This is a genomic window from Cohnella mopanensis (assembly GCF_022352055.1).
GTDB classification, from domain to species: domain Bacteria; phylum Bacillota; class Bacilli; order Paenibacillales; family Paenibacillaceae; genus Cohnella; species Cohnella mopanensis.
Genome location: NZ_JAKRWM010000006.1, coordinates 57,672 through 173,014 on the forward strand (window position 1 = coordinate 57,672; position 115,343 = coordinate 173,014).

At 49.8% G+C, this 115,343-nt stretch carries 117 protein-coding genes and 2 tRNA genes (2 of these 119 cut by a window edge); 27 read left to right on the plus strand and 92 right to left on the minus strand.

Annotated features, from left to right (window positions below; genetic code table 11):
• From L3D05_RS10865 to L3D05_RS10935, 15 genes are all read right to left on the minus strand, one after another.
• Positions 1–77: the beginning of a response regulator gene (locus L3D05_RS10865; protein WP_239616080.1), read on the minus strand. Its footprint begins 1,522 nt before the window's first position; only the first 77 of its 1,599 coding nucleotides appear in the window; the start codon lies at positions 75–77; its stop codon lies off the left edge, out of view.
• On the minus strand, positions 70–1,863 hold the full coding sequence (locus L3D05_RS10870) for a sensor histidine kinase (protein WP_239616081.1): 1,794 nt from the start codon (positions 1,861–1,863) through the stop codon (positions 70–72). Before L3D05_RS10870 ends, L3D05_RS10865 begins: the two co-directional genes overlap by 8 nt.
• Positions 1,864–2,188: 325 nt before the next feature.
• The gene (locus tag L3D05_RS10875) at positions 2,189–3,088 is read right to left on the minus strand and encodes a fumarylacetoacetate hydrolase family protein (RefSeq protein ID WP_239616082.1); all 900 of its coding nucleotides are present in this window, start codon (positions 3,086–3,088) and stop codon (positions 2,189–2,191) included.
• 18 nt (positions 3,089–3,106) lie between these two features.
• Complete coding sequence (locus tag L3D05_RS10880; protein WP_239616083.1) at positions 3,107–3,880, minus strand: SDR family NAD(P)-dependent oxidoreductase; 774 nt, start codon at positions 3,878–3,880, stop codon at positions 3,107–3,109.
• The gene (locus tag L3D05_RS10885) at positions 3,877–4,755 is read right to left on the minus strand and encodes an amidohydrolase family protein (protein WP_239616084.1); all 879 of its coding nucleotides are present in this window, start codon (positions 4,753–4,755) and stop codon (positions 3,877–3,879) included. The genes L3D05_RS10880 and L3D05_RS10885 overlap by 4 nt, the downstream gene beginning before the upstream one ends.
• Positions 4,756–4,770: 15 nt before the next feature.
• Positions 4,771–5,091, minus strand: coding sequence for an L-rhamnose mutarotase (locus tag L3D05_RS10890; RefSeq protein ID WP_239616085.1), 321 nt, complete (start codon positions 5,089–5,091; stop codon positions 4,771–4,773).
• A gap of 14 nt (positions 5,092–5,105) precedes the next feature.
• Positions 5,106–6,203: a mandelate racemase/muconate lactonizing enzyme family protein gene (locus tag L3D05_RS10895; protein WP_239616086.1), complete on the minus strand. Its 1,098-nt coding sequence runs from the start codon at positions 6,201–6,203 to the stop codon at positions 5,106–5,108.
• 26 nt (positions 6,204–6,229) lie between these two features.
• Positions 6,230–6,997, minus strand: a complete 768-nt coding sequence (locus tag L3D05_RS10900; protein WP_239616087.1) for an SDR family NAD(P)-dependent oxidoreductase — start codon at positions 6,995–6,997, stop codon at positions 6,230–6,232.
• Positions 6,998–7,046: 49 nt separating this feature from the next.
• Positions 7,047–7,712 carry a GntR family transcriptional regulator gene (locus L3D05_RS10905; RefSeq protein WP_239616088.1) on the minus strand — a complete coding sequence of 222 codons (666 nt, stop codon included), beginning with the start codon at positions 7,710–7,712 and terminating at the stop codon, positions 7,047–7,049.
• Between the two features lie 137 nt (positions 7,713–7,849).
• Entirely contained in the window at positions 7,850–8,047 is a 198-nt protein-coding gene (locus tag L3D05_RS10910) for a hypothetical protein (protein WP_239616089.1), read from the minus strand.
• A 17-nt stretch (positions 8,048–8,064) separates the two neighbouring features.
• The gene (locus L3D05_RS10915) at positions 8,065–9,330 is read right to left on the minus strand and encodes an ABC transporter permease (RefSeq protein WP_239616090.1); all 1,266 of its coding nucleotides are present in this window, start codon (positions 9,328–9,330) and stop codon (positions 8,065–8,067) included.
• Positions 9,323–10,228 carry an ABC transporter ATP-binding protein gene (locus tag L3D05_RS10920; RefSeq protein WP_239616091.1) on the minus strand — a complete coding sequence of 302 codons (906 nt, stop codon included), beginning with the start codon at positions 10,226–10,228 and terminating at the stop codon, positions 9,323–9,325. Before L3D05_RS10920 ends, L3D05_RS10915 begins: the two co-directional genes overlap by 8 nt.
• The gene (locus tag L3D05_RS10925; RefSeq protein WP_239616092.1) at positions 10,225–11,148 is read right to left on the minus strand and encodes an ATP-binding cassette domain-containing protein; all 924 of its coding nucleotides are present in this window, start codon (positions 11,146–11,148) and stop codon (positions 10,225–10,227) included. The genes L3D05_RS10920 and L3D05_RS10925 overlap by 4 nt, the downstream gene beginning before the upstream one ends.
• 2 nt (positions 11,149–11,150) lie before the next feature.
• Positions 11,151–11,552: a GntR family transcriptional regulator gene (locus L3D05_RS10930; RefSeq protein ID WP_239616093.1), complete on the minus strand. Its 402-nt coding sequence runs from the start codon at positions 11,550–11,552 to the stop codon at positions 11,151–11,153.
• Between the two features lie 30 nt (positions 11,553–11,582).
• Entirely contained in the window at positions 11,583–12,323 is a 741-nt protein-coding gene (locus L3D05_RS10935; RefSeq protein ID WP_239616094.1) for a hypothetical protein, read from the minus strand.
• Positions 12,324–12,479: 156 nt separating this feature from the next.
• Here L3D05_RS10935 and L3D05_RS10940 point away from each other — a divergent pair, with 156 nt between their 5' ends.
• From L3D05_RS10940 to L3D05_RS10960, 5 genes are all read left to right on the plus strand, one after another.
• Positions 12,480–13,541 carry a CAP domain-containing protein gene (locus L3D05_RS10940; protein WP_239616095.1) on the plus strand — a complete coding sequence of 354 codons (1,062 nt, stop codon included), beginning with the start codon at positions 12,480–12,482 and terminating at the stop codon, positions 13,539–13,541.
• Positions 13,542–13,598: 57 nt separating this feature from the next.
• Complete coding sequence (locus tag L3D05_RS10945; protein WP_239616096.1) at positions 13,599–14,537, plus strand: RluA family pseudouridine synthase; 939 nt, start codon at positions 13,599–13,601, stop codon at positions 14,535–14,537.
• 295 nt (positions 14,538–14,832) lie between these two features.
• Positions 14,833–16,143: a sugar ABC transporter substrate-binding protein gene (locus tag L3D05_RS10950; RefSeq protein ID WP_239616097.1), complete on the plus strand. Its 1,311-nt coding sequence runs from the start codon at positions 14,833–14,835 to the stop codon at positions 16,141–16,143.
• Between the two features lie 108 nt (positions 16,144–16,251).
• Positions 16,252–17,559, plus strand: coding sequence for a carbohydrate ABC transporter permease (locus L3D05_RS10955; protein ID WP_239616098.1), 1,308 nt, complete (start codon positions 16,252–16,254; stop codon positions 17,557–17,559).
• Positions 17,556–18,389: a sugar ABC transporter permease gene (locus L3D05_RS10960; RefSeq protein WP_239616099.1), complete on the plus strand. Its 834-nt coding sequence runs from the start codon at positions 17,556–17,558 to the stop codon at positions 18,387–18,389. Before L3D05_RS10955 ends, L3D05_RS10960 begins: the two co-directional genes overlap by 4 nt.
• A 74-nt stretch (positions 18,390–18,463) precedes the next feature.
• Here L3D05_RS10960 and L3D05_RS10965 read toward each other — a convergent pair whose 3' ends face one another.
• The 15 genes from L3D05_RS10965 to coxB form a co-directional block, all read right to left on the minus strand.
• Entirely contained in the window at positions 18,464–19,927 is a 1,464-nt protein-coding gene (locus tag L3D05_RS10965; RefSeq protein WP_239616100.1) for a zinc ribbon domain-containing protein, read from the minus strand.
• Positions 19,928–19,953: 26 nt separating this feature from the next.
• Positions 19,954–20,808, minus strand: coding sequence for a zinc ribbon domain-containing protein (locus L3D05_RS10970; protein WP_239616101.1), 855 nt, complete (start codon positions 20,806–20,808; stop codon positions 19,954–19,956).
• 102 nt (positions 20,809–20,910) lie between these two features.
• Positions 20,911–22,080 (minus strand): PQQ-dependent sugar dehydrogenase, encoded by a 1,170-nt coding sequence (locus L3D05_RS10975; RefSeq protein ID WP_239616102.1) that lies wholly within the window; start codon positions 22,078–22,080, stop codon positions 20,911–20,913.
• A 303-nt stretch (positions 22,081–22,383) separates the two neighbouring features.
• Positions 22,384–23,052, minus strand: coding sequence for a DNA-binding response regulator (locus L3D05_RS10980; RefSeq protein ID WP_239616103.1), 669 nt, complete (start codon positions 23,050–23,052; stop codon positions 22,384–22,386).
• Between the two features lie 169 nt (positions 23,053–23,221).
• Positions 23,222–23,368: a hypothetical protein gene (locus tag L3D05_RS10985; RefSeq protein ID WP_239616104.1), complete on the minus strand. Its 147-nt coding sequence runs from the start codon at positions 23,366–23,368 to the stop codon at positions 23,222–23,224.
• Between the two features lie 17 nt (positions 23,369–23,385).
• Positions 23,386–23,718 (minus strand): ferredoxin family protein, encoded by a 333-nt coding sequence (locus L3D05_RS10990; protein ID WP_239616105.1) that lies wholly within the window; start codon positions 23,716–23,718, stop codon positions 23,386–23,388.
• The gene (locus L3D05_RS10995) at positions 23,700–24,995 is read right to left on the minus strand and encodes an FAD-dependent oxidoreductase (protein WP_239616106.1); all 1,296 of its coding nucleotides are present in this window, start codon (positions 24,993–24,995) and stop codon (positions 23,700–23,702) included. Before L3D05_RS10995 ends, L3D05_RS10990 begins: the two co-directional genes overlap by 19 nt.
• Positions 24,979–26,013 carry an electron transfer flavoprotein subunit alpha/FixB family protein gene (locus L3D05_RS11000; protein WP_239616107.1) on the minus strand — a complete coding sequence of 345 codons (1,035 nt, stop codon included), beginning with the start codon at positions 26,011–26,013 and terminating at the stop codon, positions 24,979–24,981. The genes L3D05_RS10995 and L3D05_RS11000 overlap by 17 nt, the downstream gene beginning before the upstream one ends.
• On the minus strand, positions 26,010–26,846 hold the full coding sequence (locus L3D05_RS11005) for an electron transfer flavoprotein subunit beta/FixA family protein (RefSeq protein WP_239616108.1): 837 nt from the start codon (positions 26,844–26,846) through the stop codon (positions 26,010–26,012). Before L3D05_RS11005 ends, L3D05_RS11000 begins: the two co-directional genes overlap by 4 nt.
• 182 nt (positions 26,847–27,028) lie before the next feature.
• Positions 27,029–27,490: a DUF420 domain-containing protein gene (locus tag L3D05_RS11010; RefSeq protein ID WP_239616109.1), complete on the minus strand. Its 462-nt coding sequence runs from the start codon at positions 27,488–27,490 to the stop codon at positions 27,029–27,031.
• 102 nt (positions 27,491–27,592) lie between these two features.
• On the minus strand, positions 27,593–28,504 hold the full coding sequence (ctaG, locus tag L3D05_RS11015) for a cytochrome c oxidase assembly factor CtaG (protein WP_239616110.1): 912 nt from the start codon (positions 28,502–28,504) through the stop codon (positions 27,593–27,595).
• Positions 28,505–28,625: 121 nt separating this feature from the next.
• Positions 28,626–28,949, minus strand: coding sequence for a cytochrome C oxidase subunit IV family protein (locus L3D05_RS11020; RefSeq protein WP_239616111.1), 324 nt, complete (start codon positions 28,947–28,949; stop codon positions 28,626–28,628).
• A 4-nt stretch (positions 28,950–28,953) separates the two neighbouring features.
• A complete protein-coding gene (locus L3D05_RS11025) occupies positions 28,954–29,574 on the minus strand; it encodes a cytochrome (ubi)quinol oxidase subunit III (RefSeq protein WP_239616112.1) in 621 nt (206 codons plus the stop codon).
• A complete protein-coding gene (ctaD, locus tag L3D05_RS11030) occupies positions 29,571–31,376 on the minus strand; it encodes a cytochrome c oxidase subunit I (RefSeq protein ID WP_239616469.1) in 1,806 nt (601 codons plus the stop codon). The genes L3D05_RS11025 and ctaD overlap by 4 nt, the downstream gene beginning before the upstream one ends.
• A 78-nt stretch (positions 31,377–31,454) precedes the next feature.
• A complete protein-coding gene (gene coxB, locus L3D05_RS11035) occupies positions 31,455–32,483 on the minus strand; it encodes a cytochrome c oxidase subunit II (RefSeq protein ID WP_239616113.1) in 1,029 nt (342 codons plus the stop codon).
• 425 nt (positions 32,484–32,908) lie between these two features.
• Between coxB and L3D05_RS11040 the strand changes: the two genes are divergently transcribed.
• On the plus strand, positions 32,909–33,625 hold the full coding sequence (locus tag L3D05_RS11040; RefSeq protein WP_239616114.1) for a YhcN/YlaJ family sporulation lipoprotein: 717 nt from the start codon (positions 32,909–32,911) through the stop codon (positions 33,623–33,625).
• Positions 33,626–33,655: 30 nt separating this feature from the next.
• Here the strand turns inward: L3D05_RS11040 and map are convergent, their stop codons facing one another.
• From map to L3D05_RS11080, 8 genes are all read right to left on the minus strand, one after another.
• Positions 33,656–34,435 carry a type I methionyl aminopeptidase gene (gene map / locus L3D05_RS11045; protein ID WP_239616115.1) on the minus strand — a complete coding sequence of 260 codons (780 nt, stop codon included), beginning with the start codon at positions 34,433–34,435 and terminating at the stop codon, positions 33,656–33,658.
• 123 nt (positions 34,436–34,558) lie between these two features.
• Positions 34,559–34,747 carry a hypothetical protein gene (locus L3D05_RS11050; protein ID WP_169283004.1) on the minus strand — a complete coding sequence of 63 codons (189 nt, stop codon included), beginning with the start codon at positions 34,745–34,747 and terminating at the stop codon, positions 34,559–34,561.
• A 236-nt stretch (positions 34,748–34,983) separates the two neighbouring features.
• Entirely contained in the window at positions 34,984–35,703 is a 720-nt protein-coding gene (locus tag L3D05_RS11055) for an FHA domain-containing protein (protein ID WP_239616116.1), read from the minus strand.
• 230 nt (positions 35,704–35,933) lie between these two features.
• Positions 35,934–37,640: a long-chain-fatty-acid--CoA ligase gene (locus L3D05_RS11060; protein ID WP_239616117.1), complete on the minus strand. Its 1,707-nt coding sequence runs from the start codon at positions 37,638–37,640 to the stop codon at positions 35,934–35,936.
• A gap of 13 nt (positions 37,641–37,653) precedes the next feature.
• On the minus strand, positions 37,654–39,435 hold the full coding sequence (locus tag L3D05_RS11065; protein WP_239616118.1) for an acyl-CoA dehydrogenase FadE: 1,782 nt from the start codon (positions 39,433–39,435) through the stop codon (positions 37,654–37,656).
• 48 nt (positions 39,436–39,483) lie between these two features.
• Positions 39,484–40,668, minus strand: coding sequence for a thiolase family protein (locus tag L3D05_RS11070; protein WP_239616119.1), 1,185 nt, complete (start codon positions 40,666–40,668; stop codon positions 39,484–39,486).
• A gap of 560 nt (positions 40,669–41,228) precedes the next feature.
• Positions 41,229–43,580 (minus strand): 3-hydroxyacyl-CoA dehydrogenase/enoyl-CoA hydratase family protein, encoded by a 2,352-nt coding sequence (locus tag L3D05_RS11075; protein WP_439647947.1) that lies wholly within the window; start codon positions 43,578–43,580, stop codon positions 41,229–41,231.
• A gap of 13 nt (positions 43,581–43,593) precedes the next feature.
• Positions 43,594–45,660: a (Fe-S)-binding protein gene (locus tag L3D05_RS11080; protein ID WP_239616120.1), complete on the minus strand. Its 2,067-nt coding sequence runs from the start codon at positions 45,658–45,660 to the stop codon at positions 43,594–43,596.
• Positions 45,661–45,883: 223 nt separating this feature from the next.
• Between L3D05_RS11080 and L3D05_RS11085 the strand changes: the two genes are divergently transcribed.
• Both L3D05_RS11085 and L3D05_RS11090 read left to right on the plus strand, forming a co-directional pair.
• Positions 45,884–46,654, plus strand: coding sequence for an electron transfer flavoprotein subunit beta/FixA family protein (locus L3D05_RS11085; protein WP_239616121.1), 771 nt, complete (start codon positions 45,884–45,886; stop codon positions 46,652–46,654).
• A gap of 8 nt (positions 46,655–46,662) precedes the next feature.
• Entirely contained in the window at positions 46,663–47,652 is a 990-nt protein-coding gene (locus tag L3D05_RS11090; protein WP_239616122.1) for an electron transfer flavoprotein subunit alpha/FixB family protein, read from the plus strand.
• Between the two features lie 132 nt (positions 47,653–47,784).
• On the opposite strand, the gene L3D05_RS11095 is transcribed toward L3D05_RS11090, so the two are convergent.
• Positions 47,785–48,963, minus strand: coding sequence for a copper amine oxidase N-terminal domain-containing protein (locus L3D05_RS11095; protein WP_239616123.1), 1,179 nt, complete (start codon positions 48,961–48,963; stop codon positions 47,785–47,787).
• A 132-nt stretch (positions 48,964–49,095) separates the two neighbouring features.
• Positions 49,096–49,662 (minus strand): hypothetical protein, encoded by a 567-nt coding sequence (locus L3D05_RS11100; RefSeq protein WP_239616124.1) that lies wholly within the window; start codon positions 49,660–49,662, stop codon positions 49,096–49,098.
• 572 nt (positions 49,663–50,234) lie between these two features.
• Between L3D05_RS11100 and ilvA the strand changes: the two genes are divergently transcribed.
• The 6 genes from ilvA (at position 50,235) to L3D05_RS11130 (ending at position 55,166) form a co-directional block, all read left to right on the plus strand.
• Positions 50,235–51,503, plus strand: coding sequence for a threonine ammonia-lyase IlvA (gene ilvA, locus L3D05_RS11105; RefSeq protein ID WP_239616125.1), 1,269 nt, complete (start codon positions 50,235–50,237; stop codon positions 51,501–51,503).
• A gap of 104 nt (positions 51,504–51,607) precedes the next feature.
• On the plus strand, positions 51,608–52,786 hold the full coding sequence (locus L3D05_RS11110) for an MGDG synthase family glycosyltransferase (protein ID WP_239616126.1): 1,179 nt from the start codon (positions 51,608–51,610) through the stop codon (positions 52,784–52,786).
• Complete coding sequence (locus L3D05_RS11115) at positions 52,783–53,985, plus strand: MFS transporter (RefSeq protein ID WP_369417966.1); 1,203 nt, start codon at positions 52,783–52,785, stop codon at positions 53,983–53,985. The genes L3D05_RS11110 and L3D05_RS11115 overlap by 4 nt, the downstream gene beginning before the upstream one ends.
• A gap of 35 nt (positions 53,986–54,020) precedes the next feature.
• Positions 54,021–54,656, plus strand: a complete 636-nt coding sequence (locus L3D05_RS11120) for a TVP38/TMEM64 family protein (protein ID WP_239616127.1) — start codon at positions 54,021–54,023, stop codon at positions 54,654–54,656.
• Positions 54,657–54,730: 74 nt separating this feature from the next.
• A complete protein-coding gene (locus tag L3D05_RS11125; RefSeq protein WP_239616128.1) occupies positions 54,731–54,874 on the plus strand; it encodes a hypothetical protein in 144 nt (47 codons plus the stop codon).
• A gap of 10 nt (positions 54,875–54,884) precedes the next feature.
• Positions 54,885–55,166, plus strand: a complete 282-nt coding sequence (locus tag L3D05_RS11130; RefSeq protein ID WP_439647939.1) for a transposase — start codon at positions 54,885–54,887, stop codon at positions 55,164–55,166.
• Positions 55,167–55,241: 75 nt separating this feature from the next.
• Here the strand turns inward: L3D05_RS11130 and L3D05_RS11135 are convergent, their stop codons facing one another.
• The gene (locus L3D05_RS11135; RefSeq protein WP_239616130.1) at positions 55,242–56,288 is read right to left on the minus strand and encodes an FUSC family protein; all 1,047 of its coding nucleotides are present in this window, start codon (positions 56,286–56,288) and stop codon (positions 55,242–55,244) included.
• Complete coding sequence (locus tag L3D05_RS11140) at positions 56,285–57,427, minus strand: DNA alkylation repair protein (RefSeq protein WP_239616131.1); 1,143 nt, start codon at positions 57,425–57,427, stop codon at positions 56,285–56,287. The genes L3D05_RS11135 and L3D05_RS11140 overlap by 4 nt, the downstream gene beginning before the upstream one ends.
• 94 nt (positions 57,428–57,521) lie before the next feature.
• Here L3D05_RS11140 and L3D05_RS11145 point away from each other — a divergent pair, with 94 nt between their 5' ends.
• Positions 57,522–58,442 carry a diacylglycerol/lipid kinase family protein gene (locus tag L3D05_RS11145; RefSeq protein WP_239616132.1) on the plus strand — a complete coding sequence of 307 codons (921 nt, stop codon included), beginning with the start codon at positions 57,522–57,524 and terminating at the stop codon, positions 58,440–58,442.
• On the opposite strand, the gene L3D05_RS11150 is transcribed toward L3D05_RS11145, so the two are convergent.
• A complete protein-coding gene (locus L3D05_RS11150; RefSeq protein WP_239616133.1) occupies positions 58,409–60,172 on the minus strand; it encodes an ATP-binding protein in 1,764 nt (587 codons plus the stop codon). The two genes, L3D05_RS11145 and L3D05_RS11150, sit on opposite strands and share 34 nt — an antisense overlap.
• Positions 60,173–60,276: 104 nt before the next feature.
• Here L3D05_RS11150 and mscL point away from each other — a divergent pair, with 104 nt between their 5' ends.
• Both mscL and L3D05_RS11160 read left to right on the plus strand, forming a co-directional pair.
• Positions 60,277–60,765, plus strand: a complete 489-nt coding sequence (mscL, locus tag L3D05_RS11155) for a large conductance mechanosensitive channel protein MscL (RefSeq protein ID WP_239616134.1) — start codon at positions 60,277–60,279, stop codon at positions 60,763–60,765.
• Between the two features lie 6 nt (positions 60,766–60,771).
• Entirely contained in the window at positions 60,772–61,419 is a 648-nt protein-coding gene (locus L3D05_RS11160; RefSeq protein ID WP_239616135.1) for an NUDIX hydrolase, read from the plus strand.
• Here L3D05_RS11160 and L3D05_RS11165 read toward each other — a convergent pair.
• The 20 genes from L3D05_RS11165 to L3D05_RS11260 form a co-directional block, all read right to left on the minus strand.
• Complete coding sequence (locus L3D05_RS11165) at positions 61,397–62,242, minus strand: hypothetical protein (protein WP_239616136.1); 846 nt, start codon at positions 62,240–62,242, stop codon at positions 61,397–61,399. The two genes, L3D05_RS11160 and L3D05_RS11165, sit on opposite strands and share 23 nt — an antisense overlap.
• A gap of 192 nt (positions 62,243–62,434) precedes the next feature.
• Positions 62,435–63,214: a glucosaminidase domain-containing protein gene (locus tag L3D05_RS11170; RefSeq protein ID WP_239616137.1), complete on the minus strand. Its 780-nt coding sequence runs from the start codon at positions 63,212–63,214 to the stop codon at positions 62,435–62,437.
• On the minus strand, positions 63,201–63,464 hold the full coding sequence (locus L3D05_RS11175; RefSeq protein WP_239616138.1) for a hypothetical protein: 264 nt from the start codon (positions 63,462–63,464) through the stop codon (positions 63,201–63,203). Before L3D05_RS11175 ends, L3D05_RS11170 begins: the two co-directional genes overlap by 14 nt.
• A gap of 8 nt (positions 63,465–63,472) precedes the next feature.
• Positions 63,473–63,733 carry a hemolysin XhlA family protein gene (locus L3D05_RS11180; protein WP_239616139.1) on the minus strand — a complete coding sequence of 87 codons (261 nt, stop codon included), beginning with the start codon at positions 63,731–63,733 and terminating at the stop codon, positions 63,473–63,475.
• Between the two features lie 311 nt (positions 63,734–64,044).
• Complete coding sequence (locus tag L3D05_RS11185; RefSeq protein WP_239616140.1) at positions 64,045–65,751, minus strand: sialidase family protein; 1,707 nt, start codon at positions 65,749–65,751, stop codon at positions 64,045–64,047.
• Between the two features lie 14 nt (positions 65,752–65,765).
• A complete protein-coding gene (locus L3D05_RS11190) occupies positions 65,766–66,155 on the minus strand; it encodes a tail fiber protein (RefSeq protein WP_239616141.1) in 390 nt (129 codons plus the stop codon).
• Positions 66,155–66,709, minus strand: a complete 555-nt coding sequence (locus tag L3D05_RS11195; RefSeq protein WP_239616142.1) for a YmfQ family protein — start codon at positions 66,707–66,709, stop codon at positions 66,155–66,157. The genes L3D05_RS11190 and L3D05_RS11195 overlap by 1 nt, the downstream gene beginning before the upstream one ends.
• 7 nt (positions 66,710–66,716) lie before the next feature.
• The gene (locus L3D05_RS11200) at positions 66,717–67,829 is read right to left on the minus strand and encodes a baseplate J/gp47 family protein (RefSeq protein ID WP_239616143.1); all 1,113 of its coding nucleotides are present in this window, start codon (positions 67,827–67,829) and stop codon (positions 66,717–66,719) included.
• Complete coding sequence (locus L3D05_RS11205; protein ID WP_239616144.1) at positions 67,829–68,278, minus strand: DUF2634 domain-containing protein; 450 nt, start codon at positions 68,276–68,278, stop codon at positions 67,829–67,831. Before L3D05_RS11205 ends, L3D05_RS11200 begins: the two co-directional genes overlap by 1 nt.
• Positions 68,271–68,690 carry a hypothetical protein gene (locus L3D05_RS11210; protein ID WP_239616145.1) on the minus strand — a complete coding sequence of 140 codons (420 nt, stop codon included), beginning with the start codon at positions 68,688–68,690 and terminating at the stop codon, positions 68,271–68,273. The genes L3D05_RS11205 and L3D05_RS11210 overlap by 8 nt, the downstream gene beginning before the upstream one ends.
• Positions 68,683–69,648, minus strand: coding sequence for an XkdQ/YqbQ family protein (locus L3D05_RS11215; RefSeq protein WP_239616146.1), 966 nt, complete (start codon positions 69,646–69,648; stop codon positions 68,683–68,685). The genes L3D05_RS11210 and L3D05_RS11215 overlap by 8 nt, the downstream gene beginning before the upstream one ends.
• On the minus strand, positions 69,645–70,280 hold the full coding sequence (locus L3D05_RS11220; protein ID WP_369417967.1) for a LysM peptidoglycan-binding domain-containing protein: 636 nt from the start codon (positions 70,278–70,280) through the stop codon (positions 69,645–69,647). The genes L3D05_RS11215 and L3D05_RS11220 overlap by 4 nt, the downstream gene beginning before the upstream one ends.
• Before the next feature lie 22 nt (positions 70,281–70,302).
• On the minus strand, positions 70,303–71,616 hold the full coding sequence (locus L3D05_RS11225; RefSeq protein WP_239616147.1) for a hypothetical protein: 1,314 nt from the start codon (positions 71,614–71,616) through the stop codon (positions 70,303–70,305).
• Between the two features lie 4 nt (positions 71,617–71,620).
• A complete protein-coding gene (locus tag L3D05_RS11230; protein ID WP_239616148.1) occupies positions 71,621–71,764 on the minus strand; it encodes a hypothetical protein in 144 nt (47 codons plus the stop codon).
• Between the two features lie 23 nt (positions 71,765–71,787).
• The gene (locus tag L3D05_RS11235; RefSeq protein WP_239616149.1) at positions 71,788–72,192 is read right to left on the minus strand and encodes a phage tail assembly chaperone; all 405 of its coding nucleotides are present in this window, start codon (positions 72,190–72,192) and stop codon (positions 71,788–71,790) included.
• 20 nt (positions 72,193–72,212) lie between these two features.
• Positions 72,213–72,620 (minus strand): phage tail tube protein, encoded by a 408-nt coding sequence (locus tag L3D05_RS11240; RefSeq protein ID WP_239616150.1) that lies wholly within the window; start codon positions 72,618–72,620, stop codon positions 72,213–72,215.
• Between the two features lie 15 nt (positions 72,621–72,635).
• Positions 72,636–74,084 (minus strand): phage tail sheath family protein, encoded by a 1,449-nt coding sequence (locus tag L3D05_RS11245; protein WP_239616151.1) that lies wholly within the window; start codon positions 74,082–74,084, stop codon positions 72,636–72,638.
• 1 nt (position 74,085) lies between these two features.
• Positions 74,086–74,277, minus strand: coding sequence for a YqzN/YkzM domain-containing protein (locus tag L3D05_RS11250; protein WP_239616152.1), 192 nt, complete (start codon positions 74,275–74,277; stop codon positions 74,086–74,088).
• Between the two features lie 14 nt (positions 74,278–74,291).
• Positions 74,292–75,137, minus strand: coding sequence for a hypothetical protein (locus tag L3D05_RS11255; RefSeq protein WP_239616153.1), 846 nt, complete (start codon positions 75,135–75,137; stop codon positions 74,292–74,294).
• 114 nt (positions 75,138–75,251) lie between these two features.
• Positions 75,252–75,833, minus strand: coding sequence for a sigma factor-like helix-turn-helix DNA-binding protein (locus tag L3D05_RS11260; RefSeq protein WP_239616154.1), 582 nt, complete (start codon positions 75,831–75,833; stop codon positions 75,252–75,254).
• A gap of 260 nt (positions 75,834–76,093) precedes the next feature.
• Between L3D05_RS11260 and L3D05_RS11265 the strand changes: the two genes are divergently transcribed.
• Entirely contained in the window at positions 76,094–76,498 is a 405-nt protein-coding gene (locus tag L3D05_RS11265) for a helix-turn-helix domain-containing protein (protein ID WP_239616155.1), read from the plus strand.
• A 76-nt stretch (positions 76,499–76,574) separates the two neighbouring features.
• Entirely contained in the window at positions 76,575–77,135 is a 561-nt protein-coding gene (locus L3D05_RS11270) for an ImmA/IrrE family metallo-endopeptidase (RefSeq protein WP_239616156.1), read from the plus strand.
• 28 nt (positions 77,136–77,163) lie between these two features.
• Here the strand turns inward: L3D05_RS11270 and L3D05_RS11275 are convergent, their stop codons facing one another.
• From L3D05_RS11275 to L3D05_RS11290, 4 genes are all read right to left on the minus strand, one after another.
• Entirely contained in the window at positions 77,164–77,847 is a 684-nt protein-coding gene (locus tag L3D05_RS11275) for a PsbP-related protein (RefSeq protein WP_239616157.1), read from the minus strand.
• Between the two features lie 207 nt (positions 77,848–78,054).
• Positions 78,055–78,723 (minus strand): PsbP-related protein, encoded by a 669-nt coding sequence (locus L3D05_RS11280; RefSeq protein ID WP_239616158.1) that lies wholly within the window; start codon positions 78,721–78,723, stop codon positions 78,055–78,057.
• A 180-nt stretch (positions 78,724–78,903) separates the two neighbouring features.
• Positions 78,904–78,979, minus strand: a tRNA-Thr gene (locus L3D05_RS11285).
• Positions 78,980–79,163: 184 nt separating this feature from the next.
• On the minus strand, positions 79,164–79,910 hold the full coding sequence (locus L3D05_RS11290) for a polysaccharide deacetylase family protein (RefSeq protein WP_239616159.1): 747 nt from the start codon (positions 79,908–79,910) through the stop codon (positions 79,164–79,166).
• 158 nt (positions 79,911–80,068) lie between these two features.
• Here L3D05_RS11290 and L3D05_RS11295 point away from each other — a divergent pair, with 158 nt between their 5' ends.
• Together L3D05_RS11295 and L3D05_RS11300 are read left to right on the plus strand one after the other, a co-directional pair.
• Positions 80,069–80,377 (plus strand): hypothetical protein, encoded by a 309-nt coding sequence (locus L3D05_RS11295; RefSeq protein WP_239616160.1) that lies wholly within the window; start codon positions 80,069–80,071, stop codon positions 80,375–80,377.
• A gap of 59 nt (positions 80,378–80,436) precedes the next feature.
• Positions 80,437–81,078, plus strand: a complete 642-nt coding sequence (locus L3D05_RS11300) for a class F sortase (protein WP_239616161.1) — start codon at positions 80,437–80,439, stop codon at positions 81,076–81,078.
• A gap of 145 nt (positions 81,079–81,223) precedes the next feature.
• Here the strand turns inward: L3D05_RS11300 and L3D05_RS11305 are convergent.
• Positions 81,224–81,299: transfer RNA gene (locus L3D05_RS11305), tRNA-Thr, on the minus strand.
• Positions 81,300–81,447: 148 nt separating this feature from the next.
• Here L3D05_RS11305 and L3D05_RS11310 point away from each other — a divergent pair.
• Positions 81,448–82,056, plus strand: coding sequence for a DUF3298 and DUF4163 domain-containing protein (locus tag L3D05_RS11310; RefSeq protein ID WP_239616162.1), 609 nt, complete (start codon positions 81,448–81,450; stop codon positions 82,054–82,056).
• Positions 82,057–82,120: 64 nt separating this feature from the next.
• Here L3D05_RS11310 and L3D05_RS11315 read toward each other — a convergent pair whose 3' ends face one another.
• From L3D05_RS11315 to L3D05_RS11365, 11 genes are all read right to left on the minus strand, one after another.
• Positions 82,121–82,822, minus strand: a complete 702-nt coding sequence (locus L3D05_RS11315) for an SDR family oxidoreductase (RefSeq protein ID WP_239616163.1) — start codon at positions 82,820–82,822, stop codon at positions 82,121–82,123.
• Positions 82,823–82,850: 28 nt separating this feature from the next.
• Positions 82,851–83,306, minus strand: coding sequence for a VOC family protein (locus tag L3D05_RS11320; RefSeq protein ID WP_239616164.1), 456 nt, complete (start codon positions 83,304–83,306; stop codon positions 82,851–82,853).
• Between the two features lie 27 nt (positions 83,307–83,333).
• Positions 83,334–84,374 (minus strand): LacI family DNA-binding transcriptional regulator, encoded by a 1,041-nt coding sequence (locus L3D05_RS11325; protein ID WP_239616165.1) that lies wholly within the window; start codon positions 84,372–84,374, stop codon positions 83,334–83,336.
• A 126-nt stretch (positions 84,375–84,500) separates the two neighbouring features.
• Positions 84,501–85,634, minus strand: coding sequence for a phosphodiester glycosidase family protein (locus tag L3D05_RS11330; RefSeq protein WP_439647940.1), 1,134 nt, complete (start codon positions 85,632–85,634; stop codon positions 84,501–84,503).
• Between the two features lie 88 nt (positions 85,635–85,722).
• Complete coding sequence (locus L3D05_RS11335) at positions 85,723–86,754, minus strand: glycoside hydrolase family protein (protein WP_239616166.1); 1,032 nt, start codon at positions 86,752–86,754, stop codon at positions 85,723–85,725.
• 5 nt (positions 86,755–86,759) lie between these two features.
• Positions 86,760–87,227, minus strand: a complete 468-nt coding sequence (locus tag L3D05_RS11340) for a carbohydrate ABC transporter permease (RefSeq protein WP_239616167.1) — start codon at positions 87,225–87,227, stop codon at positions 86,760–86,762.
• Entirely contained in the window at positions 87,211–87,558 is a 348-nt protein-coding gene (locus L3D05_RS11345; RefSeq protein ID WP_239616168.1) for an ABC transporter permease family protein, read from the minus strand. The genes L3D05_RS11340 and L3D05_RS11345 overlap by 17 nt, the downstream gene beginning before the upstream one ends.
• Positions 87,555–88,445: a carbohydrate ABC transporter permease gene (locus L3D05_RS11350; protein WP_239616169.1), complete on the minus strand. Its 891-nt coding sequence runs from the start codon at positions 88,443–88,445 to the stop codon at positions 87,555–87,557. Before L3D05_RS11350 ends, L3D05_RS11345 begins: the two co-directional genes overlap by 4 nt.
• Before the next feature lie 60 nt (positions 88,446–88,505).
• Positions 88,506–89,822 (minus strand): ABC transporter substrate-binding protein, encoded by a 1,317-nt coding sequence (locus L3D05_RS11355; RefSeq protein WP_239616170.1) that lies wholly within the window; start codon positions 89,820–89,822, stop codon positions 88,506–88,508.
• Positions 89,823–89,922: 100 nt separating this feature from the next.
• Positions 89,923–91,524, minus strand: coding sequence for a response regulator transcription factor (locus L3D05_RS11360; RefSeq protein ID WP_239616171.1), 1,602 nt, complete (start codon positions 91,522–91,524; stop codon positions 89,923–89,925).
• Positions 91,521–93,200: a sensor histidine kinase gene (locus L3D05_RS11365; protein WP_239616172.1), complete on the minus strand. Its 1,680-nt coding sequence runs from the start codon at positions 93,198–93,200 to the stop codon at positions 91,521–91,523. The genes L3D05_RS11360 and L3D05_RS11365 overlap by 4 nt, the downstream gene beginning before the upstream one ends.
• A gap of 222 nt (positions 93,201–93,422) precedes the next feature.
• Here L3D05_RS11365 and L3D05_RS11370 point away from each other — a divergent pair, with 222 nt between their 5' ends.
• The gene (locus L3D05_RS11370) at positions 93,423–94,301 is read left to right on the plus strand and encodes an aldose epimerase family protein (RefSeq protein ID WP_239616173.1); all 879 of its coding nucleotides are present in this window, start codon (positions 93,423–93,425) and stop codon (positions 94,299–94,301) included.
• A gap of 34 nt (positions 94,302–94,335) precedes the next feature.
• Positions 94,336–95,331 (plus strand): aldo/keto reductase, encoded by a 996-nt coding sequence (locus L3D05_RS11375; protein ID WP_239616174.1) that lies wholly within the window; start codon positions 94,336–94,338, stop codon positions 95,329–95,331.
• 43 nt (positions 95,332–95,374) lie between these two features.
• Here L3D05_RS11375 and L3D05_RS11380 read toward each other — a convergent pair whose 3' ends face one another.
• The 11 genes from L3D05_RS11380 to L3D05_RS11430 all read right to left on the minus strand — a co-directional run bounded on the left by L3D05_RS11380 (position 95,375) and on the right by L3D05_RS11430 (position 110,492).
• Entirely contained in the window at positions 95,375–96,277 is a 903-nt protein-coding gene (locus L3D05_RS11380; RefSeq protein ID WP_239616175.1) for a TetR/AcrR family transcriptional regulator, read from the minus strand.
• Positions 96,278–96,319: 42 nt separating this feature from the next.
• Positions 96,320–99,451 carry an efflux RND transporter permease subunit gene (locus tag L3D05_RS11385; RefSeq protein ID WP_239616176.1) on the minus strand — a complete coding sequence of 1,044 codons (3,132 nt, stop codon included), beginning with the start codon at positions 99,449–99,451 and terminating at the stop codon, positions 96,320–96,322.
• 297 nt (positions 99,452–99,748) lie between these two features.
• Positions 99,749–100,768 carry a 2,3-butanediol dehydrogenase gene (locus tag L3D05_RS11390; RefSeq protein WP_239616177.1) on the minus strand — a complete coding sequence of 340 codons (1,020 nt, stop codon included), beginning with the start codon at positions 100,766–100,768 and terminating at the stop codon, positions 99,749–99,751.
• A gap of 24 nt (positions 100,769–100,792) precedes the next feature.
• A complete protein-coding gene (locus L3D05_RS11395; protein WP_239616178.1) occupies positions 100,793–101,416 on the minus strand; it encodes a TetR/AcrR family transcriptional regulator in 624 nt (207 codons plus the stop codon).
• Between the two features lie 169 nt (positions 101,417–101,585).
• Positions 101,586–103,154 carry a response regulator transcription factor gene (locus L3D05_RS11400; protein WP_239616179.1) on the minus strand — a complete coding sequence of 523 codons (1,569 nt, stop codon included), beginning with the start codon at positions 103,152–103,154 and terminating at the stop codon, positions 101,586–101,588.
• Positions 103,129–105,036: a sensor histidine kinase gene (locus tag L3D05_RS11405; RefSeq protein WP_239616180.1), complete on the minus strand. Its 1,908-nt coding sequence runs from the start codon at positions 105,034–105,036 to the stop codon at positions 103,129–103,131. Before L3D05_RS11405 ends, L3D05_RS11400 begins: the two co-directional genes overlap by 26 nt.
• 120 nt (positions 105,037–105,156) lie before the next feature.
• Positions 105,157–106,848, minus strand: a complete 1,692-nt coding sequence (locus L3D05_RS11410; RefSeq protein WP_439647941.1) for a type 2 periplasmic-binding domain-containing protein — start codon at positions 106,846–106,848, stop codon at positions 105,157–105,159.
• A 66-nt stretch (positions 106,849–106,914) separates the two neighbouring features.
• Complete coding sequence (locus L3D05_RS11415) at positions 106,915–107,805, minus strand: carbohydrate ABC transporter permease (RefSeq protein ID WP_239616182.1); 891 nt, start codon at positions 107,803–107,805, stop codon at positions 106,915–106,917.
• Between the two features lie 18 nt (positions 107,806–107,823).
• Entirely contained in the window at positions 107,824–108,792 is a 969-nt protein-coding gene (locus L3D05_RS11420; protein WP_439647942.1) for an ABC transporter permease, read from the minus strand.
• Between the two features lie 177 nt (positions 108,793–108,969).
• On the minus strand, positions 108,970–109,404 hold the full coding sequence (locus tag L3D05_RS11425) for a hypothetical protein (RefSeq protein ID WP_239616183.1): 435 nt from the start codon (positions 109,402–109,404) through the stop codon (positions 108,970–108,972).
• A 68-nt stretch (positions 109,405–109,472) separates the two neighbouring features.
• On the minus strand, positions 109,473–110,492 hold the full coding sequence (locus L3D05_RS11430; protein ID WP_239616184.1) for a DoxX family membrane protein: 1,020 nt from the start codon (positions 110,490–110,492) through the stop codon (positions 109,473–109,475).
• Between the two features lie 374 nt (positions 110,493–110,866).
• Here L3D05_RS11430 and L3D05_RS11435 point away from each other — a divergent pair, with 374 nt between their 5' ends.
• Both L3D05_RS11435 and L3D05_RS11440 read left to right on the plus strand, forming a co-directional pair.
• Positions 110,867–111,790, plus strand: a complete 924-nt coding sequence (locus L3D05_RS11435) for a helix-turn-helix domain-containing protein (RefSeq protein ID WP_239616185.1) — start codon at positions 110,867–110,869, stop codon at positions 111,788–111,790.
• A gap of 168 nt (positions 111,791–111,958) precedes the next feature.
• On the plus strand, positions 111,959–112,849 hold the full coding sequence (locus tag L3D05_RS11440; RefSeq protein ID WP_239616186.1) for an MBL fold metallo-hydrolase: 891 nt from the start codon (positions 111,959–111,961) through the stop codon (positions 112,847–112,849).
• 68 nt (positions 112,850–112,917) lie between these two features.
• Here the strand turns inward: L3D05_RS11440 and L3D05_RS11445 are convergent, their stop codons facing one another.
• Entirely contained in the window at positions 112,918–114,420 is a 1,503-nt protein-coding gene (locus tag L3D05_RS11445) for an MDR family MFS transporter (RefSeq protein ID WP_239616187.1), read from the minus strand.
• Between the two features lie 221 nt (positions 114,421–114,641).
• Between L3D05_RS11445 and L3D05_RS11450 the strand changes: the two genes are divergently transcribed.
• The gene (locus tag L3D05_RS11450) at positions 114,642–115,265 is read left to right on the plus strand and encodes a TetR/AcrR family transcriptional regulator (RefSeq protein ID WP_239616188.1); all 624 of its coding nucleotides are present in this window, start codon (positions 114,642–114,644) and stop codon (positions 115,263–115,265) included.
• A 73-nt stretch (positions 115,266–115,338) separates the two neighbouring features.
• On the opposite strand, the gene L3D05_RS11455 is transcribed toward L3D05_RS11450, so the two are convergent.
• On the minus strand, positions 115,339–115,343 hold the final stretch of the coding sequence (locus tag L3D05_RS11455; RefSeq protein ID WP_239616189.1) for a phosphatase PAP2 family protein. It continues 655 nt past the right edge of the window; only the last 5 of its 660 coding nucleotides appear in the window; its start codon lies beyond the right edge, outside the window; the stop codon is at positions 115,339–115,341.

Here is a 115,343-nt window from a genome sequence, read left to right on the forward strand (position 1 = left end):
ATGCTTTCCCAATCTATCCGTTCTTTCATGTGTTGCCGGAATAACGCTTCGTCGTCCACAATCATAACCTTAAACAATAGTATCCCTCCCCCCTGCCGGTACTTTGACCGTGACCTTTGTACCTGTTCCTTCTATACTCTCGATGGAAATTCCGTACGCTTCGCCAAAGTACAATCGTATACGTTCATGCACGCTAAACAGGCCGAACGAGGCAGGTTTATCATGGTAAGAATACTGTCTCCGAATATTTTCTTGTTTATCCTCGGCAATGCCCACGCCATCATCTTCAATGTGAATGAAAATAAAGTTATCTTCTTTATATCCCGTAATCCATATGGAACCCTTATTGTCTTTCAGTTTTAAGCCGTGATAAATCGCATTTTCGAGTATAGGCTGTAAAGTTAGTTTCGGTATTTCATATGAATATATTTCATGGTCTACTTGCAGTTTAAACTCGAATACATCGGAGTAGCGTATACTCTGAATTGCCAAATAATCGCAAGCGTTTTTAAGCTCTTCTCCTATCGAAATGATTTCGCTGCCTTTACTAAGCGCAACCCTGTAAAAATCCGCTAACGCCTTTGTCGCGTCTCTAGCTTCATGTTGCTTGTTCATATCATTCAAAACATAAATTAAATCTAACGTGTTATAAAGGAAATGAGGTTTGATCTGAGAATGGATGAGCGCCAATTCAATTTCCTTTTTCTTGATTTGGTCCGCTTCTACTTGGAGTAATAGCTCCTTTATCCTTGTTACCATCGAATTAAACACCGAAGCCATTAATCCTGTTTCATCCGGCGTATCGATTGGAGCGACCGTATTTAAGTCACCCTCTTTAACTCTCCTCATCGCCTTCGTCAATTTAATCAAGGGATTAACAATCACTTTCGAGAGCATTCCCGCACCCAATGAAGCGACCAATAAACATATCGCTCCGATTAATAGGGTTAACATCCCGTTTTTCTTAATGTCTTCCGTAATCTGATTGACAGGTACAATATTCACTAACCGCCAACCCATTTTTTCGTACATCACGCTCGTGATCAAGTTATTTCCCGTATCGGTGTCCATAATCTGAGAAAAAGAGCCTTTCGATAAGACAAGCTCTCTTAAAGGCTCATCCTTTAACGGAAACAATAGTTCTCCCTTATCAAGCGACGAGATGACCCTGCCTTCGCTATCCAAAATGACGAATTTACTGCCAATGCCGAATTCAGCATTTACGTTCGCAAAAATATTCGATATAGAGCTCTCTTTCAGATTTACGATTAAAGTGCCAAATGGCAAGCCGGATTCAAGTTGCAACACCTTTTTCCCGATGGACAACACGGGTTCATCGTATTTAGAAACGATATAATCGCGATACTCCATTGGATACCAATAGTTCATGCCATAGCCGGGCTTTTCATTTACTTGCTTTACTAGGTCACTCTCCAAAATCATTTTGTCGTTATCTTTTATCGGGCTGTAGGAGACGAATAATTGATTTGAAGAATCAATATACGCAGCCGAATCGATATCGGGGAAATTTAGCAAACTAATGCTAAACTGCGTCTGCATTTGGCTATTTAACATTTTTTCTTGCAACGGGTTGCTTATATCAGGAAGGCTCGAGTAAATGTGATTGATATCCGTCATCATTACATTCGCTCCGCCTTCTGCATTTTTAATCATGGTATCCAATCGCGTTAATATCAAAGTCGATTCATTAATGACATTCTGTTTGGTTTTCTCAACCAAAGAATTCGTAAATAAATCGCTTGTAAAATATCCGAGTATAAAAAGCGGAACAATAATAAGCGGTATAAATACAACTATTATTTTTTGACGTATTAATAATGAATGAAAAACCTTACGTAACATTCGGCTTCGAGTCCTTTCTCCGCATCGGATCCTATAACCGATTATATCCTAACCTATTTGCTCCAAAACGTTTCTTAAAGTTGTTCGATATTAGGAAACATGGGGTGCAGCTTGAATGCCGCACCCCTATCTATGACTATATTAATGTTGTAAGCGCTAACAGTTATAAATTATAAATATTGCCTTCTCCCTGATAAACGTAAAAATCGAGACAGTTCAGAAAAAAACGAGACAATGAGCGAAAAAAAAGACGCTACAGCACCTTTGTAAGTGCTAGCGTCCAAAGTGAAAGGGGACCCGTCAGATCCACGGAAATTTTGACGAATTATTCCTCGCGAACCATCGTGTTCGTAATCGCTCCGAGCTTCTCGATCTCGACTGTTACGACGTCGCCCGGCTGCAAGTACGTTTGTTGCTCGATCGGTTTGCCGAGGACGACGCCTTCCGGCGTTCCGGTCAGAATGATGTCTCCTGGCACGAGCGTCATGTTTTGTGATACGTAGCTGACGATTTGGGCGCAAGAGAAGATCATGTCGGACGTATTCGACAGCTGGCGGACTTCTCCGTTCACAGTGCACTTGATGGACAGTCGATTCGGGTCGCCGACTTCGTCCGCCGTGACGAGATAGGGGCCGAGCGGAGAAAATTTGTCGCAGGACTTACCCGTCATCCATTGGTGCGTCCGCAACTGCAGATCGCGCGCGGACAAGTCGTTAACGTTACAATAGCCTAGCACGTAGGATAAGGCGTCTTCCTCGCTTACGTACTTGGCCTTCTTCCCTATGACGACAACAAGCTCGGCTTCATAGTCGACTTTTGTAGACACGCGCGGCAAAGGGATCTCTTCCAAGTGGCCGGCCAGCGTGTTATTAAATTTATTGAAAAGGATCGGATACTCCGGCAACGCCGCGTTAGTTTCTTCCGCGTGCTTCCGATAATTCAAGCCGACGCAAATGATTTTGTTCGGATGCGTGACGCTAGGTCCGAGCTTAAGCCCGGATTGTTCCAGAACGTAGGATGCGTAACGGTTAGAAAGCTTCGCACGGTCGATGAATGCCTTCAACGCATCCATAGCCGTTTCTCCGCCTTCGATGACTTCCTGGATCGTGACGGGAACGTTCTCCGCGCCCTCCCCCCGCACTGCCGTTCCGATGTCCAGCACGCCTTCTTCCAAGCAAACCCCGAGCCGATAGCACCCTTCTTCGATGAATGTGAGCAATTTCATATGTGAAAGTCTCCTTAATTAAGCATTTTTACCGAACACGACGCCTCCGTCGATATAGAGCGGCGAACCCATCATGAATTTCGATTCGTCCGACGCAAGGAACAGCGCCGCCTGCGCGACGTCTTCCGGCCGACCCATTTCCCCGCTCAATTGCCGTTTCTTGATCGACTCGACAGCCGCCTCAGGGTCAGAGTACGAGGTTCTCAAGTAATTCTCGACGAACGGAGTCATTATTGTCCCCGGAAGCAAAGCGTTCACCCGAATCCCGTACGCTGCATAATCGACCTGCATCGACTTCGTCAGCGCGAGCACCGCTCCTTTGGTCGCGGCGTACGAGGCGCGTTTGGCCAATCCGATCTCCGCCACGCACGACGACATGTTAATGACGACGCCCGACTTGCGCTCCATCATCGACGGCAGAACGTATTTGCTCATCAAGTAGACACCGCGGATGTTCACGTTCATGACGCGCTCCCAGACATCCGGTTCGATTTCGTGCAAGGCGCCTACGCCGCTGATGCCGGCATTGTTAAATAGTACGTCGATCTTCCCGTACTTCTCGAGCGCTGATTCCGCCATCGCCTTCGCCGATTCGGCATTCGTGACATCAGCTTGAAGGAAGCACGCCTCTCCTCCCGCTTCTAGGATCTCGGCTACCGTTTCTTCTCCTTTAGCCGTGTCCACGTCATTCACGATGACAGTCGCGCCTTCCCGGGCGAACAATTGCGCCGAGCATTTGCCGATCCCGGAGCCTGAACCTGTAATGAGCACGACTTTGCCTTTGATTCTCATGATGTAAACTCCTTTCGCGCATGAACGGAAGTATCCCGAATTCCTTCTAGCAATTTATAAAATGTCAGTGCATTCGTTCCCATAACATCCGCTATATCCGCTGAATATAAATTCGCCAACCGGTCTTCTACGATCTCCGCAACCTGGGAATAGGATGCAGCCAGCAGACACACGGGCCAATCGCTGCCGAACATGACCCGCTGTGGCCCGAATGCCGATAATGTAAAATCGATATAGTCGCCGAAATCCTCGACCGTCCAATTCGCGTGATCAGCTTCGGTCACCATGCCGGACAACTTGCAGTAGACGTTCGGGTTCGCCGCGATTCTCTCCATGTCGGAAGCCCACCCACTCCAAGACTTCGCGGCGATGTTCGGCTTGCCGATATGGTCGACGACGCCGCGCAGATGCGGAATCCGCTCGACCAATTCGCCGATGGCGGGAAGCTGATGCTCCTTCACGAGCAAATCCACCGGGAAGTCACGATCCGCGAGCCACCGGATCCGCTCCAAGATAGCAGGTCGGAGCACGTAACGTGCATCCTCCAAATCTTGAAGCATGATCCGAATGCCAACGAGCTTAGGATGCTTGGCTATCGTCTCGAATTGCTCCTCGAACGAATCACTCTCGAAATCCACCCAGCCGACGACACCGAGAATCGAGTCCGAGCGATCGGCTAAGCCGAGAAGGAACTTCGTCTCTTCCAGCGTCGGGGCGGCTTGGACGACGATCGTCTTGTCGATTCCCCGCTCGCGCAGATGAGGCTCCAAATCCTCCGGCAAAAAATCCCGATACAACGTCCCGAGCTCCGGTGACAGCCAGCCATAATCCCCACGGTCCAGCCGCCAATAATGTTGATGCGCATCGATTCTCAAACGAACACGCCTCCCTCAATCCAGGTGAAAAACTTCTTCCATCGGCGCCCACCAGTCGTTCTCCGCGGCGGACGATACTTTGTACTGGCAGAGATCGGTGAGCTTCCACCATTCCCGTGTCCGTGGATCAGCCGCCATTATGGCCATATCCGCGGAGAAATCGTTGCCCGCATACTCGAAATAGCTGAACAGATAATCGTCGCGATAGAAGATGGAATAGTTCTCGATATGGCACCCCTTGATCATCGCGAGAACATCCGGCCATACGGCCGCGTGCAGTCGCTTATACTCCTGCAATTTCTCTGCTCTTACATGAATCACGCTGCCGTATCTCACTTGTCCGCCCCCTCTTATCTTACGCGATACTCCTTGAACAGCTCGGGAATGATCTCCGTCGAAGCGCCCGGCATCTCCGGCAAGACGTATAAGCCGTTCTTGACGGTCGCCGGCTCCACGAAAATATGCCTGATCCAAGGGATATACTCCAGCATAATCGCTCCTTGGGTAGCCGCGACGAGGTGCTGATGGATCTGTCCCATGTCTCCAACGTGCGGACAGATCGGCACATCGTAGGAAGCGGCGAGTCCGGCGACCTGAAGCCATTCCGTAATGCCCGCGACGCGGGTGACGTCGACCTGGCAATACTCGAGCGCGCCGTTGTGAATATAGTCTCTAAACGCGTATTTGTTGTAGACGTGCTCGCCAAGCGCGATTGGAACATTCAACTCGTCTGCCAGCTTCTTATGTCCCATGATATCGTCCGGATTGAGCGGTTCCTCGAGCCAGAACAGATCGAACTCCTCGAGCTTCTTGCCCCAAGTCATCGCCGTGTTGATGTTCCATTGCTGGTTTACGTCGATCATGAAGATGACATCGTCGCCAATCGCTTTGCGAACCGCCTTACAGCGATCGTAGTCCTCGCGCGGGTCGGACTTGCCGACCTTGATTTTGACACCGGTGAAGCCCTGTTCAACGATTTCAGTGACGTCCTTAAGTAAGCGTTCTTTGCTCCAGTTGAGCCAGCCGCCGTTGGTATTGTAAGCTTTAATCCCCTTCGACTTCGCCCCTCCGAGATACTGCCAGAGCGGCTTGTTCGAAGCTTTCGCCATGATGTCCCACAACGCGATATCGACGGCGGCCAACGCCATATGCGTGACGCCCGATCTGCCGATCCAGTGCATTTTGCCGAAACGCATGTCGTTCCACAGCTCTTTGACCATGAACGGATCCTTGCCGATCAATAGAGGAGCATAGTATTTCTCGATCGTATCGACGATCATGTCGTCGCCTTCCGCGCAGGTGCCCGTATAGCCGTAGCCGACAAAGCCTTCGTCCGTGTAGATACGAACACCCGCAAGGCCCCAATGGGTCGCGACGTTAATGGCATCGGTTATCGGTGGTGTAATCGGGACGTGCAGGACGAACGTTTCTACTTTCGTGATTTTCATCTGTTCCATCTCCCTGAGTTGTATGATTAATAGCCTAGCGATGCTCCGCCGTCGACGGGAAGAGCAACGCCGGTAATGAAACCTGAAGCCGAACTAGCTAAGAATAACGTCGCTTCCGCGATTTCTTCGGAAGTCGCCGGTCTGCCAAGCGCGTGCATATCGTTCAAAGCCTGAACGGTCGCGATCGGATCATCCTGCTGCTCGATCCACTTCTGCAGCAACGGAGTCGTTACGCCTGCCGGACAAAGGCAATTCACGCGGACGCCATAAGGCGCGTAATCCAACGCCAATGATTTGGTCAGAGCATTCATCCCGCCTTTGGTCGCAGCGTAGACGGGGTTCATCTTCTGCCCGATCAAGCCATTCAAGGAAGACATATTCACGATGGAGCCGCGCGTCTTCTTCAGTTCAGAGATCGAATGCTTGACCATGAAAAACACGCTCTTCAGATTCACGTTGAAAATCCGATCCCATTCTTCTTCTTGAAACTCCTCCAGATATTTGGGCATGATGGCCGCCGCATTATTGACGACGATATCGATGTGCCCGAACCGTCGAACCGTTTTCAGGATGAGCTCCTTCACGTCCTCTTCTTTGGAAACATCCGTTTGAATAGCTGCGACGTTTGCGCCGCATGCCAACAATTCCTTTTCGAGCCGCTCCGCGTCCTCCTTACTGCGGTTGGCGATGACCACGTTGGCCCCTTTTGACGCGAACAATCTGACGATAGCCTCGCCGATCCCCGATGCGCCTCCCGTGATGATGGCTGTTTTGCCTTCAATACTTTGTAACATGTGCTTCACCCCATAATCATGTATCGTGTATGATTTATTGTAAAAAAAATTATTCGAAATAGATTCTGGTTCTGGCGTGCGAGCGTTCCAAGTGGCTTTTCAGCGCCCGTTCGGCTGAAATCGTATCGCCGGTAATCAGTTCGCGGATGATCAGCATATGCTCCTCCCACTCTTCATGAACGAGCGTCTGCTCCAAATGCTGACGGGACAAAGACAAGTATCTTTGAATTTTCTCTATGTAAGTGCGGATTAAGCTCTGCAGCGAGCGGTTCCCGCACCACTCCAATAGGAGTCCGTGCAGCCCTTCGTTCATCTCTGAGATGTGTCGAATCCTCTCATCGTCGTCCGCGATTTCGACTCTTTGCCATTCATTCATATCCGTCTCCAGCTTGTTAAGCAGCTTGATCGGAACTTTACCGGTGGATTTTCTGATTGCCAGCACTTCCAACTCCATGCGGATTTCAAAAATTTCATCCAGTTCCTGCAGCGACATCTTGGCAACGTACATGCCTTTGAAAGGGATCGTCTCGACCAGCCCTTCCGCGGACAATCTGGACAACGATTCGCGAATCGGGATATTGCTGACCTCCAGGTCGCGCCCTAGCTGATCTATGTTAATCTTCTCGCCGGGAGCTATTTCGTGATTAAGAATCTTGTCCTTAAGTACCGAGTAGATTTCATCCGCCAAAACATAGCGATTTAGCCCTTTTTTCATGTATCCACCTCTTTTAATGCAAATATCATATATCGTACATGATTTATTGTAATAGAATTAGTTCCTTTTGACAAGCAAAAAGCCCAACCTTGTGCCTCGAAGGCTAGGTCGGACTTTTTGTCTGGAGGATACACAGGTTACTTGGCTTCGCCTTTCATAACCTTATGCTTCAATAGAACAATAACGAAACCGGCGCTACACATTCCTAAGGCCATCCCCTGCACGAAATCCGGTATTTTGCTATCGTATCGGTTCATGATCAGAAACGCGATGAATATCGCGAAGGACGCCAACTGGATCAATAGAACTTGATTCTTAGTCATCTTCTTAAGCATCGTTCATTAGCCTCCTCTTAGACTTTATAAGCTTTCATAGCTTTAACGATCTCTTTGATCGAAGGACGTTTACCGTACATCAGTACCCCGACGCGATAGATCTTCGCGGAAAGCCAGCCGATCAGGAGGATGGAGGCAAACAGGATTCCGACGGACAGCGCGATCTCCCACCATGCCGGTTCCGCAAGCCCGATTCTCAGGAACATAAGGAACGGCGAGAAGAACGGGATGTACTGGCATACTTGAATCAGGATATGATCGGGATGAGTAAGGCCGAACATCGCAACGTAGAACCCAACGAGCGTAATCATCGTGATCGGCAGTACCGCTTGCCCGAGATCTTCCGTACGGCTAACGATGGAACCGACCGCAGCGAACAGCGTCGAGTAAAGGAAAAACCCTGCGAGATAGAACAGAATAGCGTAGATGACAAGACTCGTATCGAGCACGCTTAGATCGATACCTAGTTTATCAAGAGATTCGGCATTCTGAGGCATCGTCAGATTGATGACGAATGCTCCGATCAGAATGACGATTTGGATCATGGCGACGACGAACGTACCTAAGATTTTTCCCCACATTTGCTTTAGCGGAGATACGCTAGTCACGATGATTTCCATGACGCGCGAGCTTTTCTCTGCCGTAATCTCGGTCGCGATCAACTGTCCCGTAATCATAACCGCCATGAACAGCAGAATGATCATCGCGTAAGTCAATCCGATAGCCATGCCTTGCTCTTCCTCGGTTTTCCCCTTCTCGTTCGAGAAGCTTACCTTATTGGTTTCCAACGATACCATAGAAAGCAATTGCGTCTTCTGGTCATCGTTCAAACCGGCATCCTTGATAATGATGTTATTCTTAACCAACTGAAGCGCCGCCGCGAGCGTAGAAGATGTTCCTCCTTCGAACGCGCTTTTCGCGTTGTAGACCGTTTTCGGAAATCCGAGCGCAGAATCTTCCTTGAACGTTAAATACCCGCTGATATCACCGTTCTCTAGCGCACCCTTCAATTCCGCTTCCGTCCCGATTGGAACGAGCTCCAGCTTAGCATCCGGAAGCTTCACGAAATAATCTTTAAGCCCTTCGACGACTTGCGGTTGTTGCCCTTCGGCATAACCGACCCTCGTTACTTTATCTCCGCCGCCAAGCTTGTCGATCAAATACGGAAGATTACCTACGACGATGAGCAAGACCGCAAGCACGATCGTCATAATGATGAACGCTTTACTGCGTAGCTTGTTGCGCATAGTGAACGACATAACTGTCAATAAGCTATTATTCATGGCTCTCACCTACCGTCTTAATGAAGATTTCGTTTAACGTCGGTTCCATAATTTCGAAACGCGTTACGGGTCCCTGTGAAAGTGCTTGGTGCAGGATAAGTTGACCTACATCGGGAGAACTCACCTTCAGCTCGTAACCGCCATGCTCGTGACGGATGACTTGTTTAACTCCCGCTATGGACTCCAATCCGTTCAGATCGTGTTCCGCTGCAACGATAACACGCTCCTGCGGGAACTTTTTCTTAATGTCCTTAATCGGGCCTTGCAATACCGGATTGGATTTGTGCATGATCGTGATGTTACGGCACAGCTCTTCGACGTGCTCCATCCGGTGGGTGGAGAATACGATGCTCGTTCCGCCGTCGCGAAGCTCTTTGACCGTGGATTTCAGCAATTCGACGTTGACCGGATCGAGACCGCTGAACGCTTCGTCAAGAATAAGAATTTTCGGATTATGAATGACTGCAGCGATAAATTGAATTTTCTGTTGGTTCCCTTTGGACAGCTCTTCGACCTTCTTGTTGTAATATTCCGGTACTTGGAACTTCTCCAACCACCGCTTAAGATTCCGGTCCGCATCCTTGCGGGACATCCCGCGCAATTGGGCCAAGTAAATAATTTGGTCGCTGACTTTGATTTTCGGATACATGCCCCGCTCCTCCGGCAAATAGCCGAGCATGCTGAGCTGTTCCTTTCCGTAACCTTTGCCAAGGTAACGAATATCTCCCGTATCCGGTAAAATAAGTCCCAAAATCATCCGCATCGTGGTCGTTTTGCCTGCGCCGTTGGCACCGAGCAATCCGTAAATTTCTCCCTCCGAAACCTCGAAGCTAAGGCCGTTTACGGCTGTTTTGTCTCCATAATTTTTGACAATACGATCTACTATAAGTGAGTTCATCGTCTAGCTTCCTCCTTCCGGATTAAACAGCTTAGAATATCTTCCAATTCCATGCGTTGGGCAGCCAACACCTGGAATCCGCAAGCTTTACAATACTCTTCTCCTTGCACGGGTTCGTTAACTTCCAAGCGATATACGCCTGATCCCGCCTCCGCCATCCCTTGGAAACCCGGGGTACGCAGCAGCTCGTCTCCGCCCGTTCCCGTCCCCTGCCCGCGTTGCACGAGCAATGTTCTCCAGTCGTCCAACAGGCGATCCTTCTCGAATAAGCCTAAAATACGTCCGCGGTAGATAAACAAAATATAGTCGGCCAATCGTCGAATTTCTTCCATGATATGAGTGGCAAGAACGAGCGTACGATTGCTGGCTTCCATGTACTTTTGCAGGGCTTCCAACATCGTTTTCCATGCGAACGGGTCCAGCCCTGAAGAGGGTTCATCCAGCAGCAACAACTCCGGATCATGCGCCATCGCTATGGAAAGCTCCGCCTTGCGGCGCATTCCTTTGGACAGCTTAGCTAATTTTACGCTGCCATCGACTTCAAAATGACGCATGTACTTGCGGTATCTCTCCCAATCCCAGCCCGGATACCAGTGCGATGCGAATTTCGCTTTCTCGTCGGCGGTAAAGTGATTCTCATGGGAATGCGGATTTTCCGACAGAAACCCGATCTTGGATTTGTAATGTTCGTCTTGGTTCCCGTTCAGGCGGATTCCCAACACTTCGGCTTCTCCCTCTTGAACCGGCTCCAGTCCTAGAAGCGTTCGAAACAGCGTACTCTTCCCCGAACCGTTCGGTCCGACGATCGCCGTAACCATTCCGCGAGGTATTTCGCATTGGAGGGGACCTAGCACGAATTTATCATGCTGTAATTTAACCCCTCGCAAGGAAATCGCGGTTTCCGTATCCATAAGCGTCATGGTCATTCCCCCTTGCCTTCTGCGCGTTTTCTATGAATGATCTGTTGAAATAAGGTTTCCAGTTCCTCCAGCTTACACTGCAACTGAAGTCCATCATCGACCGCGCGTTCGAGCACTTCTGTCGCGCGTTCCAACCGATGCTCATCCCTTACGACCGAGCCGACTCCCGCGACGAAAGTTCCTGTTCCTTGCCGCGTTCGGATCAAACCCTCGTTCTCCAAATCCTGATAAACTCTTCGGACAGTAATCGCGCTGCACTTCAGCGAAACCGCTAACTCCCGTATGGATGGAAGAAGCGTGCCTTCTATTAATTGTCCGCCGAGTATGAGCCCGCGAAGCTGCACCTCTATTTGATGGTAGAGAGGTTCGGGTCGTTGTTCATCTATGCGTATCGGCAGCCACACAAGCTCACCTCATTTCTACCTTTATCTGAATTAAAACGTCAATGACCTGCCCCTTATCCGATTGACCGTCGCTCTATATCCTATCCAAGTGGCGGCTATAGCCGCGATCGCCATGATCAGAATCAGCATCCAGCCATTCCCGTTATCGATTACCTGTATCATATGTTTGAACAAATGGAACCCCTGCCACGTCCAGGTCGTAACGATTATCGCCATTAGGAGCATATATCCCATGTAAAACTGAACGTATTTTCTACCGCTGAAGCCAAGCTCGAACCAAATGTACAAAGCATTGGCGGCGAACCCATAACACATCCATAGAAGTCCGTTTTCCAGCCACTGGGAAGGCGTTATCGCCCCCCTTAGATCAGGGGATACGGAATACTGGAGAACCAGGAATACCGCGCCTACGACTGGCAAGGTAAACGCCATCTGCAAGAATCTTCCTTTGACGATAACGGCCAGCGGGATTGGCATCGCCCGCCAATGCGCAAGTCGCTTGGAGTATTGGTCATCCTTCCACATTCCCCATGCGGATTTGTTCATCACCATGCCGTATACCGGGAACATGGTCAAATATAGCCAATCGGTCATTCCGTAAAGGAATTTCGCCACACCCTCCGCTTTCACTTCCCCAGCCCATATCGAATTTAAGTTAGGCCCCATAACCGCTCCCATGTAGATAGCGAACAAAAAAGTGAAGAAAATGCCAAGTCGTTCCCTTCTCCATATGTAGGAGCCGATATATTTAACGCCTTGCCGGTCATTCATTGGGATTGCCTCCTGCCCACAGTGTTCATGTGTGTATATCCATATACACACTATACAAGGTGATGATATATTCGTCAAGTAGACAGGAAAAATTTGTTTTACAGCGAATCTCTTAAAGTGAGATGACTACTTCCTCTATGAAAGCGAGCTGACACCATGAAACGAAAGCTAGTCTCAATAGCCATGTCTTTTGCGCTTCTCCTTTCCCTTGCCTTGTCCTCGCATTCCGTGCAAGCATTCGCAGCATCGTCCGCTAATACGGAGAGCGGTCTTCCCGTGCGTACGGCGCAAGAAATCTTCAAACAATGGAAGAAGCTTATGGTTCCTTCCGGACCGTACGCCGATCCCTTCCTTACCGAGCCATCGATCTCAATCCCCTATGAGCCGGGTACCTTAGATGTGCAATACATTCAAGATGGCGTAAATGCCGTTAACTTCTATCGGTTCATAAGCGGTTTAACCTACGATGTCGTTTCCACCGCCGATTTGAACGTCCAAGCCCAATACGGATCCGTCTTGTTAGCTTCGGAGGGCAACTTCAGCCACACGCCTGCGAAGCCGGCAGACATGCCGAAAGATTTTTTCGATAAAGGCTATAAATCCACTTCCAGCTCCAACATTTATGCCTCTTACGGTTATGATGACCATATCGTATCCCGATCCATCGACGCTTATATGGAGGATTCCGATAAGAATAACCTGGCGGTACTCGGACATCGCAGATGGATTCTTAACCCCCTGTTAAAGAAAATAGGGATCGGCTTGGCCAATGGGGAGGATGAATGGTCTTACTCGGCTTTGCAAGTATTCGATCAAAGCAGATCTAAGGCTTCGGATTATAACTACGTCGCTTATCCCGCTCAAGGAGCCTTTCCGGTCGAAGTATTCGGTTCCCATTATGCTTGGTCGGTGAGCCTCAATATGGAGAAATTCAAGAAGCCCGTGAAGAAAAACGTTAAAGTATCCATCCAACGGCTGCGGGATAATCGAACGTGGAAATTAAACTCGATGAACGATAAGGTGACGGAACGAGGCGCCTACTTGAACGTGGAGAACAACCCTTACGGTTCGGGTTCCGCTATCATTTTCCGTCCAGGCGGCATCGATGAATACTTGGCGGGAGATCGTTATACGGTAACGATATTGGGACTCCAATCCAAGGACGGCTCGGATCAACCCCTCTCCTATACCGTAAATTTCATGAGCGTAACGAAATAGGTTATAATTGATCCACCTCATGACATTGAGATACGCGAAAGGAACGATAGATTCCCTATGAGAAAAGGAAACAAAGCGCCCCGCTCATCCGGCGGGGCTTTTAACCGGAGCCAGACGCCTCCGAAGCAGCTTAAGGTTACCGAACAAAGCGAGCTCTTGCTCTTCTTGCTGGATAAGCTAGCTCCGCAAGGCCGTAATTCCATTAAATCTTTGCTAGCCCATGGCCAAGTGTCCGTCGATGATCGCGTAGAAAAGCTATACAACCATCCCCTGAAGCCGGGGCAAGTCGTTACCGTACGCAAAGATCGGACGACGGTTGCTCCGCCTCTTCTCGGACTGAAAATTTTATACGAGGATGATGCGGTAATCGTCATTAATAAAGACGCCGGCCTGTTATCCATCGCGACGGAACAAGAAACCGAGCTCACCGCTTACCGGCAGTTAACCGCTCATGTTCGCCTAACCCATCCCCAGAACCGGATATTCGTCCTTCACCGCTTGGATCGGGAAACGTCGGGCGTCATGATGTTCGCCAAAAACGAAAAAATCCAGCAGAAAATGCAGGACGGTTGGAAAGATATCGTCAAGGAACGGATGTATGTGGCGCTAGTCGAAGGCATGGTAAAGAAAACCCAAGGCACCATTACTTCATGGCTGCGGGAAACCTCAACGCTGAAAATGTACTCTAGCTTTACGCCTAACGACGGCCAACACGCGGTTACCCATTATAAAGTGATTAGAGCTAGCCGTAACTACTCCCTGCTCGAGGTCCATCTCGAGACGGGCCGCAAAAACCAAATCCGCGTGCATATGCAAGATCTCGGGCATCCGATCGCCAGCGACAAGAAATACGGAGCGAAAACGAAACCGTTCGCGCGGCTAGGCCTTCATGCTCGCGTCCTGGCTTTCGAGCACCCTGTCACTGGCAAACCGATGCGATTCGAGACGGATATTCCGAAGCCTTTCCTTAGCCAATTCAAGGAAGAGCCTAAATAAATCAATTCGTTTCGGATAAATTCTTGAGAAATAACGATAAAAACCAAGAAAACTCTAGCTAACATTAGAAAAGTACGAAAAAACGGGAGTTTATCGTGTTATTTCCAGTTTGCAAACGCTTTTATGACTGTCGTATGATCTAACCAATCAATGACAATATGAAGGCGATGTTACCTTTAGGGGTACAACCTCGGCACTTATGTGGCGAAGCGGTTGTGCCTCTTTTTGTTGTCGAAAAAAGGTTAACAAAACCGGATTATGCCATGTCAAAGACAAACTGAAGGGGTGGCTAAAAATGAACGGAAAAAAATGGGGATCTTTGCTTATCTGTGTCGCTCTCGTATCCATGCTAGCAGCCTGCGGAAAAAGTAACGGAAACGGGAATGGCAACAGCGGCGCTTCACCGAGCGAAAGCTCAGCTTCAGTGGAGTCGGCAAGTCAAGCAGCCAACGAGGATGAAGAACTCGTACCGGAAGCCGGAGCCAAGCTTGTCGTATGGGAAGCTCAGGAGCAACTGGAGTACATGAAGGAAGTCGGCGCAGCATTCGAACAACAATACGGGGTGCCCGTCACCGTCGAGCAGGTAGCCGGCGGAGATCAGGGTTCGCGCCTGTCGACCGATGGACCGTCCAAGACGGCCGCGGACGTTCTAACGCTGCCGCACGATCAGATCGGCTTGGCAGTCAAAGCGGGACTATTGCTTCCGAACGACGTATTCGAGGAAGAAACGCGCAAAGAGAACGTCGAAACGGCCGTTAACGCTTCCTCTCAGAACGGAATTCTGTACGGCTATCCGAAATCGGTAGAGACGTATGCCCTGTTCTACAATAAGGACTTGTTCCCGGAGCCTCCGAAGACTTGGGACGAAATCATTAAATTCGCAGAAACCTTTAACGATCCGAAACAGAAGAAGTACACGATCATGTGGGAATTCGTTGGCTATTATTCCTATCCGTTCATCGCTAGCTACGGCGGATACATGTTCGGAGATAACAATACGAATGCCAACGATATCGGTCTTAACAAGGGAGATACCGTACAAGGCTTCGAATTCCTGAGATCGCTTAAGAAAATATTGCCGATGAACGCGGGAGATATTTCCTACGACGTCAAAACGCAGTTGTTCAAAGAAGGCAAGCTCGCGCTGAACATCGATGGCCCATGGTCGGTCGGCGCCTTCAAAGGCAGCGTTAATTTCGGAGTCGCTCCCTTGCCGAAATTCCCGAACGGTAAAGATTCCATCTCCTTCTCGGGCGTGAAATCCTACTATGTTAACGCATATACCAGCTACCCTGTCGCCGCTCGCTTATTCGCCCGCTTCGCCAGCAGCAAAGAAAATCAGTTGAAAAACTTCGAATTAACCGGCGCTATTCCCGCGAACAAAGAGGCGGGAGAAGATCCTAAAATCAAGGACGATCCTTACGTCAGCGGATTTTTCCAACAGTTCGCCAACTCGCATCCGATGTCATCCGTTCCCGGAACGGACTTGGCATGGGAAGCTTTGAAGGCCACCTTCATCTCCCTATGGGACAATCCGAGCCTTGATATTAAGACCAGCTTGGATAAGATGGTCCAAAGCATTCAGGATGGCTTAGCGGCCAGATAAGCCCTTCGGCCGGAGCCGGAACAAATCTCCGCAACTTAGCCTGTCTTCATCCATGCTTCTATGGGATGAAGGCAGGTATTTCGTTCAAGGAAAGAGGTCGTTCATAGCATGCAAAGCAAGACGGTTGGCGCTCTCCTCTCCTTTGCGCTGATGGGGCTCGGACAATTATATAACCGACAGTGGGGCAAAGGGCTCGTATTCTTGATCGCCGCTCTTGCCGGAATTTATCTAACGGTGTTCCAGCTATTCGATCATTTGCACGGGCTCATTACGCTCGGGGAACAGCCTAGCGGATTCGTTAAAGTCGGCAAAATGATGAAGATGGTCGAAGGGGACCACTCGATCTTTATGCTCATCAAGGGACTCATCGCCCTCGTCGTTCTCCTGTTTTTCCTTTGTTTCTATGTTTTAAATATTAGAGATGCATATCTCGTCGGCCGCTTGCGTGACAATGGCAAACCCCCGGCAACGTTCCGGAAATCGTTAGCGGCATTAGGCGACAAGCACTTCGCTTACTTGGTCCTGCTGCCGCCCTTTATCGTCATAACATTTCTGACCATTCTTCCGTTAATCTTTTCGATCTTGCTGGCATTTACTAACTTTGCAGACCCTATATTACCCCCGGCCAACCTTGTCGATTGGGTAGGATTCGATAACTTCTCCAAAATGCTGAACATGAAAGTATGGAGCAATACGTTCGGAGGAATTCTCCAATGGACGCTCCTATGGGCTGTCATCGCTACCGCCACCACCTATATCGGAGGCATACTCATTGCCGTTCTCATTCATCAACCGCGCATCCGATTCAAGAAGTTCTGGCGCACGGCGCTGATTGTTCCTTTTGCCATTCCGAATATGATTTCCTTACTCGTCATGCGCAATATGTTCAACAATCAGTTCGGCCCGATCAACGGTTATCTGCAATATTTCGGCTTAAAGGGATTGCCCTGGCTGACCGATCCGTTCTGGGCTAAGGTTACCGTCATTCTCGTCAATATGTGGATCGGCATTCCCATTGTCATGATTCTCGCATTCGGGGTTTTAACGACGATTCCGCGCGACCTGTATGAAGCCGCCGAGGTAGACGGGGCCGGCTCACGGCAGAAGTTCCGGTTAATTACGCTGCCGATGGTTCTTTTCTCGACCTCGCCGATACTAATCATGAACTTCGCGGGCAATATCAACAACTTTAACGTCATTTACCTATTAACCAATGGAGAACCCGTCAATCTGAATTATCAGTTCGCCGGCCATACGGATTTGCTCGTGACTTGGTTGTATAAGCTTGCCCTGAATCAATCCCAATTCAGCTTTGCATCCGTCATCGGAATCTTCATTTTTCTTATCGTCGCCTCCATCTCGATCTGGAGCTATACGCGGACCCGATCCTACAGAGAGGAGGATATGATCCAATGAGATCATCCCATGGCAACACCAAGCTCGTTCTTAGTTACGCGATATTATTAGCCTTAACCTTTCTAAGCCTTTTCCCGGCGTTATGGATTATTCTGTCCTCGTTGAAGACCGGAAACAGCCTATACAGCGACACGTTTATCCCTCGGGAATTTACGTTGGGGCACTATCTGGATCTCTTCAATAAAACCAAATATCCGATCTGGTTTTTCAATACTTTAAAGGTCGCCGTGCTGTCGACGATATTCGGCACTTTCTTGTTGCTCATCTCTTCCTATGCAATCTCGCGATTCCGCTTCACGGGAAGGAGAACAACCCTCAAGGTCATGCTTGTGTTGCAAATGTTCCCGGGATTCATGGCCATGATCGCGATATTCGTACTCTTGAATGCCATGGGACTGTTGAATTCGCATTGGGCGCTGATTCTCGTATACAGCTCGGGCTCGATTATCGCCAATGTTTTTGTCGCCAAAGGTTTCTTCGATACGATTCCGAGAAGCTTGGAGGATGCGGCAAGGATAGACGGCGCAAGTCATTTCAAAGTGTTCTCGACAGTCATCGTTCCTTTGTCCACGCCAATGTTAACTTATGCCAGCCTGATGATCTTTAACGGAGCATTCATCGATTTTATTTTCGCCGATTTGATTCTCCGTACGGAAGAGCAACGCACGTTGGCCGTAGGCTTGTATAAAATGGTCAGCCAGCGTAACTCTACCGAATTCACGATGTTCGCTGCTGGGGCCGTATTGGTCGCGGTTCCGGTAACTCTTCTATTCCTGCTCTTGCAACGATATCTCGTAGACGGATTGACCGCCGGGGCTAACAAGGGTTAACCCTTATTTTGCGCAAAAGCCGCCCTTGAATCGGAACATGAAGTTCCAACCAAGGGCGGCTTTTCGTAACCGTTTTACTCGAATACCTTCGTATTTACCGTTCCTACGTCATAAGCCGCATTCCACCCGGACACTAACCATTGTCCATTCGCATACTCCAACAAATATTCCGTATTGTTGGTTCCTTCAACCGGAACCGGATCGGTTTCGTATTCGCTGAAATAGAACACTTCGTTGTAATCGAGCTGCAGCTTCACGTTAACTCTATACTCTTCTTCGCTATACCGATTCAATCTGAAGCTATCCAGATCGAAAGTTACGCGATGCAGGTTTCCGATATAGGATTCATTATTTTTCTTCATATCGGCTAAATACTCGTCAATGTCGCCCGACCGATTAGGGCTCGCATGCCGAAGCACGTTAGCTCGCTCTTTGAAGGACTGCATCCAACTCGAGATGAAATCGTGGGTCGCGATCATGATCTCCTCTTTGGCCGAGTCGTCCAAGCCGTTGACCGTAAATTCCAATTGATCGTTATCAACCGGCAGCTCTTCGCTTCTCATCTTGCCCCACGGATATTCAACTTCCACGAACATCTTGTTAGAGCCGTCGACCGCGATCGGGCCGATTCGCTGACCCTCATCTACGGTCAAGTTAATATCTTGGCCGTTAATATAAATGCGCGCGAGGCTATTGTTAGAATAAACCTGTACGTAATCTCCTTCAAGCATCAGCTCCACGGAATTCTCTCTGCCGTTTAACGGAAATAGGTACACCAATTGCTTGCTTTGCAGAGTCGTGTATTCCCCTTCGTAGACGGATTTGATCTCATATACTCCTGGAAGGAACGGGCCCACTTCAATCGCGGAATCCTCTCCGCTCGCCGTAGCCGTCTCCTTCCCGTCGACCAAGATTTTCGCGCCTTCGTAGTTGGTCCGCACTGGAATCATGTACCGCTTAACCTTTAACTCATAATCATTGTAGAGAAGCCAGCGCTTCTTATCCTTCTTGGTCAAATAGATGAACGCAACATCGCTACCCGCATCCATGGCCTGCTCTTCGCCGGATTTGATTTGCTCCGCCTCGGATTTCAGTTGTTCCATAAGCGTAGCGAACGATTGTTTATTCGAATTCAAGTAATTGACCATACCGCTGGCCGTCTTCTGGTCCAGATGAATATCCTCATTAGAAGCGGATAACAGCTCCAACAGCTTGTCCGGCTTACCCTCGTCGATCGCTTGTTCGAATCGGTCGAGGAGCCGTTGTTCGTCGGACATATACTTGCCCAAGAAATACGCTCCGACGATCAACAAGACGAAGACGAGTCCGCTCGCGATTAGGATTTTGGCTTTCATCGAAAGCGCGAATGCCGGTTTCACTGGCTTATCGGCTGGAGTCTCCCCCGCTGACAAAGGATCGGGAGACGGATCTTGTGCATCAAGCGCGACTGGCGTACCGCATTCCGGACAGAAGGAATATTCCCCTTCCATCTTAGTCCCGCATTCCTTGCAATAATGAATCTCTGTTATGATCCTCACCTATTTTCTATATCGCCTATACGATATTATAGATTACCAAGCCCATCCAGAAGGCTGGCAAGGAGATTGTCGCCGAACAGATAGAGTAAGAGGATCGAACCCGCATATGTAATAATAACGCCATAGAAGGCATCCAACCCGCTCGTATGGTCTCTCTTAAAGCTATAAATCGTAAAGCAAATGGCAACGAACCATGAGAAAACGCCCGCGCCGATAATCCAAGCGAGAATTTCGGAATCCATGCTGAGGAAAGTAAACAGCAAGCCAAGGAAAAAGAAAGTGGCCGATGGAATCATGAAAGTACCGAATCTCGCTATGACTTCGCGATAGTGCGTGACGACGTTCCCCATCTTAAGAACGAGGAAAATAATCGAATTGACCATCATAACGACCAGCAGTAAAAACACAAACGGTTTAATGACGACGTCGCCGAACGGAACATCGAGTTTGTTACCCAGAAATCCGCCGTAGAGCTTGGCTCTTTCCCTGAGTTGGAAATAAGCGATAAACGGTAAGATAAGAGAAAACAGAACAATCGTAATAAGGCCGTTCGTCATATGATCGGCAGTCGAAGCTTGACCGATTTTCACCGGATTCTTCAACACTTCTAGAAAGTAGGAAAAATACTGCTTGCTGATTTGCTTCGCTTGTTGAAGCTGTTGGTTGGGCTGGCTTGGAGCCGCTTGCTGGCTAGCATATGTATTCGCATTTGACATAGGCTGTTGAGCAGGGGGGATAGCGTTAGCCGGCTTTCGGAGATCAAAGCTCCCAACTTCCGAGGTAGCCGCCATTTCCGATGCCGCCTCCACTGGCAGCCTCGTACCGCATTTCACGCAAAACTTAGCTGACTGATTCATCTGACCGCACTGGGTGCATTGCATGCGCTTGTCATCCTCCATATCTACTGTCATAATATAGGAATTATTTCCTATTTATCATTAGTATTATAGTAGGAAAGAACGATAGCGTCTATCCTTAACGACCTAAAATATTGATAAAATCCGACCGTCCTGCGTGCAAATATAAAGCTCGCCCGCCCCATCTTCACCGAATGACGTAATATTCATATCCGATTCCAGCAACATTCGATTATCAATCGTTCCATTGGACTGAAGGCGCAACCCCCACATCAACCCTGTACCATAATCGGCGTACATGTACGTGCCTTTAAGCTGCGTAAGCCGATTCCCCCTGTACACATAACCTCCCGTTATAGATACCCCTTGCTCATGGTCGTAGGTAAATAAGGGCTGCTCCAATCCGTCCTGCTCGCAACCGGATTCTGGATTGTAGCACTCCGTCCCCTCTTGGATTCGCCAACCGTAGTTTTTGCCTTTTTCAATCAGGTTGATTTCCTCGTAACGATTCTGTCCGACATCTGCCGCCCATAGTTGGCCTGTCGTCTCGTCGAAGCTGAATCTCCACGGATTCCGTAAGCCATACGCATAGATCTCGGGCATCCCGCGGCCGATGAACGGATTATCTTGCGGAATTGCATAGGCAAGATTAGCCGCTGCGCGATCTACATCGATGCGGAGGATTTTGCCCAGCAGGCTATTAAGGTTCTGGCTATTATTAAGCGGGTCTCCCCCGCTACCCCCGTCTCCCGTCGCGATGTATAAGTAACCGTCCGGCCCGAAGCTAAGCTGGCCTCCGTTATGGTTAGGGAACGGTTGCTCGAAAGTGAGCAGAATTTGTTCGCTCGCGGGATCCAACAAATGCTCATCCTCAGCCGATACCTCATATCGTGCGATAACCGTATGCGTCTCGGTCGTATAGTTGACATAGGCCTGGTTCGGATGACTCGGATGGAAGGCCAAGCCGAGCAACCCTTGCTCGCCTTCGGCATCGTAAACCCGATCCGTGATATCCAACACGATCTGCTGCTTATCCGCAGGCCTCTTTAAGTTTTTGCTCACGATTCTCCCTGGTTGCTCGACGATGTAGACCAGATCCGCATAGCCTGACCGATGCTCCAACCCTATCGGCTTGTCGAAGCGCTCCGTCCCGAAAATAGAAACAAGCGATATGCCCCCTCCCGCTTCCGTCGCGCCAACCTTCGCTTCCGTATCCGCGGATTCGTTCGCCCCCCAGCATGCGGTAACTCCTAAGACAAGTAATATTCCGGCTAATAACAGTCCGAGTCGTTTCATCTCGTTCAGCCCCCCTTTATCCAAGATCATCGCACAATATTAGATAAACGGACAAGAATCCTGCGTCCTAGATTCAAGTGCTCTATCATTTCACGTCACTTACCGGTAACTTTCTCACCCTAGCGGCACGCCGTACCGCTATTTGGCCACTTGGCAGTGATTTTTCCGTGATAGCGGCATGCCGTGCCGTTGTTATTCTAAAACCCCTGCAAATGGGATGATCCCCCTGTATTTAGAGGTATGTGGTGCCGCTAAAGCAAGAATGAAAGGGCGTTAAGGTTGCAATAGCGGTACTCCACGCCGTTATCCGAGGAAAAGAGACCTGCCTCGCAAGGTTGCCCGGTAGCTCCGAGCCCGGACTGAACCCGATGTTACTTCTAACAAATCCATTCCCACCAGTTCGTGCAGCAAATTTCTAACGTGCCGACTCCCTGCTCCTAACTGGAGACACGCTTCCTCAGGGGTAAACGGTCTCGCTAATCGATTCGCCAATCGCATGATCTCCTTCTGTTTCAAAGTTAGGGGCGACGATAGATGATGGATCCCTCCATATAGCTTCCCTATGATTTGTAGCAGATTTTGGCGGCACTGAAGAGGGCGTTCTTTAATAGCGTCAAGTGAAAACCGAAAAATACGCCAATCGTCATGCATAAGCTGATTGTGTCTGTCCAATTCATAATCGAAACCGCGCCGAGTAATATTCTTCGCGTGGGAGCTGAAATCATCTACTTCAAAGCCGAGCCGATAAGGAGAACGAATGTAAGCCAAGTCGAGATAGTATGAGCTATTGCGAAGATTAGGCACTTCATATTCCGCCTGAAGAAATTCCAGGTTCCCAATAGCTGGCCACCAAACTTCCTCAACGAACAGCTTCTCCGCAAAAGCATGGCCTTCCTTCAACCTGCGGAACGACTCTCCACTTCGCTTCTTGCGCTGACCGGCTAACCATCTTTTGTGAAGCTCATCAAACATAGCCACCCTCTCCTCCATGACAATCGTAAGCAACAAAAAACCGCGTCTTCCCCACAAGGGGATAAACGCGGTGTGCTTCACTCGCCAAATAAATATATTACTACTAAAATAATGCAACCTCAGCGAATTGTCACGAACTTTCGTAGACGCCTACTAATAAGCGCTGAAGTCACGCCTCTTGCATCCTCAGCCTCTCGCCATACTCCCAGCTGCTGAAATGGTCTTCCCAAATAATATGATACAGGTTGTCGTGAATTTCGATGATGATTCCTTTGGTGCCGTCCTGTACATAAACGACTTTATCGCCAACTTTCATCCTGCTCCCCACCCCTGTCACCCGAGTCGAAAGACGATTCCATGCCCGCCCTTTGGATATACCCATTTGATGTTCTGATGCGGACAACCTATGCGGCAGCTTCCGCATTCATGACAGCCCTCATAGCCGACATGCATGCGAACTTCCTCCCACTTATAGACTTCAGCCGGGCAGAAAATCGTGCAAATTTTATCCGGACAGTTGGTCATGCATATTTCCGTGTCCATGACATGTAAGTGAGACTGCGTGTCGGCATTGAACCTGAGCAAATATTGCTTTTCTTCGATGCTTGCCGCCTTATCATTAGCGGCGACAGCTTGCGGATCGCCCATCACTTCATCACCTTCCATGCCCGGATCAGATCTCGGGCAATCTTGAATTTCTGCTTCGCCGGACCGATATCTCTCCATATTTTTTTCTGCTTTTCCCGCTTCGACGCTCCGTCCACGGTCAGCATCTGGCTAGCCGCGCGGTTCATCATCGGAATGTACTGCTCGAAGTACTGAGGGAACTTATCGAAATGGTGGGTCGCGTCCTTATACTTCTTCAGATCCTGTCCGACGAAGCTGCCCATCAGCTTCTTCCGGTACTCATCCAGCGACGCCTCCGAGAAGTCTCCGCGCCCCATTGCCGCAACGATCGTATCCGCGGCCAATCTGCCCGAAGTCATCGCCATGTTCGAGCCTTCGCGATGGATCGCGTTGACGAGCTGCGCCGCATCGCCGACCACGAGCACTCCCGCCGCTACGACCTTCGGCATGGAATGATACCCGCCCTCCGGGATCAAATGCGCTAAATACTCCTGCGGCTCGGCGTTTTGAATGTAGGGCCGGATCATCGGATGCGTTTTCACGTATTCCATCAATTCGTAAGGCTTTATCTTATGCTTGATAAGTCCCGAAAGTAACGTGCCGACGCCGATGCTAAGCGTATCTTTGTTCGTGTATAGAAATCCTGTGCCCAGTATGCCCTTGGTCGCATCTCCGAACAGCTCGATCGTGCAGCCTTGGCCTTCTTCCAAGTTAAAGCGGTCCTCGATGATCTTCTTGTCGAGTTTCAGAACCTCCATCGTGGCAAGCGCCACTTCATCCGGTCGGAACTCCTTATGAAAGCCTAGTGATTTGGCTAACAAGGAATTTACTCCGTCCGCCAGCACGACCACGTCGGCTCGCAGCTCACCATCCGGACGGTCGGTGCGCACACCAACGACTTTGCCGTTCTCCACGATGCATTCCAATACGACCGTTTCGTTAAGGAGCAATGCGCCTTTCTCTACCGCCTTAGAAGCGAACCATTGATCGAACTTGGCGCGAAGCACGGTGAAATTGTTGAACGGCTCCGATGCCCACTCCATTCCTTTGTACGAGAACGTCACGGCCGACGACTTATCCATCATCATGAATCTTTGCTCCACGATCGGACGTTCCAGCGGCGCTTCCTTGTGGAAATCCGGCACGATTTCCTCCATCATTTTGCGATAGAGTACGCCTCCCATGACGTTCTTAGAGCCGGGGTACTCTCCTCTCTCGATGAGCAGCACGTTCACGCCCGCTTTGGCAAGCTCGTAGGCGCAAGCAATTCCGGCTGGACCCGCTCCTACGACGATGGCATCAAACTTTTCCGGCATCGGCCTCTTCCTTTCTTCCTAGCGCGGTTTTGAATGCTTCCGTAAGCATAGGAACGATCGTTAGCGCATCCCCTACGATTCCATAGTGGGAGGACTGGAAGATCGGAGCTGACGGGTCTTTGTTAATAGCGATAATAAGTCCAGAGTTCTGCATGCCGACCAAGTGCTGAATTGCCCCGGAAATACCGATGGCAAAATAAATTTTCGGAGTGACCGTCACCCCGGTCTGGCCGACTTGATGATGATGCGGGATCCAGCCGGCTTCCACCACGTCACGACTAGCCCCAACCGCCGCTCCTAACGTTTCCGCCAACTGATGGACGACCTGGAATCCCGCCGGCCCGCCTAACCCTTTACCTCCGGCAACGATAATGTCCGCCTCGTCGATCCGCACGTGTTGGGTCGTAGAACGAACGATTTCTAGCACTTTCGTGCGAATATCATCTTCCGTAATCGGAATGCACTCCTCGATGATAACGCCGGACGCCTTCTCGTTGCGGGGCAGCGCTTTCATAACCTTAGGTCGGACGGTAGCCATTTGCGGTCGATATTTCTTGCATAGTATCGTCGCCATGATGTTGCCGCCGAACGCGGGACGGCTGGCAAGAAGCAGTCCCGTATCCTCTTCCACGTCTAGCTGAGTCGTATCCGCAGTTAAACCCGTAGGCAAGTCCGTGGCTACCGCACTAGCCAAATCCTTTCCCGTAGAAGTGGCGCCGTATAGAAGAATTTCCGGTTTATGCTTTTCGACGCACGCCAGCATGGCTCTCATATACGTCTCCGTCCGATAAAACCGATAGATCGGGACGTCGTACACATAAACTTTGTCTGCCCCATATTCAAACACGGTTTGCGCGAGCTCTTGAACGTTGTCCCCGATCAATACTCCGGCAAGCTCTGTTTTCCTCTTATCCGCAAGCACTCTACCGGCACCCAATAGCTCGAGAGATACCTTTGCGACAGCACCGTCCTTTTCTTCGATGAACACCCATACTCCGCGATAATCTTCGAAGTTCAATTCGCTCCCCCTCCCGCCCCTGCTTCGAAAAGTTCCTTGCGAGCTAACACGACATCGAGCAGTTGTCGAATTTGATCCTCGGGTTCTCCTTCCAGCACTTTCCCGCCCTGAGGCTTCTGAGGTGCCCATACCGAGCTTACGATCGTCGGCGAACCCTTTAATCCAAGCTGCGTCTTGTCGATTTCGCCCAGATCGCTAACCGCCCAAATATTAGGCTTGTAGCGCGCAGCCCTAAGCATGTTCGGAAGCGTGGAATAAGGAACTTCGTTAATCTCTTTCTCGACCGAGAACAGGCAAGGCAACGTCGATCGGATGACCTCGTATCCGTCCTCCAGCTTCCTGTGCACGATTGCGTAACCTTCCGCTCGATTGACTTCGACTACTTTGTTAACCGATGTCAACGGCGGCATATCTAACCTGCGGGCGATTCCCGGTCCGACTTGGCCGGTATCTCCGTCGATCGTCATTTTCCCGCAAATGATCAGATCGATCGGGCGGATAAGCGCGATCTTCTCCAACGCTTTCGTCAACGCGTAACTGGTGGCAAGCGTATCCGCTCCCGCGAACGCCCTGTCCGTAATCATATAACCCTCGTCCGCTCCGATCTCGATACATTTGCGTATCGCTTTAACTGCCGGAGGAGGACCCATCGTCAGAACGGAGACTACCCCGCCATAACGAGCTCTTAACCTGACCGCCTCTTCTACCGCGTGGGAATCGTAAGGATTCAAGATCGCCGGGGCGCTTGAGCGATCCATCGTATTGGTCTTAGGGTTCATCTTGATGATCTTCGTATCCGGCACTTGCTTAATGCAGGCAACGATATGCAGCAATGCTCCTCACCCTTTCCGCTCTAACCGGATTGCCGGTTCAACCGTTCAATCTTATCTATATTAGAACAATGGGAAGATCATGACTTGGTTTGTCCATGAATCATGAATCATTGCTAATAAAAATTTAAACGCAAAAAAGAGCCCACGGACAACTATGTCCATGAGCTCTTAATGATTATACCTTAACCAAATATAGCGTCGATTACCGGCTTCGTATGCCCGCCTGGGTAACAAATATACAAGAGAACATATACGGTTACTCCCGTGATAACGGTAGCAAACCAGATCATCGCCGTAATTCTACCCCATTTGCGGTGTTTGGCGAAGCTTTTGCGGAAGGCCAGCGTTAGCGTCGTAATTCCGAATACCGCAGCTACTGTCGCTAACACGATGTGAAACAGCAAGAAAACCAAGTATACCGTCTTCAAGCTTTCCGGTCCGTTAAACATCGTATTACCGATGAAGATAGTCCGGGATACATAGATGATAAAGAACAGAGAAGCCGCAATAGCCGCCGCTATCATAACCTTCTCGTGCGCTTCTCTTTTTTTCTTAATAATCAATCGCCAACCGATGGCTACCAATATCCCACTGATCAAGATAAAACTAGTGCTGACCATCGGGAAAATATCATACCACGACATTACCTTCACCCGCTCTATCGTCTTTACATGCTTTACAACCTATTGTACCCGTCCAGGCGGCTTTGTTCAAACGTTTCGGCGCTCCGTCACAGATTGTTAATATTAATCTATTAACGGTTTTGCAATAGGGGTAGGAGTCTGATCCTCTTCTTGAGCGCGCTCTCTGCGATACCATTGCATGAACACGGTGTAGAGGGCTGCCGCATTCACGAATTCCTGCAACAGCTTCATAACGATACCGCCCAGCTGCTGGTCGTCCTTGCCACTCATCATGTTAAAGAACATCGGCCCTTCGAATTTGGTGAGCAATTCCGAAGGATCTCCCGACATGCAATAACCCATCGCTTTCACCCAGACTTGCGGATCGTTATACACCGCGAATAAGGGGCTGCTCGCGAAAATAATCATTGCGCACGCCGGGGTCAAAAGCAAACCGCCCATGAAAATATATCCCAGCGTGAGCATATGCGACATGCGTCTCCATTCCGGAACCGGACAGTATACATGCCACCACATCATGATAGACGAGATCAGTAAGAGCGCATAATAAAGTCTGTGCACCGTATAATGCGTCATGATCCAGTCATGGTTATCCGGCATGTGATAGAACGAGAACAGCAACGTGAATAGCCCTAAACAGATAATCGGGTTCATCAGGATACGAAATACTTTTCCTCTCCAGAAGTTAGCTCGGAAGAGCCTTCTCCAAGCCCAGTCCGGTATTCCGTATATCAGCATTGGCGGTACAAGAATGTATGCAATCGCCATATTTGTCATATGGAAAGTAAACATCAAGTGCCCCATCAAGCTCAGAGGCCCGCCTTGCGTTAAATACAGCAAAACAATCGAAAGCCAGAATGCCAGTTGACGAGAGACAGAAACCGGAGCACTACCCGCAAAACGATGTCTCCAAGGACCAATGACGAACGTATACAACACGATAATCGCCATCATGAAGATCATGAACAGCGGACTCCACAAGTCGCGGAAGGAAAAGTACTCTAATCCCCACATTACCGTCAGCCTCCCTTCAGAATGCGACAACTAAGCGAACCATCCATTGGCGCTTTGTTGTCTTCATTAAAAAAGAGAGGTCGGATTATGGCCCGCCTCTCTTCTGTTTATTGCTAATTGGTTACCACCAAACCCAGTAAACTGCCATGATCACCATAGTGAACACAACGAAAGCTCCCGAGATGATTCCGATAATCGGAAACAGATGTCCGCGATCCTTCATATGCATCCAGAATGCCATTTGAATGAAGACTTGGACAACCGCCATCCCAACAAGAATAATATACGTGAACGTTGTATTGATCTCGCCTGCAGCAACGGCTGCGAATGCGATTATCGTAAGAGCAAGAGACAGAACGAACCCGACGATATGTTTCTTCGGTCCTTCTACCTTATGGCGCTTAGTTACATTACCGGTAGCCGCGTGGTCATGATTGCTCGACATGAGATTAGCCCACCTTTCCCATCAAGTAAACAACGGTGAAGATGAATACCCAGACAACGTCGATGAAATGCCAGTAAATAGCAGAAATATATACTTTCGGCGCCGTTACGACAGTTAAACCTTTTTTCAAAACTTGACCGATGACGAGTGAAATCCATACTACCCCGAAGGCAACGTGCGCGCCGTGGAACCCGACTAACGTATAGAACGAGGAGCTGAATGCGCTTGTCGTAAATTTATGACCTTCATGGACATACTCGAAGAATTCATAAATCTCTAGGCCTAGGAAGCTGAGTCCAAGCAAGATCGTAACGATCAACCATCCGACCATTGCCTTTTTCTTATGAAGATGTAAGGCTTGAACCGCGAATACGCTCGTCAAGCTTGAAGTCAACAAGATCATTGTTGCCGCGAATACCATCGGAAGCTTAAACAACTCGTTGGCTGATGGGCCGTCCCCGATGTTATGGCGTAGAGCTAAGAAAGCAGCGAACAAAGTTCCGAACAATACGGTTTCCGCGCCGAGGAACAACCAGAAACCCAAAATATTATTACGTGCCTGCAATGTCGCTTTTTCGGGCTCATGCGGCAATTGTCCATCTACTGCGTGATCATGTGCGCTCATGCTTTCACTCCTTTCTCCTGATCTTCCGGTTCGATATGGTAACCGTGATCGTCGACCAGGGAACGGATGACCATGCATCCTAACGTGATCACTAATCCAGCGCCAGCAACGATAAGACGATCATACATAAACCCGAAACCTGCGATAAATAAACCAAGGCTCATAATAAGCGGCAAGATAGATGGAGAAGGCATATGAATCGAACCGATCGGTTCTGCCGGCGTCATTGCCGTATTCCCTTCCATCTTTTCCTTCCACCAAGCATCGTAACCCCGAACGAGCGGGACTTGTTGGAAGTTGTACTCTGGAGGCGGCGATGGAATCGTCCACTCCAACGAACGGCCATCTTCCCAAGCATCGGCAGCCGCATTGCGCGGCTTAGCCCATGTAATGAAGATGTTGAGCAAGAACGCGATTGTTCCGACGCCCATCAAGAACGCGCCGATCGTACTAATGAAGTTCATATTGTCGAAGCCTTGGCCCTCGAGGTAAGTGTAAACACGGCGAGGCATACCGAGCAATCCCAAGAAATGTTGCACGAAGAACGTCATGTGGAAACCGATAAAGAAAGTCCAGAACGTAATTTTACCGATTGTTTCGTTCAACATACGTCCGAACATTTTCGGCCACCAATAATGCAATCCCGCAAATATACCGAAGATCAAACCGCCGACGATAACGTAATGGAAATGCGCGACTACGAAATACGTATCATGGTATTGGTAATCCGCAGGGGCCGATGCCAACATAACACCGGTAACTCCACCCATAACGAACGTCGGAATAAATCCGATTCCGAACAAGTTTGCTGTCGTGAACCGAATCGATCCACCCCATAGCGTAAATAACCAGTTAAAGATTTTTACCCCAGTAGGGACTGCGATCAGCATCGTCGCGATGGAGAACAACCCGTTCGCTACCGGACCAAGTCCTGTCGTGAACATGTGGTGAGCCCAAACCATGAACCCGAGGAACGCGATTAACACCGTCGCGAATACCATGGAGCTGTATCCGAACAAACGTTTACGCGAGAACGTACTAACTACCTCGGAAATAATACCGAAAGCAGGCAAGATCAGAATGTATACCTCAGGATGTCCGAACACCCAGAAGATATGCTCCCACAATACCCCGCTGCCTCCATTAGCGACTTCGAAGAAGTTCGCGTGGAACAGCCTGTCGAACATGATAGCTACCAGACCAACCGTCAGCGCCGGAAAGGCGAACACGATCAGTGCGGAAGTGATGAAGATTGTCCATGTGAACATCGGCAGTCTCATGAAAGTCAGTCCAGGCGCACGCATATTAATGATCGTCGCCATGAAGTTAATACCGCCAAGCAAAGTACCGATACCGGCTATCTGCAGACCTATGACGTAATAATCTACGCCGTGTCCCGAGTTAAACGTCGGACCGGCGAGCGGTACATAGGACGTCCATCCGGCATCCGGAACCGTTCCTGCAAACCAGCTAAGGTTCAAGAGCAATCCTCCGAAGAAGAACGTCCAGAAGCCTAGGGAGTTCAAGAAAGGGAACGCTACGTCGCGCGCACCGATCTGAAGCGGAATAACCGCGTTCATGAGCGCGAACAACAGCGGCATCGCTGCCAAGAAGATCATGGTCGTACCGTGCATGGTGATTAATTCGTTAAATGTGTCTCCGGCAACGACATCATTCATCGGCTTCATCAACTGAACCCGAATGATAATCGCTTCCAAACCGCCAATCAGGAAGAAGAATAACCCTGCAATCATATACAGAATACCGATCTTCTTATGGTCGACGGTCGTTAGCCAATCCATCAAGCCTCTATACCGCTTGACTGTGTGTCCATGTGCATGTGCTGACAAGGCCACGTACCCCCTTAATTTCCCGCGTGATTAATAGTCGAGCTTGTATTCAGCCAAATACTTGGCAATGCTTGATACTTCTTCAGCTGTCAAGCTGTTATCTTCCGCACTCGGCATCATCGCGCCGATCTTATATTTCTGAGGTTCCGTAATCCAATCATGGAGGTTTTGCTCCACTCCGGCCTCGTCATTATAAAGAATACCGCCGACCGTTTGACGAGATCCAACGCCCGTCAAGTTAGGTGCGCTATTACCGCCATTCTCTCCGACAGCGTGGCAGCTCAAGCATTGGGAAGTAAATTTCTCCGCGATCTCAGCATCCGCTGGCATTACCGCCGGAGCTTTCATGGCTGCAACCCAACGATCGAACGAGGAAGGGCTTACCGCTTTGGCTTTGAAATCCATCAAGGCATGGGCAGGGCCGCACAATTCCGCGCACTTCCCGCGGAACACGCCTTCTTTAGGGAACTCCAGGTACATTCTGTTCGTTACACCCGGGTTCGTATCCATTTTACCTCCGATAGCCGGAATCCAGAAAGAATGCTTAACGTCCGCTGCAACGAGCTCGAACGAAATTTTCTTATCCGTCGGTACGATCAGTTCCTGAGCCGTCGTAATTCCGTAATCGGTGTATTCGAATTCCCACCAATATTGATGCGCAGTTACTTTTACTTGTACGGCATTTTTGTCTTTGCTGTAATCCTTAGCTAATCCGAACACGTCTCTGATGGTCGGAAATCCAAGAATCAAGAGCAGGACAAGAGGAATGACCGTCCAGATGATCTCAAGCGTGTGATTCCCTTCGACTTGCTTAGGAATAGTCTTATCGCCTTGGCGGCGACGGAAACGAATCAACACATAAATACAGATGATGAACACGACAACAACGACCAAAGCCATGATGCCAATGGACAGTTTCATCAAATCTAATTGTTTCTCAGCTACTGGTCCTTGCGGATTCAGAGTTGAGAGGTCTTCTCTTCCACATGCCGACAACAACAGTACTAAACCTGTCAACAGCGGAAGCAGCCTCTTCATTACAGGCCACCGATTCATCATATCAACCCCATTTTGACGTTATCATAGAAAATCGATTCCCCGGAAGGCAATCGAATTCTATATGTACACGGATGTTGGACCAAGCCAGGAGTAAGATCCTATCTGTAATCAGCAACAAACGCTCTTCAAGCACTCTAATAAATATAAGGATTGATCAGCCATCTTGTCAATGTTCACCGAACAGTTCACAAATTGTTCTCAAAACTGTCAAAAACGCCGCCGTTCTAAGGATTTCTTGCTCAAAAGCACATCTCGTTCAATGCCTGCCCCTACTCTCCACCCTGCTCCCTCGACAACGGACGTCATTTTACGCCTCTCCCTTCTTTTTGCCAATATGCCCGAGTTTTATGTGCGAACTTGCGCGCATACTTTTTATTCGGCGGTAAAACCTAATCCTATATTGAATCTATAGGAGGGGAAGTCACATGTTAGCCAGACGTTCTTGCTTATTGCTGGGCATGATCTTATTGCTTGGACAGTTGACCGCTTGCAATTACAAATCTTATTTTCAGAAAAGCACGAACGATTACGCCAGCAGGAGCGCGAACGATCCGAAAATGATGCATGTCCGTTCCTACGGCTCTCACACCGCGAATCCGAAACAGCACGACAATCGTTACTTCGAATATAGCTCGGCTCTCTCCAACAAAGTCGCTTCTCTCCCCGGCATTAATACCGCTCTTGTATTCATAACGGACAAGAATGCCTATGTCGGCATTATGACGGACTGGTCGGCAACCGGAACGGAAGCTAGGGGTGGCCCAAGATCGCATGAACAAGACAATAGCGGTACGACCGAAGGGGTCTACAACGTCAGCACCGGCAGCTCGAAATGGGACAATCGGCAGGTAGCCACTCCATACAACTCTTATTTCACGCATAAAGATTACGGGAGTTTATCTTCCGAACTGCGACAAGTCATTGGAGACACGATCCGAAAAGAAGTTCCTCGCGTTCAGGAGGTTCACATCTCCGCCAATCGCGAATTCGTTAATCAATCGCTGGAATTCGCTAAAGCCTCATGGCTAAAGAAACCGCTCGCTCCATTGACCAAGGACTTTAATACGCTCGTCAAGTACACCTTCAATAACGGGAATCAAGTTCCTGTTCCCCTGTATGTCAAACAAAAGCCGAGCCAATAGCCTCGAAAGCATCGGCCACGGCTCGGATCATTATGGGGTAAGAACGACGGCTCCCTCGGAAGTAATCGCGACCGTATGCTCGAATTGGGCGGCTATGCCGCCCTCTACGGTTACGACAGACCAACCGTCTTCGGTAATATAGACTTCAGGCGACCCGATCGTTAAGATCGGTTCAATCGTAATGACCATACCTTGTTTAAGCCTAGTTCCTGTTCTGGCCGCTCCAACGAAAGGAACCTCGGGCGGTTCATGCATGGACCTGCCGATTCCGTGCCCGCCGAATTGGCTCACCACTCCATAAGATCCTTTATCCGAGATTCGTCCGACTGCAGCGGCGATATCGCCAATCGTACGTCCAGCCCGAGCTTGAAGGATTCCGCTCATCATCGCAAGGTACGCGGAGTTACGCAATTCCCTCGCTTCATTAGTAATTCGGCCAACAGGGAAGGTCCATGCCGTATCCGCCAGCCAACCATCAAGCTCAACGACAAAATCAACGGTCACAAGATCGCCGTTCTGGAGCACTCTTCCGCTTGGCATGCCATGGCATACGCATTCGTTGACCGCTGTACAGATAGCATAAGGGTAGCCGTAATACCCTTTTTGAGCCGCGCTTGCTCCACGTTCAATCAAGTAATTGTCCGCGAATCGGTCTAGCTCCATCGTCGCGATGCCAGGCTTTATCCGTTTGCCCAATTCTCTTCGAAGCTGGCCTGCCAGCCTTCCCGCCGCAGCCATTCGACGTATCTCATCCTCGGTCCGTATCGGAATTCGGCTCGCTCTAGTTCTGCCGTTGTCATTGCTTTCCACACCTACACCTCCCGTATGCTCTATATCTATTCCGGTCGGTACGGAATCTTTACGGGCGGACATGCAAAAAAACCGACCAGGAAGAGGCTAGCGCCTACGCCGGGTCGGTTATTTCCTGCATCGTCACGAAGCAGGGGTATTTAATTTAGTCAGCTCGCGTTCTACGAGCATGGTTAACTCTTCTTCATATCCACCGGTAATTCTGTATTTACGGATGTAATCTTTAACGAACTTGCGCGGATCCTTGGGGCGGAAAATTCTAGTCAGTTCTCGCAAACTTTCTTGAACTTCATTGTGGCTGCGTTTGGCCATGCAATTCCCTCCCAGTGGAATGGATTCCGGCCCGGCGCAATTCCCGGAACGGAGGCGGTATTTCGCCACTCGGAGAACCGAATTAAGGTTCGTCCTTAAAGCTTCGATGTTCCACCGCTAGTTACCATAAAGGAAAACGTTCCTGCATTTTCTCATTATACCATTTTTCGGCTGGAGGATAAAGTAAAAAACGATAGGCACATGTTACTCAAGCCGTTAGCCCTGCATTTCGACTCTTAATCGCTCCGCACTTCGAACAAATGATCCTTGCCCGACAAGGAAAAACGTTCTCCTGTCCGCAGCTCGTAACGCACACCGGGCTTCAGCTTCTCGCCGTTATTGAGGAAGGTTCCGTTAGAAGATCCGCTGTCTTCAAGTTCGAACGTACGGCTTTCTTCATTATATCGCAATGTACAATGAACGCGGCTGATTTCTCCTGCATCATATGGAAATAATACCGAGCATTGCGTGGGATCGCGTCCCAAAGTTAATCGACGATTCAGAATGCGGTACCTTCCACCGGCATGCTCTCCTTCAAGGCCGCATAGCCGTGGTTCCCATTCCTCCGCGAGCTCCGCTTGTTCCGGGTAACTTAAAACTTTCGTAATCGGAATCGTGTAATCCGTTAGAGGGCTGTCTTCCGCTTCCGAGTTCGGCAACGTTTCCTCTTCATTCCAATCGTCGAACGATTGTTCTTCGAAGGTTTCGAAGGGCTCCTGGTCAGAGTCATCCCCTGTATTAGACGAATATTTATAAGATTCCTTGCCCCTCGCCGTCATCTGGAGAAAGGCAATGACCGCTCCTACGGCTACTGCGATCCCCAATCCGAGAGCGGCGAGCAGAGGAAGCGTGCCTGCTTTGACCGTCGCCGCCGTTGCCCCAACTTGGGCAGCGTAAACGCGATAAGGCTGAGCACTTCCAAGCAGCACCGCGGAGCATGCGATAACTTTAATCATCGCAGGGAAAATCCCCCTCTTGAACCTGATGCGGTTCCCCCTTTCTATATAATCTTGTACCCGCTCTGTCAACACCTTCACCTCCATCATTTACCGCATGCGACAACTTATTTTGTAAACGCTTTCCTTATTGATTAGAAAGGAAAGGTGATTTTTCGCGCATACGTACATTATAGCGAAAAAGAAGTTTCCCTTCAATTCGTCCCATCCATATTTTAGTATAATTTAAACTAACTTTCCTTGCTGTCCTCCGATTCTTCCTTTAACTTGCGCCGCAGAACTTTGCCGATGAGGGACAGGGGCAAAGTTTCCCTAAACTCGTATTGTTTGGGTACCTTGTAGGGCGCCAAGCGGTCCCGGCACCAACGATTCAACTGCATCTCCGATACTTGCCAGCCTTGCTTCAGCACGATATAGGCTTTCACCGTCTCCCCCCGATATGGATCGGGCACGCCGAGCACCGAGGCTTCCTTTACCGCGGGATGCTCGAACAGGATTTCCTCTACCTCTCTCGGATATACGTTATATCCTCCCGCGAGAATAATGTCTTTTTTCCGATCGATAATGGTGAAGAATCCGTCCTCATCCATCTTCCCGAGATCGCCTGTTCGCAACCATCCCTCTTGCAACGCCGCCGCGGTCTCTTCGGGACGATTCCAATATCCGGACATGATCTGCGGCCCTTTAACGGCAAGTTCGCCGATCTCTCCAAGAGGCAATGGATCCAAGCTTTCTTCTCCAACGATTCTGACATCCGTGTCCGGGAGAGGCACTCCGATCGTACCGGCTTTACGGAACCCCCAGACCGGATTGCAATGCGTCACTGGAGAAGATTCGGTTAGCCCATATCCTTCGATCAGCCTGCCTCCCGATTTCTGCTCGAACTTCTCCTGCACGTCGCGAGGAAGAGGAGCCGCGCCGCTAAAGCACACCCTCACGGATCCAAGATCATTGTCCAACGCTTCAGGATGGTTAAGCAACGCGATATACATCGTAGGAGCCCCTGGGAAAATCGTAGGCCGCCGTCGGCGTATCGTCTTCAATACCATCCGGGGATCGAAACGAGGGACGAGCACGATCGATCCCGCCTGATAAATGGCTTGATTCAACAAGACGGTCAAGCCAAATACGTGAAATAAGGGAAGCGCCGCCAAATATTTCTCCTTGCCTTGCTCCAAGCGATAGCACCAAACCGCCACTTGTACCGTATTGGCGAGGAGATTCGCATGCGTGAGCATGACTCCCTTGGGCTGTCCGGTCGTTCCTCCGGTATATTGGATCATCGCCAATTCCGTGTCCGCGTCTACTTCTTCGCAGATCGGGGTTTCTTTGCCTTTCTTCAATACAGAAGACCAGCGCAAATTTCCCTCCGACGTTTTATAGCTTACTTTAAGGTTCGGATATTCTTTGCGTCGCTGGACGGGGTACAACACGTTCTTCGGAAAAGGAAGGCCATCGGACAAAGAGGTGACAATCACCCGCTTAATACTCGTATTCTCTTTCGCCTTGTCGACCCGGGGCATGAGCAGATCCAACGTGATCAGCGTCGTTGCTCCGCAATCCGCAAGCTGGAAGTGCAGCTCCCGCTCGGTATAGATCGGATTCGTCTGGACGATGACGGCTCCGGCCATCAACCCTCCGTAATAAGCAATGACGGCCTGCGGACAATTGGGCAGCATGATCGCCACCCGTTCCCCCTTGACGACGTTAAGCGCTTTGAGCCCGTTCGCCATCTTGCGGCATTGACGCAATAACTCTTTGTACGAATAACTTCTGCCGAGAAAATCGAGCGCTTCATGATTCGGGAAGTCGCGCGCGGAATCGAGCAATATTTGGGCGATGTTGGCTTTAGGATACTCGTAAGTCGGAGACACTTGGATGGGATAATGCTGGAGCCATGGACGCTCGTTCCCCTGCAGATCGGTAACCTCACTCACGGTGCTCACCTCCTCACAGTCCGACGTAGCTTTCCGCAGAGATGACGCGGGCTGAAATCCGTTTCCGCAGGGCGAATAGGTCCACAGGCTCGAATCTAAGCAGCCGTTTCAATACGGAAAGTTGCAGCTTCAGGCTCTCTCCTTTCTCTAGCGCCGCCAGTATCGTTCGCGCTCGCTGTCCGGCTTTCTCTACGGCTTCCTCCGCGAACAGCGTCGTCATATCGATCAAGTTGTTCGGACTATCCGCTTGGCTTCGTTCGCTTTGTTTGCGAGCCCGCAGGACTGCGCTTTCCAGCGCGTACATCTCGATCATGGCATCTGCCAACGCCGCTACGATCTCTTGCTCGCGTTCAAGCCTAAGACCATGCTTCTGAACGGCGAGTCCTCCCGTCATGAGGAATACCTTCTTCAGCGAGGAAAGGATGGCGATTTGCCTTGCTAATGGGGTAGAAGCCGACGCCGAGAGCGAAGACGGATTTAGCAGTTCTCGTTGCAGCGCTTGGGCTCTCTCGATCAAAGGCAGCTCCCCTTTGAGTGCCCGCTTGAGCAAAGTGGCGGGAATGAGCAAGCGATTGATTTCGTTCGTCCCTTCGAATATCCGATTAATGCGAGAGTCGCGATACAGCCTTTCGATTTTGTACTCTTGGATGTAGCCGCAGCCCCCATGAATTTGAACGCCCTCATCGACGACGGCGTCCATCGCTTCCGAGGCGAACACCTTATTGATGGAGCATTCCAGCGCATATTCCGCGATGGCTTTCGCCGCTTGGATGCCTCCGTCCGCTCCTTCCGATTGAACTTGGCTAAGCGATTCGTCGATCAAGCCTGCGGTTCGGTACACCATGCTCTCCGTCACGTACGCAAGCGTATTCATATCGGCTAACTTAGCCGCGATCAGCGGGAACGAGGATATGCTCTTCCCGAATTGCTTCCGCTGGTTCGAGTAGGAGGAAGCCAGTTGAATAGCCTCCTTCATCCCTCCCAAGCAGCCGGCAGCTAGCTTAAACCTGCCGATATTCAATATATTAAAGGCGATCAGGTGACCCTTCCCTACCTCCCCGAGCAGCTGATCGACCGGAACTCGCGCATCTTCGAAAAACAGCGGCCGAGTAGAGGAGCCCTTAATGCCCATCTTGCGTTCTTCCGGCCCGATGGTGAAGCCTGGCGTATCGCGTTCCACGATAAAAGCGCTGAAGTGCGCGCCGTCTACCTTCGCGTAGACGATGAACAAATCCGCGAAGCCAGCGTTCGTAATATAAAGCTTCGAACCGTTAAGAAGATAATGCTGGCCGTCCTCCGCGAGGGTAGCCGTCGTTCGGGCGCCAAGCGCATCCGATCCGGAGCCCGGCTCCGTCAAACAATAGGCCGCGAGCAACTCCCCTGTCGCCAGCCTCGGAAGCCAGCGTTTTTTGTGCTCCGGCGTGCCGAAAAAAACGAGCGGCAACGTACCGATTCCGGTATGCGCGCCGACAGATAAAGCAAACGAAGAAGCCGGCGATAAGGTTTCTGCGAGTAGGGTCGTACTTGATTTGTCCAGCCCCAATCCGCCATACGCTTCCGGTACGTCCGCGCCGAGCAGCCCGATCTCCCCCGCCTTGCGCATAAGTTGTACCGTTAATTCATAATCCAGCTTCTCGATCTCCGCATCTCGGGGCTTAATATCCCTTTCGACGAAAGCTCGCACCGTCTCGGCTAACAGCTTCTGTTCTTCCGTGAAATCCTCGGGCGTCACGACTTGCCCCGGCTGCGCGTCATCGACAACGAATCGGCCGCCGCCCCATACCGCGTTAGACATCGTGCGCCACCTCCTTTATTGGAGTTTATTCAAGCTTCGATTTCCGGTTCACACGACCTCGAACACTCCTGCCGCTCCCATCCCCCCGCCCACGCACATCGTAACGACGCCGTATCCCCCGCCTAACCGTTGCAACTCGTGCAGCAGGGTCACGGTCAATTTGGCTCCCGTGCAGCCTAGGGGATGCCCCAGCGCGATTCCGCCTCCGTTGACATTGACGAGCTCCGGATCGATTTCTAGCCGGTCGATGACCGGCAGGCATTGCGCCGCGAAAGCTTCGTTAATTTCCCACAGGGAAATTTGCTCCGCCGTGAGTTTCGCCTGCTTCAACACTTTGGGTACGGCTTCAACCGGTCCAAGCCCCATGATCTCCGGTTGAATTCCTGCTGCCGCGAAGGCGCGGAAAACGGCAAGCGGCTGAATGCCCAGGCTTGCGGCTTTCTCTCGGCTCATCATAACGACGGCTGCCGCTCCATCGCTGAAGGGAGAGGAATTCCCGGCCGTTACGGTTCCGTTCAGAGCGAAAGACGGTTTAAGACCCGCCAGCTTCTCTACGCTCGTATCCGGACGCACGCATTCATCGTTCGCTACGGTGAGATGTTTCGTTTGTATTTGCCCATCGGAATCGGAGGTAGATACCGTTGTGAGAATCGGCAAAATTTCTTCTTGAAATCTGCCCGATGCCGCAGCTAGAGCGGCTTTGCGATGGCTCTCCGCCGCAAATCGATCCTGCATTTGTCTCGTCACTCCGCAACGCTTGGCGACAAGCTCCGCCGTATGCCCCATGCCCATATACGCGGAAGGCATCGCATCGTAGAGGCCCGGATGCGGAGAAAGCTTGAATCCGGTCATCGGGATTCGACTCATGCTCTCCACCCCGCCGGCGACGATCGTATCCGCGACGCCGCCCTGAATAGCCGCCGCCGCTTGGGCGATCGCCTGCAAGCCCGACGCGCAAAACCGGTTCACGGTAACCGCGGGAACATGAACGGGAAACCCCGCATGCAACGTAATCAATCTGGCCACGTTAAGCCCTTGCTCTCCCTCGGGCATCGCGCATCCGAAAATGACATCGTCGATGTCGGAGGGCTGCAAACCGGGAGCGCGCCGGACCGCTTCCCGCAACACCGCCGCTCCCAGATCTTCCGGCCGCGTCTGCGCGAAGCCGCCTTTCTTCCCTCGGCCAACCGCCGAGCGTACTGCCGAGACGATGACGGCTTCTCTGCCAGTCATAGCTCTCCCTCCTTGAAGTTTCGAGATGTTCGCTCGCTATAGTCGGTTTTTGCGACTATGGGAGCGGGGGTTTGGGTTTCTCGCTCGCTATAGTCGGTTTTTGCGACTATGGGAGCGTGGGTTTGGGTTTCTCGCTCGCTATAGTCGGTTTTTGCAACTATGAGAGCGTGGGTTTGGGTTTCTCGCTCGCTATAGTCGGTTTTTGCGACTATGAGAGTGTGGGTTTGGGTTTCTCGCTCGCTATAGTCGGTTTTTGCGACTATGGGAGCGTGGATTTGGGTTTCTGGCTCGCTATAGTCGGTTTTTGCGACTATGGGAGCGTGGGTTTGGATTTCTCGCTCGCTATAGTCGGTTTTTGCGACTATGGGAGCGTGGGCTTGGGTTTCTCGCTCGCTATAGTCGGTTTTTGCGACAATGGGAGCGTGGGTTTGGGTTTCTCGCTCGCTATAGTCGGTTTTTGCGACAATGGGAGCGTGGGTTTGGGTTTCTCGCTCGCTATAGTCGGTTTTTGCGACTATGGGAGCGTGGGTTTGGGTTTCTCGCTCGCTAGGGTGGCCCAATTAATTGCGAAGAGGTTGGCCGGTTGCGAGCATATGGCGCATGCGGGATTGCGTAAGCGGTTGTCCGCATAGGCTGAGGAACGCTTCCCGCTCCAGGTCTAGTAAATGCTGCTCCCGCACGGTCGCGCCTGCCGGCACGTCTCCTCCGGTGAGCACCTCGGCAAGCTTCGTCGCAATGAGAACGTCATGATCCGAAATGTAGCCGCTGCGCTTCATCGAGGATACTCCCAGCTTCAGGACAGTGGCCGCTTCCCTACCGCCAACGATCACGTTCCTATCCGGCAAGGGGACTGCATAGCCCCTGCGATCCAGCTCCAATACCGCGCTCTTAGCTTCTGCGATTCTCGACTCCTCGCGGATGACGACTCCATCGCCCGATCTCCAGTAGCCTAGCCTCTTGGCATGAAACCCGCTCTCCGACACTTTTCCCATCGCTATAGTTTCGAACAATTGAGAGATCGGCGCCGTCACGTCATCCAATCCAGCCATCTCCGCTCGTTCCTGCGCCATAACGGCGGCTGCCAAACATCCTCCCCCGGCAGGGACCAACCCTACTCCCGTCTCCACAAGACCGAAATACGTCTCCGCCGAGAACAAAATCCGATCAGCCGGCAAGCAAGCTTCCACGCCCCCTCCCAAGGTCATCCTGTGCGGAGCCGCCACGACCGGACGAGGCATCACGCGGAGCGACTTCATGCTCGTCTGGAACTCGCGAATGATAAGCTCGATTTCCTCCCATTCCCCGTTCTCGGCTTCCATAAGCAGCAGCATCAAATTTGCCCCGACGCAGAAGTTGCGACCTTCGTTGGCGAGCACGAGCCCCCGCCAATTGCGGTTTACCTCCTCAGACGCCTGGCGAATTGCGGACAGCACTCCCGGTCCGATGGCGTTATGCGGCGAGTGGAATTCCAAGCAAGCGACTTCGTCGCCAAGATCGATTAACCTGGCGCCGTCTCCCGCGAATATCGTTTTGCCGCGATCCCTCAGCGATCTTAAGGACAATTCCTCCGGTTGTTCTTGAACGGATTTGTATTGGCCTTGCGAGTAATAAAACAGGCTTCCGGAACGCCGAGCGTAGAAGGAAGTCGAGTCCTTGTTCAACATAGCGGCGATCGGGGTAGGAACTGCGATTCCTCTTCCCTCAAGCCTGGACACCGTCTCCGCCAAGCCAAGAGCATCCCAAGTTTCGAACGGGCCTTGCTCCCAATTGAACCCCCATCTCATCGCTTCATCGATGTCGATCGCGGTGTCTGCGATTTCGCCCAGCTTCTCCGCCGAATAACAAAGCGTCGCCTCCAGAACGTCCCGGGCAAACGCGGCCAAACGATCATGATCCGCCGCCGCTAGCAATGCCTGCAACTTCTCCGTTGTTCCCGCCGCCATCTTAGCGGCTTCCAATGCGGGTGAAGAAACCTTGCTCCGCGCAACGTAAGCCATCGTTCCCGGATCGAGCACTTGGATTCGATCCTTACCTTTAGCGGCGATGTTCTTCCGATAGAAACCGCCGCCGCTCTTCTCGCCGAGCCAGCCTTTGGCTACCAGTTCCTCTATAATCGCCGGCGCTGAGAAAGCAGCCGCTTCCAAGGGATCGGCCACGTTCTCTCTGACGTTGCGGCATACGTGCAGGAACGTATCCAATCCCACCAAATCCAACGTGCGAAAGGTAGCGCTCTTAGGCCTTCCGATCAGCGGCCCCGTAACGGCATCCACTTCGTCGACCGTTAGCCCGTGCTTCTCCATCGCTTGAAGCGTCACTAGCATCGCATAAGTTCCGATGCGGTTCGCGATGAAATTTGGCGTATCTTTGGCTTTCACCACCCCTTTACCGAGCCGCTGCCGGCAAAATAACGCGACGTCCTCGACTACTCGCGGATCCGTATCCTCACATGGGATGATCTCTAATAGCTTCATGTATCGCGGAGGGTTAAAAAAATGCGTGACCATCGCATGGCGGCGACAGGACTCGCTACACACCGAGGTCACTTCATTAATCGACAAGCCCGAAGTATTGCTGCTGACGATCATTCCCGGCCTCCAGGCTGAATCTATGCGCCTCCATACGCTATGCTTGATTTCCAGCTTCTCGGAGACCGCCTCGATCACCCAGTCGCACTCCGACAACAGAGCTAGATCCCGGTCCAGATCGCCCGGCCGTATTCGGGCAACGAACTCAGCTTCGTACAACGGCGACGGCTTCGTCTCCTTCAACCGCGCGATCCCTTTCGCCGCCAGCCCTTCCAAGTCGAGAAGCAGGCACGGAATACCGACATTCGCCAAATGGGCGGCAATGGCCGCTCCCATCACCCCCGCTCCGATAACCGCCGCTTTCCGTACATTCCACAAGGTCCCCACTCCTCTCGGGTCATTATGTCCCCATTCCAAATACAGACATCGCCAACAATTCCGCAACATCCAACGCTTCGACGCGCTCCTCTTCTCCATGCTTGCGCAAGCCTTCCTCCATCATCGTCAGGCAATAGGGGCAAGCCGAACCGATCACTTGCGCACCGGTGGCGAGCGCTTGGGCCGTGCGCAATTCATTAACCCGCCGCCCCGGTTCCTCCATCCACATGCGGCCTCCTCCGGCTCCGCAGCACAGCCCTTGCTTGCCCGAACGTGCCATCGTCTTTGTCGCGAGCGCCGGGATAGAGGACAGTATCGAACGCGGGGCGTCAACGATCCCGTTATATCGGGCCAAATAACAAGAATCGTGCAACGTCATCGTCGTCGGAACAGGATTATTAGCGCTTAGCTTCCCTTGTTCCAACAGTTCGGCCAATAGCTCCGTATGGTGCTTCACCTCGGTTGCAAAATCGAAACCCGCATACTCGTTGCGAAATAAGTGATACGTATGCGGACAAGTCGTAACGATTCTCGTGATGCCATACCGCTTGAAAGTATCAATGTTCGTTCGACATAACTCTTGAAATAGAAACTCGTCTCCAAGCCGCCTCGGCGTATCCCCGGAGTTGCGTTCCTCCGTCCCGAGCACGGCGAAAGATACGCCGGCCTCCTTCAGCAATCTAGCAAAGGCGAACGTAACCTTGCGGGCTCGCCTGTCATATGCTCCCATGCTCCCTACCCACCAGAGCCAATCCGGTTTGGGATTATCGCGAAGGGTCGGAATTCGCCAACCTTCCTTCGCTGCGAACTCCTCCATCCATGCCGTTCGTTCCTGACGCGGGAAGCCCCAGGGATTGCTCTGTCGATCGATATTTTGCAGCGTTCGCCTTGCTTCCGAGGGCATCTTGCCTTCCGTTAGAACGAGATAACGCCGCATCTCCAGTATGGGCGCCAACTGCATGTTGCCTACGGGACAGCGCTCCTCGCAATGTCTGCAAGTCGTACACGCCCACAGCTCCTGCTCCGTAATGACCTCCCCGATCAACTCGATGGGTCGCGGGTTGCTGCTCTTCATCCATCCACTCGATTGCCATGCCATCGTTCCGCCAATATCCATGACCGCCGTTTTTCCGTTCGTCACCTCGCCCGCAGGTTTGAATTCCAGCCCTTTGCGCTGTAAAGTATCCCGAAGCTTCGTCATCAGATGCATTGGTGAGAGCCCTTTGTCCGTATTAGCCGCCGGGCATACGTCGGTACACCTCCCGCACTCCACGCACGCGAACAGATCAAGCCTTTGTTTACGGGTTAAATCTTCTACCGAGTTCATTCCGAATTTCTCCGCCGTCTCGTCTTCCAGATTCAATTTGGTCATCTTTGGCGGACCGAGCGGTCGCAAGAGCCAGTTCACTGGTGCCGTAAAAATATGAAAATGCTTGGAGAGCGGAACATAGACGAGAAAACCGAGCAGCAACAACAGGTGCGCCCACCACGATATTTCATAGCCGATTTCCGCCCAATTCGCCTGTGCTCCTCCGTTTATTTTTACCATCCCCATGGCTAGTGCCGACGAGATCGGAGCAGTTAACGACGAAGGGGAAAGTTCTCTTAATCGATCGAACGCCAGCGTGAAGGCAACGGACAGCATGAGCGCCGCAATCCAAATCAAGACAAGCACGGGCTTCCAGCCTTTAGGCAATCTCGGAAGCTTCTCTCCATACCTCCTGTAAGCCCCATAGACAATCGCGAGCATAACCAAACCCACCGTCAACTCCTGCATGAGCGAGAAAACATCATTATCCGCCCAAGCGAGCGGTTGTCCGATTAGCCCTTTCCACAGCAGCTCTAACGCGCCTAGCTGAAGCATCAGGAAACCGTAGAACAGCACAAGATGCATCCCGCCGCTGCGGCGATCCTGTAGTAGCCTGCGATGTCCGAATACCTGCCCACCCGCCCTTGCCGCGCGCCGCCAATCCAGCTTGATCCCCCTATCCGGCGCACCGCTTAGAATAAGCCTGATCTTGCCTACAACAATCCAACTGAAGAACCCGATTCCGCACAAGGTGACGGCCGCTACCAGCCAACCATTCATCGAGCTGCCCACCTCGCTCCCCTTTGCTCGTGCCCCCCTTGGAGCGATCGCGATCTTCTGAACCTTCCTCGAAGGTCATACGATGAAAGTGAGACCCTTCAATCGTCTTGATACTCGTAAATTTATTCCTGAGACGACCCTTCATATGCCCACATCGGCAAAAAAGGACATGGCTCGGCGGTTACTATCGTTATTCTGCGAATCCGTTTACAAGGAGGACGCCATGAACATCGCGGTGTTGATCAAGTCCGTCATCGCAACGGATGAACCGATTTCGGTACGGAACGGCAAGATCGAGAATTCGGGAGTCAAAAAGGTCATTAATCCTTACGACGAATATGGGTTGGAAGCGGCTTTGCGGATGAAGGAAGCGGATGGGGGAACGGTTACCGTCCTTTCGGCGGGAGACGAGAAAACCGCGGAGACTTTGCGGGTCGCTCTGGCAATGGGCGCGGATGAGGCCGTGTGGATTCGTACGGTTGGAGAGCCGGACGAAAGGGTTCTGTCTTTGTTGCTGGCCCAAGCCATCCGGCAGGGCGAATACGAGCTTGTATGGGCCGGCCATCTGTCGGTAGATAACGGTGCGGGACAGGTTGCCATCCGCGTAGCCGAGCTTCTCGGTTGGCCGCATGCGGGTGCCATTGTCGATTGCCGGGCGGAGGGCGGCGCATTACACGTCATTCGCGATGCGGAAGGCGATAGCGAGAGCTGGGAGTTGGCGTTGCCTGCTTTACTGACCGCGCAGCAAGGCTTGAACGAACCGCGGTATCCGGCGCTTGCCGGCATTATGAAGGCGAAGCGCAAGCCGCTGGCTGAGCTGACGCCCAAGGAGCTTCTCGCGGGAGAAGAGGCCTCGGCCCGAACGGAGCGCGTAGGTTGCGAGGCGCCGCCGGATCGGCCGGAAGGCCGGAAGCTCGGCGGCACGGTAAAGGAGCAAGCGGCTGAGCTGATTGCCCTGCTTCGGAACGAAGCACAAGTATTGAAGGCGAGGTGAGCGCAGCGATGAACCAACATATCGTAGTCGCGGAATGCCGCGACGGCCAACTGCGGCGAGTATCGCTGGAGGCGATTGCCGCAGCCAAGGGCTGCATGCAAGACAGCGACAAGCTCACCGCCGTCTTGCTGCTTGGCGCGGACGGCGCGGGCGAAGCCGCCGCGGGAATGCTGGCGCAGCACGGCCCGGATGAGGTGATCGTCGTCGATCACCCCAGCCTTGGCCGCTATGCGCCGGAAGTGCACCTCGCCGCCCTGCTGGAGGCGGCGAGAGCACTGGCGCCCGAGGCGCGGTGGTGGCTGGGCCACACCGCCATCGGGCGCGATCTTGCCCCGCGGCTGGCAGCTCGCCTCGGGGCAGGGCAAATCTCCGATGCGCTCGCCGCCGCTAGGGGCGCGGACGGACGCATCGTCTTTACGCGTGCGTTACACGCAGGCAAGGCGCTTGAGCGGCGCGCCTTTATGCCGGGCTTCACGACGGTCGTCACCGTTCGCCCGAATAACTTCGCCCCGGCCGCCACGGTCGCCGGGCAGCCAGCCGCGCCAATCCGCACCGTGCCGTTCGCCCCTCCCCAGTCGCGCATGATCGTGCGCGATGTGGTGCGGCGGGCTTCCGGCTCGGTCGACTTAGCGGAGGCGCGGATTATCGTCGCCGGCGGCCGCGGCGTGAAGAGTAGCGCCGGCTTCGCCCCGCTCGCGGAGCTCGCGGGCCTGCTCGGCGGAGCGGTCGGCGCTTCGCGCGGAGCCTGCGATGCCGGTTATTGCGATTATGCCCTCCAGATCGGGCAAACCGGCAAAACCGTCACCCCCGACCTCTACATTGCCTGCGGCATCAGCGGCGCCGTGCAGCATCTCGCGGGAATGAGCCGTTCCCGCGTCATCGTCGCCATCAACAAAGACCCCGAGGCACCGATCTTCAGCGTAGCCGATTACGGGATCGTCGGGGACTTATTCGAGGTCGTTCCTGCGCTCATCGAAGAATTCAAGCTTGATCGCTGATGCGTTAACCCTTAATCGCCATCTAATACCTTTTTGCCATTATCCTTTTCCTGAACCAAAGGGATAACGTGAAAAGAGACGATCCGTGACGCCTAGGCGACTTCGGACTCGTCTCTTTTTGTTTGGGGTTGCTTAAAGTTGTTCGTTGGATAGAATGGACGCTTCGGCTTGAAGGAGCCATTTTCCGTCTATTTTCTTGGCTTCGTTAAGGACGATAGAGCGAGTTTTGGAGCTCACTCCGCCGGATTCCTGTTCAGTGAGCATAGAGATGAGCAACGTGGCTTTATCCGAGCCGTTATATTGGACGACAACCAAATTTTCGGTCGTTATTTTAAAAGTCGTCGTTGCGAATAATTGATCAAGAGTGCCTTTCAGTTGATCTTTTTCCGCGAAGTCGACCAGCGTCGCTAAGTAAGCGGCAACGTTTTTCTCGTTCGCAGCTTTTACTTGGTCAGCGAAAAGCTTGTTCATCGCCGTCTTATCCGCATCAGAAACCGTAGCCTTCTGTTCGAATAGACCCGGAATGTTCGTCAGTTGCTGTGCCAGCACTTCGATACTGTAAATTTTCCAATTACCGGCTTTGTCCTTGTGCAACGTATAGCGTGTTTTAGACAGGTTATCCGGGAAGAAGTCGCCGCTGACCTTCGCCGTATTTTCAACTAAATTAACGACGGCTACCGTGTCGCTATACGATTGAATCGCGAAGCTTTCGATATTGGTTTTCGTCCTTGAAGTCTTCCAGCGTTCCATAACGTTCGAGATATCCATTACGGTATCTTCCGACATTAATCCGGATAGCCCCTCGCTATCGCCGGCTGCCTCGACTAGCAGCATCTTATTAAACACGTTATGTATGGCTGCTTTCTCCGCATCCGTTGGTCCCGTATATGTAATCGAAATCTTCTTAGAGGGGTTGATCCAATCGACAGCATGGTTGGTTAACGCTCCCGCAAACCGGAGACCGATTAACGTGCGCCCATCCCTACGGAGTACTTCCCCTGTGCTGGCAACCGTCATACCGTTAACGATTGCAATGTCCCCATCAATGTATATTTCAATTTCCGTTTCATCCTTTTTGGCATATATAGCCTTCGTACTAGGGTCTAAATCGGAATTGTAACCTAACAATTTGAATAGTGCAGCATATTCGACATAAGATTTACCCTTAGTAAAAACGATATCCGAGCCGAAATCTACGGTTTTGCCGTCCAACTCGACTTGAACCGCTCTCGGCTTTTCAGCTGCAGATGCCGACCCCGCTAATGAAAATGCCAATATCGCGCAACTAAACATAAATATTAATTTCTTCAAAATTACGCACCAACTCTCATAATGATGTATCGCATCTCTATCACTATCACTCTAGTTTATTTCAGCCCATTAATACAAGTTTTAAAGCCGGCTTTAATTATATTTAAGCATCATGCAAATGATTTCCCAATACTATCCAACGATCAACTGTTGCAAATCCTTCAACGAGGGCTTCTGAAATATCACCCTGACGTCGCTTCCTTCCCATTGGAGATCCTTGATCTTCAATAGTTTGGGCAAATCTTCTGCTATGGGGATTACCCGGTCGGAGAACATAGATTTGGGCAGCGTAATTCCTTTCATTTTGGCTTTTTCCACCTTAGCCACTACGTTCGGCTCATTCCAAGTCAGGCGATAGGTGATCTGTATGCCTGCCGAAACTTTGTCCTTCCATATGACGTTCAAATCCGCTGTGAGTAGGTCCCCTTGCAAAACAAAGTCCGCCCCAGTCACGACTACGTCTTTCTCGACTTGCGGATTGTCCGCTACAGACTTCTTCGCCAGATTGTTCAAATCCTCCGAAGTCAGCAGGAGATCGGGCGATCTTCTCTTGACCATATCGATTGCCCGGTCTTTCAGCGGCACCTTCTCATAAGCCAAATTCAAGCTCTGATCGGGTTTTGCGTAATAGAGCGCTCCGACTCCCGCAATGACAACGATAAACACAAGAATAAAAAGACTTACGAACAACTTCTTCATCCGAATCTCCTTTGCTTGCATTATTAAATTAGGCAAATCGGCATTGACTTCCGCGAACCGGAAGCGTATAACAATAATTACATTCCATGACGGGAACACGTTGCTTGGTTCCTTCGATCTCCAGAGAGTCGGCGAAGTGCTGCAAGCCGACGGTCGAAACCCAGGACAATATCCTCCCCGAGAAGCGGCGCCGAAAATCATCCGTAGGCGCAGACGATTTGCCCACGTTACGGGACGTCGTATACACTATACGACACACGAGCGCCTAACGTTGCATCCATCGGATGTAAAGTTTGGAACGAGGGTGGTACCACGGATAACGTCCGTCCCTTTCACAGGGGCGGTTTTTTTATACCCTTATAGGTGGTTCAAAAAGTCATCTTTTGATCACGAAGCAGCGCAAGTAGTACATTCGACATCGAATCTTGAATTCAGCCGGGCCTTCCGGTGCTCACGTAGGTTTTGCCTACGCTCCGCTCCTCAGTCCCTAGCTTCATTCAACCTTCTCGGTGCTGAAAACCTGACTTTTTGAACTCTGACTTAAACTTAAACCCCAGAAAGGATGATCACGCATGACCAGCCACAATCCTACTCCACTCGTATCCCTTGCCGATATACTAAACGCCCATCGCGTCCTTCAGGATGTGGTAAACCCCACTCCGTTGCAGCACAATCGAGCTCTATCCGCGAAATTCGGCTGTAACGTTTATTTGAAACGCGAAGACCTTCAGGTCGTGCGCTCCTTCAAAATCCGTGGTGCGTATTATCTGATTGCATCCTTGTCCGAGGAAGAGCGCCGCAACGGAGTCATCTGCGCCAGCGCGGGCAACCATGCGCAAGGCGTCGCTTTCTCATGCCAGAAGCTGGATATCCCCGGAATCATCTACATGCCGGCCACGACGCCTAGGCAAAAAATCAATCAAGTCCGGTTATTCGGTGGAGATAAGATAGACATTCGCTTGACCGGCGATACTTTCGACGATGCTTATGCCGAAGCGATCCGGGTAAGCCAAGAAGAAGGAATAACGTTCGTTCATCCGTTCGATGATCCCCGTATCGTAGCGGGTAACGCAACCGTCGGCAAAGAAATCATCGAAGGCGGCGCACCCTCTATCGACTTGCTTTTGTTAACGATCGGCGGAGGCGGTTTGGCTGCCGGCGTCTCGTCCTATATGAAAGCGATCAGCCCTTCCACCCGGATCGTCGGAGTAGAACCGGAAGGAGCCCCCTCCATGCAACGGGCATTGGAAGCTCAACATGTTGTCACGTTGACCGAAATCGATAAATTCGTGGACGGAGCGGCCGTCAAACGGGTAGGCGAGCTCACTTACGCCCTCTGCCGCGACTTGCTGGACGAGATTGTTCTCGTTCCGGAGGGGCGCGTCTGCACGACGATCTTGGAGCTATACAATGAGCATGCCATCGTTGCCGAGCCTGCGGGAGCGCTGACCGTTGCGGCCCTCTCGGCCATGGATCACGAGATGCTGCGCGGGAAAAATGTCGTCTGCATCATAAGCGGCGGCAACAACGATATCGATCGGATGCAGGAAATCAAGGAACGCTCGCTTATTTACGAAGGCTTAAAGCATTATTTTATGATCAATTTCCCGCAACGGGCAGGCGCCCTTAGAGAGTTCTTGGATGATGTTCTCGGACCGAATGACGATATCGTACAGTTCGAATATACGAAGAAGCACAACAAGGAGAACGGCCCCGCTCTCGTCGGCATTGAGCTAAAGAGCCCGGAAGACTACGAGAACCTCGTCGCGCGCATGAACGGAAAGGGCTTCCAGTTTATCGAACTCAACAAAGATCCTCTTTTATTTAATCTTCTGATCTAATTTTTAGGGTCCGCGCCCTCTCGTTTATCCCCATTTAACACTCGGGCGTTACAGTGAACGAAGAACCGATTCGTTCCGACTAACGGGGATAAGCGAGGGCGATTATGGCTAAACAGAGAAAAATATTCATTCTGTACGCACGCTTTGGAGAAGGCCATTGGCAAGCGGCAACCGCATTAAGACAGAGCTTCATGCAGCAAGGTAACATCGACGTGAGAATGATCGATCTACTGGCCGAGTCGCACCCCGTTATCAATGGGGTCAGTCGTTATGTATATAACAAAAGCTACCACGTTCTGCCTCAAGTATACGGATGGGTGTACGAAGCGACCAAAGGCATGAAGTCCGATTCGATGTTCGCTACGTGGCTTCATTCTTTCGGCGCGGTCACTTTACGAAAGCTTGTCGCTAAAGAACGACCGGACGCAATCGTCCACACCTTCCCTATTCTTGTTTTGCCCTTCATTATGCAGAAAATGGGCAGAAAAATTCCGATGTACAACGTCGTAACGGATTTTGATCTCCATCTGCGCTGGGTTCACCCCGATGTGGATAAATATTATGTCGCGACGGATGATATAAGCAGGCAGCTCTGCGAACTAGGCATCCAATCGCAACGAGTCGCCGCAACAGGGATTCCCATTCGATCCAGCTTTACGAACGATACCGCCGTCCCCTCAACCCAATATCGCTTGCATCCCCATAAACCGATCATACTTCTGATGGCCGCCGCTAACATGGGCGGGCTCGACATCGCGTTGTTCTGCCAAAAAATGATTTTAAATGGCGACATCCAAGTCGTAATCGTATGCGGAAGGCATCAACCCTTACAGAAAATGCTGAAGGATCACTTCAAAACCAACTCAGACGTTACCGTGCTCGGATATGTCGAACGCATCGATGAATTAATGTCTATCTCCTCATGCATGATAACGAAGCCGGGCGGGCTCACGTTATCCGAAGCCATCACCGCGGAACTGCCCCTTTTCCTCTATCGCCCCGTCCCTGGACAAGAGCGCAACAATGCCCGTTATTTGCAGAACAAAGGAGCCGCGCTGATTTGCCAAACCATTGAAGAACTATTAAGTGCGGTTAAGGAGCTATTCCATAAGCCTGGAAGACGATTCGAGATGCTGAACGCACTGAAAGCTTTGAAGAAAAAAAGCGCTTCGGATAGCATCGCCTTGGATATTGTTCATCAATTGCATATAATGGAAGAGGCTTCCGCTTCCGTCTCGGTTTCGAATCAGATTGAGGTTCCTCTAAAGGAGAGCTACTTGTGAGCAAGTCTTCTATGAAGTCCTTTTTTCAATCGGACATGCTGTTGTATCTGTCCATATTGTTTCTTGTGGAATTCGTAAGGGGAGCCGCACTGATCAGCTTCCTCCCGATTTACGGCGATAAGGCTCTAGGGCTAAATCTTGACGTGATCGGAGCGGCGATTACCGCCCACTATATTACGGATACCGGATTGAAATTGGCCATCGGTTATTTACTTGATCGCTTGTCCATCCGCGTCGTTGTCAGCGTCGGTTTAGTATTCTCGTTCATAGGGATTGCAGCATTGCAATTCGCAGATGTCCCTTGGGTATTCATTATGTCCGCTGCTATATACGGCATCGGAATTTCCCCGATATGGATTGTTTGCTTAACGAGGGTTAAAGAAGATCAGCGGGCAACGCAAATGGGATTCCTGTATACGGTCTGGCTTGTCGGACTCGGGAGCGGTCCCGTCGTCACGAATTTATTGCTGGACTACGATCTTGATCTCACTTACTGGGTAATGACCCTCGTCGCTCTTCTCGCTTTGCTCTTGTCCTTATTCATCGTCGGCGGGCGAAGCGTCCATATCGATGTCGTCCCCTTCAAGCAACAATTAGCCATTCTCGGGAGCCGACTGCGCGATATGAAGCTGTTAATGCCCGGAATGGTATTGCAAACTCTTGGAGCCGGGATGTTACTTCCGATCTTGCCAAGCTTCGCGGTAAACAGCCTTGGGATGACCGCATCCCATTATTCTCTTCTGCTCATCATCGGCGGTGGCTGTACGATCATAGGGCTGATTCCAATGGGAAAGCTGTCCGATTCGCTCGGCAAGAAATGGTTCCTTATCATTGGATTTCTAGCGTTCGGGATCGTGCTGTTCGCCCTCACTCAGCAGCCTCCGATCGTTCTCGCCTTCTTCTGGGCATTCGTACTGGGCATTTCTTACGCTGCGGTACTCCCCGCTTGGAATGCTTTACTCGCGGCTTATGTCCCTCCCGGCCAGCAAGGCCTCGGCTGGGGTGTATTCTCGACGGTGGAAGGAGTCGGCGGCATGGTCGGACCAATTATCGGCGGTTTGCTGGCAACGAGATATAGCGAATCCTCCGTCGTAGGCTTGGCGGGCATTTTATTCATCATCATTAGCCTATTTTACGTATTTTTTCCTTTCCGGCTGTTCAAGGGAGAAGCTCTACCTCCCGCAAAAGGATCGAAATAAAAATTATAGCCGGCTGGGTCGATTGGAGCTCGAGTATGCTTAATGCGCATTTCATTTGGACGATGTCATACACCATGAACCTGCACGAATGGATTTCCTATGCGAAGGACATAAATTTGGAGGAGATCAAAAATCTCCTCCACCGCTATTCTCAGTTCGGGCCTCTTCCCGGTATCCTACTTCCTTTCTTAGAAGCCTTGTTGCCTATCCTGCCTCTTGTCGTATTCATTGTGGCCAATGCAGCGGCATATGGAATGTGGCTAGGTTTTCTGTACTCTTGGATCGGGGTAACAGCCGGATCGTTAGTGGTATTCATGCTGGCGAGACGTTTTGGCTATCGCTATGGAGATCGGATTCGCCGAAAATTTCCGAAATCCGAGAAGTTTTTCAGCTACATCGAACGCAAAGGCTTTACTCCGATTTTTTTGCTTGCTTGCTTCCCATTCTCGCCATCCGTTATCGTAAATATCGCATCCGGCTTATCGAAAATTCCATTACATACTTTCCTGATCGCAATGGCGCTTGGTAAAGCCGTCATGACCTTCGGGCTCTCCTTCATCGGACATGATCTGCAGGCGATGGCCGATAATCCATGGCGCATTGTTCTGGGAATAGCGATTCTGATCCTAATGTGGCTCGGCGGCCGCAAATTAGAATCCCACTACAATTGACCTGTTGCGTAGCATAACGCTCCTTCTCCCGTGGCAACCTAAGTTGCAACGAAAGCAAAGGAGGAATGTCCACCATGTCAGGCAAAAACCCTTCCGCCAACCAGAAAGCGGCCAGCAAAGCTCAATCGGAGGCAGATCAAACAGGAGAAGGCCAGCAGAGAGCTCGTCAGCTTCAGTCGAATGCCGACAGGGCAGCCGTTCCGAAACACGGATTGTGAGGGAGAATACATGATGAGCGAATCTAATAAGATGGAGCCCATGTCCGGTGAAAAAGTCGAAGTGGATGGAGTATACGAAAATGAGGCCGGACAAGAGGTTACGTTAAAACGCGGGGATACTTTCCCAGCCGATCTGATCCTTGGTGAAACCGAGTGGACGCAGACCGAGTTCAGCTTCGATAACCATCATGAAGGCCGGACAGACCCTCGCCTCGTCCCCAAAGAAGACGATATCGACAAACAAGGAAAGATCGATCACCCCCGCAGACAAATGGCCCGCGGGAAGAAATAACGGATTTATGGTCCATCACGCCAAAAGGGCTAAACAGAGGTTTTCCTCTGTTTAGCCCTTTTGGGTATGTAGATGCTAGTCCTCTTGCGGGAGCTCCAAATCGTACTGACGCTGCAACCATTGCTCCATCAGCTTATCCAAGCGCCGAAGCCGCTCTTCGTACGTATACACCGCTGAAGTGATGACCAGCAGGCGAGCCCGAGCGTTCAAATCCTTTTCCGTATTTTCCCCGATAAGCTCCGTCAACAGAATGGAGGCCTCGGGGGGCGGAGCGGCGGCCGATGCTCCCGGCTTCATTTTCCCCGCCCATTTCCATAACAATTGCTCATGATAACCGCATAACGTCTCTATCTGCCGGTCAATGAGCCGATTCCAAGCTTTACCCGTGGACACGGCCCAATAGTGGTCCTCAACCGCTTCGATGAGCGCATATCCCCGTTCGAGCGAGGTCAACATTCCCTTATACACGACTAGCAGCCTAACGCGCTTCTGCCGCGAATTTTTCCTCCACACCCGCTCCTCGGCAAATAGCTCGTAAAATTCGTCGAGCTTGCGAAGCTTGTTACGAAGTTCGTGTTGTTCTTTCCTGAACACATTTTCCTTCAGTTCGTTGGACACGACCGTCCTAAGCAAGCGGGATAACATCGATTGAACTTCCTCCACTTGCTTCAGGAACCGATTCCGATGTCTTGGCGGAGCAATCGCAACGTTAACCGCGAATGCCGAAACCATTCCCGTTAAAATCGCGGCTAACCGATCTAATGCCACCATCCAGCCTTGGCCTTGAGCTTCCATGATAACGACGACAGTAACGAGAGTCAGCGCGATCGTCTCTTCGGTTTTCAAGCGGATGCAGAGAAGAATAACGCCGATACAGACTAGGCCGACCAGAATCGGTGTATTCCCGACGAGCCACACGGCTGTAATGGCGATAATCGCTCCGAGCACGTTGCTCTGCACTTGTTCCAGAACCTGCATCCAAGAGCGATAGATCGACGGTTGGATCGTAAAAATAGCCGCAATAGCCGCGATCATAGGGGATCCAAGCCCGACAAGCTCCCCTATCCATAACGCTAAGGCGACCGCGATCCCTGTTTTCAGTACTCTTGCTCCGATGGTCATCGGGTTCCGGAACCTCCCCCCGTCCGCTTCGCGTCCGAATCGGATGGTTGCGCGCCTTCGTAAAGTTCAACTTCAACGGAAGCGACTTCTTGTCCATTCACGACAAGCGTAAGCCGGTGAATGCCTGGATAATGGCGGCGGGTAGACAGGTCCGCGAAGGAGAATCGGCGGCCGCCCTGAAGAGCGCTACCGCCCGATACGGTCTTCTCGCTGAGCTTAAATAGCTTACGGTACGATTTACCCGTGGAGCGAGGGAACAGAACCGCTAGCTCGATTCTCAGCTTCACCGATTCCCCTTGAGGAGCCAGCAATTCATAGCGGAATTCGGTCGCTCCTCCTATCTCTACGGCGAGCGGGTTAACCGACCATTCCGTCACCTCGATATCCGGTTGAGGCACGATCCCGAACAGCGCCATCGTTTCCGGATCGGCTGCGCGCAGCAACCCCCTGCAAGCATGGCGAATCACCCAATCCGTATGCTCGTTATGGCCAATCCAAGCTTGCGCGATCGACCGAACCTGCTCGGGATGATCCTTCGAGATGTCATTCAAATTATTCGCTACGCTGCGTCTCACGTATTCCGAAGGGTCGGCTTTCAATTGCTCCAAGATCGGCCATATCGGACTTGGATCCCGCTTCAGCGCGGGAAGCGCATCCGCCCACGGAAGGCGAGGACGACAGCCTTCGCTTGCAAGCCTGCGTATATGCTCGTTCGGATGCTGGCTCCACTCATACATTTGCGCCATCATCCGCTGTTGATCCTTTTTTAAGAAGGGTCTTACGGCGAATTCGGACGACGACATTCGCGTGAATTTCGCCAACGCCGACACGGATCGCTCCCAATGCTCCAAACCGTAGACCTCTACAAAATCAGGGAAAATCAAATACGGGAAGCCGCGGCATTCGTCCGCAATGGCTTCCAGCACATCGAGAGCCTGTTCATAATCGGCGGGAAGCGTCGCTCCCAAGCTCTCCGTGATGCGGCGCATTCTCCCTTTCAGCTCCAGCTCGTCCCAGCCCGCTCCAAGCGACAGCCGTACGAAAGTCTCACCTGGAAATGAAGGGTATGCCCTTTTCACTATATCTATAAACGCTCTTAGAAATGACTCGTTGTACATGGCCTTGAGCGGTTCTGCCATTCTATTTCCTCCTCATGCAAACACGATAAGCCTTCCCATTATAACATGTTATAATGAGAGTTATGATTAAGGAACTTCAAAGGGGAGTAACCGCTTGCTTCTGTTCGTCGTCAACGAAAATTCCGGCAATGGCCGCGGTCGTAAAATATGGGCTAAAGTCGAAGAACAATTACAAAACCGAGGTACGGACCATATTAAAGTCGTGGCAAACTCGGAAATGGAAGCGATTACACAAGTAAGCGAGCTTCTGGCGTGCAACAATGTGAGAACGATCGCCGCCATCGGAGGCGACGGCACTTTGCACAGCCTTCTGCCTCTGCTCGCCGAAGCGAACATTCCTTTCGGGCTTATCCCTTCCGGCTCCGGTAACGATTCCGCTCGGTCTTTAGGCATTCCTAAAGATCCTATCAAAGCTTTGGAGATCATTCTAGCGGGACAAACCCTAAAGATAGACTTGCTTGAAACCAAGTCCGATAACGGTCATAAGCAACTTACACTGACCGCGGTAGCGGTCGGACTCGATGCTGCGGTCGCGGACGATGTCAACAGATCAAGCTACAAAGGGTGGTGCAACAAGCTCGGAATCGGCTCTCTCGCTTATGTAATCGGATTACTGCGCGCGATGGCGAGCTTCAAACCCGCTCCTATTAAGGTCACGCTCGATGGAAACGTCCATGAATTCAAGAATGGCTGGTTATCCGCCGTCTCGAACGTCTCCACCTACGGAGGCGGATTAAAAATATGCCCAACCGCTCAACCGAACGATGGGCACCTTCATGTATGTATCGTGCACGACTGCAGTGTCCTGCGCATGCTGCTCATCTTTCCGACTGTATTGTGGGGGAAGCATATTCGCTTTCGGCGATTCGTAACGACTTTATCCGGAAACGCCGTCTCTATCGAATCCCCCTCGCCCCTGCTCGCTTTCGGCGATGGTGAGCCTTCCGGGCAAACCCCGATCTCGGCCGTCGTCGTCCCCCGTCAACTTGATTTCTTAATCGCGGCATCGGGATAACGGAACGGAAGCATTATTTCGAATAGCGTGCCTTTGCCGATCTCGCTCTTCACGTCTATTTTGCCTTGGTGATTGTCTACGATTTTGTAGCTGACCATGAGACCGAGCCCCGTTCCCTTTTCCTTGGTCGTGTAGAACGGCTGCCCAATCTTGGCGAGTTGATCTTCGTCTATCCCCGGGCCTTCGTCCCTAATGCGAATGTAAACCCTATCGTTCTCGCGGGAGAACTTAATTCCAATGGTTCCTCCGTCGATCATCGCCTCGATGGCGTTCTTGATCACGTTGATGAATACCTGCTTCACCTGATTTTCCACGCCATAGATCCATAACGGATCTGAACCGTACTCCGCTTCGATCGCAATATTGTGAAGGATAGCTTGCGTCTCCAGCAACGTAACCGTATCTCTCATCATTACCCGAGTGTCCTGGTAGTTAAGCTCATAGACTTGGGGTTTGGATAACATCAACAATTCGCTTACTATATCTTCTATGCGATCGAGCTCCGCGTTCATAATGTCGTAGTAGCTGTTGTTATTTTTTCTCCCCGAGGCTATCAGTTGCAAGAACCCTTTGAGCGATGTTAGCGGATTACGGATTTCATGCGCGATTCCCGCAGCCAATTGTCCGGCTACGTAAAGCTTCTCCGAGTTGATCAGCAGCTCTTCATTTTTCTTCCTTTCGGAAATGTCCCTAATGATGACCTGGACCGCGGGTTCGTTGTCGAGCGTCGTTATCGTTTCTACGATTTCCGTATGCAGCACTTTTCCTTTGAGCGTAACCCACTCTTGCTCGATCGGCTTGCCGCTCCCAACGAACACTAAATTATGAAGCCTCTCCTTAACCGCGTTATGATCCTTCGCAGGCAGAAAAGTATAAATGGATTTGCCTAGCAAATCCGAATCCGTATTCGCTTCGAACATCCTGATTCCTGCCGCGTTGATGAAACCCCAACGGTTTCCTTTCAGAATCGCGATCGTATCCAACGAGTTTTCTACTAATAGGCGGTAACTTTCGTCCGTTTGATTCAATCGTTTGTCGATGTACCAAGTAATCAACGTCGACATCAGGATAAGTAAAGTTCCTATACCCACGATTAGTGCTAGCAGATTAATATCATGATTCAGCTTGTCCGAAGTAGAGAAGCCGTCGGTGTATTCAATCGTTAACGCTTGTTTGCCGATTAATTGCACGGCCACGACCGATACTCCTAGGATTAAGCTGGATACGATTTTCCGGTAGCGGTAGGTGCTTTCCGACAATAAGAATGAGATGTAAGTGCCTATGAAAAGTAAGAGAAGCGACAAAAATACCTCGCCATAGTTGATGCCTAACCGTTCGATCTGCGGCCCCAATACGCTAAAATAGTTCATGATCGCTACGCCGAATGCCAAAATCGAGCTCCCGAACACGAGTCGAAATCTCAACACGCCTAGTAAGGTCAGCATGACGAAAGCCATCAGCGAGAAGAAAATGATGAACATTAAAGCGACCGGCATAACCCAAGTGAAATTAAGCGGATCATTGAATCCTAGCAAAGTAACGAAATGTTTGGCCCACAAACCTACGCCGAAGACGAAGGCGCCTCCAGCGAGCCAAAACTGCCGAAATGTGCCGTTCGTTCTCTTAAGATTGCCGATGAAGTTGAACATGGTATAAGATGCGAGTATGCTAATTAACAGTGCCAGCAGCAAAAAGAAAGCAGGCCAAGAGGCTACGGTACCGTTCATCATTTAATCCCTCGCAAAAACTGACATGTTTAGCTTTTGTGTATTAGGATTCGACGGGTAGCAGCAAATTCCTTTTATAAAAAAGGTTAAAAATGGAGGTAATGTGAATGTTTCGGTCAACCCTTAATGAATTCAAAACTTTCGCAATGCGCGGGAATGTCGTAGATTTGGCAGTCGGGGTCATTATCGGAGCGGCGTTCGGCAAAATCGTCACTTCTCTCGTAAACGATGTCGTCATGCCGCCGATTGGTAAATTGCTAGGGAACGTGGATTTCAAAGATTTATTTATTCCTTTAGAATCTACAACTGCTAAAACTTTGACCGAAGCACAGAAGGAAGCGGTTCCCGTCATAGCTTACGGCCAGTTCATCAATATCCTGATCGACTTCATCCTAGTTGCTTTCTGCGTGTTCTTGCTCGTTAAGTTTCTGAACAAACTCAGCCGCAAGAAGGAGACGGAGGCGCCGGTCGCGGCGGAACCGACTACCCGGGAATGCCCTTATTGCTTATCCGAAATTCCGCTTGCCGCATCTCGTTGCTCTCATTGCACATCCGAAGTAACTCCGGTTACGCAAGCTTCATCGGCTAAAGGGTAATTAACGATGGTGGAAATGTTCGACGTGTACGACGAGGAAGGAAACTGGACAGGCATCGCGGAGCGTCGCGAGGTTCATTCGAAAGGATTGTGGCACCACACCGTTCATTGCTGGCTTGTCCGTAAGGAATCCGCCGCCAATGCGCATGGACGACCGATGAAGGCAACCATCTTGTTCCAGCAAAGATCGGCGAACAAGGATACGAATCCGGGGTGCTTAGACATTACCGCAGCCGGCCATTTGGAAGCCGGGGAAACGCCTCAAGCAGTGCTAAGAGAATTAGAGGAAGAGCTTGGGGTTCGGGTTACCTTCGATCAGCTGCGGGAATATGGAATCGTCCGTGAGCATGGATCCGGCATCGTCGGTGGCATACCTTACACAGATGCCGAGATTAGCCATGTATACGGGCTAGTCACCGCTATGCCCCTTACGGATTTCCGCTTGCAGGAAGAGGAAGTATCCGGACTATATGAGGCGGATGCAGATGATCTCATCGCTCTTATGGAGGGCACTTTGACAGAAACGACCGTCCATGGCGTAGCCCTTCAGTCCGGCAAGCTGCAGGCGGCGAATGCCGTCATCACCCGCAGCTCTTTCGTCCACCGGGACTACGGATACTATATTTCCGTGTTTAAGTTTTTGCGGGATCTTTAATGGAACTATGAAAGCCTTCCCCGCTTAGTTGAAGATGGACGGGTCGCCACGCGATCCGTCCATTTCTTACTTTGCCTTCGAACCAACTGTCCCGCACAGGATGGCGGAATAGCACCTCGAGCTTACCGTCCTCATCCGCGTCCCAAATACGAAAGAGGCGTTCATTGGTCATGGCGCCGAACCCCCGGCTATCGCCGACAACCTCCCACTCCACTCTAGTTTCCTCTTGCTCCATCGTTTGTTTTTGCCGGGATTTCCCTAGCCACCAATCGCCGAAGAGCGAGCTATATAATAGGATTTCGTCCCCTTCTCCTTCGAACTTCCCGCACCAAAAGCCGCCTTCCTCGCGGAATCGGCCTAAGCCCTCCCAATTTCTCCACCAACGGTCCACCATCCCGTGAATATTATAGAAAGTCGTTATGCTCGGAGCGGTATCGAAATCGTTAATTCCTGGATCGCCATATATTCTGGCAGCTTCCTGATGGATGCAGGCATGTAAATTCGATGACTCGATAAACCTCCCCAGCTCGTCGGCCGTAGCGAAGGACTCCGGTTGAAACAAGATGCGAGCTTCGGCAGCTTGATCGTAGCAGGGCGCTCGGCGAATGGTCTCGGGAACGGATACCCAAGGGTCCACGAGGCTAGGATCAAGCCCATTCTGACGGTACCAATCTAATGCCCTTCCAATAAAGTCGCGATGGAATCGGAGAAACTCAAGCCCATACCCCGTCGGAGGATTGTTGATATCCACGTTATGCCGAGCGTGGTGCCAATTGAGATGCTCATTGAGCAGGCTTTGCGGAAAATTCGGAATTCGCGGCACAGGGACAGCCCCCTCATGATCTGCCCTATTCGTTAACGCAGGCAGTATAATTGCCTACAGAATATGCAAGAGCTTAGCGAGGTGGTACTTCTATCCAACTTTTCCGAGTGGATGCCCGTATAAGAGATTACGAGATTCATAGAGAGAGGCAAATCACGAACGAGAACATGTATCCTGAGACACTTGCCGTAGTTACGCCAAAGTAATATCGACTTTTTTGTCTTCTTTGTTCCATTTCACCTTAGCCGACGCGTTGGATGCGGCTAGATCGCGAACGGGAACATAACCATCGGTTCCGACCACGCGGGTGGCCAGAGGATTGCCGTTCGCGGTAACCGCCTTATCCTTCCAACCAACCTGGATTTGAAGCTTGTTGCCGACAACCCTGGCAGGAACCCATATTTGACCGTCAAACAGCTGTCCCTCCGCGACTTGAACACCGTTAACGATTATGGGGTAGGTTGCTGGTGTTGCTGGTGTTGCTGGCTCTTCGTTTGGTTTGGCTTGCTCGTCATATTGAGTTAACTTGTTGGCTTGAATGATCGAGATAAGCTTCGCGTCATATTGCGGGTCGGTTGCATAGCCACATAGACGCAATGCTTCCGCTTGGCGATTAGGCGTTAGAGCTTGCCTAACTCGATCATAGCGAGGAAGCTGGAACAGCAAATCTTGATCTTTGTAGAAATCATAGACGCTATCATAGGCTCGGAACAGGGCCGAAGTATCCGTACGCACGCCATTTTCCACTTCCCACGTGCCTTTCTGTACCCATTGTCCGTGCCAGTAAGCATTCGGCTTGCCGCTCCCCACTTTAATGCCGCCGAGATTGTTCCACGGGTGGATGACTCCCCCCGTTTCGAGCAAATTCTGAGCTAGTCGGACCGACGGGAACAATGGAGATCCCTCTATTCTTGCTCTTACGGCCATGGGAGCCAAGGTTGCGATAAATTGCGCCTGACTAAGTTTTGCCATCCGGATGCTCCTCCCTTTTCTTGGTGAAATGATAGACTCCCGATGCCGTTAAACCAATAATGGAGATGGTCGTTAACGTTTGCTGGACAGTGTTAGGAACAAGTACAAAGACCGTCGCAATAAGCAGGCTGATGAGATGGTAATAGCGACTGGGAACGCTGAACTCCTTCGCGATGCCTACATACGCTGCGACGATAGGTGCCAGCATGATCACCTTGTCGGTCAATAGATCGAGATTGTCCAAACTCATTATTTTATTCACCCCCCCTGTAGATTGGTCACGGCGGCTATGACGGCAGCTAGAATAGCTCCGACCAAAGTCCTCCACAACCAACGCTGGTTATCGGCGATTTCATCTATGCGTAAATGCGACGACTTGGAGGACTGCAACGCCTCCAGCGCCGAATCTCTCGCCGCCTCCGCCGTTTCGCGCACATCCGTCATCGCATCGATCTTCGTCTCCAACCGAACAACGCGCTCCCGAATATCCGAGAGCACGCGCGCTTCTTCGCTGGACATGGTGGCACCTCCGATCTAAGTTAAATTTGACTATATTATCCAAATTGTAGATATCAATTTTGAAAGTTTATGAAAATAAAAGTGGTTGTTTTATTCTCCGCCATCGTTCGAACGTCGGTCATTGTATCAATCTTTGTCTCAAGTCGATAAACGCGCTTGCGTATTTCCGACAATACCCTTGTCTCATCGTTTGACAACCACTACACCTCCCCAAATAAAAGAGGCTCCGCCTATGCGGATACCTCTTATGCCAATCCAGTTATATCTACATATCGCTGACCCATAATTTCTACCCACAACTTCATGAACGTTTACGCGCTTGCAGCTGCATTTCTGATTTCTTTGATATGCAGGCCCTTTCGTACTGACTCATTTGCTGTCAACGTAGGGTCGGTCCACGTAATTGAAACCCCAAGAGAATCCGTTACTGCCTTTATGGCGGCACGAAGTTCTGTAATATGAATTACTCTTGGTTGTGTCGAATCTGTTGTGATTGTTGCGTCTGTGAAAGTGTATACGGAAAGTCCTCTTGCTTGACGAATCGCATTTATCTTCGTTCGCAATTCATCGATCCAAACCTTACGGAACCCATAATCAGCATCCGCTATATTCAGATTCGACCAAGTTGGATTTTGAATAACTAACGTTCGCGTTGCTGACCAATTACCATAAGCTGTTCCGTCATGACTTCTTACACGAATGTAATAAGTTCCGTACGCAAGCGCGGTAGGAGGTGTCCAAGTCATGCTTGCCCCGGAAGGAGCGGTTGGTTGAGGCGAAAACTCAGAAGTATGTGTGCTACTTCCTTTCGTGTACAATACGGAAGAGAATCCAGCATCTGCCGCAACTTGAACTTCATACACCATCGCACTTCCGTCGGGGTCTGTTCCTGAAAAAGTGACTTTTGGTCTTTGATTCACAACATAACCATTACCTGTTGGATTCGATATCGTTGGAAGGTTTGGAATAGTATTGACGTCAACCTTTTCGAAAAGGGACACGTAAGAAGTATTAGTATAAAGAACTGAAATTGTCGGAGTTACTCCGTACATTTCCCCATATGATACTCCACCCACAATGATAGGAGTTATGTTAACCGCGCTTCCAATCGTAGTCGTTCCGTTTGCGATCTTGCGATAAAGGAATGCTTGCGCTTGTCCACCATAATAGACGATGTAAACATCGCCACTTGGAAGTTCGACTATAAAATTAGAGGCATCAGAGAGGTTCGTACCTGAAGTTACTTGTATCTTTGTCCAACTTGCCCCGCCATTGTCGGAATAAGCCGCATATAAGTTAGTAATGTAAGTAAACCCGCCAGACCAAGCAGAGAAAGAAGTCCATATTCGACCAATATTAGATCCACTTCGTTTTACGACCATTGATGCTTTTCTACTTACAGCCTCCGCATAATTGGCGTTGTGTATCGTGACGAGAGGCGTCCAAGAAGTTCCATTAAAATAAGTGCTCAAGATTGACGGACCAGCTGCACGGCCGACGATAACAGGATTTAAGTCACTTCGTAAGCCGATTTCTGGGTCTACCAACGCAAGCCCGGTACTGCTTGTTGCCCACGTTGTTCCTTGATCCGTGGACTTAGCGTAAAACAAGTTTGCACCTATTTGTGACATAAATGCAATGTGAATAACGCCGTCGGAACCTTGAATAGCTGTTGTATGATTTCCGCCGTTAATTTCTGTGTAAATGGTAGAAGTCTTGAGGACTGTTCCATCCACAGCCAAATTAAGGTATATAACATTACTTGTGGGCGAATAAACAACGAGAACCGTATTATCAGATTTCGGAGCAATGGTGATAGATCGTGTCGTTGCGACCAAATCATAAAACTTTGTCCACGTATTGCCATTGTCTGTTGACCTATAAAAGTACAATGCTGTTCCGTTATTCGTATTGCTGTTTTTAAGAACAATAATTCTTGTTCCATTCGGCAATACAGTCGTTAACCTTGCGCCGTATACGTCGGATATTACATATCCAGGTGAAATTTCTACTGCCATTCAAAGTCCCTCCCTTATGGCGCGTAAGTTCTTGCAAGGATAGCCGCATCATATGCCGCCTTAACTGCTGCCGCAGTTGCGGCTTGTGTCGTGCTTGTGCTGTTCGTTGTGTTATTCAATTGAACAACGCCCTTTGCCGATGTAGTCGCATCTTGTGTTCTAGTATTCACGTACGTTATATCTGCCTTTAACCCGACGGCTGTATTTAATGCGGCACCGCCATTGTCAATAGCGGTTTTAAGTTCCGTAATCGCCCCAGATACAACCTTTGATATTGTGGGAACGGTGGACATCGCCCCCAACGATTGATCAATCTTATCCATGTTCTCATTAACGATGACTATATCGGCACTTTCGTTTCCTAGAGGCTTCTTTAATCCAATATTCGGCGTTATATCAGCCATTAGCTCCAACTCCTCGTCATAACTTCGCCCCAAGTAAAATCCTTGAGGTTGTTCCATGTCATTTGTTTTAGCTCATCCCACTGGGTGTAAGTAAAGGCGTATTCCACAGCGAGATGTGCCGGTTTAATTTCCTCGATTACGTCCTTCAAGTCATCTAGATTCGGAGGTATACCTCTTGTATCCACAAACTTCACGGTAAAAGTGCAAATCTCCGGCTTTACGGTAACTTCAACCAAACCGCCATCATAAGCCTCCGCTACAGACTTAATGAGTTTGACCGTCACGGTACCTATTCCACGCATCTTAGAGAGAACCACGCTGCGACGTTGTTCAGTAGGTTTGGCAATATCTACAGGGATCCCTAATTCAGACTCCCACAGATCAAGACCCCATGTAGCAGTCGGGACAAAATACTGTTCAAGCACTCCATCCATTGCTCGCCACAGCATGTCCATTTCGGTTCCTTGAGCATCTATGGTGGAACTCATAACTCGCGAAGTAGCGTAGTAATCCGGTAGGTAGGACATCATTTCCTTGCCGCGATTGCTGTTCATCGTTAGATTACTCACTCATGCTCACCGTCCCGATCACGGCAACCTGCCCAAGCTGCAGATCGATATTATCGCTACCGCCATTAATCACCAGATTCTGATAATCGACAATACGCGAGATATCCAGCAAGATAGCCGCAATTCGGTTATAACGGATAAGCGGATCAACAAATGCAAGCTGATCCATATAAGCAGCTAATCCCGCCTCAAATTCGCTCCGTACTTCGTTCAAAGTTACTCCAGATGCAAGCGTCAATTGAACGGAAATATGGATAGGAACTTCAACAGCCGCCAATACTGTGACGCTAGCACCAATTGGAGCTTTACCTTCACCCTGACCTACCATAGGAGAAATATATTGTTGCAAAGCATCGACAATTTCTTGATTTGGCGCTCTCTTCTCCGAATTCAGAAGAAACAATCTTACCGTCCCCGGACCATTCCACAGCGGTTCAACCTGTACTCGGCTCACTCCCGGCGATTCCAATGCCCATTGCTGATAGTCGGCTTTGTTGCCGCTTGTTCCGGGTTGTCTCACTTTAATGAGAAACCTCGACAACAATGATTCGTCGGTTTCTTCGGCAGTACCGCCGGTCGTAGCAGACATATTCGTTACATTCGTCACACCTGGCAGAGAATTGACCAACAAGCTGATTGCTCCTATCGGGACATTGCCAGCTGCTCCCGCTTCAATAGCTTTGATCGCAACGATAACTTCACCTTGGCTATCCAAAGTCGCCGATTCCGTAGTTTCGTATTCTATCGATTGCGTAGCTGTAATTTCATCCGAAGGCGTTGCTACAAGGGTACCGATTGAGATGACCGTTCCCGCTGCGCCCGTGATCTTAACAGATCCGGTAGATGCAACGGCCGGATGGGGAATAACCCCATGCTCTTCGCAACGCATCCTCAAGTACGGACCGAATGTGGTCATGGCAAAGCCTCGTTTTAAGATTTCCTGAGCCCATTCGGATGCCATATATAATTGATAGGCTGCGGGAGATAGAGAATCCCAAATATAAGAGCCTTCCGATTTATCCAAATCGGAAGGAATCCGATCAAGCATGCGTTTGAGTATTGTCTCTTCCGTTTGTTCTTTTAAGTAATTAGGCAATACAGCCATTAGAAATTCACCACGCTTCCTTGAAAGTCCATCGTTTCCTCGTGAATATTCGTGATCGTGCAGGTAAAAAAGCAGCTGTCTTCGATCCATTCATAGGAAAAACTATCTACGCTCGCCGTTCTTGGATCAGTCATAAGTGTTTCAGTCGTGATCCGCTGAATTTCCATTTCGATAGCCGAGCGCGGTAGCCCCGAGCGAATGAGTTCGTTAAACTCTTGACCGTAGTTTCTTGAATAGACTAGATGTCGGTAACGTTCGGTTTGCAAAGCTTTTTTACACCATTCCAGCCATGCCTCGGTGCCTTCGCAGCCTGCGACTTTGCCTGTAGGTGTCAACAAGAACTCCCCCGCTTCAAAATCAAAACGCCAGCTGCTACCGAAGCTGACGTTGTCGTTAACCACTTCATTTTGTTCTTCGGAAAGCTCGCTTACCGGAAATAAATTAGCCATTTGAACTCACCACCTTGCAGACTACGACTGCGTCTTTGCCGCCATTAACCGGTACAGCTAATACACGATCTCCCGGCTTCATGCTTGCCGACCAGTTCAATCGTACTTCTTCGATTTTTGACTCCTCGTAATCGAATCGCGTTCGCTGCGAAGGCACTGCTCCGCCTACAGCGCCCCCATCTTCATTGACGGGTGCAGTCATCATTCCTACCAGAGAAAAAGCGGGGATCTCCAGCTGCGTCACCCATTCGGCAACGAGATAATCGGGAATTGCATATTTGAAAGAATCGAGCTTTAATCCCGATTCTGTAATCGTTCCAAGCTCCGAAGGGATTCCGGATAGCGACTTAGCGGCAATCCCGGAGATACGGGACTCTAATGTAGATACTAGTTTCTTAAACGGATCAGGCAAGATAATCCCTCCTGACTTTGTTTTCAGCGGCTAGTTCAAGATCCATTCGACCAGGGTAGCCTAATTGATGACGAACCTTCGTTACGATCAGCTCTAATCCGTTAAGTCGAACTCGGTCTCCTGCACGGATCGTATTAATATCCAAAGCCGTCACCGAGAAGGTTTCCTGTAGGCCGAGCAGGGCTTTAGTTGCTGCTTGCTTAGCTTGGTCTTTCGTTTCTATTTTGTTATCCATGATTAACTTCTGAAGCGTACCGTACTTGTCGGTATCTTTGCTCATCACGGCCAATGGCTCGGACACGGAATTCTCGCTCTCTTGGGGACCGATAACCTTAACTTTCGTAATCGCGCCTTCGAGCGTACGATTTTGAGTAACTTCTTCAATTGATTCCAATTCCCAGACGACCGAGTTTCCACCAATTTCAAACAATTCTAAACCTCTCTCCGTCATGCGGAGACGATACATCGAGCCACCCTTGTAGACGGTTTCCTTCAAATCCTCTAATATCATGGACATGATCGTCTGAGAACGTTTGATGTTCCTTGCAAGTTCCTCTCCCGTATCCACAATATTTCCTACGGGAATTCCCCATTCTTTCGCATACTGTTTGATCCGTTGGGTAGCCGTTTGCCCTGCCGGCATGAGACGCTCATCTTCCGATTTGGCCAGATAAATCGTTTTCTCGTAAGCGGTGATGTTTAGGTGCTTGCGGCCGGTGTTCACGCTGTTGCATTCCCATACGACTCCCGGGTTCAATAGATTTTCCTTCCGCGTTTTACCGAACGGGATACCCGCGATGCGAATTTCCTGTCCAGGTGAAATTTTGGGCAAATCCGGCATCACGACTAGCCTCATATTGGTGCAATAAGCGATCTCTTCTAGTGATTCCTCAAGCGATAGGTCTTCGATCAACTCGCTAAGATCGTATTTATTGGCGTATACTACTTCGTAACTCACGGCATCACCAACTTCTGTCCCGGCTTAATAAGATCCGGATTACGGCCGATAACGAGTTTGTTGCCGTTATAGATCTCACGCCACTTCGAGCTGCTTCCGAGTTCGCGTTTGGCAATAGCCGTGAGTGTATCACCTGACTTAACTATATAAACCTTGGGAACAGGCTTCATGTCTGGGCGAGAGGATCCTTTAGCCGAACCAACTTTCCCTACTTTAATGTCACGCCAAGTCCGAAACGTGACGTCGAAGTATACGTCGCCGGGTTCTCCGCCTTTAAATGTAGAATCGTGCGCTGACAAGTAAACAAGCGAATTAATGATTGTCCCAGAGATGGAGAGCCACACTGGCCGCTTCTTCAGTAAGAGAGCCGTAAGCCGGTTCATGGCAACCTGAGGATCTGGGATTTCAGTATAATTGCAATAGCTTTGATCATAATTTTTTGGAAAAAAGGAAGAGAAAGCTATCTCTTTAATCTTCTCTCCTTGAACAAGGTCGATTTCGCCAAGAGACAGGAGATTTGCCGTCTCATATTGCTTCTCCCTCCTGATTGACACTTCTTCGGGATTAACCGGAAATATGAAATCACCCTCAATAGGATCCTTGATCTTAATTTCCATGATTTTAATTTCCAAGTGAACTCACCTACTTTCGTAGTTATGCTTGAGCAACATAACCATCCCTGTTATTTAAAGCTTGGCGTATCGCAATTGCTATTTTGTTGCTAACATACGTTGAGATTTCCTCAATGTTCACATCGTTGCTTTGATATGTTAATTGAATAGCTCCTACCGGTAGGTTTACATTAACAGCCGTAGGGCCTGGGGAGCTTGGAAGCAATCTCGCGTTTTGTTCGATTTGAGGGTTACTAGACGGCAAACCTTGAATACCATTAGGCACGCCTTCAGAATACGAGGACAAATGGAACCCAAACGGATTCCGCCATTGTGGAATAACACTCTCTATAATTTTGTCAGGAAGTTCATTGAGGCTTTCAATCACATCATTCGGGAATGCCCTAACCCTGTCGCCTATTTCATTAAGGCGATCGCCTACTTTGTTGGATAGGTCCCCTAGGGCCTCATAATTTTGTTTCAATTGCTCTTTAACTTTGTCAATATTTCCGTCTTTAGATAACCAAACATCCACCACTCCGGGATATTTATTAATGTTTTCTCCAGCCCAGCCACCAAGTTCATCCCCGATTGGAATAAGTGTCATTGCTACTGCAAATGAACCAGCTGGTCCAGCTTCTGGAAATCCTAGAACTGCTCCAATTGCCGCCATTAATCCTTTACCAATTGAACTGCCAATCGATCTTCTTATTATTTTATTTCTCTCCTCTCCCGGCTTAGCGTTAATCGCGTCAACCATATCGCTAGTCAGATCAAGCCAAGGCATAGCTTGATCAATAACATTAATAGCCGTAAATATTCCTTTAATAAATCTACCATTCATAAATGAAGAAATAGGTACTCTATCAATTGATGAACGATTCGAAGATATAAGATCTTGAGTATAGTCACTTAATGCTGTGATTTTAAACCCAGCATCTATTACTTTTTGTGCAAAATCATTAACTTTTTTTAGATTCTCACTATACACTTTGGAACTAGTGTCTTCTGTTTTTCCTGAACCATTGTTTTTTAGAATTTTGTCAAAATCATACTCCCATGGTGGAGTTGTTTTGAGGTTAGATACCCATGGTGATGGAAAATCATGCAGCCCTAGCGGAGATTTATATTCGATGATAATATCTTTCGTCGGAAGTCTAGGACTTGGGTTCTTGGCGCTTGAAACAGAACTATTACTTACAACGCTATTTTTATTTAATCCCGCTAAAGCATCACGTTTGCTTTCAAAATTGTTCAATTGTTTATAGAAGCGACTTATATAATTTTCCAATGTCTTGAACACTTTTTTTGTCTGTTCGAGACCATTGGCGTCAACCTCGATTTGCTCTTTAGCCATACCATCACCTTCCTTTCTTCGCCGACATCGCCTTCTCCGCTTCCCATTCCAATTCCATGCTGGCCATCAAAAATATTTGCTCGCCGCGCGGCAAGCTCCAGAACTCTCCGGGGCGCAGATGATGGCGAACCCAGCAGGCATGAAGCATGCCTGCCAGCGCCCCGGATCGAATCAGTTTTTTACGTCTTCAAGCTCCGTGTTAAAGCCGGATAGATCGAGTACGACATCGCCAAGAGCGGACAACTCACCCGCTAAAAGAATCCGCTTGATTACTTCTTCAGCACCACTGGCGCTGAACTTAGCTAGAAGCTGTGGATTTCCCCAGTTAGGAGACACAGTAGAAGCCGCAATCAACGATACGTTGAACAACTCTTCATCCAATCGTTCGGTTGTCTGACCACGCCTCTCCTTGCGCTCGGTACAACGTTCGCGAATGCTGAACACTTGCTTACCAGTCAAACCGCGAAGTTTTACCGGAATATCCATCCGTTCCAATCGAACCGTTCGTTCGGGTAAAGAATCGGCATCCAGTAACCGCTGAAGCACTTGTTCATCCGTTAGATTTTCATAAGACAAAGTAATCGCTCCTCTCTTCATTAACTTGCAACAATAGGATCAAGCAGTTCATACCCTTCGAAGGTAAATGCCGTTTCTTCCGTCACTTCTTCTCCCGCCGTCCAATTGGCCAACTGCAATTTATCCGGAACGCAGTTGATGAGGCGTACACGTTCGAATCCATAGGCTTCGGGATCGCCCAGCGTATTATAGATGTCAAACTTAGTGAACCCGCGACGAATCATATCGCTCGTCACCTTGTAACCGCTCATCGTGCCGGTTCCCTTTTTCGCGCCGAGTTTATGCGTTGTCCACTCGCTGCCCGACAGCTTCAACTCGCGCTTCTCCACCTCGACCGAGGCTTCAAGCTTGTTGATGTTCGTCTGCCACACCCCGTCAATAAACACTTGCCCGTACGTACCTAATATCGCTCTTGTTGGATCCATCATCTTTGTTCGTCCTCCTTATCGCACGATGAACGTGCTGAAAATTTGTTCCATGACATCCGTCAGGCGTGCTTCCCACTTCAAGAACACTTGATCCGGCTCCGGCGTAAATTCGGTATCGACATATACGTCGTATCCTTCGGCTTCGATAATGCCGGCTTGCGCAAGAGACTGCATGTACTGTTTGCAAGCGCCGATCAGCGCCAGACGACCTTCTTCGGTGTTGTTGACTTTGCCGATATAAGCATCTTCCGCAGTACGTTGAAGATCAGAGTTAATACTGTCCATCACGCGGATCGTGCGGATTTTTTTCCATGGGTTGTTCTGGCCTTCGCGCAGCGTCACCAAGCTGTTAATGCCTCGCAATGCTTTCACCAAACGTCCGTCATGAACAAGCAAGAAAACTCCGTTACGTACCGCTTGCTCCTGTTCCGAACGGGTCCATCTGCGAGTGACGTCTTCGAAAGGAGACGGCGCATAAGTCGTGGATTGGCTGAGACCCTGTCCCGCGATCAGACCTGCAACATACGCTGTAACCTGCGCGGAGCTGTATGATGTTCCATTGAACTTAACGCCCGTTCCGACATTTACGATGCCTTCATGGTTCATAGCCGCACTTCGGCTAATTGCTTTGCTTACCGCATCGGCAGCCTTATCGTCCGCCGCAGATCCCCCAAACACCGCAATGACGCCTTTCCCTTCATCCCGAATTCGGCCAACCCATGCAGCAACGCTTGCATGCAGTCCCGAATCAGACACTCCATCCAGAAATACGACATTGAAATCCTGAGTCTCGAAATCGGCTAGCGCATTCAGATACTCCGCATTAGCGATTGCCGCAATACCCGAATTACCACCTGTTAAGGAAATACCGGAAACGTTCGCTAACGTGCCGTTCCCTTCTCCGAGGTTTGTAGCGGTAATCCATTTGTTCCCCGCATCGCCGTTAATTTCGTTAACCGCAGCCTTAACCGAATTGCCTGCAAAAGTAAAGGTGCGAAGAAGCGTCGTTCCTTCAAACAGCTTCAAATCCTTCTTGCCGGAATCCGTCGGATTGACCTGAACGGTAACCTTGAAGTCATTTCCACGAGAACCGGGATATTTAGCCTCCAGCTTCACCACATTAACTGGCGTGCTAGCCGAGTCTGCTAGCGTAACGGTAGCTACTGCCGCATTGCCATCTGCCAATCGGTAAGCAAATACTTTCCGGGCGCCGCCAAGCAAAGCAAGCTTAAGCGCACTATAAGCGGTTGCTCCGTTTTCTTCCGATCGGGTAAACGCATTTGCAATCTCTACTTCGCTAGAGATATCAACGAATTGATTGATCGGCCCCCAATGCGCACGCACCGGCGCAATCGCGACCCCTCTAGAACCAGGCTGAATCGCCGCCGTAGCCGCCGAGCGAAATGCCATATAAAATCCCGGTAAAACCGGTTTGTCCGTCGTACTCCAAGTTCCTCCTGCCATGTTAAAGCACCTTCCTTTTCAGAAATTGATCGACTAGGCGTTTCGCTTCATCGATAGTAAGTTGGTCTTTCTCCACTTGATGAATTGCACCTGCGACAATTTCCGGCTTGACCTGAAAAAGCGCCTGCGCATTCTGTATGAATTCATCCCGGTTATATTGGGTTTCGATAATTCCGGATTTCTTGCTCGCCATTCGTACCACCTCGTTCATAGTTTGGATTGAAAATGGACTGCACTCATCAATGGACCCGTTTCGGGTCGACGATCGATTTTGCGCGATAATGACACCGAGATTTGCCCTTCGGTCAACGTATCCTGCTCAAGATCGACGATCGGACTTAGCACGGTTAAATAACGGCGCTCGGACATCATTAGCGGAATTTTCACGACACTTGTTAGGCTTTGAGCAAGCTCCACGACAGCTGCCGTCTGCTCGCTTAACGTTCGTCCTATGACATGGCCAATCGCTTTTTTGCGAACCTCGATCGTAGCCGCTCTTGTACTCGCGCTAGTTTCAATGCCTTCCAATCTCCAAAGAATGGATGGCCGAACGTAGTCGGTAGGCCATTGGCCGCAGTATACCTGCCAGTCATCGCTGTCCAACGAATCTTTGGTCCAGTTCGAGAGGGCTTCCAGCCAGGCATCTTCCTGCGAGTTTGCCGGTTCCGATCCTCTTCGCACGGAGATGACGGAAAAACGAAGCCCCCGGGTTAGAGCATTCCGCTCGGCGTCGACTTTGTCGGTTCCGACATTCCCGTCATATTGACAGGTAAACGCTTCGTTCGTATCCGGATCCGTGACGGCTTGTCCATCAAGCGCTGTAACGATAAGCCTTGATAGCTCATCTACATCGGCGAAATCCGTTTGGGATACGTAAGGCCAGATTTCGAACGAGGTTCGTAATCCCGTCCAAAGCGTGTCTATCGAATCAGCACCTTGCAATAGTAGAACGTAGGGCTTATCCAGGTTATCCGCCGGATCATGTACTTCAACGACCCTGCCGTCAATTAACGGGATAGCCTGAATCAACCTTTGTTCGATACCCGATCTCATAACAGAAGCCCATAGCGATCAGGTAAGTTAATCATTGCCATGTTCATCCTCCTCTCAAGCAATTTGTCCTCTCACTATTAGGTGGCAACCGTACGACAACCCTATACTACCGATTTACCCTACCAGAATAACGATGCTGTTGACGTTGTCCGCGACTTTCCGCTGGGCGCGCGTCATGTAGGTGCCTACGCTGGATTTGCTGATATTCAGCAGGGCTGCAATCTCAGAGAATGAGTAGCATTCACCATGGGCTAGCATGTAGCAGTTGCGTTCTCTCTCCGTTAATCCGCGAAGGGCGGCTTCGAGCCGAAATCGGCTCGCTTCTGTTTCCTCTTTAGAAGCCCCGGGCGCTTCCCCACTATTCGGAATCGTCGGCAGCTTGGCCGGATCCGTTAGCACTTCCCTTTGATATCCCGCGCGGCGTTCGATCCCTCTCTGGTTACCGGGTCTCCTCCCCGTCTGCAGCCATTCGATTACATAAGAGCAGCTTGCGATCATTTCGATGACCAATCGCCGATCCTTATCTATAGTAAGAATCTCATTCATATCTTCAAGAGTTCTAACCGGCTCCAGCATGCTAATTTGGACTGTCAGTTCATCCGCCTTGCGAAGCAGCGTTCTCCTTGTCTCCAAATAACTCTCTAATGTAGCTGGTCCAAGATTGGTGACACGGTAGGTTTTCGAATAAGTATTCATAGGTTCACTCCTTTTTTAGTTTTGCCAATTTGGCAAACAAATAAAATAAGAAAATCACTTAGTAAAAGCTTCATCTAAAAAAATCACGCCTACTATGCGAACGCCTGTTTGAAAATTACCATTTCGGTAATGTCCACTCATCATATATTACCAAATAGGCAAAGTCAATCGATATTTTACCAAAATGGTAAAGTTTAAGGTTTACCAAAACGGAAAACACTGGTATACTAAAACTATCCTAATAAAGAAGGTAGATTACAATGTCGTTGGGTTTGCGACTTCGGGAACGACGCGAGAAATTCGGCAAAACGCAACTAGATGCGGCCAAACACTTAGGTATAAGCAACGTTCAGCTCTCCCGATACGAATCCGATGACCGTAAGCCTGATCCCGACATGCTCAGCCGTTTCGCGGAATATTACCGCACGTCGACGGATTACTTACTCGGACGGACTGACAACGCATCCTCGGACCTCCTCGATTCCCCCGGCACGATCGAATACCCGGCCTTCGAGGAATTTATCAGCAATCCCGAACACGGGGTATTTTTCAAAGATTATTTGAATGCGCCGGAAGAACGTAAAGAGGAAATGCGCCGCTTCTGGGAGTTCATACAGGAGAAGGAAAAGGGTAGGAAACCAGGGGATCAACAGGGAAATAACTAGTAACGCGCCAAGCCCGCAAGGGCTTTTCTTTTCCCATTAAATACGAACATACATTCTCATTAAGAAGGACGGGACTATGTACCGATACTATCAAACGACGCCATTGGAACAATGGATAGATCAGTTGTGGCTTAAATCCGGAATCACGGCCCCTTCGCAGTTGAACGTTGAAGAAGTAGCCTCGCGCCTTGATGTGTGGGTACATTACTTGAAGGATACTAGCCGCGCCCTGGAGTACATGGGCATGCGTTCCATCTTGATCGATCAGCGGCAAAATCGAGACGCACAATGGGAAGACTTCCTGCATGAGCTGTGCCATGTTCTTCGGCATGCCGGGAATCAAACAACGATGCCCCGCCTATTCTGCGAAGGTCAGGAAGCCGAGGCCAATCGGTTCGTATTGTATGCGGCTATGCCCTTCTCCATGCTGAGACAGCTCAAATTTCCAGAGCGAATGGATGAAGCTTCGGACGTGATCTCCCTGCATTTCGGTGTTTCGCACGAACTTGCCCACAAGAGATTAGAGCAAATCCAACGTAGAATGTTCGCGGCTATTATATGGGAAGAAGCGTTGAAACAAGAATCGAAGCAGATGTTGCTGCAAGTCGGAAGTCATGTCAAAAACGCGGCCCTCTAGAGGACCGCGTTCCATTAGTCGATATCGTTTACTCGTACGTCCAAGACGCTGCAATCTCTCTGGCTTGATCAAAAAATTTATCAAAGCTGTTTTCTTCGGCTGTGTAGCTAACTACGTAGGCTTTTCCACTCGAGATCGTTATGCTTTGTAGCCACTTTAATTTTTTTCCACCTTCACCTTTCCCTTTGTATATCAGATTAAAGTATTCTTTTCCGTTCCCAGCTGTCGCGAACGCTTCATTCTCGAACACGTAATCCTCAATATACTGTTCCAACTGTTGCTTCGTAATCTTTGCATAATCCGCCAACGTTATATCTTGTCCGCCTAAATCCTCAATAATGAAATTTATGTTTTCACTAAATTTATCTTTGTTATTCTCTAGAGGCGCCATGAAAACGGGAATTCCAGACAAGCTTTTCACAGTCCAGTCCTCCGGATATTGGATGGTCATACCTAAAGCTTTGTCTTCGTACATTTTGAATCCCGCTGCAACTTCAGATGACGCGGATGCGCTCGCTTCTGCGGACGGCGAAGCCGATTTAGAAGCTGAAGGCGAAGCGGAAGGGGATGCAACTGCAGATGGCGAAGAGGATGCCGACGGAGACGCGTTCTTAGAATCGTCATTATCGTCCCCGCATGCGCTCAAAGCTAGAGCTAACACTCCTAAAGCAATAGACATTTTCAATATTTGTTTCGATGATTTTTTCTTCATTCTCCATATCCCCCTAATGAGCATCAATAGTTGTTATTTCCTAATTCAGCATTATTCGACAAGAATACAATATTTTCCTTATATAGTAAAGAATTTTGACATCCCCCCTCAAAAGGAAAACAGAGGATTGTATCGCTGCTGAAAGTAGGACTTTATGCAAAAAACGCGGCCCTCTAGAGGGCCGCGTTGTCGTTCAATACATGAGAATTAATAATCCCAAGATTCGGCGATCGATCCCGCTTGATCAACAAATTTATCGAAGCTGCCTTCTTCTGCCGTATAAGTAATGACATAAGCTTTGCCTTCGATGATCGCGAAGCTTTGTTGCCATTTCAAGTTGTACTCGCCTTGTTTTCCGCTATAGAGAAGGTTATACGCTTCAACGCCGTCTTCGGAGCTTGCGCCCTCATCTTCGAGTTTGAAGCCGGTGATTAGCGCGCCCAGCTGCTGTTTCGTAGCGTCTACGTAATCAGCCAACTTAACTTTTTGCCCGCCCAAATCTTGAATCAAGAAGTTAATATTTTCTTGGAACATGTCGCTGTCGTTTTCTCTAGGAGACAAGAATGCCACGATTGCTCCACCAATGTTTTCTTGGTAAGTCCAATCTTCCGGGTATTGGAAAGTTGTTCCGTAAGTACCGTCTTTGAAAGTCTTGAATCCAGCAGCAGCTTCCGTAGATGCGGAAGGGGATGCCTCGGCGGAAGCCGACGGCGATGCGGATGGTGTTTCCGATGCAGAAGCCGATGGAGAAACCGATGCGGACGGAGAAGCGTTATTCTTATCGTCTTTGGAACCTCCGCATGCACTTAGTGCTAGTGCCAACAAACCTAATGCAACAGACATTTTTAATGCTTTTCTCGATGAATTTCTCTTCATGATCCTAATCCCCTTTGTTCGGGCGTTATATAGTTAAATTATTCCAATTGGAATTTGCCCTTCGACAAGAATACAGGATTTTCCTTATATAGTAAAGCGTTTCGACAAATTTCACCATTTCTTCACAAAACAAAAATCCCCGTCTACCCGAAGGGTAGAACGAGGATCGATTGACGTAAATGGTGCCGACTAGAGGACTTGAACCCCCAACCTACTGATTACAAGTCAGTTGCTCTACCAGTTGAGCTAAGTCGGCGTATTAATGGCTCACAAGATAAGATAATACCATCATCTCGTGATGTTTGCAATACAAAATCCATATTTTTTTTAGGGAAATAACGATTTTAAAAAACAATCGAAAATAGACCGTCTCGTCCAAACAAGAACGGTCTATTTCCCCCGAAGCCTCATACAAGGTAATCCTCGCTAAATGCATACCCTCACTTTCGAACTTCCTTTGAAGCCGACGATTTAATCAATTCGGAAACGGTCACGAACCGATATCCTCTGGCACGCAATTCAGGCAGAATGATTCCGATCGCCTCTATCGTTTGCGTTTTCCCTTGAACATGGTCGTGGAATAAAACAATATCTCCGTTTCGTGCGTTTCGTATGACCTTATCTCCGATTTTCCTTGCGCCGGGTTTGCTCCAATCCCTCGTATCTTGATGCCATGACCACATGACGGGAACTAAGCCCATCCGGTTGGAAACCTGAACGATCGTATCGTCGTATAAGCCGCCCGGCGGACGAAACAACGAAGATTTTTTACCTGTTGCTTGAAATATGACTCGCTCGGTACGTTCGATTTCTTGCTGTACGAGCCCTGCCGAAGAGGGACGTTTGAAGTAAACGTGATTATATGTATGGTTTGCCACCTCATGTCCCTCTTGTACGATACGCTTAGCGATCTCGGGATATTTCATAACCCGGTTGCCGATGACGAAGAAGGTAGCTTTCGCTTCGTATTTATCGAGTAAATCCAATATTTGATTCGTCTGAACCTTGTCCGGCCCGTCATCGAACGTTAATGCGATCATCTTCTGATCGGTTTGAACTTCCCAAATCATTTCCCCTTTTTTCTCATAATAGTAACGATCCTTTTTAAAAGGCAATGCTTCCGCCTTGTTGTTCAAGAGCAGCACAGAAAGGCTTATAAAACACAGCAAATATTTCCGATTAATCATGAATCACCGTCCTTAGATGAATGCGCAATAACTGTAGGCTTTCGAAAATGCAACGATCTCATACATTGGAATTGTTTCACACTCATTTCTGCTAAGCAGAAGGACATAATGACTCAGGGGACAAACATCCCTCACTCAAATTCCAAGGAGGCTATTCCATGAAGAAGGCAGTTATCACGTTCGTATCCGCTTGTATGCTTCTCACCGCAGGCTCGGCAGCTTATGCTTCGGCGCCGGTGGCGGAGAAAAAGCACGAACACAAAGTTCACACGAAGAGCACCCACGAGAAGAAAATGAAAGCTCATGCTACAAAGAAACATAAACACCACCCAAGCAAACTTCATGCGAAAAGTATTCATTCCAAAAGCCTTCATTCGAAGAGCCTTCACTCCAAGAGCCTGAGAGCAAAAGACATCACTGAAATGCCGAAAACAGGCTTCGGCGGCGCAAGCGAAAAAACGGAATAAAGGAGTAAAGAGGGGATTATGCTCCTCCCCTCTTATTCTTCATGATGAAAAAATGGCCGTTGCTTGTTCTTACGATAACGATTCTCGTCGGAAGCACGAATTGCGGCAAGCCAAGTGTGAGACCAGATCAAAATTTATCCGAAGATCATTCAAGCACCGGTAAAAAAGTGGTTGAATCCAAGGCTCCCAGCGTCAGCCCTAAAAGCCAGCAACCTAAGAAAAAATGGGCTAGCAACGGAATTATTCCTGCAAGAATATACATTCCCGCCATTGACGTTCATGCCGAGATCGAACCCGTAAGCGTAACAAACAAAGGACAAATGGCAGTTCCGCACAGCACGGGAAAAGTTGGATATTTATCGGATGGCATTTTACCCGGAGCTATCGGAAACGCCATCATGGACGGGCATGTCGATTCGTACGTAGGTCCGGCTGTTTTCTTCAATCTGAAGAAACTCAAGAAGGGCGATTCCGTATACGTGAAGAACAATAAAGGATATTCTGTCCCATTTATCGTTGAATCCGTCGAATCCTTCCAAACTTCAGAAGCACCCATTAAAAGAATTTTCGGGCATATCGATGAGCCCCGTCTCAATCTCATCACGTGCACTGGGAAATACAGCAGAAAAAAACGGGAGCATGAAGCGAGGCTTGTCGTCTTTACGAAGCGGCTTGCGGATAAACCGATCCTTAACGGTTAATCGATAGCCATTTTTTAAGCTCATTTAACAGCCCTCTGGATCTCCAATAAGAGATCGAGGGCTTCCTTTAATTTTATGGAATTAAACACAAAAAAAAGAGCCCTCCCCGATAACCTCGGAAAGAACGCCTTAGTTGGAATATTCATGGTGCTGATGAAGGGATTCGAACCCCCGACCTACGCATTACGAATGCGTTGCTCTACCAGCTGAGCTACATCAGCAAATCCTTTATTAGGATAGGATTTTTCGAACGAAAAGTCAAGAATTTCGCGACTGGATTTTTTTGTATACTTAATCGAATGAGGCAACATTCGGCTCCTCTGCATAAGCTGGGATGACAACAGCCCATATCGGCAAAGGGAAATGAAAATGAACGGCCAAACCTTAATGCTGCCGATCCGAATCCGGACGATGACAGCTAAGAACGTTAAGATCAACGTTCCATTCGTCAACGGAGGCACGACAGCCGCGGCACAAGAGGCTATGAATAAGGCGATTGCCGCGGCGAATCAAGATCTGCTGAAGGAGCAAGGCTTTCCCAGCAAGGACATTCAGCAGATGGACGGCACTTTCGAGATCAAGAACAACCAAAGGGGCGTACTCAGCTTATCGCTTCTGAATTACTCGTTTACGGGCGGCGCCCACGGCAATACGCTGCAGAAGTCGCTCACCTTCGATGCCAATAAGGGCCGCAGCTATAAGCTAGGCCAGTTGTTTAAGCCCGGCAGCAACTACGAAGCTCGCTTGAATGCCATTATCCAAACCCAGATCAAAGCGAGACAGCTTCCATTGCTTGTTGATTACCCCGGAATCACTCCGGATCAAGATTTCTATATCGCGGACAAATCCTTGGTCGTTTACTTCCCGTTATACGCCATCGTCCCGTACGCATGGGGGTTTCCTTACTTCCCCATCTCCGTGTACGAGATCCAGGATATTATCGACGAGGACGGCCCTTTAGGCTTCATGATGTACTGATACTAAAAAAGAAGACGAGATTCAGAGGACGATTTGCCGCCCCTTGGTTCTCGCCTTCCGACTATTAGACAGGCATTGAACGACCGGTATGATCCACGAAAAACAATTCGTCTTTAATGAAGGTTTTACGCTCCAGTATATCCAATATTCCGTTCGCGCTTTCCGATGCATCGAGCGGAGCCTTGCCGCCTCCCATATCCGTGCGCATCCAACCCGGATGGACGGCCAGAACCCTGATTCCTCTCGGGTTCAACTCACAGTTGGATTGCTTGGAGAACATGTTCAGTGCCGTCTTAGAAATCGCATAAGGATAGTCTCCGCCATAGGCCAAAGCCATGCTTCCCGCCTCGGACGAAACGTTAATGACGGTCGAATTGGAATGATCCTTCAATAGTGGAGACATCGCTTTCATCACGTACATCGGACCGAAGAGATTCACTTCGAAAGTGAGTCTGACAAGGTGCATCGGAAGCGTGTCGATCTTATGTTCCCGGCCGAACAGAACTCCCGCGTTGTTAATAATTCCATCCAGCTCGACGGATTCGCTTGCCAGCTTGTCGGCGAGCGCTTCGACTTCTTCTTCCCTCGTCACGTTCATCTTCTCGATCCGTACAAGCTCGGGAAACTGGACCGCAAGTGCCAGCAGCCCTTCCGACGCATCGGATATTTCGCGGATCCCTGCCACGACCTGATGTCCTCTTCCTACTGCCAGTTTCGTTAATTGAAAACCAAGACCCCGACCCGCGCCGGTAATTAGAATATTCATTGCCTTAGAGATCTCCCCTCGTTACGAGTTATCTATCGTTCTCCAATAGCTCGACTAGTACTTTAAGCTCCTTAAAAGTATCGAGATAAGCATATCTACCGCCCGTATACTCACCCTTCTGCAGTAGCGGCATGCCCCTTGCTTCCATAACCGCAATCTTCTCTTTCATTCCTTTAATAACAAAGGCAATGTGATGAAAGCCTTCGCCGTCCCGATCAAGAGATTCGCGCCAAGTGCTAGGATGCTGGTCGGGTTCGATCAATTCAAGCTGTAAAGAACCCATGTCGAAGAAAGCAAGCTTCGCCCTCGCCTCGGACGGGTTACCCCGATATTCCGTCTGCGCAACGTCCGCAGGATCGGTCCAGAACCACTGCGGTTTCTCGATACCGAAAAAATCGGCGTACGTTTGCGATGTTTTCTCGATGTCGTTGACCAGAAGCCCAATTTGCGTAATGACGTTACTTCCCAGCACGTTTTTGTCCATTCTCGATCGTCTCCTTTATGGTTCAACTTAATTTTCCCGGCATGAATCGCGAACTATAAGCTGCATATCTACCGCAAACTTCGTAAACCCACTTGTGCGATGTTCGATATGATCGATCAAAGAATTGGTCAGCCTTTCCATCATAGCGCCGAAGTCTATTCGCAAGGTCGTCAATGCAGGTTGAAATCTGGAGCTTAAGGCATGGTCGTCGAATCCGATGATCGAGATATGTTGAGGAACTAGAATGCCATGCTCCCGCAAAGCCCGAATCGCTCCGAAGGCCACGCTGTCATTAGCCGTGATCATTGCCGTCGGAAGCGGGACACCCGTTCTCATAAACTCGTTAACGGCCTCATAACCGGATTGTTCGTTGAACCCGGCAGGTAATATCCATTTCTTCTCTACGGGTATCCCGCAATGCTTCATCGCCTTGTAATACCCGTCAAGCTTAGAAGGTCCGGAATATCTCCTCATATCCCCGCTAATCAGCCCGATCTGCCGATGCTTCAACCCCGCTAGCCACTTTACGGCTTGCATCATGCCGCTTTCGTTATCGAAGTTAGCGACGATCCGATTCGATTCCTCACACCCCGGCTTCTCTTGGTCGACAATTGCGACGGAATAGCCTTCCGAGATCAATTGCTCAATGAACGGCTCGTCGTTATTCGCACCAATGAATAACCCTCCGTCGATACGGCGCTGGTAGAAAATATCTTTGACGCCCCGTATGCTCTCCGCATCCTCAGCATTTCGAAGAATATGGGTAAGAACGTAGTACCCGCGCGAGGAAGCGTTCTCAATTATGCTCGCGATAAGCATGTTCGTTAGCATATCGCTGGAGACTTGCCCCGCTTCTATCATAAACAGGCCGATCGTCCGCGTTTTTTTGCCCGCGAGTACTTGCGCCGATGCATTCGGAACATAATGATATTGTTCAATAATCCTAAGTACCTTCTCGCGCGTCTCAGGCGGAACGTTGGAATAGTTATTGATGACCCTGCTGACGGTACTCCGCGAAACTCCGGCGAGTCTGGCAATTTCCATGGAATTGATTTCCGTCTTCTTCAAAAGCTCAGCTTCTTTCTATAAACGCGCGTTTATATTTCTATGGTAAATGATCCAAGCGAGTGCGTCAACGTGTGGCTGAAAATGATAAAGCCGAGTCGGATTTCCCATCCTTCTCGGCTATTCCGGTTACCATTTGCCCGCATCGATCTCGGACGGCTTCAAGCCAGCCCATATATTGGGCACCTCAACCGCATCCGGGTCCTCGAATACGAGAAAGCCGGTCGGCAAATATCTTTCCCCCGACGAGGAGGAAGGTTTGTTAACGATATCCCCGTTTTCCGTGACCAATACCGTCGATGAGCCCCCATCCAAATTAGCCGCAATGACGGCACCGTGCTCTAGCAAAATTTCCTGCGCATCGTACAAGGTTGCGCCAATGCTATAGCCAGGTTGGCGTCCATCTATAAGCAGGAACATGATCGTCCCGTCTTCACGCTGCGCCATTACCGTTCGAGGGGCAACTCCCCAACCTTGAGAACGGTTAGGAATAAGGCCTTTGCCATTCACGATGATCCGGGGAGAGAAGCTGACCGCTTCGGCAATCCCTAGTTCCATCAGTTCTTTGACGGAGTATTTACCCGCCAGCATCTTGCCATTCTTGTCTAATCCGACGATCTGCACGCTATTATTATCGCCCAGGCCGTTATAGAGAATTTTCCCGTTGCTAATAACGAGGCCGATCGGCTTAAATCCGTTGCCGCGCCAATTCGGGTCGGAGAATCCTCCCGCGTTCACTCCGGCGATGGCTCCCGTCCGCTTAACCATGCTGGTTACTTTTTCTCCGCGCCCTCTTTTGTTCGGAACGACTAGCCTTATCTTCTTCGGATCTTTGACCGAGAGAAGATACCCGTGGAATCCTTCGCCATCGACTTCCTCGATGGAAGTGAGCTTATCCGAATCGGATTCACCTTGGTTTAGACCGTCCTCGGGAGAATTTCCATTAATCGTATGCGTATCGCGTTCCTCGCCCATCTCTTCGAATTGATTGACGTATAGAGCGATGCGTTCCTTTAAAGCTTTCTCCCCAATAATGTATTTCGCCCATTCCCGATGCTGGGTCGTAATTAACGAGTCGGCTAACATATAGCGATACTCGTTTCCGGATGGCGTTAAGAAAAACCACCCCGAGAATAATAAGGCAAATGTAAACCCGGTCACCAGCATAATCTTGAACAATTTCCACAGCACAGGCTGTCTCTTTCGAACTTTACTATTGTTACGCGACGCCGTCGTCTTAGCTCTTGGCGGTAAAGGGGGCATTGGCGTCCACTCTCCTTATATCAAATTCATACCTACATTATACGAGGCTCGAGGCAAACTTGTTGCGAAATCGAAAAAATGCCGCGGGCTATTCGCCCCCGGCAGTCGCTAACGCTATGCATCTGAACTCGTCTTGCCCTTCGAATACTTCGACGCGCGTCGGATCTCCTTCCCGCCATGGCCGGCATGCGCAGTAAAAATGGTAAACCGCACCGTTCCAAAATACGACCGAAGATTTGTGCGCATGAATTTCATCCAATTCGCCAGCTAAGCCATGCGGCAACAACGGCTTGTCTAGCGTCACCCAATGAAGCAGGTCTTCCGAAACCGCCAACAACCCCTGCGCGTGCGCCCCATCCAATCCAAAACCGAAGTTCAACCAGCGCTCACCGTCATAACGAATGCAAGGATCGCTGTAGAATTGGCTGTAAAATGTCCCTTCTTTGTATGGCATGATCGGATTGCCGTCGTAGCGTTCCCAGTGTAGCAGGTCGGCTGAAGTTGCAATGCCGGTCTCTTCCTTCCATGGCCATACGCTAGAGCCTTTCGCATTGTAGAACATCCAATACTTGCCTTCATGCTCCAGCATGCAGCACTTATATAGCCCTTCCTTCTCCCAATCCCCGCCATTCTTATAAGTAAAGATCGGCTGTTCAAGGCGGTTCCACGTCCTTAACGACTCATCCGCCGTCCAGGCGAGCCCCATGACGGCGCCCCCCGCTTCATAACCTTCACCCGGATACGAATGATAGATCATCCAATATCGCCCATCTCGCTTGCGGAGCGTCGGCACTTCCCGAACATCGTTTGACGCCAGCAAAATCCATGAGCCCGCCGCCCCGATCCTGTCCCATCTGTCCGAGCCTTCTAGACGGGGCAGAATGACGGCTTCATGTCGCCATTCCAGCAGATTATCACTCACGGCAAGCGCCGTCTGATAACCGATACCGTCAAACCCGACATGCATCATGTAAAATCGGTCGTTGTGCCGAAAGACGAACGGACAGTCGACGCCCTGTGAATCGTAGCTCCCCGCCTTCCCAGTGCCGGCCAAGGCAGGCATCTCTCTCTTATTCGTCGCGCTCCACTTTGCAAGCAACGCTTGTTGATCCAGTTGCATTCCGATCATCCTTTCACTGCGCCAGCAGCAACGCCTTTAATGATATATTTCTGCAGCATGAGATAAATAACGAGCACGGGAATCGCGGCAAGAATCAGCGAGACGAGCGCAAGGTTCCATTGCTGGCTATACGTTCCGAAGTAACGGTACACGGTCAATTGCAAAGTCATTACATTTTCTCGCTGAAGCATAAGGAAGGATAAGATAAAATCGTTCCACACCCAGAGAACGTTTAATACCGCGGCAGTTGCGGTAACGGGCACCAGCAACGGGACGATGATGCGGAAGAACGTCTGATAGACGTTCGCCCCGTCGATTCGCGCCGCCTCTTCCAATTCGGCAGGAAGCTGGGTCATGAAACCGCGATATAGAAAGATAGTAAAGGGAGAGAACAACGCGATAATCATAAGCACGAGCCCGAACCTCGAGTTCATCAGATGCAGCTCCGAAGCCAGCTTAACGAGCGGAATCATGATTGTCTGAAAGGGCACCATCATGGACAGCGTGAAGAACATGAGCAGCCAGAAGCCGCGAGATCCGGTAAGCCGCCATCGCGCTGAACAACAATGTAAATCCAACGCCAAACAACGTTACGAGCACGGTATTCCACAGAGCGCGGGGATAGTGCATGTCCTTCCACACCTGCTTGTAATTGCCGAATTGCCAAGATTCCGGCCAGGACACGAACGAGCGAAGCATTTCCCCGTTCGTCTTGAAGGAATTCAGTAACGCGAACAAGATCGGCAGCAGGAATAACAGAGCGATAAGCACCGCCACGATTTCTCCAAACCCTCTACGGATCATGCACTCACCTCCTTGCTCCGCATAACTCGGAATTGAACCAACATGACGATAACGATGAACAAGCAGAAAATAATCGAACGGGCCGTGCCCGAGCCGTACGAATTGGCCGTAAACGCTTCGCGATAAATGTTGATCGCCAAGCTTTGGCTGGAATTGGCGGGGCCTCCGCCGGTCAACGCCAGGATAAGATCGAACACCTTGAAGGAATTCGTCGTCGTCAGGAACACGTTGGAGATGATCGCGGGCATGAGCAGCGGAAGCGTCATTTTCCAGAAACGCGTCCAGCTTCCCGCTCCGTCCACATGCATCGCCTCTTTCAATTCGCCCGGAATGCCTTGAAGCCCGGCCAAATAGATGACCATGGCAAGTCCAACGCTGGACCATAAGGAAACGCCGGCGATCGGATACAGGATGCGGTCCGGATTTCCTAGAAAGCTATAAGTAAGAAAACCCCACCCTAGCTTCGTTCCCATCTCGTAGAGTACGGAGGAGAAGAAAAATTTCCATAGAAAGCCGACCACGATCAAGGAAATGACGTTCGGCGAGAAAAAGACGACCCGGAGGGCGTATTTCGATTTCAACTTTGAATCGACCAACAGCGCGAGGAGCACGCCGAAGACGTTAACTAGCACGATGTTTAACACGGAAAATTTCAAAGTAAACAGGAACGAATCCCGGAAATCCCTGCTGTGCATGAACATATCCGCGTAATTACGGAAGCCGACCCAATGAAACGTAGACTGCAGGCCGTCCCAATCTGTGAAGGAGTACATCAAGGAACCGCCGAGAGGCACGACGAAAAAGCAAACGTACAAAATACAAATCGGCCCTATGAAAGACAGCGTGATTCCGAGCTTTCTTAATTTGGAAGAAGCGCCGGATGACATTCAAAACCACTCCTAGAAGAGTAGAAGGACACTGCGAGGTGTCCTTCCGTCTCTATTCCTTTATTTTTTCGCCCAAGAGGCCGCGATTTCCGTCATGACTTCATCCGCCGTTTTCTTCTTGAAGAAGTAACCTTGCATAATGGCCTCCGCTTCAACTCTAGTGGAGCCGTTCATCAGCACCTGCGACCACGGAACGACTTTCTGAGCGTTCACGTAAGACAGAATATCATCGGCTATCGGATTGCTGGATACGGTTACGCCTTCGATGGCCGGGATTTGTTTCATGTTCTCGTTGGCGATTGCGTTCCCTTCCTTGGTCGTGAGCCATTCGAATAGCTTCTTAGCCGCGTCCTGATGCGCCGATTTAGTGGTAATCGCATAGGAAACGTTGACGTTGACGCCCATTTTAGCTTCTTCTGGGTTATCGCTATAGGGAATAGCGCCGAAGCCGAGATTCACGTCCGGATGAATGTCCGTGATGCTGGAGTAAGCCCAGTAACCCTGCTGGAGCATCGCTACTTTACCTTGCGCCAGAAGCGACAGGCTCGCGTTGTAGTTGTTCGAAGCCGCTTGCGGATTTGTGTTGCCGTATATCGCGTCTAACGTCTTGAAGCCTTGTTTCAGGCGATCGGATTGAATTGGTTGCCCGGATTTCGCGCTTTCGGCGAGCGCTTTGACGTCATCCGTCGTTCCCGCGATCGTCGTGAACAGCGTATGGGCAAGCGTCCAGCCGTCCGCTACGGCTAACCCGAAAGGCGAGATTTTCTTGGCTTTAAGCTTATCGATCGCGGCGAGCAATTCGGTCTGCGTCTTAGGGAAAGATTCGATGCCCGCTTCCTTGAACAAATCCTTGTTGTAGTAAATACCCATTCCGGAAATATCGAGCGGGATCCCGTAGATTTTACCGTCCGGCGTCGTCATCTGGGAACGGATTTGCTCCGAATAATTACCGATATAAGAATCACTCGCGAGATCGAGGATATGCCCGGCTTGGCCAAGCTCCAGCAGATCCCCGTATTCGCCCATGACGATATCCGGCATGTCGTTGGAAGCGATCTTCGTCTTAAGCACCGTGTAGTAGTCCTGGTCGTTGACTAGCAAGTCGACCGTAATGTTCGGGTTCTGCTCGGTAAACTTCTTGAACGTTTCTTCGAGCGCTTGGCGCTTGTCCATATTGAACAAGAAAGCCGTGAGCGTTACGGGTTCTCCCGCACCGGAACTTGCGCTTGGCGAAGCGTTCTCGCTTGCCGGCGTGGAAGCGGGGGGCTCGGATGATGGCGAAGCGTTATTGCCGCCGTTATTGCCGCAACCAGCCAGCACCATAGATAAGCTTATCAAGAGCGTTGATGATAGGGTTAGCAGATTGTTTTTGCGCAAAATAATGACCCCTCTCGGATTGAATATCCTCATTATAAGGAAATCCGGAGGGGCCACCTACCATAATATTAAGGGATAGATTAGCACGATATTAATCAACTTAGTTGGACAATGCGCGGTACTCCGAAGGCGTACTTCCGTACTTTCTCTTAAACAGCTTGTCGAAGTAACTGAAATGGTCATAGCCAACAGCTGAAGCGATAGCCGATACGGAAAGTTCCCCTTCCTCCTCCAACATTCGCCTAGCCATATCCAGACGCTTGGAATGAATGTATTGGACCACCGTTACTCCGAATTGCCGCTTGAACTGGGAGGCGAGGTATTCCTTGCTGATGAAGAAGCGCTCGGCCAAATCCGCGAGCGACATCGCCTCCCGATAACAGATATCGATATATTCCTTTATCGCCAGTGCCCTATTCGCGGATGCCTTCCCTTCAGGCTTGGCGCCTGCGGCGAGCATGAAGAAATTCAAGCATTCTTCGATAAGCTCCATCGCCTTTATCTTGTCAAAAGCGATCTTCATCACGAAAGGCTCTACGCGGTCCAGAGATTCGGAGGCATACGCTCGGAAGCCGAACTCCGTTTCCACTCGGGTTTGCAACATCGTCCAAGCTTGGAACAGGAACATAGCCGACATGCACCGGGACGAAGACGCGGCCTCGAACAATTCCTCCACTTCTCCCCGGATGCGAAACGCCAGCCCATGCCTAATGAGATGGCAAGATTTGGGGACGAATAAGGTAACGAGCTGCTGCAATTCCGGCGTGGACACCGTTCGGTCTTTCCGCTCATTCATCTTAAGCGCCGAATCCAGCTCCAACGAAGATAGATCGGCGTAGAAAGCAGAATCCTCTAACCTAGTGATCGTCGGAGAATAGTCCGCCATTGCCTTGCTCTCACCTGACGAAACAGTGAAGCAACATAACTTGAGCACCTTCTCGAACGCGTCCTGAAGCCCTCTCAGTAGAGTATCGGAAGAGGTTGAAGCGGGAGCGATCAACCAGTGACACCAATCGTATCGTCCTGAAGGACCGGATAGAAGCTCTGTTCCCACCTGCTCGGCATATTCGGCGATCAACTTCCCGATGGCATACGCTAGCAAATCCTTATCCTTGCGGAATCGCTCCTGCAGCGCCTTGTCGTAATTTTTAAAGATAATCGCATGAACCTCGCAGGAGCCTTCCCGCGCAAACTCAGGGAGCAACGCCAGCTCGTCCTTCGTCAGCATTCGCCCTTCGTACAGATTGCTTAAGACGGAAGCGCGATGCAATTGCGACTTCATCTTCTTCATTTCCTCCCATAGCCTTTCGGTCTGGCGCTGGAATCGATACTTGTCCATCCGCTCCTTCGCTTTATGCAAGGCAGCCTCGATATCTTCTCGATCGAAGGGCTTCAACAAATATTCGACGGCCTCGTTCGAGAGCGCATGCTTAACGAATTCGAAATCGTTGTGCCCGCTAATGACGATAACCGGAGTGTCGAGCTTGAGTTCGCGAATACGCTCCAATAGCTCGTTGCCGTTCATCTCGGGCATAATCATATCGAGCAGAATCAGATCGGGCGTCTCCTCACGAACTGCTGTCAATCCTTCTAATCCCGTCTCTGCCTCGCCGATAAATTCTATCGTTGGCTCAATATCAAGCAATAGCCTTTTCAGCGCCCTTCTTACTTTCGGTTCGTCTTCGATAATGAGAACTCTCATGATGCCGCACCCGCCTTCCAACTTATCGAAACGCTTGTCTGTCCTTGACTTGCACGGATTTCGATCCCTTCCGATCCCGGAAACAAGTATTGGATTCGCTTATGCACGTTCGCTAATCCCACGCTTGTCCCCAGTGAGCCGCTTTCCCGCACGTGAAGCGTCAAGCGGTTCGCTTCGTTCTCGTCGACCATGCCCGCCGTGTCGGTCACCGCCACGATCATGCGTCCGTCTTCCTCCGAAGCCGAGATCACGATCGTCCCCTGTCCTTTTCGCGATATGCCATGGACGACGGCATTTTCCACGATCGGTTGCAAACTTAGCTTCAGGATCGGTGCTTCCTCCAGATGCTTGGGAATGTCGATCCGGAACTCCAGCCGGTGCTCGAACCTATATTTCTGAATGGCGAGATAGTTGCGAGTATGCTCGATCTCCGCGGCAAGCGTCACGATATCGTCCTTGTGATCCGTCGTGTAGCGGAACATGGCCGATAATGATTTAACCATTTTACAAACGCTGTCCGCGCCTATCTCCAGAGCTTCGGAATAGATCGAGGTTAACGTATTGTACAGAAAATGCGGATTGATCTGCGATTGCAGCGCGCGCATTTGCGCGACGGACTCGCTCATCTTCAACTCGTATTCCCGCTTGATCAGCTCTTCGATCCGTTCGACCATCGAACGGAACTGCAGCTCTAGATAACCAATCTCATCCTTGCGCTCGCGCTTCGTGACCCAGCCGGACAGACTGAAGTCCCCTTTGCCTACCTCTCGCATCCTTTTCACCAATCCATAGATAGGCAAGGAGATTTGCCGGGATAGCATAAGCCAGAGTACGATTCCCGCTAGCAGGAAAGCGACTCCCCATAATACCGTCGGCTTAACTGCATCCCAGGCGATTTCCTGAAGCTTCTCCTTCGACAAATACGTTGCGACCGTCCAACCGTAGGCATTCGCCGCGCTTACAATTTCCAACTGATCGCCGGAGTTTAACGGCGCGTTAACCGTCGAATAAATGACCGTTCCGTCAGAGTCGCGAATTTCCGTGTTTTCTAAGATGAAGTCCTTACCCAGCATATTTTGAAAATAAGTGCTTCCCAGATCGATACCGATGACTCCGGCCTGCCTCTTCTCGATGACGTCGGGAATCGACCGTCCCACGAATAGAACGGGCTGTTCGGATGTCGCGCCGTGAATCGAATTGCGGACGACAACCAAATTTCCGTCGAGCTTCTTCGCTTCCTCGATCCATGCCGGACTGTCCGAAGATGCCAGCGTTTGATTCCGTACGTCCAAATACTTGGCGTTGACCTTAAACATCTGATTGCTCGCGTCTAAATACAAATAGACGTTACTGAAGTCGTTTAACGAATGGGTCAAAATCTTAAGCAGATTTTCCACCCGCCGTTGTCTGGCTATCGTCTCTTCGCCCGTGTTCCGATTTTCCGTGACGAAGTTGTATAGCTCGGCAGTCTGATAGATGCTCAGAATATTGTTATCCATGCCGCGAATAGACAGCTCGAACGATTGGTTAAGCCGTTCCGCCTGCGACCTGTATTGCGCGATCATCTCGTTCTTCAGACGATTATTAATCGAATGGAACGATACGAACACATTAACGGCGAGCGGAAGGATCGTACAGAACAACAGCAACAAGAGCAGCTTAGTTTTGATTTTCAAGATGGCTCACCGCCGGGTCATTAAGATCATTAATTCCCCTTATTAAAGCATATGGAAGTCGGCTTTGTAATCCCCCCTCGCTCTCGACATCTCCACAATCGCCCCTAGATTCGACAACATTTCCCAGGAAATGACGAATACCGTTATAAGTAGCGTATTGGGCGCCTTGACCAATATTGGTATAATATAAATACGCACGCCAAGACACAGGAGGAATACCTTTTGACTGCAAATCCCGCTTATCAAATCACCCCATCCTTTGACGGTTTCCCAATCTATGAATTGAAGGAAGTTAGCACGAATTCCACGGTCGTCATTTGCCCCGAACGCGGAGGAATCGTTACGAGCTGCAAGCTGCACGGGATCGAGCTCCTCTATTTGGATCGGGACACTTTCCTGAATCCGCAGGCGAACATTAGGGGCGGAATTCCCGTGTTGTTCCCGATCGCAGGACAGTTAGTCAACGGGGAATACGAATGGAACGGTCAAACCTACCGGATGAAAAATCACGGAGTAGCGCGCATCTTTCCATGGGAAGTCGTCGATACGAACACCGATGGCGCAGCGTCCATCACGCTAGCCTTGCAGAGTAATTCCGAGACGATTGCCGCCTTCCCATTCGAGTTCGAATTGCGGTTTACTTATCGCCTTCAGGACGGCAAACTCGCCATCGAGCAGCAATACATAAATCGGTCCACGGATAGCGAGATGCCTATGGTGTCCGGCTTCCATCCTTATTTCGCGACCGAAAGCAAGAACCTGATGTACGATACCGATGCCACTCGGATGCTGGACTATAACGATAAACGGGAAAAACCTTTCGACGGATCGTTAGTTCTAGAGGGGATGGTAGAATCAGCCGCATTGCTTGACGCCCGCAAGCCGGAAATCAGCTTTCCGTTAGCCCAAGGACGGCGCGTTCACCTCACTTACAGCGAACAGTTCCGATATGTCGTGCTCTGGTCGGTAGAAGGCAAGCCCTTCGTCTGCGTAGAGCCTTGGACGGCTTTGAACGAAGCCCTGAACGATAAAAAAGAACTTCTCACGGTGGCACCTGGCGATACGTTGGACCTAACATTAGATATCGCACTTGAACCTTAAGTCTCCCTTACTTATCCAGAGGAGGAACGCTGAGATGCCTGATGAACGGTCGAAACCTGAATTACGCAAGTTTGGTACCACGGATATGCTTCTCTCCCCGCTAGGACTTGGGTGCTGGCAATTCAGCCAAGCACGCGGACTGGTCGGAGGATTCTGGCCTAAGCTGGATCATTCCCTCGTCCAAGATATCGTCCGGGTTAGTCTAGAAGGCGGGATAAACTGGTTCGATACGGCCGAGATTTACGGCGGCGGCGAGTCGGAGCAAATATTGGCGGAATCGCTTCATGCATCAGGGAGTCTAGCCGAGGGCGTTCATATCGCGACTAAGTGGTGGCCGATCCTTCGAACAGCCGGCAATATTCCGCTTACGATCGATGAAAGGCTTCGCCGCTTAGGCGGTTATCCGATCGATCTGTATATGGTTCATCAGCCCTTCTCCTTCTCTTCCGTCGGTAGCGAGATGAGGCAAATGGCCAAGCTTGCGGAACAAGGAAAAATCCGTAACGTCGGAGTCAGCAACTTCAACGCTAAGCGGATGAAGGAAGCAGACCGTGTATTAAGAGAGCATGGGTTGCGGCTCGCTTCCAATCAAATGAAATACAGCATGCTGGATCGCAGAATCGAGAGCGATGGCGTTCTGGATACCGCCCAAGAGCTAGGCGTTGCCATTATCGCCTATTCCCCCTTAGAACAAGGCATTCTCAGCGGCAAATTTCATGCTAATCCGGAGCTTATTCGCCAAACCCCGGGACCTCGCCGCTTGATGAAAGGGTTCAAGTCCGCAAGCTTAGAGCGCACGAAACCTTTGATCGACGTTCTCGAGCGACTCGCGAAGCAATATAACGCCTCAGCCACTCAAATCGCGCTTAACTGGACGATTCATGCGCATGGTGATTCCATATTCGCGATTCCCGGCGCCTCTAAGCTTCACCATGCCCAAGAGAACGTCAGGGCGATGGCCTTCCGTCTGACCGACGAGGAGATCGGCGAACTAAGCGAAGTCTCTGCCCGAGTCGCGCTTAAAAAATAACGAAAGCCCTTGATCTCCGTTATGGGAGCTCGAGGGCTTTATTTTATACTGGATTTCCTAACAGGCTTTGCTCCAAAAGTTTTAACGGTTCGTCGAGCTGATCCGAAGAGTTCTGTTTAAGCAATGCTAGCATCGCCCGAATAATCAGATGGTTTTTGTGCAGCGGTTTGACGAATTCTTCCTTTAACAATGCCAAGGCCGCTAACATGTCCCTCTGGGTTGATTCATCCCCAGGATAATCCGAATCGACGATGAGATCCATGATTTTTTGAATGAGATCCGTTTTCGCGTTGCTAATCTCAGGAGTTAATCCCGCAAGAGTCCGAAGATTGGCCAAATCCATTGGAGGTAAGATCGGCGTTTCCTTCGCACGAATAATGCCGGATATAAGATCGTCTATACGCCGTACCATAAATCGACTTAATCGGCTTTCGTCGAATTTCTTTTTCTCAAATACGATAGCCTCGAAATATTGCGATACGATGCCCGACATTAATGCCGATGCATCCGCCAAATAATCCTCTACCGAGCTACCGTAGATCGCGAGAAGGTTAGACACGTTCCATACTTGCGATCTTGCCCGCAGGCGAATCATCATCCCTTGAATGTGCGGATGTAATCCCGTCAACGGTTCCTTAATGAGCATCATCATGAAATCCAGATGCTCGCGGAAAAATTGGAACTGCCTTTCCCATTGCAACACGAGCTTCTCTCGGGGAGGCAATCCCGCTTCTTCCGGGAGTACCTCCATCCGATGAAGCATCATCTCGCTGTAGTATTCGAATATGGATATGAGAAGATCATCCTTGGACTTGAAGTAAAAGTAGATGGAGCCTTTGGCCATGCCGAGCTCATCGACGATCTCCTGTATCGTAGTCGCGTTGTAACCTTTGCGCGCGAAACAATGAATCGCCGCATCCAGAATTTGCTTCTTTTTATCCTGCATGACCTGCTACCTTCCTTCTGCAAGCCCGTCTTAACTTACTGGTCAAGCAGCATTATTTTTCGGCTTGCGTTTGATTTTCATCAAAATCTCATAAATGATCGGAACGATTAGCAAGGTCAGCAGCGTCGAGCTGATGAGACCGCCGATTACCGTTACTCCGAGACCTTTGGAAATAATGCCGGCGCTTTCGAATCCGAAGGCAAGCGGCAGAAGCGCTCCGATCGTTGCGAGAGCGGTCATCAGAATCGGACGAAGACGAATGCCGCCCGCTTCGATCAATGCCTCGCGAGTCGATAAACCTTCTTTTTCCTTATGAATCACTCGGTCGATAAGAACGATCGCGTTCGTTACGACGATACCGATCAGCATCAGCGCTCCCATGAGAGCTGATACGCTTAACGTTTCGCCGGTCAAGTACAATGCGACAAGCCCCCCGATAATCGCGAACGGCAAGGAGAACATGATCGCGAACGGAGCAAGTCCGCCTCCGAAGGCTAGGACGAGCACGAGATAGACGATTGCGATAGCCGCTGCCATCGCTAGGCCAAGCTGCGTGAACGTTTCGTTAATCTGCTCGGTAACACCGCCGAATTGCACTTCAACGGTCGCCGGCTTCTCTAATTTCTCTACCTTCGCTTGAAGTTCGCTGGATACTTTCGCCACGTCGGACTTCGTAATGTCCGCCGTTACGTTAACGACCATTTTGCCGTTCTGTCTAGCGATCGAGTTCGGAGAAGTCCCTTCCTCCACTTTAGCTACGTCGCGGATCGGCACAGCCATTCCCAGTGGAGATTGAAGCTTGGAATCCAGTATATCGTCAACGCTCCGATACTCCGCTTTTTCGACGTCTACGTAGACGTTATACGTTTTGCCTTGCTCCTCGACCTGCGTAATAACCGGGCGAACGCGTTGCGGGCTTAAGGCCATTGCGATCTGGCCTGCGGTCAACCCATACTGGCTAAGCTTCGCCTGGTCGGCGACAATCGTGTATTGATCATAGGTTTTGGACAAGCTTGTATCAATTTTATCGAAAGAACTGTCGGCTTTCATAAGATCGGCGATCTGATTAACCACTGGGGTAATGTCTTCCAGGGTTTCACCGAATACGCTAAGGCTGAATTGGCTTCCGCCAAGTCCTCCCCCTTGATTCATCTCTGCCCATTGTCCGGTCGGAACGGCCTTATGCAGCCCTTCGATCAAGGCTTCCTTCTTGTCGGCGAAATCTTTCGTATCGCTCTTGTACTGCATGTAGAACAATCCCGATTTCGATGGTCCCGGCTGAAGAGGGTTCGACCCGCCAACGGAATATTGAAGGTTCGAAATATCCGATTGTTCCAGAATGTATTTCTCGGCAACAAGAGCACGTTGTTCCACGTCTTCGATAGTGTCGCCCGGATCCGGAGAATACGTCACCATAGCGTACTTATCTTCTTGTTCAGGCAAGAAGCTGGCCCCGATTAACGGAACGAGGAACAAGCTGCCTACAAGCAAGGCGAAAGAAATAACTAAAGTAATGATCTTATGGTTCAAAGCAGATGTAAGCAAACGGCGATAGCCATTAGCCATGCGACCCGGTTTCTCTTCGTGATGGGCTTTGTCCGCTTTAACCCCATTCTTGAACATTTGGTGAGCCAACATCGGCACTACCGTAACGGCAACTAGCAATGAAGCCAATAAGGCAAAAACAATCGTTAAAGCGAAAGGAAGGAAAATCTGGCCAACCATTCCGCTTACTAGTCCTAACGGCAAGAATACTGCGATCGTAACGATGGTAGACGACATGATCGGAAGGAACATTTCGCGCGTCGCTTCCAGCACGAGTTCTCTGCCCTTCAGCTTCTCGTTCGCAAGAGACATGCGGCGATAAATATTCTCGATAACGACAATGGAGTCATCGACGACCCGCCCGATAGCAACAGTCATCGCTCCAAGCGTCATAATATTAAGGGTAATGTCGAACTGTTTCAAGAAAAGAACCGCGATAATGAGCGACAAAGGAATAGAAACGATGGAGATTAACGTCGTACGGATGTTCCTTAGGAACAACAAGATGACGATAACCGCGAACAATGCTCCGAATATGGCTTTGCTGAACATCGTCTGAACGGATTCCTCGATCGGCTTACCTTGGTCGAGCAGAACATCAAGCGTAAGATCACTGAATTTAGCCTTCAGCTTATCCGCTTCGTCCTTAACTGCGTTAACGACATCCACCGTATTCGCATCGTTCGACTTAACGATCTGGATCCCGATGGACTCTCTGCCGTTCGTGCGCGAGATGGATTCGGCTTTGCCAAGCAGCTTAATCTCAGCAATATCCCCTAATTGAACGGTTGGCAAGCCTCCCGCTCCAGGGGCGGCATTGTTGACCGCACCCGCTTCAGGAGCCGACGCATTCCCATTTGGCACTGCCGCGTTTGGCGTAGCGGCCGATGGAATGACCGGGATCGCGATCTTCTTCAGATCATCGATCGTCGTTACTCGTCCGTCAACAACTACTGTTTTCTGCGTTTTATCTAATTGGAACAATCCGAGCGGAACTTTCAACGCCGAACCTTGGATGATCCCTTTTACAGTATCTTCGCTAAGGCCTAGCTCCGCGAGCTTATCCTTCTTGAATTTCAACGTCACTTCCTGAACATACTGGCCGGCGATCTGCACGGAAGCGACGCCGGGAATGCCTTCGAGTTCAGGCCGAATTTCCTCGCTGACGATTTTCGTTAGATTTTCCAGACTTCCTTGTCCTGACGCGCTAAGGGAAATGACCGGGAAAGAATTAATCGAGAACTTCGAAATATCCGGAGCCTTAACTCCTTCCGGAAGTGCTACGTCAGCCGCCGCTTCCCTTAGCTGGGCTACGGCAGTGTCCATATTTTGACCGAAATCATATTCGACGAAGAGCGAAGAAACGTTCTCCATCGAAGTCGAAGTGATATTTTTGACCCCTTCAACGTTCTTAAGCCGCTTCTCCAATGGCTCGGTAATATCCTTGACGATAGCATCTGGCGCAGAGCCAGGCGACACCGTCGTGACGCTTAAGAATGGGAAGCTAAGATTAGGCAAGCTCTCTTGCTTCATTGTCAAGCCGGAGTATAACCCCGCGACAATGACGATGATCGTAATCATCCATAAAGCAAATTTATTTTTTAATGAAAACCCGATGACGCTCTTCATTCTCCAATTCCTCCTCTTGATCTCTCTGATGCAAAGCTTATCGAACGACCGTTCGAAAGTCAAATGGCGAAAATGTTAACAGTCTTGATACTCAAGGGAATATTGTTTGAACAGTCGGTCGAACACACTTAAATCACTTCATAGGAATGACTATCACTATTTCTTTATCTATTCCCTCTTAGTCATTTTTTAATTTAAGCTACCCAGACATATGATCAACAAGAGGAATACTTGAAGGGCCGTACAAATAAAAAAGCCCGTCATCGCAGCTAAGCGATGCCGGGCCCTTGTTTATGATTACATGTTCATATTCACTAGAATTTTGCATTGCTTGCGATCTTGGGCAAGCAGCTCGAAACCTTTCTCGACGATATCGTCCAAGGAAATCATGCTCGTTATGACCGCATTGCCATCGATTACGCTGCTCGCGAGAAGACGAATGACTTCTGGGAACAAGTTATTATATGCATAAGACCCGCTAATCTTGGCTTCTGACCTCACGATCATGTTAGGATCGAAGGTAACCGGCTTCTCCCATACGCTGACGACTTTGAATTCGCCGCCTGGCCGAACGGAGCCAACTCCCGCCACGAATGTAGCTTGAACTCCCGCTGCGTCGTAGGCTACGTCTACTCCTCCATTCGTGGCTTCCTTGATAGAGTGAGCCGCATCCGTGTCGATCGGATTAATGGCATGAGTCGCACCGAGCTCAAGCGCCTTCTTGCGCCGCTCTTCCGAAACTTCAACGATAAAGATTTGACTAGCACCCGCTGCCTTAACCGATTGCAGCAGCAGAAGACCAATCGGACCCGCTCCGAAGATCGCAACAGTATCCCCCAACCTCAGTTGGCTCTGACGAACGGCGTGAACAGCAACCGCGGTTGGCTCGACTAGCGCACCCAGTTCAAGGCTCATATTGTCAGGCAACCGAAATATGTTCTCTTGTTTTACGACGGCGTATTCTGCGAATCCTCCGGATAACGTATAGCCGTAACCGTCTTGGCGCACGCATAGATTAGCAAAGCCTCGTTTGCAATTCACGCATGTCCCGCATGCAATCAGCGGCTCAATCGCTACACGATCTCCAACCTTCGTATCCGTAACCCCTTCTCCGACCTGAATGACCGTCCCTGAAAATTCATGTCCGATGACCGGTTGCTTACGAATCGGATAAGGTCCTGCCATGTATTCGTGCATATCGCTTCCGCAAATTCCGGCGAACTCGACTTTTACCTTTACCATGCCTTCTTGCAACGCTGGAAGTTGCGCTTCTTCGACGCGAATGTCTTTTGCTCCGTATAATTTAGCTGCTTTCATGAAATCCATCTCCCTTGTAGGCGTTTACTTGATGACTGTTGGGTTCAAACCATTAAAAACAAATCGAATAACGAGACCCGCTGCTTGCTCCGACGTTATGTCCTGATCGGATTCCGATGGATTAAGGAATGAATCATTGAGCGAAAAGATGAGCGTGCCCATTACGAAATTGACGGCAAATTGAACGGAATCAAACTGGATCGTCCCTTCTAGCTTGCCAGCCTCCAGAATAGACCGAAGCTGCTGCCAGGAGGGCAAAATAACGTTCTTTAGCTTGTCCAGCCTTGGGCTTCGCATCATTAATTCCTGCTGCAAAATATGGATGAGCTCGGGCTCCTCATAGCGGTAGATGACAAAACTTCGTATAAAATCACGTAGCGCCTTCTCTGCAACGGTTAGATCATATGTCATATTCTTGAAGTTTCGATCTAACGGCTCGAACAGGGCATAGAACACATTATCTTTCCCGCCGAAGTGATAAGAGACAAGCGCCAGAGAGACTCCCGCCTTGTCGCAAAGTTGTCTAACGGTAGTCCCTTCAAAACCTTTAGTAGCGAATAGCGATTTGGCAGCTTTAAGAATATCGTTCTTAACATCCTTGATAGCTATTTGCTCTATTTGTCCATCGTTCCCGTTTGAAATGCCCATTCACCTCCCTGGCAATGAATTAAACGATCGTTTTGAACGATCGTTTTGAACGATCGTTTAACACCGCACCTTTAGTATACTCCTGCTTCGCAAAAAATTCAATTCGGCAAATGTTAGTCGAACCATATAGTAAAAAAGACAGCCTCGATGGCTGCCTTTACGTCTCTGCTCATCCGTTTAACGTTCCTCTCGGACGGTCGATCCTGTTCTGCCGGTATTCCAGCGGCGTAACTCCCTGCATCTCTTTGAATACCCGGTTGAAATGTTTCGTATTCTCGAATCCGACGCGATCTCCAATTTCAAGCACCTTAAGCTCCGTGGTCTCCAATAGCTCCTTTGCTTTCTCGATTCGCAAGTTTTTCAAGTATTGAACGAAGCTTGTTCCCACGAAATCCTTAAACGCTTGGCTGAAATAGGAGTAGTTAAGCGAGACATGGTTGGATACCATCGTCATGCTGAGGTCTTTGCTATAGTTTGCTTGGATATATTCCACTGCCTTCCCCATATCTTTCTGATCGACATGGACGGATTTCAAATGACGAATATAATCGTTCAAAGCAAATAGAAGATCTTGAACGCAATGGATATAGTCTTGGATATGACTAAAGTTATACAGGCTTCCGGCCAGCTTATACATCTTAATGATTTCTACGGAAGCTTCCCCGTAAGTATGGAACACCTGATCGAATACTTTCTCGTTCAACGCTTGGCTTACGGCTTCGAAGTAGCCGATATCCGCCTCGCATAGCGCCTTGGCTGCGAATAGCTCCATAAGGTACGCCTTCATTTCCTTGTCCCTATCCGTTCCAAGCACGTTAGCCAGCTTACGTATCGTATCTTCGGAAACCCGATAATTACGATCTCTTAGCGTGATCTGCCCATAATGGATCAGCGCCGATTCCGATCGGCTAATAAGAATCCGATACTTGAGCGCTTGCCGGGCTTCTTCGTATTTCAATTGGAGCTGTCCGATCGATTCCCCTTTACTGCTTATGCCCGTAGTGAAGGTTCCCGTCCCCCCGGAGTCGGCACCCAAGTAATCCGCTAACCCTAGCAAAATCTCTTGCTCCGACGTCAAGACGACCAGTCGGCCATCCTTGTCTTCCAGCGAGAGAAATGACCCTTGTTGTTCATACCCGGTTAAATATTCATTCCCTTTGACCAAATTGCGTTGATTGCCTGCTGAATCCAATAATCCAATGTAATACGCAGGCTCAAAACTGAGAAGGCCCGCCTCTAAGCATAACGATTGCACTTCTTCGGTCCCGATGCCCGGTCTGGCCCAAATATGTTGAAGCGTATTTACCTGCATGCCTCTTCGGTATTTATCCGTTGCTTTAATCTTGTACTGGATCGCTTCCCTTAGGACAAGTTCGGATTCGATTCTCCCTAGCGCCGCGAACAAATCGTCCCGTACGATCGGCTTAAGCATATATTCTTTGACCTTATGCTTAATCGCAGCCTTGGCATATTGAAAATCGTCGAACCCGCTTAATATGAGCAGCGCTGGCCCATTCGGCATCCCCGCGAGCTGTTCGATTAGCGCGATTCCGTCCATAACGGGCATCCGGATGTCCGTTATTACGATATCCGCAGGTTCTTGCCCATAACTTTCAATCGCTTGCCGGCCATCGGCCGCCAAAGCAATATGGTACATGCCGGGCATCTCGCGTTCGATCATCGCCTTTAGTCCGACTCGGATATTTCGCTCGTCATCGACGATTAGTAGCGTTCTCATAAGAGGAGTTCCCCCCGTCCAGAATAAAATGAGGAATACGAATCGTCACTCGCGTATAGCTTGCTTTCTCGCTCTCCACCTTCAAACCGTATTCCTTGCCGAAATGCATTTGAATTCTGCTATGAACGTTCACCAACCCGATGCCGTTCCCGTTTCCGGTATATCCATGCTCTTCTCCGGAAGCTACAGTTCCGTTGGCTCTCATAATCCGTTCGTTCAACTGTTGTACCTGATGAAGCGACATGCCTACGCCGTCGTCCGTTATGGAGATCAGCATGGCGTCATCCTCTATTTCCGCAACAATCACGATAGTCAAATCTCCGTCTCCGAGCCCATGCTTGACGGAGTTCTCTACGACCGGTTGAAGCGACATCTTGAGTAACTCCTGGTTCATATACTTGTCGGGTACGTTCGTAACGAGCTTCATTCTATCGTCGAACCGGATATTGGCTATGTTAATGTAATGGCCGATATGAGTCATCTCGTCCTTCAAGCGAACATATTCGCTCGTCCAGCGCATGTTATAACGCATCATGCTGCCCAAGGAAGTAAGCGCATCCGATATATTTCGTTGATCGTTGATTTCCGCCATCATTTTAATATTTTCCAACGTATTGTATAGAAAATGGGAGTCGATCTGATTCTTCAGCGTAGCCAGCTCAGCCTCTTTGGCCGCCGCCTGCTTGTTGACCGCATCGGCGATGAGCTCGTTGATCTTGCGCAGCATCTTACGGAAATGATGGGCCAGATCGCCAACCTCTCCCCCTCCGCGGATGTTAATGTCAAAACCAAAGTCCCCTTGACGCACCTTCTTCATCGAATCCGTCAGCACGTGCAGCTTCTTCAAAATAAAAGAGTTCAAATAATAGGTAGACACCGTCAAAATGGCCAGAAGGACTACGTTAGCGAGAATGATACGGTTGCGCGTTTCGTTAATTCCATCGTATACGGGCTTCAGCGAAGCCACCTTGATCATGTACGAATCGAGAGGCTCGATATAAGAATAGACGGCCAAGAAGGGAACGCCCCCCGCTCTGAATTCAAAGCTTCCCTTATTCATCTTGGCAGGTTCGATGGATGCGATCTGCTGCTTCAGAAGGGTATCCGTTAATCCGAACCGATCCAAGAAACCGCTTGCAGGATTTCGGATGAAGTTGCCTTTTCGGTCGATAACGACCAGTTGCGACTGTTCGTCTTGCAAAGCACTGAACGTATTCGGAAAGAAATTGGTCAGAAACATATCTACCTGCAGGATGCCGACGTGAGTGCCTTGCGGGTATTGCAGCTCCCGGTATAGGGAAATTCTCGGTCGGTTATCCTCTTGCTCTTCAGACCGGCTTTTAAACAGTTCTTTGGTCGATCGGCTGAATACCCATACATCGGCTTGATCGGCTTCCATCACGTGCGAATACCAAGAGGCGTTTTGGATCCGGCTCTCGTACAGAAGGATAGGAGACATCTCGTTGGTCGATGAATTGCTCATGAAAATACGAATGAGTTCGATGTTAGGATTGTTAAATTGAATTCTTACGATGTTTTGCAAACTGAAGCGATCCAAATCGATTAAATCGGGTACGCTCATCAGACTCGGCTGCATTAAATAATCGATGACCTTCTGGTCGACGATCGCTCTCTGCGCGGCCCTCTTCATCGTTTCCATGTTGTTTTCGATATTGATTTGCTCGATTTCCAGAGCGTATTCATTATTTTTCTGAAGCTCTTGAACCGTATTGCCGGTTAATCCCCGGAAAATATACATGGAGATCAGTAGACTCGGCAAGAGCATAATAAGAATGTAGGCGATAACAAGCCTCTTCTGAAGAGTCGTTTGCTCCAACCGGAACTTGATTTTCTCCCATTTGTTCTTCCAGTAGCGCGGCATGATACGTCACATCTCTTTCGCGGCGGTCGTGATCTTATTCTATCACGCGCTTCTGCCATTGAACGCTCAAAAAGTCCAAAAAACCCAGGTTTTCTGGGTTTTCTGGACTAGCTTTGCATCTTACTTCATGAATTCCGCCAATTTCTTGACGTTCTCTTCGTATTTCGCTTGGCGATAGGCTTCCAATTCCGCATAGCCTGTTTTCTCGCGTTTCTCTACAAAATCCTTGAAGATTTGGTCGAACTCCGCATCCGACTTGGAGAGAAGAAGCTTCGGCAAGGCTTTGCCCCATTCATTGGCAATCTTCGTTGCGTTAATGCCTTCTTTGGAAGTCGCTGGCGGAGTGATGAGGTCATACTGCGAGAAGCTGGTCGTTTTGCCTTTGGTCCAGTCTTCCAATTGTTTGAATGGCTCTACTGCAGGCGGCTGCCATTGCAGCTGCATGTTCGTGTCCATCAGCATCCAGAACGTGTGAGATGCACCGTATTGCTTATCGAATGCCGAACGGTCGGTATTCATCAGATTAAACGCCTCTGGTTTGAATTGGTCTTTGCCGTCGATCGTATCGTATGTCACGCCTTTTTCGCCCAAGTACATATCTTTCTGGCCTTCTTCGCTAATCAGGTAGCTAAGAAACTTGATTGCTCTCTCTTTGTTTTTCACTTTCTTGGAGATCAACGTTACCGTCCAACCGGAGATCGCCGGACCGGATAGCGTTGGCGGGTCCATCTGCGCATTCGCCGGACCGTCAACCGCAATGTATACGGAATTAGGATCCTTCGCGAACAGAACGTTCTGTTGCGCCGCGAAATCCGTACGTTGATACATCATCGCGAAATATCTGCCCTGTGCGATTTTCTCTTCCATCTGAGCCCGTTTGTCAACGAAGACATCCTTCGAGATCAAGCCGTCTTGGTTCGCTTGGCGGAATACTTTAAGCCATTTCACGAACTCCGGATCGGTAGTACGGTCATATAGTTTTCCTTCCTTCTCGCGCGGCAGAGCAAGGAAGTTAGCCAGGTAAGACGAATCCTGTTGAACGTCGATGAATGAATAATTGCCCACGTCGCCGAATTCATGGAAGCCGATCGGAATAAGCGGCTGACCGTTCACTTGAGGGAATTTCTCTTTCGCTAACTTCAATGCGTTAAGGAAACCTTCCGGTGTCCGCATGTCCGGACTTCCGATTGCTTCATACATATCTTTGCGAACGACGAACGTTTGGTTCGATGTAAACTGCGTGCCGAAAGTTTGGAAATCCATCGGAGAAGACGATGCGTTCGGATATCCGTAAGTTTTGCCATCCGGCTGCGCGTACCAAGACAGCTTGGCAGCATCCGCTACTTTGAAGAAATACGGATCATATTCTTTAGCCAAATCCGTTAAGGAATCCACAAGTCCGCCTTCTACCATTTTCTTCACGCCTTCCTCATACCAGCCAAGCGTGATAAAGTCCGGCAGATCGTTGGCAGCGATCATAGCGTTCAGCTTCTCGTTCTCGTTACCGGCCGGGACGATAAGATTCAAGGTGACGCCGGTTTTCTTCGTGATGTATTTGGAAGTCGGATCTACGCCCCATTTGTTCGGAAACCAAGCAAAATTCAAGTACCAGTCGAACGTAATCGGCGAAGTGTCCGATTTCCAACCCGGTTCGTCCGAGGCCGGTTCCACGCTAGCGCTCTCACTCGATGCCGGAGGTTCGCCGGCTGCGCTCTGGCTGCCGCTTGCTTCCGGTTCGTTCTTATTGCCTGCGCATGCAACGAGGGTGATCATGAGCGCTACGATAATGGTTAAGCTTAGCCACTTTTTCATTGTCATACCCCTTTTGTTCGTATTATATGATTTTCCCATACGGGAATAGTGAAACCTGCGTTTACGCTAGCCTTTGAGCGAACCAATCATGAGTCCTTTTACGAAATACCTTTGCAAGAACGGATACGCGAGCACTATCGGCAACGTCGTGATGACCATTGTCGCAAGTTTGATCGATTGCCCGGTTACGGTTCGGTTGATTGCCCCGCCGGTCGCTCCTACGATCTGGTTCGAGCTGGACTGGGCAATGACCCTATATAAGAAGGTCTGGATCGGCTGGAGTTTTTCGCTATTCGTATACAGTAACCCCGTAAAATAGTCATTCCACTGCCATACGCCATGGAAGAGCGCTATCGTTGCGACGACGGGCAAGGAGACCGGCAGAACGATTCTTACGAAGATCGAGAAATCGTTAGCCCCGTCGATCTTCGCCGCCTCTTCCAATCCATCGGGAATCTCGCGGAAGAAGGCTACGAAGATGATGAGATCGAAAAAGCTGAACATTGCTGGATAGATATAGACACCGAACGTGTCGAGCAGCCCGAGATCTCGGAACCACAGATAAGTGGGAATCATGCCTCCGTTGAAGAACAAAGTCACTGTGCCGATAATCATATAGTAGTTTTTGAAGATCAGCTCTTTGCGCGAGAAAGCGTAGGCGACCATTGCGGTGAAGAAGACATGGATGGCGGTTCCTATGAGCGTCTTGGCCACCGTGATCCCCATCGCGGTCATGATCCCCGCGTTTTTGAATACGGTCGTATAATTCTCGAAACTGAAATCCCGCGGGATCCAGTAAATGTTGCCACCGGTCATGGCATCCTTGCCTTCGTTAAACGAGTTGACGAGCACGTACCAGATCGGGTATAACGTTGCGAAGCAAATGAGCAGCATCCCGATCATGTTGAGGTTGTCGAATATCATATCTCCGCGCGTTCTGCGGTCTCGTGTCCACATGGCCGGTTCACCCCCTTATTAAAATAGAGAAGATTGATTCATGCGTTTGGTCATGGAGTTCGCGATCAATAGCAGGAAGAGCGCGATGACCGCTTTAAATAGATTGACCGCGGTCGAATAGGAGAATCTACCCGATCGAATACCGATTTCGTAAACGTAAGTGTCGATAACGCCGCTTGCGCTTTCGTTCACTTGATTTTTCAACACTAGGATTTGATCGAAATTCGAGTTCAGGATATTACCGATCGCCAGAATAAATAGGATCGAAATCGTTCCCTTAATGCACGGGAGCGTAACCCGCCACATTTTCTGGAATCTGCCCGCGCCGTCAATGGTCGCGGCTTCATATAGATCGGGCGATATGCTTGCGATGGCAGCGATATAGATAATAGCCGACCATCCGAACTCTTTCCAGATGTCGGAAGAAATAGCGATGCTCCAGAAATAACTAGGTTCCGCCAAGTAGTAGATCGGCTCGTGAATAATCCCAAGCCCCATTAGAAGGTCATTGACAATTCCGACATCCGATAACCATGTGGTCAGGATTCCGCCTAGTATAACCCAAGATAAAAAGTGCGGCAGATAAGAAATGGTCTGAACGATCCGGTTGAATTTCAAAGAACGAAGTTCGTTAAGGAATAACGCGAATACGATCGGCAGCGGAAATCCGATGATTAGCTTCAGCAAGCTGATACCAAGCGTATTCTTAATGACTTGGCCCATCGTATCGTCTTCGAAGATCGCCTTGAAATGACTCCAACCGACCCATGGCGCGTCCGAAATATTCCCGACTCCAATGTAATCCTTGAATGAAAGTATAATCCCGTACATCGGAATGTAATTGAATAAGATCATCCAAGCGACTCCGAGCAATGCCATCACCTGAAGGTAACGCTGGCCGTAAATTCTACGTAAGAGATTGGATCTCCCTTTCATCGTGTTCATAGGCTTGTGTATCGGGCTATCTATTCCCGCATTCGATTCCATTCCGGCCGCACCTCCTCGCAATCCTCTTGTAAGCCTTTTCATATTTATAAGTATAATCAGTGTTTCCTTTCGCACGTAAGGGTCCAAATTTCGTTTGGGGTTGCATTTTTTCAGGTAACGAGAAAAAACCCGCCTAATGAATAGGCGGGTTTGATCGATGACTTACTATAGAAGCATTCAGACGTTCAATGATTTCGTATCCGATCCGCTTGCCGAGGTTGTGCTATAACGGAATATCGCATAACCGCCGAAAGCATAAATCGCTGCCCGAACGATATCCGACAAATCCAGCCCTTCGAACGGGAACAACGCAAGGAACGCATATCCCCACAGCCCATAACACAAGTATTTCACGTCCCTGGAGATCAGCGTTAACCAAATGCCTACGAAAGTACCATAGTAAGCGATCAAGTGTAGCGGTATATCGTTGAACAGCGTATTCAAGGTGTCGTAGCTAGAGTAGGACGCCGTCCGATAAAACAACTCCTCCAAGAACAAAACGCCGAGACCGCCGAAAAGAATATGTAGGTGAAATGGCAACAAGAACCTTACGAGCCGGAACGAAGTCAGAAAAGTCCTGATTTCCTTGACCACAATCGCAAATTGCTGCATGAACATTCCTCCTTTTATATTCTAGTATACAGCGGCCCTGTCATCTCAATGCACGTAATTACCTGGATCTACGCAAACCGATAATAGATAATCAAGAAAGTCGCCAGCACGAGCAAGAAATTCAAGGCTACGAAAACAATTCGGTCCAGCTTCGTCTTGTGCATTTCGACGGGCGGTTTATAGAAACTCACCCCTTCGATAATAAACAGCAGCAAGATCACGTGGATCATGAAGTGGCCCACGATCTCTACATAGCCGAACAGCATAGTCGTCATAATGAAGATCAGCGTTAGGACGATCGATAATAGCCGGTTCAATATTCCTACGACCAGCAAATATCCGACCACGAATTCAATAAATGCGGCCAATACGATGAACACCGCCGGATCGAATCCGAAGGTCGGTACATGGTGGTTCTCGATAATATCCAGGCTCATGGCCGGATAAATCCATTTCTCTACCGCCACCCAACAAAGCGAGAGACCGGTACCCAAATATAGCAAAGGAAACGACCACTTCTCGAATGCGGTCTTATAGAACGCGAGCGCCGCAGCGATGGCCAAGTAGAAGCCGTAATCCAGCATATGGAACAAGCCGAATTCGCCTATATCGTATACGTAAAGTCCGATGAGGATTAAGGCGGCTAGCTTGAGAGAAATATGATGCGGAATTAGCAACAATACGATTGTCGCATATACGGCGATCTTGATCTCCTGATGCGGCTGGCCAAACTCTGGAGCAAACAAGCTGCCTTCTAACAAAGACCATAGCAAGGCTATCGCAGTACCGTACTGGAGAATAAGGAAAGACCTTGGTCGCAATCGCTCCACCTGTCGATCCAATTTCTCTAGTCCCGATAGCTTCATAATCGAGGGAAGCAACTGCGTTAGCACAGCTAATAATAAAGCGACCGCGATTGCCGTCCCCATGAACACGGGCGATAGAACGTTTTCCAACGTTTCCTTGACCGGCGTTACATCTGTGAACCATTTAACGTGCAAATAATGAACCATCGGATCTACACCTGCTTTAATTAGTATGAGTTTCTCAACATATCCATTGTCATCGGCACATCGTAACCTCTTCATAAATTTTCGCCCTTCTTGTCCATATCCCTCTAATCTGACATTAATATAGGCAAGCCCTTGACATTTATTAGATAAATAGATATAATTATAAATTGAAGAAGTAGTAACCCTCAGGTTTTTCCTCATTAACAAGGGTAATATTCCTCCGTTTCCCCACACATTCCTTATTAAAATCAGATCGGCTGCTGGAAGGAAACACGAATTCTCACTGGCGCGGCCTCGGAGCCGCAAGAACGATGGAGAGGTAGGGCTATCGTTGTTTTCGTGAAAGTGAATTCAGGAAGAATCGCGCGGTTGCGCTTCAATATTAAGACCCCCGTCAGACTCGTCTGCGGGGGTCGTCCAATATCTAGACAGGTTAAGGAGGCACTGCCTTGCCATTATCCGCGATCGGTATTCTCCATCATTCCGGATACGCCCACCCGATGTGGGTCCGTACGGACAACAACGATCATTTCAATCAAGGCCTGAGAGAAAGGTATCATTTGTTGTTGGTGCTGGAAGGCGCGGGCATTGTCGAGATAGACGGCACTTCCTTTCCTATCCTTAGTCCCGCTTTCTATTGCTTGAACGAAAGCGAATCCTTTCGCCTTCATCCCGATTGCTACATAACCTCTAAATCGATTTATTTTCACCCTAATTTGATCAACGATCGCTTTATGCTCGAGCCTTCCCAAGAAAACGTCGCGGAATTCACCGTACGGGACATTCAAGATCAATGGTACCTCGACCCCTTTCGCAAAAGGCAAGTAACGGAATACCGCTATAATCCGAATATCGTTCCGATCGATCCTTCGATGGCCAAACATGCGGAGTATCTATTGGATGAAACTAAGCGGCACTTAACGGAACAGCCGGACGCTCAATGGCCTTGCCGCACCCGTTCCATTCTGATGGAACTGCTCACTCTACTTCGCCGTCCTTATAGCGATGCTTTGCCTCAAATTCAACCTATTCTTGGAACGGCGTCGGAAACCTTGCAACCCGTCGTTCAATACCTACATATTCATTACAAAGACAAGATCAAGATCGAAGACCTAACCAAGCTATTCCATACGAACAAAACAACCTTAAACCAGCATTTCAAGCTTTCCACCGGGATGTCCATTATGGCTTACTTAAACTCCATAAGGATGCAGATGGCTGGTTATATGCTTCGAAACACGTTATTGCCATCCGATGAAGTCATGAACCGAGTCGGCCTTCGCGACAATGCCCACTTCATCCGCACCTTCCGCAAGCACTCCGGGCTTTCTCCTGCGGAATTCCGCAATTTATATTGCCGCATGCCGCAGTAAGTATCTAGTAGATATACAAGCCAGGAGCCTATTTGCTTTGGCTTATTCGATCATTTCCGATTGTCAGTTAATCGCTGACGATTAGCTATATCATCCGCTTTCAGCCTCCAGTACGATATTAATCGTAGCCGCGCCTAGATGCGCAGCACTTCATAGGAGGGTCTTCGAATGCGATTCGGTAAAACTCGTTTGTTGCTTCTCAGTATTCCCTTTTTGTTTTTAGCTCAAGCTTGCGGCAATTCGGCAGATAGCCCTGCGTCGCCAGCAGCTAACTCGCCAAGCGCTTCTAGCGCGTCATCTGCAAGCGCCGCGCCTGCAACTTCCCAAGCTTCGGAAGCTGTTCCATCAGAGAGCTCGGAACCCGTCATGACCTTCGATACCGACACCCTGAAGAACACGACAGGCAAAACGTTAATCCGTAACATCACTGGTGACAAGAGCGGTGCTTACAATGCTACCTATGCCATCATATCCAAGAACGGCACGGTCGCCATCGCCGATCCCTATGGACTCTACCATAAAGATAAAATCCTAAAGGCCGACATCATTACCGTCACCCATAAGCATAGCGATCATTTCGACGAGAGCTTCATTAATGCTTCTCCCGACGCGAAAGTATCCGTATTCCAAGAAGATTCCTTTACCGTAAAGGATATTAAAGTCACTTCGATCCCGGCAAGCCACACCCCTACTTACTTCGAAGGGGTACCGAGCGACTTCATCTACGTATTCGAAGTAGACGGTTTGCGAATTGCCCACTTCGGCGATTTCGGGCAAGATGAAATCACGCCGGAGCAGTTGAAGAAACTTGGCAAAATCGATGTCGTCCTTTCCAGATTCTCGAACGTAAGCGAGTATAGCGCTTCTACCGCGAGTACGGTCAAGGTTCTGGAACAGGTTAAACCCAAAATCGCGGGCCCGACCCACTACGAGCCGGAAATCGTGAAAGAAATCATCGACACTTCGAAATTAACCGATAAGGGCGAAGTGACCGAGCTTGCGGTGGACCGCGCGGATCTCGACGCGATTAAAGGTACGGATTTCTACTTGTTCAAATAATGGAACCGGAATACCACAAAGGCAGCATCCCTAGGATGCTGCCTTTGTTTTGCGTTCTATTCTAACCCTTAGTGACCTACCATGATCGGTATCTCGGCATTCGCCGCGGAATCGCCTTCGGCTTTTTTCGGCTTAGAAAGCATAAGGCCAAGGAGACCTCCAACAATCGCAATGCCGAGCAAGATCAAGAACGTATAACCGAATGACGATGCATACAGATCTACGTCAGGCTTCTGCTTGCCCTGCTCGATCATCAGATTCTGCATCTTAGTCGAGGAGATCGTCATCAGGATCGCGATGGCGAACGACATCATGACTTGCTGCGCCGCATTGGTAAGCGATGTTACGCGTCCGACCAAATTCTGCGGAGCTGATTGAATCAGATGGTTATTCAGCGGCATCATGAACAATCCCATACCGGCTCCAAGAAGTCCAAGCGGCAGCATAACCGAACCGGCACCGGAATCTCCAGAAATGTTGGACAGCAATAATGCAGCAACTGTCGTCAGAGCCATCCCGGCAATGACAAGAGGACGGGCGCCGAACTTGTCGGACAATTTACCGCCTATCGGCATGAACAGACCCGAAGCCAGTGCTTGAGGAAGCATGATCAAGCCGGTTTTAAGCGGGCTATATCCATGCGCTTGTTGCAAGAACAACGGAACGAGGAACATCGTGCCGAACATGGCGATCTGCGAAATCCACTGCACGATAATTCCTTTGGTGAAGTTTCCGGAACGGAATACGCGAAGCTCCAGAAGCGGGTTCTTACGATTAATCTCGACGATAACGAACAGAATCAAAGCTACGAGCCCGACCCCAGATCCGACCAGCGTCTCCCAATCCAACCATGTGGATTTGCCCGTCATCGGATCAATACCGCCATGGGAAACTCCGAATACTAGCGCAGCAAACGCCAATGGCCCTAAGATCATACCTAGTCCGTCTAACGATGCAACATTCTGGCGCTGAATGTTAGGCAAGGTACGAATGCCTAAGAAAACTCCAATGATACCGATTGGAATGTTGATTAAGAAAATCCATTGCCAGCTATGATATTCTACGAACCATCCCGCGATTACCGGCCCCAGTGCAGGACCTAGCAGGATAGGTATTCCCATCATCCCCATAACCGCGCCGACTTTGCCTGGTGGCGACAACCGATAGACGAACGCCATTGCAATCGGAACGACGACGCCTCCGCCTAAACCTTGAACGATCCGGAAAGCGATCAACGTTTCGACAGTGTTGGCTAGAGCGCACAATAAAGATCCCATGGTGAACAACCCGACTGAGATCAGGAATACTTTCTTAGCGCCGAATCGATCCGACAGCCAGCCCGCCAGAGGAATAACCGCCGCTTGGGCTAAAGCATAACCAATAACCGTCCATTGGACTAACGACAAGTCCAACAGTTTGAATTCTTGCTGTAGTTTGGGAAGTGCAACGTTAACGGCTGTACCATCCAAAATAACCATAAAAATACCGACGACAATCGCAATCAACGGTCCCAAAATCGCTTTGATCGAGAACGGGGCTTCCGTTGTTGCCGGTGCTGCTTTCGAAGACATGTGTTCCCTCCTATCCCTAAGTAAGGAGCTTCCTCCGCGCAGTCTCTCTCGTTCCATTGACCGCACCATGGCTTGGCGGTACAATATAAACATATGGACCCTACGAAGGTAAACCCGCATGAATAACGGACAATTGTCCGTTTAATCACGATGTTACCGGACAATTGTCCGGATGTCAACACGCGGAATGTTAAATTTCAGTGAAATGAGGGGGCGATTCTGTGTCTGTATCCGTTCGTCGGGAACGTAAAGACGCTGTTGAAAACCGTCAATTGATTCTCCAGACCGCCCATGATCTCTTTAACGAACATGGCGTCCAACCGGTCAGCATGCATCAGATTGCCAAAACTGCAGGCGTCGGACAAGCAACGCTATATCGCAGATACGCCCACAAAGGCGATTTATGTCTAGATATTCTTGATGATTATAGCAATCAGATTATGGAACTTATTCGTGTATACTTAGAAGAAAACAGACAAGCCCCCGCCGTCGAACGCCTGGGTGGCATTATCGATCACTGGGTAGATGCCATTGAAGAGAAGTCAGGACTTATCTCCGGACTGATGATGGCCATGGAATCGAAGATGAACTGCAACGATGAGCGAGGAAACTTTTTCCACACTCCCGTTTACCACTTTTTTAGAGACAGCATATCCGACCTTCTAATCGAAATGGTCCGACCGGACTCCGAACATACAATCGATACCGAGTTGGCAGCCCATTTCATCATTTGCTCGATGTCTCCGCTCGGCTACTTCCACATTAAGAATGAGAAGGGCTACAGCATAGACCAAATTAAGCAGCACTTACGACGCTTATGTCGTTTTACGTTGACTTGTTCCTAATCAATAAGAAAAGCTGATCATCTCGGCAGGAAGAATATTTCCGCCCGGACGATCAGCTTTTTTATGTTATCCATCAAG

Coding starts and splice junctions, on each gene's coding strand:
- L3D05_RS10870 (WP_239616081.1), bottom strand. CDS start 1,863: ATGTTACGTAAGGTTTTTCATTCATTATTAATACGTCAAAAAATAATA.
- L3D05_RS10875 (WP_239616082.1), bottom strand. CDS start 3,088: ATGAAATTGCTCACATTCATCGAAGAAGGGTGCTATCGGCTCGGGGTT.
- L3D05_RS10880 (WP_239616083.1), bottom strand. CDS start 3,880: ATGAGAATCAAAGGCAAAGTCGTGCTCATTACAGGTTCAGGCTCCGGG.
- L3D05_RS10895 (WP_239616086.1), bottom strand. CDS start 6,203: ATGAAAATCACGAAAGTAGAAACGTTCGTCCTGCACGTCCCGATTACA.
- L3D05_RS10900 (WP_239616087.1), bottom strand. CDS start 6,997: ATGTTACAAAGTATTGAAGGCAAAACAGCCATCATCACGGGAGGCGCA.
- L3D05_RS10905 (WP_239616088.1), bottom strand. CDS start 7,712: ATGAAAAAAGGGCTAAATCGCTATGTTTTGGCGGATGAAATCTACTCG.
- L3D05_RS10910 (WP_239616089.1), bottom strand. CDS start 8,047: ATGCTTAAGAAGATGACTAAGAATCAAGTTCTATTGATCCAGTTGGCG.
- L3D05_RS10915 (WP_239616090.1), bottom strand. CDS start 9,330: ATGAATAATAGCTTATTGACAGTTATGTCGTTCACTATGCGCAACAAG.
- L3D05_RS10920 (WP_239616091.1), bottom strand. CDS start 10,228: ATGAACTCACTTATAGTAGATCGTATTGTCAAAAATTATGGAGACAAA.
- L3D05_RS10925 (WP_239616092.1), bottom strand. CDS start 11,148: ATGACGCTTATGGATACGGAAACCGCGATTTCCTTGCGAGGGGTTAAA.
- L3D05_RS10935 (WP_239616094.1), bottom strand. CDS start 12,323: ATGAATGACCGGCAAGGCGTTAAATATATCGGCTCCTACATATGGAGA.
- L3D05_RS10940 (WP_239616095.1), top strand. CDS start 12,480: ATGAAACGAAAGCTAGTCTCAATAGCCATGTCTTTTGCGCTTCTCCTT.
- L3D05_RS10945 (WP_239616096.1), top strand. CDS start 13,599: ATGAGAAAAGGAAACAAAGCGCCCCGCTCATCCGGCGGGGCTTTTAAC.
- L3D05_RS10950 (WP_239616097.1), top strand. CDS start 14,833: ATGAACGGAAAAAAATGGGGATCTTTGCTTATCTGTGTCGCTCTCGTA.
- L3D05_RS10955 (WP_239616098.1), top strand. CDS start 16,252: ATGCAAAGCAAGACGGTTGGCGCTCTCCTCTCCTTTGCGCTGATGGGG.
- L3D05_RS10960 (WP_239616099.1), top strand. CDS start 17,556: ATGAGATCATCCCATGGCAACACCAAGCTCGTTCTTAGTTACGCGATA.
- L3D05_RS10970 (WP_239616101.1), bottom strand. CDS start 20,808: ATGCAATGCACCCAGTGCGGTCAGATGAATCAGTCAGCTAAGTTTTGC.
- L3D05_RS10975 (WP_239616102.1), bottom strand. CDS start 22,080: ATGAAACGACTCGGACTGTTATTAGCCGGAATATTACTTGTCTTAGGA.
- L3D05_RS10980 (WP_239616103.1), bottom strand. CDS start 23,052: ATGTTTGATGAGCTTCACAAAAGATGGTTAGCCGGTCAGCGCAAGAAG.
- L3D05_RS10985 (WP_239616104.1), bottom strand. CDS start 23,368: ATGAAAGTTGGCGATAAAGTCGTTTATGTACAGGACGGCACCAAAGGA.
- L3D05_RS10990 (WP_239616105.1), bottom strand. CDS start 23,718: ATGGAAGGTGATGAAGTGATGGGCGATCCGCAAGCTGTCGCCGCTAAT.
- L3D05_RS10995 (WP_239616106.1), bottom strand. CDS start 24,995: ATGCCGGAAAAGTTTGATGCCATCGTCGTAGGAGCGGGTCCAGCCGGA.
- L3D05_RS11010 (WP_239616109.1), bottom strand. CDS start 27,490: ATGTCGTGGTATGATATTTTCCCGATGGTCAGCACTAGTTTTATCTTG.
- ctaG (WP_239616110.1), bottom strand. CDS start 28,504: ATGTGGGGATTAGAGTACTTTTCCTTCCGCGACTTGTGGAGTCCGCTG.
- L3D05_RS11020 (WP_239616111.1), bottom strand. CDS start 28,949: ATGTCGAGCAATCATGACCACGCGGCTACCGGTAATGTAACTAAGCGC.
- L3D05_RS11025 (WP_239616112.1), bottom strand. CDS start 29,574: ATGAGCGCACATGATCACGCAGTAGATGGACAATTGCCGCATGAGCCC.
- ctaD (WP_239616469.1), bottom strand. CDS start 31,376: ATGGATTGGCTAACGACCGTCGACCATAAGAAGATCGGTATTCTGTAT.
- coxB (WP_239616113.1), bottom strand. CDS start 32,483: ATGATGAATCGGTGGCCTGTAATGAAGAGGCTGCTTCCGCTGTTGACA.
- L3D05_RS11040 (WP_239616114.1), top strand. CDS start 32,909: ATGTTAGCCAGACGTTCTTGCTTATTGCTGGGCATGATCTTATTGCTT.
- L3D05_RS11050 (WP_169283004.1), bottom strand. CDS start 34,747: ATGGCCAAACGCAGCCACAATGAAGTTCAAGAAAGTTTGCGAGAACTG.
- L3D05_RS11055 (WP_239616116.1), bottom strand. CDS start 35,703: ATGATTAAAGTTATCGCATGCTCCGCGGTGCTGCTTGGAAGTGCTCAG.
- L3D05_RS11065 (WP_239616118.1), bottom strand. CDS start 39,435: ATGTCTAACGCGGTATGGGGCGGCGGCCGATTCGTTGTCGATGACGCG.
- L3D05_RS11070 (WP_239616119.1), bottom strand. CDS start 40,668: ATGACTGGCAGAGAAGCCGTCATCGTCTCGGCAGTACGCTCGGCGGTT.
- L3D05_RS11080 (WP_239616120.1), bottom strand. CDS start 45,660: ATGAATGGTTGGCTGGTAGCGGCCGTCACCTTGTGCGGAATCGGGTTC.
- L3D05_RS11085 (WP_239616121.1), top strand. CDS start 45,884: ATGAACATCGCGGTGTTGATCAAGTCCGTCATCGCAACGGATGAACCG.
- L3D05_RS11090 (WP_239616122.1), top strand. CDS start 46,663: ATGAACCAACATATCGTAGTCGCGGAATGCCGCGACGGCCAACTGCGG.
- L3D05_RS11100 (WP_239616124.1), bottom strand. CDS start 49,662: ATGAAGAAGTTGTTCGTAAGTCTTTTTATTCTTGTGTTTATCGTTGTC.
- ilvA (WP_239616125.1), top strand. CDS start 50,235: ATGACCAGCCACAATCCTACTCCACTCGTATCCCTTGCCGATATACTA.
- L3D05_RS11110 (WP_239616126.1), top strand. CDS start 51,608: ATGGCTAAACAGAGAAAAATATTCATTCTGTACGCACGCTTTGGAGAA.
- L3D05_RS11120 (WP_239616127.1), top strand. CDS start 54,021: ATGCTTAATGCGCATTTCATTTGGACGATGTCATACACCATGAACCTG.
- L3D05_RS11125 (WP_239616128.1), top strand. CDS start 54,731: ATGTCAGGCAAAAACCCTTCCGCCAACCAGAAAGCGGCCAGCAAAGCT.
- L3D05_RS11130 (WP_439647939.1), top strand. CDS start 54,885: ATGATGAGCGAATCTAATAAGATGGAGCCCATGTCCGGTGAAAAAGTC.
- L3D05_RS11135 (WP_239616130.1), bottom strand. CDS start 56,288: ATGACCATCGGAGCAAGAGTACTGAAAACAGGGATCGCGGTCGCCTTA.
- L3D05_RS11140 (WP_239616131.1), bottom strand. CDS start 57,427: ATGGCAGAACCGCTCAAGGCCATGTACAACGAGTCATTTCTAAGAGCG.
- L3D05_RS11150 (WP_239616133.1), bottom strand. CDS start 60,172: ATGATGAACGGTACCGTAGCCTCTTGGCCTGCTTTCTTTTTGCTGCTG.
- mscL (WP_239616134.1), top strand. CDS start 60,277: ATGTTTCGGTCAACCCTTAATGAATTCAAAACTTTCGCAATGCGCGGG.
- L3D05_RS11160 (WP_239616135.1), top strand. CDS start 60,772: ATGGTGGAAATGTTCGACGTGTACGACGAGGAAGGAAACTGGACAGGC.
- L3D05_RS11170 (WP_239616137.1), bottom strand. CDS start 63,214: ATGGCAAAACTTAGTCAGGCGCAATTTATCGCAACCTTGGCTCCCATG.
- L3D05_RS11175 (WP_239616138.1), bottom strand. CDS start 63,464: ATGAGTTTGGACAATCTCGATCTATTGACCGACAAGGTGATCATGCTG.
- L3D05_RS11180 (WP_239616139.1), bottom strand. CDS start 63,733: ATGTCCAGCGAAGAAGCGCGCGTGCTCTCGGATATTCGGGAGCGCGTT.
- L3D05_RS11185 (WP_239616140.1), bottom strand. CDS start 65,751: ATGGCAGTAGAAATTTCACCTGGATATGTAATATCCGACGTATACGGC.
- L3D05_RS11190 (WP_239616141.1), bottom strand. CDS start 66,155: ATGGCTGATATAACGCCGAATATTGGATTAAAGAAGCCTCTAGGAAAC.
- L3D05_RS11195 (WP_239616142.1), bottom strand. CDS start 66,709: ATGAACAGCAATCGCGGCAAGGAAATGATGTCCTACCTACCGGATTAC.
- L3D05_RS11200 (WP_239616143.1), bottom strand. CDS start 67,829: ATGGCTGTATTGCCTAATTACTTAAAAGAACAAACGGAAGAGACAATA.
- L3D05_RS11205 (WP_239616144.1), bottom strand. CDS start 68,278: ATGGCTAATTTATTTCCGGTAAGCGAGCTTTCCGAAGAACAAAATGAA.
- L3D05_RS11225 (WP_239616147.1), bottom strand. CDS start 71,616: ATGGCTAAAGAGCAAATCGAGGTTGACGCCAATGGTCTCGAACAGACA.
- L3D05_RS11230 (WP_239616148.1), bottom strand. CDS start 71,764: ATGCTTCATGCCTGCTGGGTTCGCCATCATCTGCGCCCCGGAGAGTTC.
- L3D05_RS11240 (WP_239616150.1), bottom strand. CDS start 72,620: ATGATGGATCCAACAAGAGCGATATTAGGTACGTACGGGCAAGTGTTT.
- L3D05_RS11245 (WP_239616151.1), bottom strand. CDS start 74,084: ATGGCAGGAGGAACTTGGAGTACGACGGACAAACCGGTTTTACCGGGA.
- L3D05_RS11250 (WP_239616152.1), bottom strand. CDS start 74,277: ATGGCGAGCAAGAAATCCGGAATTATCGAAACCCAATATAACCGGGAT.
- L3D05_RS11255 (WP_239616153.1), bottom strand. CDS start 75,137: ATGAGATCGGGTATCGAACAAAGGTTGATTCAGGCTATCCCGTTAATT.
- L3D05_RS11260 (WP_239616154.1), bottom strand. CDS start 75,833: ATGAATACTTATTCGAAAACCTACCGTGTCACCAATCTTGGACCAGCT.
- L3D05_RS11265 (WP_239616155.1), top strand. CDS start 76,094: ATGTCGTTGGGTTTGCGACTTCGGGAACGACGCGAGAAATTCGGCAAA.
- L3D05_RS11270 (WP_239616156.1), top strand. CDS start 76,575: ATGTACCGATACTATCAAACGACGCCATTGGAACAATGGATAGATCAG.
- L3D05_RS11275 (WP_239616157.1), bottom strand. CDS start 77,847: ATGAAGAAAAAATCATCGAAACAAATATTGAAAATGTCTATTGCTTTA.
- L3D05_RS11280 (WP_239616158.1), bottom strand. CDS start 78,723: ATGAAGAGAAATTCATCGAGAAAAGCATTAAAAATGTCTGTTGCATTA.
- L3D05_RS11290 (WP_239616159.1), bottom strand. CDS start 79,910: ATGATTAATCGGAAATATTTGCTGTGTTTTATAAGCCTTTCTGTGCTG.
- L3D05_RS11295 (WP_239616160.1), top strand. CDS start 80,069: ATGAAGAAGGCAGTTATCACGTTCGTATCCGCTTGTATGCTTCTCACC.
- L3D05_RS11310 (WP_239616162.1), top strand. CDS start 81,448: ATGAACGGCCAAACCTTAATGCTGCCGATCCGAATCCGGACGATGACA.
- L3D05_RS11315 (WP_239616163.1), bottom strand. CDS start 82,822: ATGAATATTCTAATTACCGGCGCGGGTCGGGGTCTTGGTTTTCAATTA.
- L3D05_RS11320 (WP_239616164.1), bottom strand. CDS start 83,306: ATGGACAAAAACGTGCTGGGAAGTAACGTCATTACGCAAATTGGGCTT.
- L3D05_RS11330 (WP_439647940.1), bottom strand. CDS start 85,634: ATGCCCCCTTTACCGCCAAGAGCTAAGACGACGGCGTCGCGTAACAAT.
- L3D05_RS11335 (WP_239616166.1), bottom strand. CDS start 86,754: ATGCAACTGGATCAACAAGCGTTGCTTGCAAAGTGGAGCGCGACGAAT.
- L3D05_RS11340 (WP_239616167.1), bottom strand. CDS start 87,227: ATGATTCCGCTCGTTAAGCTGGCTTCGGAGCTGCATCTGATGAACTCG.
- L3D05_RS11345 (WP_239616168.1), bottom strand. CDS start 87,558: ATGATCCGTAGAGGGTTTGGAGAAATCGTGGCGGTGCTTATCGCTCTG.
- L3D05_RS11350 (WP_239616169.1), bottom strand. CDS start 88,445: ATGTCATCCGGCGCTTCTTCCAAATTAAGAAAGCTCGGAATCACGCTG.
- L3D05_RS11360 (WP_239616171.1), bottom strand. CDS start 91,524: ATGAGAGTTCTCATTATCGAAGACGAACCGAAAGTAAGAAGGGCGCTG.
- L3D05_RS11375 (WP_239616174.1), top strand. CDS start 94,336: ATGCCTGATGAACGGTCGAAACCTGAATTACGCAAGTTTGGTACCACG.
- L3D05_RS11380 (WP_239616175.1), bottom strand. CDS start 96,277: ATGCAGGATAAAAAGAAGCAAATTCTGGATGCGGCGATTCATTGTTTC.
- L3D05_RS11385 (WP_239616176.1), bottom strand. CDS start 99,451: ATGAAGAGCGTCATCGGGTTTTCATTAAAAAATAAATTTGCTTTATGG.
- L3D05_RS11390 (WP_239616177.1), bottom strand. CDS start 100,768: ATGAAAGCAGCTAAATTATACGGAGCAAAAGACATTCGCGTCGAAGAA.
- L3D05_RS11395 (WP_239616178.1), bottom strand. CDS start 101,416: ATGGGCATTTCAAACGGGAACGATGGACAAATAGAGCAAATAGCTATC.
- L3D05_RS11400 (WP_239616179.1), bottom strand. CDS start 103,154: ATGAGAACGCTACTAATCGTCGATGACGAGCGAAATATCCGAGTCGGA.
- L3D05_RS11405 (WP_239616180.1), bottom strand. CDS start 105,036: ATGCCGCGCTACTGGAAGAACAAATGGGAGAAAATCAAGTTCCGGTTG.
- L3D05_RS11410 (WP_439647941.1), bottom strand. CDS start 106,848: ATGAAAAAGTGGCTAAGCTTAACCATTATCGTAGCGCTCATGATCACC.
- L3D05_RS11415 (WP_239616182.1), bottom strand. CDS start 107,805: ATGTGGACACGAGACCGCAGAACGCGCGGAGATATGATATTCGACAAC.
- L3D05_RS11420 (WP_439647942.1), bottom strand. CDS start 108,792: ATGGAATCGAATGCGGGAATAGATAGCCCGATACACAAGCCTATGAAC.
- L3D05_RS11425 (WP_239616183.1), bottom strand. CDS start 109,404: ATGCAGCAATTTGCGATTGTGGTCAAGGAAATCAGGACTTTTCTGACT.
- L3D05_RS11430 (WP_239616184.1), bottom strand. CDS start 110,492: ATGAAGAGGTTACGATGTGCCGATGACAATGGATATGTTGAGAAACTC.
- L3D05_RS11440 (WP_239616186.1), top strand. CDS start 111,959: ATGCGATTCGGTAAAACTCGTTTGTTGCTTCTCAGTATTCCCTTTTTG.
- L3D05_RS11445 (WP_239616187.1), bottom strand. CDS start 114,420: ATGTCTTCGAAAGCAGCACCGGCAACAACGGAAGCCCCGTTCTCGATC.